Origin of the sequence: Pseudomonas sp. CFBP 8771 (genome assembly GCF_014841695.1) — a bacterium.
Classification (GTDB): Bacteria; Pseudomonadota; Gammaproteobacteria; order Pseudomonadales; family Pseudomonadaceae; genus Aquipseudomonas; species Aquipseudomonas baltica.
Genome location: NZ_JACYUJ010000003.1, coordinates 383,563 through 496,581, shown reverse-complemented (window position 1 = coordinate 496,581; position 113,019 = coordinate 383,563). Strand labels below are relative to the sequence as shown.

The window sequence follows — 113,019 nt, the reverse complement described above, 5'->3', positions numbered from 1 at the left end:
CCTGAAACCGAATTTAAGGAAATACTGATAATGGCTATCGAGATCAAAGCCCCTACCTTCCCGGAATCGGTCGCCGACGGCACCGTTGCCACCTGGCACAAGCAGCCGGGCGACGCGGTCAAGCGCGATGACCTGATCGTGGACATCGAGACCGACAAGGTCGTCCTGGAAGTGCTGGCCACCGCCGACGGCGTGCTGGGCGCGATCGTCAAGAACGAAGGCGACACCGTTCTGTCGGACGAAGTCCTGGGCTCCATCGAGGCGGGCGGCGTCGCTGCTGCACCTGCTGCCGCACCTCAGGCCGCTGCTGCGCCTCAGGCTGCCGCACCACAGGCGGCTTCGGCGCCTGCCGCTGGCGACGATGACGCCATTGGCGGCCCGGCTGCACGCAAGCTGGCCGAAGAAAACGGCATCAACCTGAACAGCGTCAAGGGCACCGGCAAAGACGGTCGCGTCACCAAGGAAGACCTGGTTGCCGCCATCGAAGCCAAGAAGTCTGCACCGGCCGCCAAGCCGGCCGTGCCAGCCGCTGCCGCTGCCATCGTGCAGAGCGTCGGCGACCGTACCGAAAAGCGTGTGCCGATGACCCGTCTGCGCGCCAAGGTTGCCGAGCGTCTGGTGGAAGCCCAGTCGAACATGGCCATGCTGACCACGTTCAACGAAGTCGACATGACCGAAGTCATGGCCTTGCGCTCCAAGTACAAGGACCTCTTCGAGAAGTCGCACAATGGCGTGCGCCTGGGCTTCATGTCGTTCTTCGTCAAGGCAGCCACCGAGGCGCTGAAGCGCTTCCCGGCCGTCAACGCCTCGATCGACGGCTCGGACATCGTCTATCACGGCTACGCCGACGTCGGTGTGGCGGTTTCCAGTGATCGCGGTCTGGTGGTTCCCGTCCTGCGCAATGCCGAGGCCATGAGCCTGGCCGAGATCGAAGGCGGCATCGCCACCTTCGGCAAGAAGGCGCGCGACGGAAAGCTGTCGATGGACGAAATGACCGGGGGTACCTTTACCATCACCAACGGTGGTACCTTCGGTTCGATGATGTCGACCCCGATCGTCAACCCGCCGCAGGCGGCTATCCTGGGCATGCACAACATTCTGCAGCGCCCGATGGCGATCAACGGCCAGGTGGTCATCCGCCCGATGATGTACCTGGCGCTGTCGTATGACCATCGCCTGATCGATGGCAAGGAAGCCGTGACGTTCCTGGTGACCATCAAGAACCTGCTGGAAGATCCAGCGCGTCTGTTGCTGGATATCTGATAAGGCAGCCACAGGTCCCGGGATCCGCCATCGAGCCCACGCAGCTTGATCCGGAACTCGGCATCTGGGCTTCAAGCATGCCGCTAATAGGAATCGTTTTATGACTCAGAAATTCGACGTGGTAGTGATTGGCGCAGGCCCCGGTGGCTACGTCGCTGCCATCAAGGCCGCACAACTGGGCCTCAAGACTGCCTGTATCGAGAAGTATCAAGACGGCGAGGGCAAGCTGGCCCTCGGCGGTACCTGCCTGAACGTGGGTTGCATTCCCTCCAAGGCACTGCTGGACAGCTCGTGGAAATTCCACGAAGCACAGGATGGCTTTGCCATCCACGGCATCAACCACGCTGGCGTGACCATTGACGTACCGGCGATGATTGGTCGCAAGTCCAACATCGTCAAGAACCTGACCGGCGGCGTCGCCGGCCTGTTCAAGTCCAACGGCGTAACCGTGCTGCAAGGCCACGGCAAATTGCTGGCCGGCAAGAAAGTCGAAGTCACCGGCCCCAACGGTGTTGAAATTGTCGAGGCCGACAACGTCATCCTGGCGTCCGGCTCGCGTCCGATCGACATCCCGCCGGCCCCTGTCGACCAGAAGATCATCGTCGACTCCACCGGCGCGCTGGAATTCCAGCAGGTGCCCAAGCGTCTTGGCGTCATCGGCGCCGGTGTGATCGGCCTCGAGCTGGGTTCGGTATGGTCGCGCCTGGGTTCGGAAGTCACCGTACTCGAAGCACTGGACACGTTCCTCATGGCTGCCGACACCGCGGTGTCCAAGGAAGCCCTGAAGACCTTCACCAAGCAAGGCCTGGACATCAAGCTCGGCGCGCGCGTGACCGGTTCCGAAGTGCAGGGTGAAGAAGTACTGGTCAAGTACACCGACGCCAACGGCGAGCAGACGATCACCTTCGACAAGCTGATCGTCGCCGTGGGGCGTCGCCCGGTCACCACCGACCTGCTGGCTTCGGACAGCGGCGTGGACATTGATGAGCGCGGCTTCATCTATGTCGATGACTACTGCACCACCAGCGTGCCTGGCGTCTATGCCATCGGCGACGTGGTGCGTGGCCTGATGCTGGCGCACAAGGCGTCCGAGGAAGGCATCATGGTCGTCGAGCGCATCAAGGGCCACAAGGCCGTGATGAACTACGACCTGATCCCGTCGGTCATCTACACCCACCCGGAAATCGCATGGGTCGGCAAGACCGAACAGACGCTGAAGGCCGAAGGCGTTGAAGTCAACGTCGGCAGCTTCCCGTTCGCGGCCAGTGGTCGTGCCATGGCGGCCAACGATACCGGCGGTTTCGTCAAGGTCATCGCCGATGCCAAGACCGACCGCGTACTGGGTGTGCATGTGATTGGCCCGAGCGCGGCAGAATTGGTTCAGCAGGGCGCCATCGCCATGGAATTCGGTACCAGTGCCGAAGACCTGGGCATGATGGTCTTCTCGCATCCGACCCTGTCGGAAGCCCTGCACGAAGCGGCCCTGGCAGTGAATGGCGGCGCCATCCACATCGCCAACCGCAAGAAGCGTTAAACAATAAGAAACCACGGTGGCCTGCCCGTCGCATGCCCTGTCCGCAGGGCCTGCCGCGGAATGTCCGCCGGACTCACCTCGCCGGTCAACCGGCGAGTAGCAGTCACAGGTGGCGCGGCACTTCAATCATGAAGCGCAGCGCCGAAAAGCGCAGTACCTAACGAAGACGGTAATAAGCATGAATCTTCACGAGTATCAGGGTAAGCAGCTGTTCGCTGAATACGGCCTGCCAGTATCCAAAGGTTACGCGGTAGACACCCCCGAAGACGCCGCAGAAGCCTGCGACAAGATCGGCGGCAGCGAGTGGGTCGTCAAGGCCCAGGTCCACGCTGGTGGTCGCGGCAAGGCTGGTGGTGTGAAACTGGTTCGCAGCAAGGAAGACGCCAAGGCTTTCGCCCAGCAGTGGCTGGGCAAGCGTCTGGTGACCTACCAGACTGACGCCAACGGTCAGCCCGTCACCAAGATCCTGGTCGAGTCCTGCACCGATATCGCCAAAGAGCTGTATCTGGGTGCCGTAGTGGACCGCTCCAGCCGTCGCATCGTGTTCATGGCTTCCACCGAAGGTGGCGTGGACATCGAGAAGATCGCTCACGACACTCCCGAGAAGATCCTCAAGTCCACCATCGATCCGCTGGTCGGCGCACAGCCGTTCCAGGGCCGCGAGCTGGCATTCCAGCTGGGTCTGGAAGGCAAGCAGGTCGCTCAGTTCGCCAAGATCTTCGTTGGCCTGGCCAAGCTGTTCCAGGACCACGATCTGGCCCTGCTGGAAGTCAACCCGTTGGTCATCAAGGCCGATGGCGATCTGCATTGCCTCGATGCCAAGATCAACATCGACGCCAACGCCATGTACCGTCAGCCCAAGCTGAAGGGTTTCCACGACCCATCGCAGGATGACCCGCGTGAGGCGCACGCCGCCAAGTTCGAACTGAACTACGTGGCCCTGGAAGGCAACATTGGCTGCATGGTCAACGGTGCTGGCCTGGCCATGGGTACCATGGACATCGTCAACCTGCATGGCGGCAAGCCAGCCAACTTCCTCGACGTAGGCGGTGGTGCCACCAAGGAACGCGTAACCGAAGCGTTCAAGATCATCCTGTCCGACACCAATGTCGCGGCCGTACTGGTCAACATCTTCGGCGGCATCGTTCGTTGCGACATGATTGCCGAAGGCATCATTGGCGCGGTGAAGGAAGTCGGCGTGAAAATCCCGGTAGTTGTGCGCCTGGAAGGCAACAACGCTGAACTGGGCGCTAAAGTACTGGCGGAAAGCGGTCTGAACATCATCGCAGCCACCAGCCTGACCGACGCTGCTCAACAAGTTGTCAAAGCTGCGGAGGGCAAGTAATGAGCGTCCTGATCAATAAAGACACCAAGGTCATCTGCCAGGGCTTCACCGGCTCGCAGGGTACTTTCCACTCCGAACAGGCCATCGCCTACGGCACCAAGATGGTCGGCGGCGTGACCCCAGGCAAGGGTGGTACCACTCACCTGAACCTGCCGGTATTCAACACCGTTCAGGAAGCTGTCGAGAAAACCGGCGCCACTGCTTCGGTCATCTACGTACCCGCTCCGTTCTGCAAGGATTCCATCCTTGAAGCAGCGTTCGGCGGCATCAAGCTGATCGTCTGCATCACCGAAGGCATTCCGACCATCGACATGCTGGAAGCCAAGGTCAAGTGCGACGAGCTGGGTGTCGTCCTGATCGGCCCTAACTGCCCAGGCGTCATCACTCCGGGCGAGTGCAAGATCGGCATCATGCCAGGCCACATCCACTTGCCAGGCAAGGTTGGCATCGTGTCGCGTTCCGGCACCTTGACCTATGAAGCCGTGAAGCAGACCACTGACGCCGGTTTCGGCCAGTCGACCTGCGTCGGCATCGGCGGTGACCCGATTCCAGGTTCGAACTTCATCGACATCCTGAAGTTGTTCCAGGAAGACCCACAGACCGAAGCGATCGTCATGATCGGCGAGATCGGTGGTTCTGCCGAAGAAGAGGCCGCAGCCTACATCAAGGCTCACGTGACCAAGCCGGTTGTTTCGTACATCGCTGGTGTGACTGCTCCTCCGGGCAAGCGCATGGGCCATGCCGGTGCAATCATCTCCGGCGGTAAGGGTACTGCAGACGAGAAGTTCGCTGCACTGCAGGACGCCGGTGTGAAAACCGTGCGTTCGCTGGCCGACATCGGCAAGGCCTTGGCCGAGCTGACGGGCTGGGCAGTCAAGTAAGCTTCGCTTACCTGTTTGCTGGGTTGTTTGCGTAGTCACAAAAGCCACCTTCGGGTGGCTTTTGTGTTTTTGCCGCAGGCCTAGGTTTGCCGTGCCAGCCACTGCTCGCGCGTTAATTCCCAGACCTCTTCCTGCATGCGGCCGCACACGAAGTCCTGGTCTCGCCGAAGAACCACCTGCATGCCCTCGCGCATGGAGATCCGCCGGGACGCCTCGTTTGCCACTGCCTTGGCGACTCTCAAGATGGGTCTGTCCAAGGTCTGGAACCAGAAACGGGTCACCACCTCGCATGCTTCGCCAACCAGCCCCTGGTTTTGCCAGGGCTTGGCAATCCAGAAACTGCGGTTGTCGTCGCATTCGTCCATCAGGCTGATCACGCCAATAATGGTTTCGGGCGCGTCATGCAGCCGGAGTGTCCAATGCCATTCTTCGGCGTCGGCCATGGCAGGCAACGCATCCTCCCGGATGTAGCGCAGCCCCTCGCCGGCGGGGTAGGGCCACGGCATGTTGGCAGTGATGTAGCGAACCATGTCCCAGTCTGCGATCAGCTGCTGGTAGCGCGGCGCGTCGGCCAGGGTGAGCGGGAGCAGCAGCAGCCTGCGGGTACTGAGCGTAGGTATGAATGGGTCCGTACAGTCGGTCATCGTATGACACTCATGAAAGCGGAGGACTTTACTGGACTCACCAAGTCCCGCATGTAAGAAGTATCATTAAACGATGTAGGGGCTTTCCTTAATTGATATGACCATTTATATCGATTGAGGCAATCGACCACATTGATCTGGTTGCGGGTAGCCACTCTCATGTAATATGTCGACCCGCCATAATGTCGCAGCCCATGAACGAAAGTTCAGGTTGTGGATTCTGGCCGGCTGCCAGCAGTGACCTTGTGCTGCAAGGCATGCCAAGGTCGATGTCACTGAAGTCGCTGAAGACAATATTCAACAAGAAAGTCAGCACGCTAAGGACATGAATGTGAGGCCGATGCAACGAATTTGGCCTTCTATGCCATTTACACGGTTTGCCGACGACTCGTTTCGCGGCCCGCTCTGGGCAGCTTGAAACGTCAGCGTGGTCGGATCGAGCCAATGGCGTTCAATCCTAGGAATTTCTGTATGTTGAAGAAAGCGAACACAGCGCTGCTGGGTCTGGCTCTGTCCATCGGGATGGTGTCGGCACAAGCGGCCGAAGCGAAGAAAGTCGACGTCCTGCTGATCGGCGGTGGTGTCATGAGCGCCACGCTGGGCGTGCTGCTCAACGAGCTCGAGCCAAGCTGGTCGATGGAAATGGTCGAGCGCCTGGACGCCGTTGCCGAAGAAAGCTCCAATGGCTGGAACAACGCCGGTACCGGTCACTCTGCCTTGGCAGAGCTGAACTACACCCCGGAAGACAAGGACGGCAAGGTCCAGATCGCCAAGGCGATCGAGATCAACGAAGCCTTCCAGATTTCCCGTCAGTTCTGGGCGCACCAGGTCACTGCCGGTGTTCTGAAGAACCCACGCACGTTCATCAACTCCACGCCGCACATGAGCTTCGTGTGGGGCGACAACAACATCGAGTTTCTTAAGAAGCGCTACGAGGCGCTGAAGGCCAGCCCGCTGTTCGCCGGCATGCAGTTCTCCCAGGATCACGAGCAGATCAAGAAGTGGGTGCCGTTGATGATGGAGGGCCGCGACCCCAATCAGAAACTGGCCGTCACCTGGAGTCCGCTGGGTACCGACATGAACTTCGGCGAGATCACTCGCCAGTACGTCGGCCACCTGAAGGGTCAGAACGGCTTCGATCTGAAGCTGTCCAGCGAAGTGCAAGACATCAAGCGCAACGCCGACGGTTCGTGGCGCGTGACCTACAAGAACCTGAAAGACGGTACCAAGACCGAAACCGACGCCAAGTTCGTGTTCATCGGTGCTGGTGGTGCCGCGCTGCATCTGCTGCAGGATTCGGGCATTCCCGAGGCCAAGGAATACGGCGGTTTCCCGGTAGGTGGCTCGTTCCTGGTGACTGAGAACCCGACCGTGGCCATGCAGCATATGGCCAAGGCCTACGGTATCGCGTCGACTGGCGCGCCGCCCATGTCCGTTCCACACCTGGACACCCGCGTGCTGGACGGCAAGCGCGTGGTCTTGTTTGGCCCATTCGCGACCTTCTCGACCAAGTTCCTGAAGAACGGTTCGTACCTGGACCTGCTGACCAGCACCAACCTGCATAACGTATGGCCGATGACCAAGGTCGGTATCGAACAGTACCCACTGATCGAATACCTGGCAGGTCAGGTCATGCTGTCCGACGACGATCGCTACCAGGCACTGAAGCAGTACTTCCCCAACGCCAAGAAAGAAGACTGGCGTCTGTGGCAGGCCGGCCAGCGCGTGCAGATCATCAAGCGCGACGAAGAGAAGGGCGGCGTGCTGAAACTGGGTACCGAAATCGTGGTGTCCAAGGACAGCAGCATTGCCGGTTTGCTGGGTGCTTCGCCGGGCGCATCGACTGCAGCACCGATCATGATCAACGTGCTGGAAAAAGCGTTCAAGGACAAAGTTGCCACGCCTGAATGGCAAGCCAAGCTGCGTCAGATCGTGCCGAGCTACGGGACTGCACTGAACAACTCGCCAGAGGCTGTGCAGAAAGAGTGGAACTACACCGCCAAGATCCTGCAGTTGGCTGTTGCACCGCCGGTGATCGACCAGGCGGCTGCTGCCGCCAACCCGATCGAAGGCCAGGCTGCGCCGAAGGCTGAAAGCAATCCAGCGGCCGACATGGCCCTGTAATCCCCAAGCCCTCGGTTTTGGGGGCGGAAGGATTAGCTGTACCGTTTCCGCTGAGTCTTGCACCGATGCGACACACAGGTGCGCTCAGCGGACACTTCGCACTGCAACAGTGCGATGAGCGCGCATTTTCGCTACTCTACGCGCCGTTTTGCCCGGCTTGCCCACAAGGCTAAGGTCCGCGCACCAGGTCTGGCCTCATCCGGCCGACCGTGTTTCCCTCATCCATGGGGAAAACCTCTCTCAATTCCAATCTATTGACGTGGTTTCCTTCCAATGAAAGTGCTTAAAGGCCAGGATATTCTGGCGCTTGGATTCATGACATTCGCCTTGTTCGTAGGCGCAGGCAACATCATCTTCCCTCCCTTCGTCGGTCTGCAGGCTGGCCCGAACGTCTGGATGGCCGCGCTGGGCTTCCTGGTGACCGCAGTGGGTCTGCCGGTGATAACCGTGGTCGCGCTGGCCAGGGTCGGCGGCTCGATGGACGCGTTGAGCAGCCCGATCGGCAAAGTGGCGGGCGGGTTGCTTGCAGCGGTGTGCTATCTGGCCGTAGGGCCGCTGTTCGCCACGCCGCGCACGGCCACGGTATCGTTCGCCGTGGGTCTGGCGCCGCTGACCGGTGAGACACCCCTGGCACTGTTCCTCTACAGCGCGGTGTACTTCCTGCTGGTGTTTTTCGTTTCGCTTTATCCGGGGCGCCTGCTCGATACCGTCGGACGGTTTCTGGCGCCGCTGAAAATCATCGCCTTGGCGGTGTTGGGCATTGCAGCGTTTGCCTTGCCGGTAGGCCCCAGCGGTGACGCGGTACCCGAGTACGTTGCAGCGCCGTTTTCCCTGGGTTTCATCAACGGCTACCTGACCATGGATACGCTGGGCGCTTTGGTGTTCGGCATCGTCATCGTCAATGCCATCCGCTCCAGAGGTGTCGAGTCACCCAAGCTGATCACGCGCTATGCGATCATTGCGGGTCTGATTGCCGGGGTAGGGCTGGCGCTGGTGTATGTCAGTCTGTTCCGCCTCGGGTCGGGCAGCCACGCCGTGGCTGCAGGCGCCACCAATGGCGCAGCGGTGTTGCATGCCTACGTGCAGCATACCTTCGGGGCCCTTGGCAGTGGTTTTCTGGCCGTGCTGATCTCGCTGGCCTGCCTGGTGACTGCAGTGGGTTTGACCTGCGCCTGCGCCGAGTACTTCAGCCGAGTGCTGCCGCTGTCCTATAAGACGCTGGTGCTGTTGCTCGCACTGTTCTCGCTGCTGGTCTCGAATCTGGGCCTGACCAAGCTGATCGCGTTTTCGATTCCAGTGCTGACAGCCATCTACCCTCCCTGCATCGTGCTGGTGGCGTTGAGCTTCTGCGCAGGGCTGTGGCATTCGCAGTCGCGCATTCTCGGGCCGGTGATGTTCGTCTCGTTGCTGTTCGGCCTGATCGATGCGATCAAGGGGGCAGGGTTCTCGCAGTGGCTGCCGACATCCCTGCTCGATCTTCCCCTAAGCGAGCAGGGCCTGGCCTGGCTGGTGCCTTCGGTGGCAACCCTGCTGGTGGCGGTGTTGGTCGATCGCGTGAAGGGCGCACGGGTTCAAGCAGCGGCTTGAGCTGAGCGGCGCCCACAAAAAAGCCAGCTCTAGAGCTGGCTTTTCTTTGCAGCGGTGTTCATGACGCTTCGGCTGCGGCCTCGACGTCATGGGCGATCAAGGACACCAGTGCGTTTTGCTGTCGGTGAGACAACTGGCGGAAACGCTGCAAAAGCTCGCGCTCATGCAGAGACAGCTCCGGACTGTCCATCTTCATACTCAACTCTTCGCCCAAGGCACCTTCCTGGATCAGGCTCTGTTCCAGGCGTGCGATGATCTCGGAGTTCATGCTTCGGTGATGGTTACGAGCCACCTCAGCGATCTGCTCACGCATCCCGTCGGGAAGACGTACTACAAATTTGTCAGCCGTGCGGCTGGAGTAAACAGCCTGTTTGAGTGGGCGCATAGTGTTGACCGATAAGTTCAGGGGGAGCGGTTCTCGAAGTAGGCCGCAGGATGTCGGTTAGGACACGCCGATCGGCAAATTGTTCCAGCCTGCCGATGCCGCGCTATGATGCCTTAGTTGCGACATAACCTTGACGCCAAATCTGTGACAAATAATGATCCGAATCGTGGCATTTGGCCAGTCCCCAGCGGCAGGTATTTTACAAGGCCGGTGGAAATTTGCGATCACGCCGTTCGAAAAAAGTCGAAGATTCGTTCGAGAGGTGCTCTGACCCGTCTTGTGCACACCGCGCACAGCACGTGCGAGCTACCCTTGGGCTAGCATAGTGACATTTGGGCCATTTGCTAGTATTGATTTACGCCGCGTATCAATTGGTTGGAAAATCAACGCAGGTATGGATCGAATTTGATCCTGCGGCCTTTGACCATTGCCAGCAAAAATGCCACAGCGCTGATGCTGCCCAGCACTTGCAGCATTGTCCCTAAAGCGACGGCGTTCTGCTCGAGGGTAAGTGCGCCGATCCAGCACACGGCAGCCACAAACATGAACGCCAAGGCGTATCTCGACATCGACAACTCCTTAAAATATGTAGCGTTCAGACCGTTGCGTCGTCGCGGTCTCGTTGACACCCTGTGCAGCCATGACAGGTCGTTCAGGGCCCGAAGCCGCGACGCGGGCAACGGGCGCAGGGATTAGTCGAGCAGCGTCGATGTGGACAAGTGCAGGGTCGTCGGCTTGAGTGTGGAACTGAAAGCCAATGAAGGTGACCAATGCCATAACATTGAGCATGACGAGGACGCTGTTCATTGGGACGCTCCATGGCTGGTGGTGGCAAATCAGTGTTCAGCCAGGAACATAGCAGGGCGCGTGCCAACTTTTTATTTAGCGAAATTTCTAGGTAATTCAGAGGCATACCAAGGAAGGCAGGCACATTGATATTGCATTCTGCATACCTGGGTCTCTGCAGGTATTGCAAAATGCATGACTGTCGCGTTCATCCTTGATCGGCATTTGCCACGGATAAAACTGTCCACGTTGCATGACAAACCGCGCGTGGCTGGGTAACATGCACGCCGTTCGTCGTGCCGCCTGGCACGACGCTGTGTGTCTCAGTAGCTCAATTGGATAGAGCATCCCCCTCCTAAGGGGAAGGTTGCAGGTTCGAACCCCGCCTGGGACACCATTCTTGCGCGTCAACTGTTTCAGCTGCGCAAGTGCCTTGAACATGCACTGCGAGGAGGCGAGTGTTCCCGTCTCAGCGACAGGGAGCCCAGACTTCACGTACTGAGCAGTCCGTTACACGATGTTCTGATGACGCCCGCCCGTCCGATGCAATCGCGTGAGCCCGCATCAGCTTATCCAATGATCCTTCTGCAGTGAGTGTTCTGGGTTTCAGCCGTGGGCATCCGCCAGGCCTTTCTCGATGAAACGCACCGAACTCTCCATGGCCTGCTGACCCTCTGGCAAGATCGCGGCGTAAAAGTGCCAGGCGTGAAACATCGCAGGCCATACTTCCAGGTTGACGCGAACACGGTTATCGGCAAGGTGAGTTGCAAGACGCATGGCGTCAGTCAACATCAACTCGTTTTCGCCTATCTGCACCAGAATCGGCGGAAGGCCTGTGACGTCCGCGAAGACCGGAGAGGCCAGAGGATGATTGGCCAGCGTGTCGCCCAGAAACGCTCTGGCGAGAATATCCAGCACGGGCTTGGAGTTCAGCGGATCCAGTCCTTCACGATTACTCATGGTCGCGCCGGTGTGTTCAAGGTTTGCCCACGGCGAAATCGAGGAGCCAACGGCAGGCAATGGCAAGCCTTTGGATTTTGCCGCCACCATTACGCTGACAACCATCGCGCCGCCCGCTGACTCGCCGGAAAAGGCAATCTTGCTGGCCGGAATGTTCTGCTCGAGCAACCACTCGTAGGCGCGCAATGTGTCGTCGATGGACGCTGGAAATGTATGCTCAGGGGCAAGGCGGTAGTCCGGCATGTATACACGAGCGCCCAGCATTTTCGCGTAATTGCCGCCGATCCCGTGGTAACCGTCTGGACGGCCAACGATGTAAGCCCCGCCGTGAATGTACATCACTACCGCGTCGGTTTTGATCTCCTGCGGAGTCACCAGGATGCCAGGCACTCCACCCATGTCGACTGCTTCGAACCTGACGCCATCGGGCGCTGGATTATGTCCGAGCATTTTTGCGTAGGCGTCGCGGATGTCGCTTAGCTTTGTGGTCGTATCGATTCCCTTGAGAACGGGTACCAGATCGCTAAGGCTGTTGGCCCAGGTTTGGACGGCTGCTTGGACTTCTATATTCATAATGACCTCAATTGATCTTTGGGTGTGGATAAGCTAATCGAGATACTATGCTTGGTATTGGGGAATAGGGTTCCCCATTGAAGGCGCCAGCCCGCCCTGGCGGTGAGGACAGAGAGGCCATATGGAACTCCACAACCTAAACGATATCGCCGCTTTTGTAGGCTCGGTCAACGCTGGAAGCTTCACTGCGGCGGCCAAGCAACTTGGCCTCACTCGTTCAGCGGTAGGCAAATCGATAGTCAGGCTCGAGGCGCGTCTACAGGTACGTCTACTCAATCGCACCACGCGCAGTTTGAGCATGACGGATGACGGCCAGGTTCTTTATGAGCGTTGTGTGGGTGTTTTGCAGGACCTGGACGAGGTAGAGGATGCCCTTGCGTTTCGCCGTTCGACACCCAGTGGACGGCTGCGGATGAGCTTGCCTGTCGCGCTAGGCAGGCTTCATATCCTTGAGCACGTCGAGCGCTGTCTCGAAGAATGGCCTGCGCTGAGCGTCGACATCAGCTTTTCCGACAGGCTGGTCGATCTGATCGATGAGGGGTTTGATTTGGCCATGCGCATCGGTCCGCCCAAGGAAGACTCTGGTTTACTGACGCGCACGGTGGCCTACCAACAAATGATCACCTGCGCCTCACCCCAGTATCTGGCTGACCATGCAGAGCCTGAAACGCCTGAGGATTTATCCCAGCACCAGTGCCTGCATTTCGTGAGTGGTGGAAGATTGCTTCCCTGGAATTTTCGAGTGAATGGGCGCTGTGTATCGTTCACTTGTAGTGGAAGGCTGCAAATGGACAGCGCTGAGTCGTTGCACCGGTCTGTTGTCGCGGGGCTGGGCATCGCTACGCTGCCGTCTTACGTGATAAATGAGGATTTGAGAAACGGCAAGCTCGTTCAATTGCTCGCCGTATATGCAGAGGCCGCAGAGCCCATTCGGGTTATTTACCCCAGCAAGCGACACCTCTCTCCAAAGATTCGACTCTTCATCGATAAGCTTGTAGAGGCTTGGTCACCCTGCCCACCTTGGGAACAACGCGCTGGCGCTGCCCGACCTTGAGTACACAGGCCTTCCGTGGTTCGGCCTGCTTTTCAGGGGTTGGAGGCTCTGCGAGAGGTACCCGGCGGTGCCTAGGTTTGCCGCTGCCCTTCAGCGATATCGGACTCGGGCAGGGTCGGGATCGATGCAGGGGCCTATCCCCCTCGGTAAGGAGCTGCGGCAGGGGTTCATGGGTAGCTTTACTTGAGCCCCCGGCGACTCTGTCGCCTCAGGTCGCGCCGCCCAATGTTTGCTTAAGATCAGGGTAGTTGGCGAAAGGAATCGAAAGAATGACCACGTCCACTTCCAAGACCGCTTGTTCCTTGGTCACTGCGTGTACGCCTATCTCATGGGTGAGCGCCTGGATGCTGTCGGAGCGTTTGGAATTGGCCAGTTTGACGGTATGACCCACCGCTGCAAGTTTGCGCGCCAAGGTCGCGCCAATATTGCCGGCGCCGATTATTCCGATGTTCAATTTGTGTCTCTCCTGATTGTGTTGAGGGGGGGTTAAAATCCTCAGTCATTTGCTCCATGGCCAAGGGTGTCGAGCATGTGATGAAGCGCGTCCATGCCGCACTCATCGAGGTGGCAGGCTGACTTGATCTGGCGAGTGAAGGCTCGGACGGCCGCTTCCAGATTTCGTCTGTCGAGTCAGATTGACGACCACACGTCGCTCGTAAACGGCAGGTGATTGCTGTCAACCGGTGCTTTGAAACCCGCGCCAACGCCGGCTCGGCAATGGGTCATTTCTGCGCCAGCAGCGTTTTCCTGGCAGCCTTTTCGTCTTTCATGGCGGCTAGCTCACGCTGACACACCTCGACATCGAACGAGTTGTCCCACTTGGCGATCGCGATGGTGCCGATGCCATTGCCGATCAGGTTGGTGACAGCCCGGGCCTCGTTGAGGAACCGGTCGATGCCCAGCAGCAGGACAAGGCCAACCAGAGGAATGGAATGGATAGTGGTGAGCGTTGCGGCCAGCGTCACGAACCCGGCGCCTGCCACGCCTGCGGAGCCTTTGGACGTCAGCAGGAATACCGCCAGCAGAATCATCTGGTCCGCGAACGTCAGTGGCGTATTGGTTGCCTGGGCAATGAAAATCGCGGCCATGGTCAGGTAGATGCAGGTACCGTCTGCATTGAAGGTATATCCGGTCGGCAGAACCATCCCCACGACCGATTTCTTGCAGCCCAGTTTTTCCAGCTTGACCATCATGCGGGGCAACACGGCCTCGGTCGAACAGGTGCCCAGGGTGATGAGGATTTCATCCTTGAAGTAGCGCAGGAACTGCATCAACGGCATGCCTGACCACCTGGCGACCGTGCCCAGTATCACGACGATGAATATCAACGTGGTGATGTAGAGCGCCACCAGCAATTGCCCGAGTGAGAGCAACGTGCCAATCCCGTACTTGCCGATGGTGAATGCCATGCCGGCACCGGCGCCGAGCGGGGCCAGGCGCATGACCATGGCGACGATCTTGAACAGGCCTTGCAGGAACAGATCGATGGTATTGATCAGAGGCTTGCTGGTTTCGCCCAGCTGAACCAGGGCAATGCCCATCAACACCGAGAGCAGTATCACCTGAAGCATCACGCCGTTGGAAAAGGCGCCGATGAACGTGTGCGGGATGATGTTGAGAAAGAACTCGACGGTGCCGCCTTGCTCGCTGGCGGCCTGGCTGTATTTATTGATGGCGCTGGCATCCAGGGCGCTGACATTGATATTCATGCCGACACCGGGCTTGACGATGTTGACCACGATCAACCCGACGACCAGCGCAATCGTCGACAGAATCTCGAAGTAGATCAGGGCTTTCACACCAATGCGCCCGACTTCCTTGATGCTGCCCATCTTGGCGATACCGACCACCACCGTGCCGAAGATGATCGGTGCCAGCAGCATTTTGATCAGTTTGATGAAGCCATCGGCAAACGGCTGCAGCTTGGCGCCGATGTTGGGTGCGAAGTAACCGATGGCGGCACCGATGACGATACCTATCAGCACTTGCACGTACAGCTGGCCATACCAGCGGGTTCTGGAGATTTCCACGAGAACACCTCATTTTATTGTTGTGATGGGCGTGTGGCGTGACGTCAGTGCCTGACGCCAGCGTTTGCGGCCTGTTTGGCACAGGCCGCAGAGGGAAGCGATCAGCCTTCGCCGAGCTCGCGCATGACGGCGTAGAGGGCCGACTTGGCTTCGAAACCGACACCTGGAATGTCCGGCAGGCCGACATAGCCGTTTTCGACCTGGAGACCGTCAGCGAAGCCACCGAACGGCTGGAACACATCCGGGTAGGATTCGTTGCCACCCAGGTGCAGGCCCGCGGCGATGTTCAACGACATTTGATGACCGCCGTGCGGGACCACGCGGCGCGACGACCAGCCCATGTCTTCCATTACTTTCAGGGTGCGCATGTATTCGACCAAGCCGTAGGACAGTGCGCAGTCGAACTGCAGAAAATCACGGTCGGGGCGCATGCCGCCGTGGCGCAGCAGGTTGCGAGCGTCCTGGTGGGAGAACAGGTTTTCGCCGGTGGCCATGGGCAATTCGTAGTGATTGGCGAGCTCGGCCTGCAGGGCGTAGTCCAGCGGATCGCCGACTTCCTCGTACCAGAAGAGGTTGTACTTCTTGATGGCTTCCGCGTAGGCGATACCGGTCTGCAGGTCGAAGCGACCATTGGCATCGACCGCCAGGCGCCGGCCATCACCGACCACTTCAAGCACTGCTTCGATACGCCGGATGTCTTCATCCAGCGGCACCGCACCGATCTTCATCTTGACCACGTCGTAGCCACGGTCCAGATAGCTCTGCATTTCGGCCTTGAGCTTGGTCTGGTCCTTGCCGGGGTAGTAGTAGCCACCGGCGGCATAGACCCAGACCTTGTCGTCCGCCACGCCGTTGCGATAGCGGTCAGCCAGCAGGCGATACAGCGGCTTGCCTTCGATCTTGGCGACCGCATCCCACACCGCCATGTCGATGGTACCGACCGCCACCGAGCGCTCGCCGTGGCCTCCAGGCTTTTCGTTGGTCATCAGGGCTTTCCAGATGGCGAACGGGTCGAGGTTGTCGTTTTCATGATCGACAAGTGTATCGGGGTCGGATTCGGTGATACGGGCGAGGAAGCGGTCGCGCATCAGCGCACCCTGGCCGTAGCGACCGTTGGAGTTGAAGCCGTAGCCGATGACCGGTTTGCCATCACGGATCACGTCGGTGATCACCGCCACGACCGAGCAGGTCATTTTGGAAAAGTCGATGTAGGCGTTGGCAATGGGGGAGGCGATGGAAACGGTCTTCTCACGAATGTCGACGATGCGCATGGAGGGTTCCTCTTATGGGTTGTGGGCCCACGTTAGGCTTTGCGAAGTCACCCGCCCAATGCTATTAATGCCCAACCCTATGCACAGAAGGCATGGCCCTTGGAACTCGTCTGGCTCGAAGACCTTTCGGCGCTTGCCGAATACGGCAGCTTCGTGCGCGCCGCCGAAGCTCGCCACATTACCCAGCCGGCCTTCAGCCGCAGGGTCCGCTCGCTTGAAAACTGGATGGGCGTGGAATTGTTCATCCGCACGCCCCATGGCGCGACCCTGACAGAGGCGGGGAGGCAGATTCTGCCCGGTGCACAGGAGGCGGCGCGCCACCTGTATCGGCTGCGCAACGAGGCGCAGGAAGTGGCCGGCGTGTCGGCACGCTCACTGAAGTTCGCCGCGACTCACTCGTTGTCGTTCACGTTTTTCCCCAGGTGGCTGCGCAGTTCGGAAGCCGGTGCGCCTATCGAAGCGGTCCAGCTTCACTCCGACAGCATGGCTGTCTGCGAGCAGATGCTGATACACGGCCAGGTCCAGTTTCTGCTGTGCCATCGTCATCCCGATGTTCCGCCGCTGCTGGCGCCCGATCAGTTTATCAGCAAGAAGGTCGCAGAGGACGTTCTGGTACCGCTCGCCAGTGCCTCCTCACACTTCGATACCTCGCCCGCTGCACTGCCTTACCTGGCCTATACCCATGAGTCGGGGCTGGGGCGGATCGTCGCCCACAGGTTGCGCGGCAAAGAGGACTATCTGCACTTGCAGCCGCTGTTCAGCAGCCACCTGGCAGCGGTGCTCATGTCCATGGCCCTTGAAAGCAAAGGCGTGGCCTGGTTGCCCAAGAGCCTGACCGAGCAGGAGCTTCACGAGGGACGCCTGGTGAGGGCACTCGATGAGAGTTGGGACATACCGCTGGAGGTGCACCTGACCCGGCCGAAAGCAAACCTGGGTCAGTCCGCGGAAGCGTTCTGGGCGAGAGCGGGTATGGATCTGCCATCTGTCACCTGACGCATCGGAGGTGCGATACGCCGAGTCGGCGTTTCGCCTACCTGGCAGCCGGTGTGCAGGGCCGCGCTGCCCCCGACGTGCCGCCTGCAGCTGCCCGGGTTGCCGCGCGTCCCGCCAGAAAGGCAAGTACCGCTGCCAAGCCGAGCAACCCTGCGCTCGTTTCAAAGGTCGCCCGGTAGCCGCTTGCGTCGAATACCAGCCCACCGACGATGGCCCCGGACGCGATTGCCAGTTGGATGATCGCCACCATCAAGCCACCGCCTGCCTCCGCATCGTTCGGAAGGGTTCTTGCCAGCCACGTCCACCATCCCACCGGTGCGGCAGTCGCAACCGCTCCCCAAAGCCCCAGCAGTACCGTAGTGATGGCCGTCGAGCAGCCGAATGACAACAGTGCCATGGCGATGGCGGCCATCAGGATCGGGATAACGATCAGCGTTCGATGCAGGCCATTTTTCAGGAAGGCTTCGATCAGGAACGTGCCGGCAAGCCCGGCCAGGCCTAGCACCAGCAGCATCAACGAAAGCATGGAAACACTGACCTGTGTGGCCGTTTCCAGAAACGGACGCAGATAGGTGAAGAGCATGAACTGACCCATGAAGAATACGCTTACCGCGACCATGCCCAGGGCGACCGGGGTGCGTTTCATCAGCGTGAGAACGTTGCCGGTGCCCGACTCGCTGCGCGCTTTCAGGGTTGGAAGGCTCATCAACAACCATGCACAGGCAATCACGGCCACGGGAAGAAGGGCCAGAAAGGCACCGCGCCAGCCGATCAGCGCGCCGAGAAAACTGCCCAGGGGCGCTGCCACGACCGTTGCCAGAGCATTGCCGCCGTTGACGATAGCCATGGCCCGGGTGACCTGGCCATCAGGCACCAGGCGCATGGCGGTCGCTGCCGACAATGACCAGAACCCGCCGATGGCGACGCCGATCAGAGCGCGTGCGCCCATGAATACCCAATAGTTGGGTGCAAAGGCAACGACGGCTGCGGAAACGATCATCAGCAGGGTAAGTGCAACGAGCAGCGGTTTGCGCTCGACCCGAGCGGCCACCGATGCGATCAGCAGGCTGGTGAAAAGCGCGAACAGCCCTGATACGGAGATGCCCTGGCCGGCCTGGCCCTCGGTGATGTGCAGGTCCGCCGCGATGGGTGTGAGCAGGCTGATGGGCATGAATTCCGAGGCCACCAGCACGAAAGCGGCGAGCGACATGGCGAACACGGCGCCCCATGATTCACCGGTGTGGGTGGCGGAGGTCGAAGATCGGTTCATTCGAGAGGTGTTCTCCAGAGATTTATCGATGGCCATTGTCTCGGTCCGATGAGTCTCTCTGTAGCGCATTGCACTGGATTACTTGCCTGATCCTATGAGTCTGCACTGGATGGCGGGACGTACGAGCAGAGGCGAGTTAGAGTTCGTGACACGGGAGCAAGGTGAATATGACGAACGAATTCGACACGACTGGTCCAGGCTCATCGACGCACGAAACGCTGACGCGGATGATCGCCTGGCACACCAAGGCGCCCGGTGATTACCGAACGGACATCGCAGGTCTTGGTTTTTTTCGACGCGACTGCCCGGCACCGCCCATGACCTGCATGGTCGAGCCCAGCATCATTCTGGTTGCTCAGGGCGAAAAGCAGCTGTGGGTGGGGGGCGAAGGTTATCGCTACAGCACCTCGAAGTTTCTGATCACGTCGCTGGATCTGCCTGCCAACTCCGAAGTGCTGGTGGCCAGCCACGAGCAGCCATGCCTGGGGCTGACGTTCAAGCTGGATATGCGCATGCTGGCCGAACTGATAGCGCAGGGTGATCTGCCGCCCATCCGTGATCGTGCCGCGGTCCAGGGCGTAGGTATCGGTTCGGTAACGCTGCCGTTGCTGGCCTCGTTCGAACGGCTGCTGGCGCTGTTCGATGAGCCGCAGTCCATTCCTGTGCTGGCGCCACTGATCCAGCGCGAAATCCACTATCGCCTGCTGCAAGGCGACCAGGCGGGTCGGCTGAGGCAGATCACCTCGGTGGACGGGCAGGGTTATCGCATAGGCAGAGCGATCGATTGGCTGAAGTTGAATTACACCTCAGCGCTGCGCGTCGACGAACTGGCAGCCAGGGTGCAGATGAGTACCCCGACCTTTCATCATCATTTCCGCCAACTTACCAGGATGAGCCCGCTGCAGTATCAAAAGTGGCTGCGGCTCAATGAAGCGAAGCGGTTGATGCTCAATGAACATCAGGACGTTTCCAGCGCAGCCTTCAAGGTTGGGTATGAAAGTCCGTCGCAGTTCAGTCGCGAGTACAGTCGTCTGTTCGGCGCGCCACCCAAGCGCGACATCGCGGCCTTGCGCGGAAACGGCTAGCCTGGCTGCGCTCGCGCATACCTCGTCGCTTCCACTGGAATAGGCAAGAACGCCACTCGATTGGGCAAGTGGCGCTCCGTGGCCGACCGCATACTGAGTCGCCGGATCGGCGAACGGAGTGACGTTTCCCGCAGCGCATGAGCGCCCCCACAGGTTTGAACCCGCTCTGCAAGACACCGGCAAAAACTGCCCTCGTTGCCATGTCGGGCATCGTGCGGGTCGTCAATGGCGTGATCCGCGACACGCTTTGAAACCATAGTGTCTTATCACCTGACGTACGACCTCAACCAATGGCGTGATCCAGGTGTCTGCACTAGACGCAGCAAGACCGTGATTCAAGACATAAAAAAATAGATGAGGACCGCAACATGACCGATCCGACCGAAAAAATTTCTCCCGATCCAGAGGGTTCCGGTGAGTTGTTCAAGGAACTGACCACGCCCTCGCGGCGCAATTTCCTGCGCACCATGGGCATCTCCGGCATGGCCGCTGCCACCGCCCCGGTGTGGGCCCAGGCCGCCCAGTTGGCGCCTATCGACGACAGTGACAAGCCGTTGGCCAAGGGCGAGCAGCGGATCACGCTCAAGGTCAATGGCCAGCCGCACACGCTCAACGTGCCCGGCAACGCCGTGCTGCTGGACGTGTTGCGCGACCGCCTGATGCTGACCGGCACCAAGAAGGGCTGCGACCACGGCCAGTGCGGGGCCTGCACGCTGCACATCAATGGTCAGCCGGTGAACAGCTGTCTGTCCCTGGCGGCCATGCACCAGGGCGATGACATCACCACCATCGAAGGCCTGGAGCGCAACGGTCAGTTGCACCCGATCCAGGAAGCGTTCTGGGCCCACGACGCGTTCCAGTGCGGCTATTGCACCTCGGGCCAGATGATGACCGCTGCGGCCATCATCAAGGACCCGGACATCGGCGCCGACGACGCCAGCGTGCGCGAGGCCATGAGCGGCAACATCTGCCGATGTGGCGCGTACAAGAACATCCTTGCCGCCGTGCAGGATGCCCGTGGCAAAGTACAGGGAGCCAGCTGATGAGAGCCTTGGAATACACCCGCGCAACCAGCCCCGAACAGGCCGTTGCGACCCATGCCCGCAATGAAGCCACGGCGTTTCTTGCCGGCGGTACGACCCTGCTGGATCTGGTCAAGATCGATATCATGCAGCCCGATCGGGTCATCGACGTGCATACCTTGGCGCTGGATCAGGTCGAAACCTTGAGCGATGGCCGGACCCGTATCGGCGCCATGGTCAGCAACACTCGGCTGGCCAATCATCCGCGCATCAAAAGTGATTACGCGGTGCTGTCCCAGGCGCTGCTGTCCGGGGCGACCACGCAACTGCGCAACAAGGCGACCACCGGCGGCAATGTCATGCAGCGGGTGCGCTGCAATTATTTCCGCGACGGCGTTTCCGCCTGCAACAAGCGCGTGCCCGGCTCGGGCTGTGCTGCCATCGGCGGGCACAACCGCAGCGTGCACGCGGTACTGGGCACCAGCGACCAGTGCATTGCCACCCATCCTTCGGACATGTGCGTGGCCATGGCGGCGATTGGTGCGACCGTGCAGGTGCAAGGCCCCAACGGCAAACGCGAGATCGACTTCCAGGACTTCCACTTGCTACCGGGCGCCACGCCGTGGAAAGAGCATGCGCTGCAGCCTGACGAATTGATCACCCATGTAACCCTGAATGCGCCATTGGCCAACGGCAAGTCCGCGTACCTGAAGCTGCGTGATCGCGCGTCCTACCAGTTTGCGCTGGCTTCCAGCGCGGTGATTCTGGTCATGGACGGGCAGGTCATTCGCGAGGCCCGCATTGCCTTGGGCGGCGTCGGCACCAAGCCGTGGCGTGCGCTGGAAGCCGAGCGCGCACTGCGCGGTGCGGCCGCTACCCCGGAAAACTTCGCCAAGGCCGCAGCCATCGCGCTGCAAGGGTCCAAGCCGTATGCACACAACGCCTACAAGATTCCCCTTGGGCAGCAGGCCATCGTGCGCAACCTTTCCACCCTGAGCACAGGAGCCATGGCATGAGCGAGTCAATCATGGGGGCATCCCCACGCCGCATCGACGGTCGCCTGAAGGTCACCGGCAGCGCGCAGTATGCGGCCGACCATCAGCCCAAGGGCATGGTCTTCGCCTACGGCGTCTACAGCACGGTGGCCAGTGGCTCGATCACATCTTTGGACATCGAGGCGGCGCGCCGCTCGCCCGGCGTGCTGGAAATTCTGCACCACGGCAACTTTCCCCAGGCGTTCCACACCTCGCCCGTGCCTTTCTCCCTGGCAGGGGTGCTGACAGGCTCGCGTACCGATGAGAAAAGGCTGCCGTTCGAGGACAATGTCGTGCGTTATGCCGGGCAGTTCGTGGCGCTGGTGGTTGCCGACACGTTCGAGCATGCGCGCGAAGCGGCCTACAAGGTCAAGGTCAGCTACAGCGAAAGCGCGGCTGCCGCCAATCTGGAGCAGGGACTGAAGCGGCGCGCAGCTGCCGACGGTGGGCAGGGCCACAAGCGTGGCGATCCAGCCAGCGCCTTCGATGGCGGTGCGCAGACGGTAGACGCCACTTATACGACGCCTGTGGAAACCCACAACCCCATGGAAATGCACGCCACCGTTGCGCTGTGGGACAACGGTCGACTGGTGGTGTATGAATCCACGCAGTCGGTCGTGGTTCACCGCAACACCCTGGCGCAGATCTTCGGCCTGCCCACCGAGCGCGTGGAAGTGCGTGCGCCGTTCATTGGTTCGGGCTTCGGCGGCAAGCTGTGGATCTGGCCGCACTCGGTAGCTGCCTGTGCGGCTGCCAAGATCGTCGGCCGACCGGTGCAACTGGTGCTGCCGCGAGCGCAGATGTTCACCACGGTAGGGCATCGCCCGGAGACCCGCCAGCGCATGCGCCTGGCGGCCGATGGCAAGGGCAAGCTGGTTTCCCTGCGTCATGAATCGCTCAACACCACCGGGATCGGCGACCAGTATGTCGAGAACTGCGGGGGCATGAGTGCCAGCCTGTACTCGTGTGCGAACGTCGAAGTGACCCATGGCACGGTGCAGGTCAACCGCGGCGCACCGACCTCGATGCGTGCCCCAGGCGCAGCCCCTGGCCTGTTTGCGCTGGAGTCGGCCATCGACGAACTGGCCGAACGCTGCAAGATGGACCCGCTCGCCTTTCGCCAGTTGAACTGGGCCGAGCAGAACGAGCAGGAGAAACTGCCGTGGTCCGGCAACCATCTGCGCGAAGCACTGGCCCAGGGCGCCGAGCGTTTCGGCTGGGCCAAGCGCACGCCGGGTATCGGCAGCATGCGTGATGGCCACGAGATCGTCGGCTACGGCATGGCGCAGTGCAACTGGGATGCCTTCCGCACGCCGTGCGAAGCGCGGGTCTCGTTGACCTCCGACGGTCGCGCCGTGGTGTACTGCGGTGCTCAGGACATTGGGACCGGCACCTACACGGTGCTTGCCCAGTGCGTCAGTGACATCACTGGTCTGCCGCTGGAGCGGATCACGGTAGAGCTGGGCAACTCGTCCTACCCGCCCGCGCCTGTTTCCGGCGGCTCGTGGATGACTGCCAGTGCCTTGCCAGCCGTGGCCGAAGCGACCCGCGCCGCGCTCACCCAGCTCAAGAGCTTCGCAGCCTCGGAAGAGGGCGGGCTGGCCAATGCCAAGCCAGAAGCGATCACGGTCAGCAACGGGCGCCTGCAGGACGGTTCGACCAGCCTGGAGTTCGCCGAAGTACTCAAGAAGCTGAAGATCGCCAGCGCCGAAGGCGAGGCCCATACCGGTATGGCCGATACCAAGAAGCATGCATTCAGCTCGTTCGGCGCGCATTTCGTCGAGGTGCGCTGGGATCCGGGTATCTCCCGCCTGCGCGTGTCGCGCGTGGTCAGCGCCATTGATGTGGGCAAGATCATCAATGCCAAGACCGCACGCAATCAGGTCGAAGGTGCCATCGTCATGGCCATCGGCATGGCGCTGTTCGAGTCGACCGACTACGACGAGCGCAATGGCATGCCGGTGAACAACAACTACGCGGAGTATGTGGTGCCGGTGCACGCCGATCAGCCGGACATCGATGTGATCCTGCTGGATTACCCCGACTACAACCTCAACGAGTACGGTGCGCGTGGTGTGGGTGAAATCGGTGTGACCGGTTTGGCGGCTGCTGTGGCCAACGCGGTCTACCATGCCACCGGCAAGCGTGTGCGTGACCTGCCGATCAGCCTGGAAAAACTGATGGATCAGGTGCCGACCGTCAGCGTTTGATCGCTCGTTGCCGCGCCGGGGGTTCTCTCGGCGCGGTATTGCCGGCTTCGTTGGCTATGCTTCGACGATGCTCGCCCTGATATTTTCCCTGAGCTTCGCTTCGATCCCGGCCTGGGCCTCAAGTCTATCGGCGAGCGCCGCAATCAGGTGGCGGCCAATGACGATGACGCCGTCCCTGTCTCCCACGATGGCATCACCCGGATTGCACACCACGTTGCCACACGCCACCGGCGTGCCGACCTGGCCTGGACCGTGCTTGGAAGGTCCGGCAGGATTCACGCCCCGTGCGTAGACAGGCAGCCCCATCACGCTCAGTTCTTCCACGTCTCGAACCGCGCCATCGATGACCACGGCGGCGACTTTACGCGCCAGGCATATTTCTCCGAGCAAGTCACCGAACACCGCGCGATTGATTTCGCCGTTGCCGTTGATCACCAGTACATCGCCTGGCTTGGCATCGTCCAACGCGCGGTGGATGGCCAGGTTGTCGCCTTCCCAGGTCTGAATCGGCAGAACCGTGCCATGAAACGATGCCTTGCCAGCGACGTGGTGGATGGCAGATGCCATCATCCCCATGCGTTGCAGCACGTCGCCGATCAGCGCGACGGGGTATTGTGATATTTCCTCGAGCTGCGCAAGACAAGCCCTGGGCCAGTCTTCGCTCACGGTGATGTTTGCAGCGGATGCATTGATGAACATGTTGACCTCGGCAGGGTTGCGTTTAGCGGGCGTCGTCAGTCGAACGCTCGGGAGACGGGCTCGTTGACCGGATGCAAGGGCGGCTCGCCACGCAACACGGCGCGAATGGCGTCCACAGCGCTCATGCCGACACGCAGCAACGACTCGTTGGTTTGCCCTGCGACATGAGGTGTCACGAGCAGATTGGGCAGGTCGGACACGGGGAACGTGTTGCAACTGAACGGATTGATCATGTCGGCGTTTTCCGCAGCCAGAACGTCGATCCCTGCGCCGCCCAGCTGGCCGCTGCGCAAGGCGTCGGCGACAGCCGCCTCATCGATGACCCCGCCGCGACTGGTATTGATGAGGATCGCGCCAGCCTTCATTTTTGCTATCTCGGGTCGACCGATCAGATTCCGGGTACTCGACTGTAGAGGCACGTGAAGGCTCACTACATCGGCCTTGGCCAGCAGGGTGTCGAGATCGACCAGCCGGGCGTCGAAGCTTGCGTCATAGGCAGGATCGGTCGCCAATACATTCATGCCGAACGCTTCGGCAACCGGCGCGACATGCTGGCCGATATCACCGAAGCCGATCAGGCCCAGGGTACGCCCCTCTAGCTCTATTCCGGTCAGGGACAGACGGTCCGCTGCCCAGACGCTGTCACGAGTCTGATCGGTGGCCAGTTGCAGCTTGCGGCTGACCCCCAGCAGCAGGGCAAACACATGCTCCACGACACTTCTGCGATTGGCCCCTGGCGTGTTGGTGACCCACACACCCCGTTCGGCAGCCGCCTTGTGATCGACATTGTCGTAACCCGCTCCGTGTCTGGCCACGATCCGCAGCTTCGGTGATGCCGCAATCATTTGCGCGGATATATGGCCACCACGCAGGAACACGGCATCGACCTGTTGCTGAATGTCGGTGTACGCGACTGCGTTCGGGCCGTAGCCGAGTCGCACCTCACCTGTAGAAGAAAGTGCCTGCAATACATCTGGATGAATCGGGCTTGTTACATAGATCAAAGGCATCATCGTCACCTCAGGAGAATTGGTGGGTGTTGGCATCATCGGTAGCCGCGGGCGGATTTCTGCGAACGGTCGAGATAACGATCAGTCCCAGAAGGCCTGATGCGCACAGGATGAATGCAGGCGTGGACTGATTGCCGGTGGCGCCGATCAGCCAGGTAGCCAGAAACGGGCCTGAGCCTCCGCCGATGACCGCACCTACGCTGTGCCCGAACGCCACCCCGGTGTGGCGGATGTGCATCGGGAAGAATTCGGGCATGACCGAGTAGGTACCGGCCTGGCAAAGCGCGTAGGGAATCATGCCCAGCGCCAAACCGGCCATGGCCAGATTCACCGAGCCTTGCTGCATCAACATGAAAGAGGGTATCGAGAGCACGGCATAGGCGACGTAGGCGTAGCGCAGGATGGACTTGCCGCCGCGATAGGAGCCCAGTTGTCCAGCCAGAGGTATCAGGAACGCGGCAAGAATCACCGCGACCAGCACGATGGTGGATGCCTGACCTTTCGAATAGCCCAGGATCGAACTGAAATAGGCTGCGATGAATACGGTGCCGATGTAGGTGCCGATGTTCTGCACCATCGCGATCATGATCACTTTGAGCAAAGGCTTGCGGTAGTCACGCAGCAACTCCGCGAAGGGCTGGCCTTGCTTGACTTCGGTATGGTTTTTCTTCGATGCGAACTCGGGGCTGTCCTCGATGCTCAGCCGCATGTAAAGGCCAATGATTCCAAGCGGAAGCGCCAGGAGGAAAGGAATGCGCCAGCCCCAGGCAAGCATTTCGGGATCCGTGAGGGTCGCCGCTGCGAGGCCTGCTATGGCTGCGGCCAGGCCTTTGCCGAATTGCGCGATGGAGGGCAGAAAGGAAATGTACAAGGCGCGGCGTTTGGGCGGCGCCCACTCGCGGATGTAGCTTGCGGCGCCGCCGATTTCGCCGCCTGCCGAGAACCCTTGGAGCATGCGCAGCACGACCAGCAGTATCGGCGCCCACACGCCGATCTGCGCGTAGCCAGGCAGCAGGCCGATCAGCGTGGCGGCAATACCCATGAGCGTGATACTGGCGATCAGGCTGAAGCGTCTTCCTACTTTGTCGCCCAGCCAGCCAAAGGCGATGGCACCCAAGGGCCTGACCAGGAATGCAGAGCCGAACACCAGGAAAGTGTTCAGCAGGCCTGTAGTCGCGTTGTCCGAGGGGAAGAAAACCAGCGCCAGGGTCGCAGCCACATAACCGTAGACGCTGAAGTCGTAGTACTCGACGAAGGTGCCGAACACCGCCGCTCTAGTGGCTTTCTTGGCTTTGCGCGTTTGCTCCGTCTGATCGACGGCAGACCGGACAGGCTCGGCCACAGCATTGTTGTTATTCATGGGCACCTCGGGTTATAGAACACTATCTATTCAAAAAATGGGACAGTGTCCTGATCTTGTTTTGGCTAGCTTCTAGAAGCTCGAGGAGCTTGTCAACAGTCACGTGTAATTGCCCTGCGGCAGCTTTACACCCCAGAATGGGGGCCCAAACCCTCGATTCGACTCATGATGTCCTCATCAAGCTGCTCTTCCGTCACTTCCTCGACTGCGGCAACTGCCTCCAGCCACACCCGATTGATTCAGGTCGTGGACGCGCTTGTCAGGCGCTCGGGCGCCGAGCCTTGGGGGGTGCGTGAACTGGCGGCAGAACTCGACGAGAGTCGCAGCACGGTCAATCGGATCCTGGCGTCTCTGGTCGAAGTAGGTTTGGCGACCGAGGCAGGAACGGGCAAGTACGCAGTAGGGCCGAGAGTCGATGTCTTGGCCAGGACGCTCAGTGATTCGAGCACGCTGCTGGGGCGCGGCTCACGATCGTTGGGTGATCTGGCAGCAGCATCGAGGTGCACGGCATTGGTGTCAGTCTGCTGCCCACGCGAAGGCGGGTACTTCGTCGCCGCCTGCAGCGAAGCCAAGGCGGCGCTCATATTCAGACCCGCGCTGGGCGCGCTTTATCCGCTCGCTTTCGGCGACATTGGACGCGCATTCCAACGATTCATTGCCGACGACCTTTCTTCCCAGGATAGGGAATCCGATGTCGCTGCCTACGCGCTGTCTCAGCATGAACAGCTTGGGCTGTTGTCGGAATCCGAGTTTCCGCGCGCGTCGTCGATCTCGGTCAGGCGCATGGCGAATGGGCTTGTGGTAGCGGTTTCCGTTCACTGCGCGAGCAGCACGGAATCGGCGCAACCCCGAGCCTGGGAGGCAGATGCGCAGCACGTCATCGCTCGAATACAGGCAGACATGGAATCAGGAAGCGTCGAACGGATTCAACGCCTGCCTGATGTCATCGAACCGGATAGCAAATCTACGGTCGGTCGTCTGGAGCGACTCCTGTTGCTGGCGTGCGCCTTCCCCCAAGGCGTGAAAAACTCCGTGGATCTGCACGACCAACTGCTGTGTAACGCGGCCACAGCCAAGCGATTGATCGAGTCAGGTAGTCAGGCGGGTGTCGTCAGGTGGGTTGCAGGCACGCTGTACCCAGGCCCGAAGCTCTATCAATGGGCGGCGCGAATCACCGCTGCAGACCGTGACCTTGCCGACATGACCCACCGGATCGTTTCTTCACTCGTTCAGGAAACCGGCGAGACCATAGCGCTGCTTTCCTATGACGAGGCTACTGGCAAGGCTGAATTTCTCGACGTCATCCAAGGCTGGCGACCCATTCAATACAAGCTGCAGGTGAACGTGGAAGTGCCACTGTACGCGGGTGCGGCGGGTAAGGCGGTATTGGCCAACTGCGACAGCCAGGTAGCAGAATCTCTTGACCTTGTGAGGATCACCGACGCGACCATAACGTCCCGCGAGTTGCTCAGGGCAGACCTGGAAGCCATAAGAGCCAGAGGCTGGGCCACGGGTGAAGGTGAGCGTGTGTTGGGGGCTTTCGGTTTGGCTGTGCCGTTTTTCGTAGACGGTCGAATACGAGGGTCGATCTCGGCAACGATCCCGCAGTACCGCAAGAGCGAGCTTGATTTGCCGCTGCTGCTGACACGTATGCGCGAAGCTACCACCCGGATAGAGCGCCTGTTGTCATTGGGTGTAAAGGCCGCCTGAGGGTTACTTCTGTAGTGAAGCCTCATCCAGCCCGGCGTACCAATCCGCGTATTGTGTATTGCGCGCCATGCGTCGGTTGACGTCGGCGCTACCGTCGTCCCACCAGACTTCCCCGCGTTCGCCCAAGGCCTGCTTGGCGACATCGACCTGTGCGCGGGCTTTTACGAGAGCCTCGGGATCTTCCGAGTGCTTGGCGGCCTTGACCGCTCGCCGTGCATCCATGAGCACCTTGACCCAATGTTCGCGCACCGCTTCGGGCAGGGCAGGGTTGCTGCATCGCCAGAGCCGGCCGCGTACGACGAAATAGCGTCCATCAGGTGTGGTGGGATACATCTCGGGATCATCGACAAGGACGGTGTGAGGGGAGGGGTGATGCGATCCGGCAAGCGGGCCGTATGTCGCTGCTTGCCGGTGGGTGTGGCTTAGCTCAACCAGCTTTCGACAGTGTCGGAGCCGTATTCGGCTTTCCATTCCTTCAAGGTCTTGTGGTTGCCGCCTTTGGTTTCGACGACTTCACCCGAGTGGGGGTTCTTGTAGGTTTTCAGCGAGCGCGGCTTGCGTGTGGCTTTTTCAGGCGCTGCGCTGGCCTTGACTGGTTTGCCGCCTTGCTGCGGGTCGAGGATGGAAACGATGTCCCTGAGGCTTTTATTGTATTCGCCCAACAGCGAACGCAACTTGGTCTCGAACTCGATTTCCTGTTCCAGGCCCTTGTCGCCTTTCATGGCCTCAAGTGCTGCAAGTTGTTCGGCCAGATGACGTTCGAGTTGACGGTATTCAGCAAGTTTGGACATGAGTATCCCCAGGCATGGATCGTGGATAAAAAGGTAAAGGTATCGAGGCGTGATTCTGGCGCAGTGTGCGCACCGATGCCACAACTAAATAACGTTTATTACAATATGTGGCCAGCTTCGTATCCGGTCGAGGACACGGAATGTCGCAGGCTCGATTAAACTTTTCGGCGACCAGGGGTGTCAGGTCTTAAGTAGGCTGTCGAATCCACGGCAGCAGCCAAGAAATCTGGAGATACGAAATGAGCTTTTTCAGCAGCATCCTCGAGAAACTGGGTATCGGCAAGCACGCTGTTCCGGACGCAGACGCTTCTACACAAACTCCCGTTGCTCCTGCGCCAGGTGCATCGCCCACCACTACCGTCACGAACCAGCCCTCCGCTGCGCCGATCACCCAGGTGGATGTGGCTCAAAAGCTCGAAGCTATGGCGGCCAGCCACGGCGAAACTTTGAACTGGCGTACGTCGATCGTCGATTTGCTCAAATTGCTTGGCCTGGACAGCAGCCTGACCGCGCGCAAGGAACTTGCCGAAGAGTTGCACTACACCGGTTCGACCGATGATTCGGCAGCCATGAACACCTGGCTGCACTCTGCTGTGATGAAGAAGCTCGCTGAAAACGGCGGCACCGTGCCTGCGGAATTGCTGAACTGATATATCGCTCAGCGTGCTGCACTGCTTATAAGAAAGCCCGACCCCGGTCGGGCTTTCTTGCATTTGAATACCCGGTTTGCGCGCAGCCGCAGGCGCCCTTATAGAACCCGTGGGCCAATTCTATAATTTTTGTTAATAAATCGAGCGGAACACCCTCGGCGTGGCGGTACTCAGAGCCCTTGAACTTATATTTTCAAAGGAGCGCCAAATGTCCACTGCAGCCGATTTCATGGTCAATACCCTCAAGCACGCAGGTGTCAAACGCATCTATGGCGTAGTGGGTGATTCCTTGAATGGCCTGACCGATTCAATGCGTCGGTTGGGCGGGCTGGATTGGATACACATGCGCAACGAAGAGGCCGGGGCCTTCGCCGCTGGCGGCGAGGCGCACCTGACGGGTGAACTGGCGGTCTGTGCCGGCAGCTGCGGACCGGGCAACCTGCATTTGATCAACGGCTTGTTCGACTGTCATCGCAGCGGCGTGCCGGTGCTGGCGATTGCAGCGCACATTCCCAGCAGCGAGATCGGCATAGACTACTTCCAGGCGACCCATCCCGAGTCGTTGTTCAAAGACTGCAGCCATTATGTAGAACTGGTCTCGCGCCCCGAGCAATTGCCGCAGATTCTGGAGCGGGCCATGCGCGTTGCCATCAGTCGCCGCGGCGTTGCCGTGGTAGTGATTCCGGGCGATGTGGCGCTGAGCTCGCTCGACGCGCCGGTCAGCCAGTGGATCGCACCACAGGCGCCAGTGGTCGTTCCGGCGCCGGGGCAACTCGACGAGCTCGCCCGGTTTCTCAACGGCGGCAAGCGCGTCACCCTGTTGTGCGGTGCCGGGTGCGCAGGTGCCCACAGCGAAGTCGTGGCACTGGCCAAGCAGCTCAAGGCGCCCATCGTGCACGCCCTGCGCGGCAAGGAGCACCTGGAATACGACAATCCCTACGACGTGGGCATGACTGGGCTGATCGGCTTCGCTTCCGGCTTCAATGCCATGAAGGAATGCGACACTCTGCTGATGCTCGGCACCAACTTTCCGTACCGGCAGTTCTTTCCTGAGCACTCGCGCATTGCCCAGATCGATTTGCAGCCTGAGGCATTGGGCAATCGCTGCCCACTGGCTATCGGTCTGATCGGCGACATCAAGCACACCGTGCAGCAACTGTTGCCACGCCTTGAAGAACGCACCGACACCATGCACTTGAACAAGGCGTTGGCGGACTACGACAGCGCGCGAAAGGGCCTCGACGACCTCGCCGAGAGCGGCCCGAACAGCACGATCATCCACCCGCAATACGTCAGCCGATTGGTCAGCGAGCTGGCCGCTGACGATGCGGTATTCACCTGCGATGTGGGCACGCCCACCGCCTGGGCCGCCCGCTACCTGAAAATGAACGGCAAGCGCCGCCTGATCGGCTCGTTCAACCATGGCTCGATGGCCAACGCCATGCTCCAGGCCATCGGCGCACAGGCGGCCTACCCCGACCGCCAGGTCGTGTCGATGTCCGGCGACGGCGGCTTCGCCATGATGATGGGTGACTTCCTGACCCTCAGCCAGGCCAACCTGCCGGTCAAGGTCATCGTGCTCAACAACGGCACGCTGGGCTTCGTCGAAATGGAAATGAAGGCCAGCGGTCTGGTGGACGTGGGCTGCGAGCTGAAGAATCCGAACTTCGCCACGTTCGCTCAGGGCATGGGTATCAAGGGCATCCGTGTGGAGAAACCGCAGGATCTGCGTGCCGCCCTGATCGAGGCGTTCGAGCATGATGGGCCGGTGTTGGTGGATGTGGTCAGCGAGCGTCAGGAATTGATCATGCCGCCGGAAATCACGGCAGCCAACGTCAAGGGCTTCGGCTTGTTCATGATGCGTGCGGTACTCGACGGGCGAGCCAAGGAACTGGTCAGTCTGGCCAAGAACAACCTCCTGCGCTGAGTCCAGACGCTGCAAACCGGTGCGCACGCGGCAGCGACGCACCGGTTTGACGCCAGCTTTCAATGGGCACACCTGGCTTGTCGGCGTAATCTCGGCTGATAACGGTTCCTGATCACTTGGACAGCTTTTTGCACGGTCTCGGATCGAACCGATCTCAGTGGAGAAGCCATGAAAGCCTTGAATATCGTCATTGCCGGTGCCGGCATGGGTGGCCTCAGTGCCGCTGCGGCCCTGCAACAGGCTGGTCACCGGGTTCACGTCTACGAACGTGCGGCCGAACTGGCGCCGGTCGGCGCGGCTATTTCCATCTGGCCCAACGGTGTGCGGGTGCTGGATGCACTGGGTCTTGGTGAGTCCATCGAGCGTGCAGGTGGCCACATGCAGAGCATGAGTTACAGCGACCACCAAGGCCGCCTGCTCACCCGTTTCGACCTGCAACCCTTGTATAGCCATGCTCGGCGGCGTGCGTTTCCGATTGCACGCGCACGCCTGCAAGGCATCCTTCTGGAAGCGGTCGGGATGCAGAACGTGACCTTAGGGGTTGCGTGCCTGGACTACGAAGAAAGCCAGACCCATGTGCAAATCATGCTGTCGACGGGTGAAACGGTGACAGCCGACCTGCTGATAGCGGCAAACGGCACCCACTCGGTGCTGCGCGACAAGATTGCCGGCCGACCGATTCCGCGGCGCTATTGCGGCTACGTCAATTGGAATGGTCGCATCCAGTCGGCTCCCGACCTGGCACCCGCCGATGAATGGGTGCAGTACGTGGGCGACCACAAGCGGGTGTCGTTGATGCCCATGGGGAACGGTGAGTTGTATTTCTTCTTCGACGTACCGTTGCCGGCAGGAACGGCCAACGTCCGTGAAGGCTATCGCGCCGAACTCGAGCAGCAATTCGCCGGCTGGCCCGACCCGGTGCAGCGTCTTCTGCAACGGCTGGATCCGGCCAGCGTCGCGCGAGTGGAAATCCATGACACCGAGCGAGTCCCCCATTTGGTCGGCACGAGGGTTGCGCTGCTGGGGGACGCGGCCCATGCAATGACCCCCAACATAGGGCAGGGCGGTTGCCAGGCCATGGAGGATGCCTGGGTGCTGGCCCGCTGCATCGAACGCGAGCTGACTCCGGCAGCCGCGTTGGCGGCCTATGAGGCTGCACGCGCGGAGCGGGTCGCCGGTCTGGTAGTGAAGGCGCGCCAGCGGGCGGCGATCATCCACGGCGAAGTGCCGGAAGAAACCCGGCAATGGTACGCAACGCTGGCAGGCAGCGATGGCAGCGACATTCTGGGTGGCTTGATCAAGACCGACGAGGGCAGCCCGCTGTAGCGCGCAACTGCACTGTCTAGGGGTGCGGCAAGGTCAAGGTAACCACGGCGCCCTCTGCGTTGCTGCGGTTGAGAACCGCACCGCAACGCTTGGCCAGCGCGCCGATCAACCCCTGGCCACTGAGCTTGGACCCCGACGTGCCTGCATTCGACAATTGCGCCGGGGAGAAGCCTGGTCCGCGATCGCTCACCGTCAACTGCAGGTCACCTGTACCGAGACGCTTGAGTGCAAAGTGGATATGGGTGGTGCGCTGGTTGCCGTGATGGATGGCGTTGGCCACCAGCTCGTTGACGATCAAGCCCAGGTCCGAAGCCAGCTTGAACGGGGCGTGGGCAGTTTCGGTATCGACGGTCAGGTGAATGCTGTCGTCGCGCTCTGCCTGGATCGATGCCCGTACCAGGTGAGGAAGGTAATGCGCCAGATCCACGGTGCCCGACGCACTGCGATACAGCTCGGCTTGTACCGTGCCCACGCCCTGGATACGAGCGATGGCCGATTCGAGCAGTTGCCGCGCTTCGTCGCCCTGGGCGCGCAGCTTGGACATCTGCAGGAAAGCGATGATCAGCTGCAGGTTGTTCTTGACCCGATGGTTAAGTTCGGAAACCAGAACGTCCTGGTGTGCCTCGAGCTCTTTCTGGGCGGTGATGTCGGTGCAGCTGCCGAAGTAGCCGGCGAACACCCCCTGGCGATAGAACGGCGCGCCGTGGTCGAGAAACCATCGGTAGCTGCCGTCGTGGCGACGCAGGCGATACGGGGTAGTGAAGGACTCGCGGGCGTCGAAGGCCTGTTCGTAATTGCGCGTGCACATCTCCAGGTCATCGGGGTGCACGTCGTCGCCCCAGCCATAGCCGCAGAGCTGGTCCTGAGTCTTGCCGGTGAAGTCGAGCCAAGGCTTGTTGAACCAGTCGCACTGTTTGTCGGTACCCGCGCGCCAGATCAATACCGGCGCGTTGTCAGCCAACTCGCGAAACTCGGTTTCACCAAGTCCTGGTCCCATGCCCGGGAGATCTGTGGGTTCACTCATGCTTCTTTCCATATAGGCCGCGCGATTCTGTGAAAAGCTTCAAGGGCACTGGCAGCGGTCGATTCAAGGGTAGTTCACCTTTGACCAGCGAATGCACGATGTGTGCGCTGCGCGACAGGTCATTGGGGCTGTAGGGCTTGGACAGCAAACCCAACGCGTAGCCGCTGTTGGCCTTGGCCACATCGATCTGGCCACTGACGAACAGCGAATGGATCTTGAATTGCTCGTAGAGCGTCTGCGCCAGGCCTACGCCTTCGTCGTGTCCATCCAGATTGATGTCGACGAATGCAACGTCGATGACATGCTCGTGCGCCAGTGACAGCGCTCCGGCGACGTCATACGCAGGACCGATGATCTCATGGCCATCTTCCTCCAGAGCTATCTCGGCCAGTAGCGCCAGGATTGGATCGTCTTCTATCAGCAGGATACGCATTGAGTTAACTCATTCTCTTCAAGGGCGCTTGCGCTCTTCTTGCAAAGCTTGTTTTAAGAGCGTCAATAAACCAGTGCGTTCAATCTCGCGTTGTCGGCTGCTAACCACATCTTGATTCCACGCTGAAAAATATCCTGAACTGTTCGGCTGCGCGCGCTTCTATCAGTAGACCGTTTTGGTCGTCTACCTCAGAGCTCAGGCTCAACCTATTTCCGGAGTGTTTGATCATGTCTGATCAATCAATGAATGACAGTGCGTCAAGCCAGGAACGTCCCGCCAGCCGTGTCAGCGAGGGCTTGCCGTACCCATTGGGCGCGACCTGGGATGGGTCGGGCGTCAATTTTGCAATCTTTTCCGCCAACGCCACCAAGGTTGAGTTGTGCCTGTTCGATGCCGACGGCGTCGAAGAGATCGAACGCATCGCGCTGCCTGAATTCACCAACGAGATCTGGCACGGATACCTGCCCGATGCGCGCCCGGGCACATTGTACGGTTACCGCGTGCACGGTCCATACGACCCTGCCAACGGCCACCGTTTCAACGCCAACAAACTGTTGATCGACCCCTACGCCAAGCAGATCTCGGGCGAATTGAAGTGGGACGACGCGCTGTTCGGCTACACCGTGGGCCATGAAGACGGCGACCTGTCGTTCGACGAGCGTGACAGTGCACCGTTCATGCCACGCTGCCGTGTGATCGATCCGGCCTTCACCTGGGGCAACACAGCCAAGCCGAACGTGCCGTGGGAAAAGACCATTTTCTACGAAACCCACGTGCGCGGCTTCACCATGCGCCACCCTTCGGTGCGTGAGTCCGAGCGCGGTACCTTCGCCGCCTTCCACGAGAACGACGTGGTCGAATACATCCGTTCGCTCGGCGTCACGTCGGTAGAGCTGATGCCGGTTCACTATTTCCTTGATGACAATCATCTGCTGGAAAAAGGCCTGCACAACTTCTGGGGCTACAACACCCTGGGCTTCTTCGCGCCGCATGCCCGCTTCATGGCCGGCTCGTCGATCGCCGAATTCAAGGTCATGGTTTCGCGCTTCCACAAGGCCGGCCTGGAAGTGATTCTCGACGTGGTCTACAACCACACTGCCGAAGGCAACGAGATGGGCCCGACCCTGTCGCTCAAGGGTATCGACAACGCCAACTACTACCGTCTGATGCCAGACGATGCGCGTTACTACATCAATGACACCGGCACCGGCAACACCCTGAACATGAGCCACCCCTGCGTATTGCAGATGGTCACCGACTCCCTGCGTTACTGGAGTTCGGAAATGGGCGTGGACGGCTTCCGCTTCGACCTCGCGACCATTCTGGGTCGTGAAGCCCATGGCTTCAGCGAAGGCGGTGGTTTCCTCGACGCCTGCCGCCAGGATCCGGTGCTGGCCAAGGTCAAGCTGGTCGCCGAGCCGTGGGACTGCGGCCCGGGCGGCTATCAGGTGGGCAACTTCCCGCCGGGCTGGATGGAATGGAACGACAAGTTCCGCGACATCTCCCGTGCGTTCTGGAAGGGCGACGACGAGATGCTCGGCGATTTCGCGAAAATCTTCCTGGGCTCGGGCGACCAGTTCAACCGTCGTGGTCGCAAGCCGGCGTCTTCGGTCAACTTCATCACCGCGCACGATGGCTTCACCTTGAACGACCTGGTGTCGTACAACGAGAAGCACAACGAAGCCAACGGTGAAGACAACCGCGACGGCCACTCCGACAACCGCTCGTGGAACTGCGGCGTCGAAGGTCCGACCGACGATCCGGAAATCGTCGCGCTGCGCTACCGGCAGATGCGCAACCTGCTGGCGACGCTGTTTCTTGCCCAGGGCACGCCGATGCTGCTGGCGGGCGATGAGTTCGCTCGTACCCAGGGCGGCAGCAACAACGCCTACTGCCAGGACAGCGAAATCGGCTGGGTTGACTGGAACATCAGCGAGCAGAGCAGCGAGCTGCAGGACTTCGTCAAGTACCTGATCGAGCTGCGCAATCGCTACCCGCTGCTGCGCCGCAATCGCTTCTTCACCGGTGCCTACGACGAAAGCCTGGGTATCAAGGATGTCAGCTGGATCCAGCCCAACGGCAGCGAGATGGGCGTCGAGCAGTGGCAGGACGGCAGCAACCGCTGCATGGGCATTCTGCTCGATGGCCGCACCCAGTCCAGTGGTATCCGCCGCGCCGGGGTCGACCATTCGTTGTTGATCGTGGTCAACGCGCACCATGACGTGGTTGGCTTCACCTTGCCGGAAGTGCCGGAAGGGAAGCGCTGGATCCTGCAACTGGACACCAACCAGACCGATTTCGAAGCCGGTGAGTCGTTCGACTTCGGCACCGAGTACGCCGTCACCGGACGTTCGGTACTGATGTTCGAACTGGCCAAGCCAGTGAGCAAGAAGCGTCGCTGATCGTCTTAGGCGAGTAACGCCGCCGTAGAAGCGTCAAAGTTGCCATGGGCGTTCGTGATGCGAGCGCCCATGAGCTGCTTTTAGAGTTCTTTCGTCCAGTTGCCGATCGCCATCGGCTTGTCGTTGTATGGTCATCAATTCGATGTGTGCTCGGTGTTTTGAGCATCCCTCGGCGTCATCGGTTTGGTCTGCGCGCTGCTGTACTGAGCAATTGCAAGGCCGATCAGCATTATGGCAATGCCTGAAATCCGACCAAAGCCTACCGGCTTGACCGCAAGACCCAACAGACCAAAGTGATCGAGCAGCAGCGCAGCGACCATTTGGCCTGCAATCACGCACAGGATGAAGCTTGCAGCACCGACCTTCGGCAGTAGGAACAACGAGGTTGCCACGTACACCGCCCCAGTGATCCCTCCTATCCAAATCCACCACGGGCCTTGAAAAGCTGCTACGAAGTCGGGTGCGGGAAGGCGAATGGTCACCGCAGTCGATGCGAGCACGATGAATCCAATCAGAAGCGCCACAGCCGCTCCCCACAGTGGGTTGCCAAGCAGCCTCGCAAGCATGCCGCCGCTCGCTGCTTGAACTGGAATCAGCACCCCGGCCATCACCGATATGGCAAGCGGAAGTGATCCGACCAGCAGTGTTCTATTCAGCATGAGGCTCTCCATAAGCACGGCTCGATTAAGGGCAGAGCCAAGGTTGATCCATCTGCTAACCTGATGGAAATTACTTGCATGCACATGGATTATTCTTCTGATGGATGCACTAAGAAAGATTGACTTGAACCTGTTGCTTGCTTTGCACGCGCTTCTCATCGAAAAGCACGTAACCAGAGCTGCTGTTCGTTTGCACAGAAGTCAGCCAGCGGTGAGCCATGCATTGGCGCAACTTCGGGAGTATTTCGATGACCCTCTTCTGGTGAGACAGGGCGGCAAGATGATTCTGACGGCGCGAGCGCAGTCCTTGGTTACCCCTTTGCAAGATGGACTTGGCAGTTTGAATGGACTGCTTGCCTCTCCTGATTTCGATCCTGCGACAGCGCAGCGACGTTTCCGGCTATCGCTGTCAGATTACGCCTCCAGAATCATCCTTCCACCGCTGGTCAAACACCTTCGGCAAACTGCGCCAGGTATTGATCTAGCAATAAGCCAGTCAAGCCGGGAAGGCATGATGGCTCAGTTGCAGGATGGAGAGCTGGACCTGGCGCTTGGTATCTTCACTGACGTTGCGCCGGATATATCGGTCCAGACATTGTTCGTCGAGGACTTCATCTGCGTCGCGGACAGGCATTCATTGCCACAGGAAGGCTGCCTATCGTTGAACGCGTGGTTGGCTCGGTCACATGTCATGGTGGCGATGCGTCCCGATGCCTATGATGAAATTGAACGCGCTCTAGGCGTGCGAGGACTGGAACGGCGTATTGCCTTGGCCCTGCCGCATTGGGGCGCTGCAGTCGATGTTCTTCCCGGTACGGACCTGGTCCTGACCGTGGCGAGTCGAGCCGCTGATTCGGTTGATCGACACAGGCAGCTTGCGAGGTTCCCACCGCCCTTCACAATTCCCCAGATGGACTATCAGCAAGCGTGGCACTCTCGAAAGGAGCACGACCCTGCCCATCGTTGGCTTCGAGAAGTGTTGTTCATGTGCAGCCAGCCATAGGCAAAGTGAGAATCGAAAGGTGACCAGTTGCCGGCGCTGCCTGGGCTACCGACCGACAACGGTTGCGTTGGGATCCGGGCACGTTATTCATTGGCTGCATGTGCGTTGTGCGTAGCATCGATTTCCAATGAATCTAGCGCCGCCAGATACTTTCATCTCAAACCGGAGCTGTTGCTTCCAACAGAGGATAGTGAGATGAAGGCGAACGATACGTTGTGCTCAGCAGCGGGGGCAGAGCCCATGAAGGTGTCTGACAATGCAATGGCCACCAAGGTTGTTTCACTGAAGTTCAGCGACAACCGAAAAGATGTCATTGGGCTGAAAAACGTCAATGAGTTACTTGAAGAGATTGGTGTACACGTTGTGACCGTCGAAGTGCCGAAATCAGCGGCCCCGATCCTGGCGGCGTCATATGATCGCGCGCTCACCGAGCTTGAGAAGCAGGACCTGATCAAAGCTTTCGAATTGACCACCCCCCAGCTTCTTGAACAGGTAAAACTTGCAGGTCGTTTGCCCTCAGTGACTGGTGGTGGTGTCCTGACCGAGGAAACCGGCATGGGGCCCTACCCAAAGGTCTACGATATGAAGGCCATGGATGCCCGTGCTCACAAGGCAGCGCTTGAAAAGTACGGCCGAATGCATGTCAACTCGGCCGATGATGGTACTGATGTCGACGAGGTAATGACGGTCGTCGCGGGTGGCCCTTTCCGCTGGGGGTTCACGCTGAAGGATGGATCAATCGCGCGTTTCCAGATCGAAAGGCTTGACCTCGGCGACAAGGCCGTTCGTGTGAGTTATCACGGACTGGGAATGCACGCAGGCATTATGGATTCCAGGCAGGGTTTGATAGTGGCCTACGGTCATGGTCCGGCAGAGTTCACCATGCGTTATGAGGCGCAAGTACCCCACGCCCATCTGCTGGGCACCAATCCATGGATCGACTTCAGTGGCGAGACGCCAGTCGTGCTGGATGAAGTAAAGTCTTAACCCTGCTCTGAACAACCTTGAGCTCACAAAGCGGTTGTGTGATGTGCTTATCGAGAAGGCTGGAGGGCGTCATCACAACTGTGTTCATGTAGGGATTATCCAAGTACTCATCAGCCCTGTCGTCAACAGGTGCCACTGTCGCTACTGTGCGCAGATTCTGCGATTCGCCGTTTTGGCAAACTACGGCAGTTTCGCGTTGGTCCTCGAGGTGCCTGCGGAAGCGGCAAAAACAGGCTTCTTGCTAGACTTTCAATGCGCTGGACGCATTGGCGCTGCTTCGACGCGACCCGCATACGCGTGATCGAGGCGTGCGTCCTTCCACGATAGCGACGAGACGCTGTAGACGCTGAGATGGCAATTTGCTAGCTTGCTCTGCAGGCGCTGGTCAACCCTTTGACTGGCGGCCATGTGTACCGTCGAACTCATTCTTTGCTGCCCTTACGCAGCCACACATGACGACCTTCGACGACCCCGAAACTTGCTGCCCGTGCACGCCCGTGCGTTGGATATTGCCACGATGTTGATCAGACGCCGCCCATCGCTCGCAGGTTTTATCGGCCTGGCGCTCGGCTTGATCGTATTTTCGGCGTTCTCGCTGTTGCGATCCGAAATCCAGCGGCAGGAGACGCGCTTTTCCGAGTATGTGCAGAGCATCGCCGGCACCGTACGCAATCAGCTCGACACCAACGATGCCGTACTGGCAGGTTTTGCGGCTTTCCTGCAGGCGGTAAAACAGAGCGATACCGATGCAGCAGCCCGCTACGGTGCGGCCGTGCTGGCGGCGTACCCGCACATCTACATGCTGGAAGTGGCGCGCAGCGTCCCGGTGGACGAGCAATTCGATTTCACGGCATTGCTGCGGCGCACCTGGCTGCCCGATTTCGAGTTGAAGAATTTCGAGGTCAAAGACGCGCACATGAAGGGCGTAGCGCCAGCCGAGCCTGGGGTCGGCGGGTCGCGAGCCATGGCGGAAGCGACCTGGCCCATCCTGTTCATGTCGCCGCAGCTGCCGCAGGCCAGCGTCATCTATGGCGTGCGCCTGGAAACCGTGCCGTACCTGGCCAACGCCCTGGCGCGTATTCGTCAGAACCCGCTGCCAGTGGTGTCGCCGGTGTTCGCCCTGCACGAAGGCGGCAACGCCTACATTCTCATGAAGTCGGTGTCGCGCCCCGATGAGGATACCCAGCACACCTTGCCGAATTTCTTCGGCAGCACCATGGTGGCCATGCTGCTGATCAAGACCGATGCACTGCTCGGTGCCATCGTGCGCCACAACAGCGACTCGCGTGTGGCAGTGAGTGCTCAGTTGCACAGCACAGACAGCCCCAGCCAGGTGGTCGCCATGGAGCCGGTGGCGGGGCGTTGGTGGGACGAACTTGCCTTGCCGCGGCTGACCGACAGTGTGTACGTGGACAGTCCTACGCAACCTGTTTCCCTCAGCTTTCAACGGCAACTACGCCTGATGGACGTGCTGGGTCCGGGAAATCTGTTGATTCTGGCAATCTTGATGGCGAGCCTGGTGGTGGTGCCGATGGTGCTGGTCAGGCATTTCTCGGCCATCGAGGCCGCCGAACTGGAGCATGAGCGCTCGGCATTCCTGGCCACCCACGACGTCCTGACCCAGTTACCCAACCGTTACCTGCTGGCAGACCGCTTCACCCAGGCACTTCAGCATTGGACCGAGCAAGGCGTCCCATTCGCGGTCATGCTGATCGACCTCGACCATTTCAAGCAGATCAACGATGAGCACGGCCACGCGGTGGGCGACCAGGTGCTGCAGGCACTCGCCAAACGCATGCGCGAGACGGTGCGCCATTACGACACGGTCGCGCGTTACGGTGGTGATGAATTCGTCGCGCTGGTCTCCGATCTGACCAATCCGGACAGCGTGATCCTCAAGGCGCAGCAGCTGCTGGATGCGATCGAGTTGCCAATCGGCACCAGCGTCGGTGCGCTGTCACTGTCGGGCAGCGTCGGGATCTCGCTGTGCCCCGTACACGGTGAAGATCTGGACACCTTGCTCAAGGCGGCCGATCAGGCAATGTATCAGGTCAAGCTGGAAGGTCGGCAAGGGGTGGCGATGGCGGGCGCCGTTTGATAGGCAGTGGCGGGAAAGGCGGCTGATATTCTGGAGATAGCGGGGAGCGCACAGCGGCCCAGGCAGGGCAGGGGCACTCGATGAGTGCCCCGACAGGGTTCAGAAGACCAGCTTGAACAGGCCGATGACCACGACCAGGCCGATCAGGAAGATGATACCGACGGTACTGCCAAGAAACTTCAACATGGGATGACTCACATCAATGGGTGTTACTGCTCTAGACAGCGGCCCTCGGCGCTCGTTTCATCCAATGTCGATCGGTGATCCCGGTCCGTTGCTTTGCAGTGGCCAAGGCCGGGCACTGCCCAGCCTTGTTGTGCGGTACCTCAAAGCGCCGGAATGACGCCTGCGGTGGACTCGACAACCGGGGCTTCGATGGTCGGCTCGCCAGGCGTGAGAATGACCTTGCGGCAGTCCTCCTGTTTCTTGTCGAAGATCTTGTAGCCTTCGGCGGCCTGCTCCAGCGACATGCGGTGGGTAATGATGGTTTCAGGCGTCAGGCGGCCCGCTTCGATGTGCTCGAGCAGCTCCGGCAGATAGCGCTGCACGTGGGTCTGGCCCATGCGGAAGGTCAGGCCCTTGTCGAACGCATCGCCGAACAGGAAGCCGTGGATGAACCCGGCGTACACACCCGGCACGCTGACTACGCCACCACGGCGCACAGCGGCAATGCACTGACGCAGTGCCTTGCCGCTGCTGCCTTCCAGCTTCAATGCCGCCAGCACGGTTTCGGTGGTGCTGCCCTTGGCTTCGAAACCCACCGCATCCACTACGCCGTCGACACCTCGTGAGCCGGGGGTCTGGCGAATGATGGTGTCGGCAGGGTCATCGTCTTCATCGAAGTTGATCGGAATCACGCCGTAGGCCTGTTGCGCATACGCCAGGCGGTAGGGATGGTGATCGACCATGAAGATACGCTCGGCGCCGAGCATCCGCGCCACGGCGGCGCACAGCAGCCCGACGGGACCGGCGCCGTAGATGGCAATGCTTGAACCCTGGCCGATCTCGGTGTTCTTCACTGCCTGGAAAGCGGTAGGCAGGATGTCGGAAAGAAACAGCACCTTCTCGTCGGCCAGAGTGCCCGGCACCTTGAACGGCCCGGTATTGGCCTTGGGCACACGGACGTACTCGGCTTGCCCGCCGGGCACGCCGCCGTAAAGGTGGCTGAAGCCGAACAACGCCGCGCCTGGCGGAATCGACTTCTTGTTCAGAATTGCCCCGCGGCCGGTATTGGTCGTCTCGCACGCGGCGAACTGGTCCAGGTTGCAGAAGAAACAGCTGCCACAGGCAATCACGAAGGGGATGACCACCCGGTCGCCGGGGCTGACTGCAGTGACGCCGGTACCGACTTCCTCGACCACACCCATGAACTCGTGGCCGAAGATGTCGCCGTGTTCGACCGTGGGTATCTTGCCGCGATACAGGTGCAGGTCCGAGCCGCAGATGGCGGTGGCCGTGACGCGCAGAATGATGTCATCGGCATCCTGCAGCTGGGGGTCGGGAACGGTGTCGACCTTGACGTCGTGAGCGCCGTGGTAGGTAAGTGCTCTCATGTTCTTCAGCCTCTTGATCAGGGATGGTTATCAGCAGAGGGATACCAAAACCGGGAAGTTCAAGCGGATATGCTCAGCGGAATCAGGAATCATTCCGATGTTCGATGAGTGAGCGAGGGTGCGGCGAGGGGGATTGCGGATTGGCTGCGGGGGGTTGCGTGGGCAACCCCCGGCATGGTCCTGCAACAGCGGATGATACCAAGGCGATGAAGCGAAGCACAGATCGGACGGCTCAATGAGCCGTTTCGATTCCCAGTTCTTCACGTGCCTGCTGGCCGGACGGCCTCCAGCGCACATCGGTAATACCATACTGCTCGGCCTTGGGCTTGCTGACTTTCTGCACCCGTTCGCGGCCGAACTTGGGGATGACACCGACCCCTGCATCACAACTTGCCCAATGCCAGGCATCGGCATTGTTCAGGGTCGGTAGACGGATGATGAACGACTTTTCCGCTCCATGGAGCCGGTAGTCAATGATGAACAGTGTTGGGTTCGGCATGGTGATCTCCTGCGTTGACTCATCATTGAGTTGTGATACGCAGGAAAGATTCAGAAAATGTGTGGCACAGCGACGAGTTGTCGCTTGCCTGGCGAGCCCTCTGCAATCAGGTGTGCGAGTCCCACTCGACGGCAGGCATCACTTCCAGTGGCGCATGGGAACCCTTGCCACGAATTTCGTTGACCGCATACAGCACCAGCAGGCGAAACGTGGTGCTGTCCTTGTATTCATGGGGCGACAGGCTGCGCATCACTTGCGCGGGGACATTGGGGTCGATCAGGGTCAGGTTGAGCAGCCCTTCTTCCATGTGGGTTTCATGTTTGAGGGGCGGGTCGAGCCCTGCTAGTACCGCTTCGATGGAAGCCATGGAGTCACCCTTGACGGTCGATGTTGAGAAGGCAGGGGAATAAACCGGCTGAAATTGCCCGGGGCTGTAAAAGCTATAGCTGATGTTGGCCGAAACCGCCTCCCTGCTGCCATTGGTTTTTCCACGGCTCGGCCGCAGCCGCCACTTCCATGCTCGAGAGCGTCCGGCTGCTTTTTCCTGTGCCCTGGTCGATGCTTTTGAGTAAGCTGGCGGCACGTGCAATGGATGCAACGGAGGCTGGCTAGCGATGACGGAAGACCAGGCTAACTACAAGCGGCTGCTGACGCTGATAGAGAGCGCCCAATGGCAGGCATTCGGCAGCGAGGACGGTTTCGCCCTGCGCGCTTTGCTGCTGGTCGGTTACGTGGTTACCACGGTCACCCCAGATAGCCGGACGCGGCTGGCCCTCACCGTGCGCGGCACCCGCTATCTCGAGGAACTGCGCAGCGAAGTCTGACCGCTGCGGGGCATTTCACCCACCAATGTGCTCATTGGGCCATCACGAGCGTCAATCCTCCCCAACGGGCCCGAGGCTGGGGCCGCGCCGCTTGCCAGACCCGGACCGTTCTCGGGTATACCGCTCTTCAAGGATCCGTTCCATGCCGCAACCCTCTGCGCCCCGTCTTCATGTCGGGGGCCGTCCCCACTGCCTGTCTTCGACCGCCATGTCACGCTCGCCCCGATGGCCTGCCTTGGGCCTGGCAGCCGTGTTCGGCGCACCTGCGTGCGCCGTCGCGGCCCCAGTCATGGAGTTGCCGGCTGTCGAGGTCAGCGAGGCCCGCGTGAGCGAGCTGGACGAGGCAGGTCTGGCATTGCACTCGGTCCCGGGCGGTACCAATCTGATCGACGCCGAAGCGAGTGAGCGCGGGCGGCTGGCGGGCAACGAAGACCTGTTCAGGAATCAGGCAGGCATCTATGCCCGCGCTGCCAACAACGAGGGTGCGAAAATCTCCATCCGTGGTTCGGGCATCAACCGCGGTCCCGGCGCGCATTCTTCGGGGCTGTACCAGATGTTCGACGGCCTGCCGCTGACCGGCCCTGGTGGCACGCCTTATGAGTTGCTCGAACCGCTGTGGCTGAGCCGTGTCGAGGTGCTGCGCGGAGCCAATGGCTTCGACCGTGGCGCGCTGGCCCTGGGCGGCGCCATCAACTATGTCACGCGTACCGGCTACGACGCCGCCAGATTGCAGCTGCGCTACGAAGTGGGCAGCCATGGCTACAGCAAGCGCCAGGTCAGTTCCGGCCAGGTTCTGGGGGATGCCGACTATTATTTCAGCGTGACCGATTCCAGCTACGACGGCTTCCAGGACCAGAGCGCCGGCGGCAGCCGTGGCGCTGCAGGCAACTTCGGCTATCGCTTCAGCCCGCAGTTGGAGACCCGGTTTTTCTTCCGCTATCGCGAGACCGACAACGACACGCCCGGCAGACTGACCCGCGGGCAGATCGCCCACGACCCTCGCGCGGCCAATGGCTTGAACCTGGCGCGCGACTCCAAGCGCATCCAGCCGGGCAGTACCTGGCTGGCCAACAAGACCACCTGGCACCTGGATGACGGTGCCCGCCTCGAAGCCGGGGTGGTCTATCACGACTACCCGATGGACCTGCGCGAAGGCACCAATCGGATGAAGGTGGCCTACACCGATGTCAGCGGCACGTTGAACTATGTGCGCCAGGACGACCTGCTCGGGCATGTCAGCAAGACCACAGTGGGGTGGCGCAGCACCAAGGCATTGCCCAATTCCGGAGTGTCGGAATTCGTCCGCGTGCCGGTCGGCAACACGGCTGGGTATACACCTGGCACGCGGACCCGCGATTACAGCTACCAAGGCTCCGACCATACGCTGTACGTCAGCAACGAACTGGAGCTGCTGCCGGACCTCTGGCTGACCAGTGGACTGGCCGCCCTATACACGCGTCGCGAGACGGAAGTCAGTTACCCGGTGACCAACGACCGCGTCAGCCTGCATGCCTGGGACTACGCGCCACGCCTGGGCCTGCGCTACGACTACAGCCCGCAGTTGCAGGTGTTCGGCAACCTCAGTCGTTCGGTGGAACCGCCGCACCCGTGGTCGATGATCTGGGGCTCCAACCGCTACTTCGCGGTGGGCAGCGGTGCGGCCACGGGTTTGCAGAGCAACGGCGTCGAACTCGACAACCAGAGCGCGACCACCCTGGAACTGGGCGGGCGAGGGGAGGCCTGGTTCGGCCAATGGGACCTGGCCTGGTATTACTCGCAGGTGCGTCACGAACTGCTCAGCGTCGAGACCCAGGCCGCCACGGCCACGCGCTCGCAAGTGATTGGCGAGGCCAATGCCAGCCCGACGGTGCATCAAGGTATCGAGCTGGCACTGGACAGCCCCTTGTGGGACGGCCACCAGGCCGGCCGCCTGGCACTGCGGCAAACCTATACCTACAGTGACTTCCACTACCGTAACGATGCGCGGTTCGGTGACAACCGTCTGCCCGGCCTGCCCGAGCATTACTATCAGGCCGAACTGCGCTACGACCACCCCAGCGGTGTGTACACCGGCCTCAACGTGCAACACGCCTCACGCATTGCCGTGGACTACGCCAATTCCTATTACGCGGCGCCGTATACCCTGTTCGGTGCCAGCCTGGGCTACGCCGCGCCGGGCGACACCTGGCAAACCTGGCTGGACGTTCGCAACCTGACCAACAAACGCTATGCCAGCACCGTCACTCCGGGCTATGACGATCAGGGCCGTGACGTGGCGCGCTCGACCCCCGGCGACGGCCTGGGTGTCTACGCGGGCATTTCCTGGACCTTGCGCTGACCAAGCGATGAGCAGGCGGCCAGGGTCGCGCCGGTTGCGTTAAGATAGTGGCCTACCCGCTTTGGCAGAGAGCAGCAGTGATCCTCAACAGCCTGGTTTTTTTCATCACCTTGGCGGCCATGGAAGGCGTTGCCTACCTGGCCCACAAGTACCTCATGCATGGTTGGGGCTGGGGCTGGCATCGTTCCCATCACGAGCCCCGCACCGGCTGGTTCGAGAAGAACGACCTGTACGCGGTGGTGTTCGCAGGGCTGGCAATCGTGCTGATTGCCCTGGGGACCCAGGGCCTGCATCCGCTGGAGTGGATCGGCGCGGGCATGACTGCCTATGGCGCACTGTATTTCGTGGTTCACGATGGGCTGGTGCACCGGCGCTGGCCGTTCCACCTGGTGCCCCGGCGTGGTTACCTCAAGCGCCTCTACCAGGCGCACTTGATGCACCACGCGGTAGAGGGCAAGGAGCGCTGCGTCTCCTTCGGCTTTCTGTTCGCGCCTTCTACGACGCGTTTGCGTGCTCAGCTTCGCGCACTGCACCAGGGGCCGCTGCGCAAGGCGGACGAGGCCGACTCCACAGCTGCGCAGGGCGCTGCGGCCACTGCCGCCAGCGAGCGCTGACGGCGCGCCATCCGCCCTGGCTCACGGCTGCCAGCTTCTCCGCCTTCGAGGTTGAAATGCGGGCATCCCAGGCATGGCTGCCCGCCGCAACCACCTTCACGCCGATCTGTCGGTACACCGCGGCGGCGGTCGCCACGGCCCAGGCCGAGCGCCAGGGCAGGGCCGCCAGGCCGGCCTGGGCGCTGGCGTAGTAGGGTTCGGCCAGGTTGACCAGGCGCTGGGCGAGCACTGCCACGGCCGGTCGGTGCTCAGGCGCGGCCAGTGCCTGCAGCGGAATGTTCAACTCGTCCAACCACTGCGCGGGCAGGTAGCAGCGGCCGATACGCGCGTCTTCGACGATGTCTCGGGCAATATTGGTCAGCTGGAACGCCAGCCCCAGGTCACAGGCCCGATCCAGGGTGCGTGGATCGTCAGTGCCCATGACCCGCGCCATCATCAGGCCGACCACGCCAGCCACGTGGTAGCAGTACTGCAGCGTGTCGTCCTGGGTGTGATAGCGGCGGTCCACCACGTCCATTTCAAACCCGGCCAGGTGTTCCATTGCGTTGTGTTCGGGAATGCCGTGCTCGCGCACGACCTCGGCGAACGCGGCAAACGCTGGTTCGCCGGCAGGCTCCCCGGCGTACACCGCACGGGTCTGGGCCTGCAGCAGGGCCAGCCGCCGCTGCGCTTCCTCAGCGCTGATCGATACCGCGTCGTGGCCGGCCTGTTGTCCGTCGATCACGTCGTCGCAATGGCGGCACCAGGCATACAGCATCACCGCACTGCGCCGCGTGCGTTCGTCGAACAGTTTGGCGGCTGCAGCGAAGCTTTTCGAACCCACGGCGATGCTCTGCTCGGCATGTTCGCGCAGCGCCGGATCCGGCGCCGGCGTGCTCATGAATGCAGGTCCGCGATCATCAGCCCGGCAGTCGCCTTGGCCGAGCCGATCACACCCGGCACCCCGGCGCCTGGATGGGTGCCGGCACCGACCAGATAGACGTTGTTCAACTGCGCATCGCGGTTGTGCGGGCGGAACCAGGCACTTTGCTGCAGCACCGGCTCGAGCGAAAACGCCGAGCCCAGGTGCGCGTTGAGTTCGGTCTGGAAATCATCCGGGGTGAAGATGCGGCAGGTGACCAGATCTTCGCGCAAGCCGGGAATGTAGTGCTCTTCCAGGTATTCGAAAATCCGGTCGCGGTACAGCGGGCCCTGCACCGACCAGTCGATGGCTGCATTGCCCAGGTGTGGAACCGGCGACAATACGTAGTGGCTCGAACAGCCCGGTGGCGCCAGGCTGGGGTCGGTGATGCAGGGCGCATGCAGGTACAGGGAGAAATCCGTCGCCAGTTCGGCGCCGTTGAAAATCTCGTGGATCAACGCCTGGTAGCGCGCACCGAAGCACACCGTGTGATGTTGCAACTGCGGTTGTGGGCGCTTCAGGCCGAAATGGATGACGAACAGCGAGTTGCTGAAGCGCTTGCCCTTGAGGCGCTTGCCCTCGCGTCGACCGCGCGGGTGCTCGCCCAGCAGGTCGGCGTAGGTATGCACCACGTCGGCGTTCGAGGCCAGGCAGTCGGCGCGCCAGCTGCGGCCGTCGCGCGCATGCACTGCCGTGGCCCGATCGTGCTCGACGTCGATCTTCGCCACTTCGGCATTCAACTCCACGGTACCGCCCAGGTCCTGAAACAGCTTGACCATGCCTTGCACCAGCGCGCCGGTGCCGCCCTTGGGAAACCACACGCCCCATTCGCGTTCCAGGGCATGGATCAGGGTGTAGATGGACGAGGTGGCGAACGGGTTGCCGCCCACCAGCAGCGAGTGGAACGAGAATGCCTGGCGCAACTGATCATGCTCGATGAAGCTTGAAACCATCGAGTAGACGCTGCGCCACGCCTGCAACCGAGCCAGTTGCGGACCCGCCTGGAGCATGTCGCGAAACGACAGGAAGGGCACCGCGCCAAGCTTGAGGTAGCCTTCCTTGAACACCGCCTGGGAGTAGGCCAGGAAGCGCTGGTAGCCGGCGACGTCCGGTGGGTTCAGGGCATGGATCTGGCGGTCCAGTTCGGCCTGGTCGTTGGCGTAGTCGAACTTCGTGCCGTCTTCCCAGCACAGCCGGTAGAACGGCTTGACCGGCAGCAGATCGACGTAGTCGGCCATGCGCTTGCCACTGAGGGTGAACAGTTCTTCGATGGCCGAAGGATCGGTGATCACGGTCGGGCCGGCGTCGAAGGTGAAGCCCTGGTCGCGGTAGACATAGGCTCGGCCTCCGGGCTGGTCACGCTTTTCCAGCAAGGTGGTGTGGATGCCTGCGGCCTGCAGACGGATCGCCAGGGCCAGGCCGCCGAAGCCTGCGCCGATGACGATGGCGGTTTTAGCTGGATTCATGGGGGTTCTCGAACTGCCGGGGAGAAGATCTGAGGGCGGCGCGCACGGCCTCGTCGACGGGCACGGGAGGCTTGCCGACGAGAATCCGGGCGCGGTCACGCCAGTGGTTTTGGCCTGCATAGAATCGGCTGATCAGCGCGGGCGACAAGCGGTAGAAGCGTTGCATCACCCGCCAGCGATCCTGAGGCTTGCCGGCCAGGAACAACATGCGGTTGAGCAGGCGATAGAAACCCTGCGCCTGCCATTGCTGGCGTGCATGTTCGCGGATACCCGTGAACAGGCGGTCGGCGTCCAGGTCGGTCTGCTCCGCCAGCCACTGGGCCAGGCGCACAGCATGGGGCAGCGAATAGCCTGTGGTGCAGTGAAACAGGCCGGCGCGCAGGCCGGAAAGGGGTTGGCCGGCGGCTTGCTGCCAGAACGCATCGAAATCGCCGGCCAGGGTGATCGGCAGCACGCCCTGTTCTTCGCGCAGGCACTCGGCGATTGTCCAGCCCTGCCAGCGCACGTAGTCGGCGATATGCTCGCGCAACTGATCGCAGCTCAAGGTGTGGCGATCCACGTAATGGGTGTCTTCGACCAGCACCGTATCGGCCGAAAAGGGCAGCACGTAGACGAAGCGATAGCCTTCGCCCTGGCTGACCCGCGCGTCCATGATGATTGGCCCCAGCAGGCCGTGGGGCTGTTGCAGGCGCAGCAGCTGGCCGACGAATGCCTGCTGGCCCAGCACCAGGTGGCGGCTGGGCTGCACGCCGCGGCCGTCGATCACCGCCTGGGCCTGCAGCGTCTCGCCACTGGCCAGGCGCACGTGTCGCGGGCCCAGTTCGGCAATGGTTTCGCCCAGGCGCAGGCTCGAGCTCAGGGCCTGGGTGATGACCTCGGCAAAGCGCTCGCTGGTGATGCTGGCGTAGCCGCTGTCGAGTCGCCGCGAGACCTCGGCGAAATGTACCTGGTAGCAAGGCCAGCGCTTGACCACCAGGGGTTCGATCCAGTGGTGCTGCTCGGCGCTCAGGTCGCCATCGTGGAACGACCAGGTATGGTTGCCGCCCAGGCTCTGCTGCGAATCGATGCACAGTACCTTCAGTTCTGGGCGCACCTGGCGCAGTCGCCAGGCTATCAGGCCATTGGCCAGGCCGGCACCGGCGAGGATCAGGTCGTAGGTCATAACGGGGCTCCGGCCACTACGGGTTGCCGCGTGCGCACTGCGGTTTCGACGACAGCCGCCGCCTTGGCCGTGCCACCCGCGCTGGCCAGTTCTGCCTTCAAGCGGGCAAAGGCCGGTGTCGGCATGTCGAGTACCTCGCGCAGCACCTGGGCAATGCGCGAAGACCGCGCGCGGCGTTGCAAATGGCGGCCGAGGCTGTGATGGCGCACCCGCGCCGCCACGCCTGGCTGGTCGAAGGCGATGGGCATCACCAGCATGGGCGTCGAGCTGGCGATGGCATCCATGACCGTATTCAACCCGCCGTGGGTGATCACCGCATCGGCCTGCTCCAGGGCCCACTGCTGCGGGGCGAAATCGGTCACCCATGTTGCGCCCAAGCGGTGCAGGCGTTGCTCCGCAGCAGGGTCGAGCAGGCCGCAGTGGGCTATCAGCAATTGCACGTCGAGGTGGCGGCAGGCCTTGGCCATCTGCTCGAACATGCCCAGGCGCTGGCCTTGCAGCGTGCCCAGGCTGGCGAAGACGAACGGGCGTTGCGGGTCGATTGGCCAGTGCCCCTGGCCCTGAATGGCAGCGTTGCGCAGCGGGCCGACGGCGTGCAGGTGGGGCGGGGCGTGCTGGCGGGGAAAGTCGAAGCCGGCCAGGGTCTGGCTGATCTGCGCCAGTGGCGAAAGACATTCGTGCAACGCACTGCGTGGCGCCAGGCCGAGGGTTTTCGCAGCGCTCTGGATGGCGCGCGCATGGGGCTTCATCAACCAATCGTAGACCTGGGTGCTGCCGCGGTACATGTGCAGGCTGCGCTCGTCCGTGGCATAGGCGAAGGGCATCACCGGCAACGGCAGGCCCGGCTCACGGTTGACCGGCAGCGCGCAGGCGATCGACACGAAAGGCAGCCCCAGGCTTTCCGCGACCAGGCCGCCGGCAGCCTCCATCTGGTCGCACAGCAGCGCGTCGACGCCGTGTTGCGCCAAGGCTGCCGGCAGCTCGTCGCAGAACATGCGGGTGGTCGCTGCCAATTGCTCGATGATCTGCCGCAGGCCCCACGGTGTGCCTGGGTTTGCCGCCAGACGCAGGCTGCGCTGCAGGCTGCCGGGCGGATGGCTGGCCTGGCCCAGCACTGCGAAGCCGATACCGGGAGCCGTGACCCAGCGCGCGGCGTCCGCCTGGTGGAAGAACGTCACACGGTGGCCTCGTCGCATCAGTTCCTCGGCCAAAGCCTGCAGGGCGTGAAAATGACTGTAGTAGGCGGGCGCCACGACGCCGAAGTGGCTCATCGAGGCAGGGCCTGCGGACCCAGCAGGCGGGCATGGCGCAGGCCCGTCAGATTGGCCGAGCCGGTACAGAAACAGGCCACGCGCAGTTGGCGGATGACCACCTCGAAGTGTTCGATGACCGCTTCGGTGGACAGCGTTGCGCCTGGCAGCACGGCAGCGGCCTGGCCAACGATGTCCGCGCCCAGGCGAATGGCCTTGGCTGCATCGACGCCATCGCGGACGCCGCCCGAGGCAATCAAGCGTACCTGGGGCAAGGCCTGGCGCACGGTCTGGATGCAGGTCGCCGTGGGAATGCCCCAGCCGGCGAATGCCATGGCCACCGCACGGTCGGCCGCGCGGGTGGCACGTTCACCTTCCACTGCGGCCCAGCTGGTACCGCCTGCGCCCGCCACATCGATGACCTGCACGCCGGCCTCGACCAAGGTCTTCGCGACGCTGGCCGAGAGTCCGGCGCCGACTTCCTTGATCACCACCGGTACTTTCAGAACAGTCACTGCACGGGCGATCTGCGCCAGCACGCCGCGCCAGTGCCGGTCGCCTTCGGGCTGCACCGCTTCCTGCAACGGGTTGAGATGAATGATCAGGCCGTTGGCTTCGAGGGTGTCGACCGCACGATGGGCGAGGTCCATGCCGTCTTTCTCGAGCAACTGCGCTGCACCGATGTTGGCCAGTAGTGGGATGTCCGGGGCGATGCGCCGCAGGTCGCGGGTGAGCCCCTGGTCGTTGCCGGTCTGCAGGCTGACCCGCTGCGAGCCGACACCCATGGCGATGCCCAGCGCCTGCGCCGCTTCGGCGAGGTGACGGTTGATCGCCACGGAGCGCAGGGCGCCACCGGTCATGGAACTGATCAGCAAGGGTGCGCGCAGGGCGATGTCGAGCAACGAGCTGCTCAGGTCGATGTCTGCCAGGTCCAGTTCGGGCAGCGCACAGTGTTCGAACTGGACCACGTCCCAGCCGGCGCCCGCCCGTGTACCGGCCCTGAGCGGGTCCAGAACGATGTCCAGGTGGTCATCCTTGCGTCGACTCAACTCGTCGTGCTTCATGTCAGCTCCATTGCTCAGGAATCATTTACGGCCGCCTGCGGTCTGTCCATGGTAGAGAGTTGTACGGCGTGCTCATATTCGCATAACGTATGTCCATCTTCACAGGCTCAGGCATCGGCGCTGCGCAGTCGTTCCTTGTTTAGGAGCCCAGCTGCCCGCGCCAGGCCATGCCGATACCTCGTCTCCGGCGGCCGCAGGACTCGAAACAAGAACAGAGGGAACGATGACAGCTGACACGTCTGCGACCAGCGATAGCGGTTTCACCGAGCACATGGCCTTGTTGCGCACGACCATCGAAGCGCGCCTGGACGCCTTGCTGCCCACGGCGAGCAATGAGCGCGACCTGGTGGCCACGGCGATGCGCGATGGTGCCCTGGCGCCGGGCAAGCGCATGCGTCCGATCCTGTTGATCCTGGCGTCGAACGGCTTGGGAGCCAGCGACCAGGCGGCCCTGGATCTGGGCTGCGCGGTGGAAATGGTCCACGCCGCATCGCTGGTGCTCGATGACATGCCCTGCATGGACGACGCCAGGCTGCGCCGGGGCCGTGTCACCACGCACCTGGCGTTTGGCGAAGACGTTGCCATTCTGGCTGCAGTGGCGCTGTTGTCGCGGGCCTTCGCCGTGGTGGCGGGCATCGACGGGCTGAAGCCTTCGATTCGAACCCAGTTGGTGGAAATACTGGCCAACGCCATCGGTGCTCAAGGTCTGGCCCGGGGTCAGCTGCAAGACCTGCGCGAAGGCCTGCACCCGCGCACCGCAGAGGAAATTGCCGCCACCAACAACCTCAAGACCGGCGTGCTGTTCAGCGCAATCATGGACATGGCCTACCTGATCAGCGATGCACCACCGCCTACACGCGCCGTGCTGCAGTGCTTTGCCCTGGAACTGGGGCAGGCCTTCCAACTGTACGACGATCTTCATGATCACAGCCCAGCCACGGCCAAGGACCAGGGCAAGGACGACGGCAAGTCGACCTTCATGGCGCTGTGCGGTGAGGATGAAGTAAAGCGGCGCCTGCAGGAACACCTGGACAAGGCTCGCGCCTGCCTGGCCGACGCCTATGCGCAGGATGATCACATCAGCCGCTTCCTGCAGCTGATATTCGTCAAAGCCGCTACCTGCGCGTGACCTTCACCTGTCAGTACTCCTTTTCCCGAATTATGCCCCTTCACGACAAAGGGCATCGAGTACGCTCGATGCCCTTTGCTGTTCGATCAGGTTGAAGGTCTGCGCTACCTGATCGTCAGGCGTGCGGGTTGCTGCCTTTCTCCGCATCGTGTTTCTTCGCGGCGTCGACGCCTGCGCTGCTCAGCTTGATCGGGTATTCGAGCGCGGGTTCGTGGTCTTCGACCGTGACCGGCTTGCCCTGGATCAGGCCTTTTTCCTGCAGCGTCTTGATCATTCCGGCCACTGCCTTCTCGCCGCGGTAATTGTCGAGAATTTCCTTGCCCAGGCCGTGGGGATGCGCGTGCAGCAAACGGGTGAGTACTTCGTGCTCAAGTTCGACGTTGCTCATGAATGCCTCTCTGACTGCTGAATGAAAATGCATCGGTTACGCCATTGTGACTCGGTCAGGCGCGAGAGATTCCTTGCGTCTGCAATCATGCCTGCACAGGCGCCGCACAAAAAAAACAAACTTTTGCGCCGACAAGGAAGTCGACTTTGCACGCGTATCCATTTCGAGGGATGTTTTCGCAACGCATTTTTTGCGCACCTTTTCTTTACCAACCTATGGAGATACCCATGGCCAACTATCCAACTCCGCCGTTCGAGCCGCAGCAGCAATCGGTACCTGGCACGCAGTCGAAGATGAATCCCGTTCCCGACTGTGGCGAAACCAGCTACAAGGGCTCAGGACGGATGGCCAACAAGGTCGCCCTGATCACCGGTGGCGACAGCGGCATTGGCCGCGCTGTGGCGATTGCCTATGCCCGCGAAGGCGCTGACGTGGTGATTTCCTACCTCGATGAGCATGAGGACGCCAAGGACACCGCCCGTTACGTCGAGGAAGCCGGACGCCAGTGCCTGCTGCTGCCAGGCGATCTGGCCGAGAAAGAGCAGTGCCTGGCCATCGTGGCGAAGACTGTCGAGCGTTTCGGCCGTATCGACGTTCTGGTCAACAACGCCGCGTTCCAGATGAGCCACGAAACCCTGGACGAGATTCCTGACGAGGAGTGGGTGCGTACCTTCGATATCAACATCACGGCGATGTTTCGTATCTGCAAGGCAGCAGTGCCGCACATGCCGTCCGGCGGTTCGATCATCAACACTAGCTCGGTCAACTCGGACATGCCCAAGCCGACCCTGCTGCCCTACGCGACCACCAAGGGCGCGATTGCCAACTTCACCGCGGGCCTGGCGCAGTTGCTGGGCAAGAAAAACATTCGCGTGAACAGCGTGGCACCGGGCCCGATCTGGACGCCATTGATTCCGGCGACCATGCCGCCGGACGCAGTGAAGACCTTCGGCGAAGAAACCCCGCTGGGTCGCCCGGGGCAGCCGGTGGAAGTGTCGCCTATCTATGTGCTGCTGGGGTCGGATGAGAGCAGCTATATCTCCGGTTCGCGCTATGCAGTGACTGGGGGCAAGCCTATTCTGTAAGGCTGCGCCCGGTTGGCGGTCCTTGTTTTGTCCGCTCGGGCCTCTTCGCGGGCAGAGGGCTCGCCGCCCGCCCCGCTCCCACATACTCCCAAGTCCACCCGGGATTCCTGTGGGAGCGGGCTCTGCCCGCGAATGGGCCCTCAAGCCATACACAAAGATCAAACCACATGCGCTGACTTCAGCTGAGTCAGCGCCTGTATTCTCAGCTCAGCCAACACCGGATCCCGCCGATCCCTCGGCTGCGCCAGATCCACATCGATCCCACCGCCTATACCACTGCCCCGATGCCCCATTACCAACACCCGATCACTCAGATATAGCGCCTCATCCACGTCATGAGTCACCAGCAACAACGCGATGTCATGGCGCTCAGCCAAGTCCAGCAACAAATCCTGCAGCTTCATTCGGGTGAATGCATCCACGGCACTGAACGGCTCGTCCAGCAGCAACACCTTGGGCCTGGAATAAAGCCCACGGGCGATCGCCACCCGCTGCGCCATGCCGCCAGACAATGCCTTGGGCAGCGCCTTGGCAAACCCGCCCAGTCCCACTTCGTCTATCAGTTGCCGCACCCAGGCCGGGTCATAATGCCCATCATCGTGAAAGCCGATGTTGCGCTCTACATTCAGCCAAGGCATCAGCCGCGGTTCCTGAAACACGAACGCCACCGAGTCGCCCGCGCTGTCGAGCTCACCGGTGTAGTCCCGATCGAGCCCTGCGGCGATGCGCAGCAGCGTACTTTTGCCGCAACCACTGGGCCCCAGCAGGCTGACCCGCTCACCGGGTTGCAACTGCAGTTCCAGGTCCTTGAGCACCACGGTGTCGCCGAATGCCTTGCGCCGGACACGGAGGCTCAACAGGGCATCGTTCATGAGCGGTTCCCCGAGGCTTCGCCGGTGAATGCATCGCGCCAGCTGACGCAGCGTCGCTCGAGGGCCGCAAGCAGGCCATCGCTGAGCTTGCCGAGCACCGCCAGGGCGAGGATCGCTGCCAGAACGATGTCCGGTCGCGAGGTTTCGCGTCCGTCGCTGAGCAGGTAACCCAGGCCTTTGGTCGCGGCAATCAATTCGGCGGCGACCAGAAACATCCAGGCCATGCTCAGGCCGCTGCGCAGGCCGGTGAACAATCCCGGCATGGCCGCCGGCAACAGGATACGCACGGTCAGTCGGCGGGCGTTGAAACCATACATCTGGCCGACCTCGACCAGCTTGCGGTCGATGTTGCGAATGGCGGCAACGCCGTTGACGTACACCGGAAAAAACGCACCGATAGCAATAAGCACGATCTTGGACGTCTCGTCGATGCCCAGCCACAGCAGCAACAGGGGCACCCAGGCCAGGCTCGGTATGGCGCGCAGACCCGCGAACGTAGGCTCCAGATAGGCCTCGGCTTCCCGGCTCAGGCCCACCCAGGCGGCAAATACCAGGGCCAGCGACGCACCGATGACGAAACCTGCCAGCACGCGGCCCACGCTGGCGAGCACGTGCTTGCCCAGCGCGCCCTGCGCCAGTTCGGCGAGCGTCAGTGCCACATCGCTGGGCGCCGGCATCTGGTAGGCGGGAATCCAGCCGGCCCGCACCACGACTTCCAGCACTGCGACGATCATGCAGGGCAGCAGCCAGCCCTTGGCGCCGCGTCGCCAGGCCGTCGATACACGCCCAGGGGACGATGCGGCGCCCCTGGGCAGGGCTTTTTCCGAAGTGCTCATGAATTCATGGCTTCCCGATGACGTCAGCGCTGAAGCGCGGCTCGATCAGGCGATCGACCACCTCGTTGACGTCCACGCCTTTGCGCACCAGGCCTTCGGCGGTCAGGATCGGTGCGGCAGCCTTGAGGGCTTCGACCTGCTTGGGGCCTGGCTGTGCATCGCTGAAGTCGGTACGCGACAGCTGCAGCTTGGCCACATCCAGCGGCAAGCCGGATTCCTTGGCCAGCAGCGCTGCCAGATCGTCGGGATGCTCCCGCGCCCAGGTACGTGCCTGCTCGTAGGCCTTGATGACCTGCTCGACGGTGTCGGCGTGTTCTGCCGCGAATGTTTCGGTGACGCTGATCACCCCGTAGCTGTTGAACTCGATGTTGCGATACAGCAACTGTGAGCCAGCCTGCAATTGGCTGGCCGCCAGCAACGGGTCGAGCCCGGCCCAGGCGTCGACATCGCCACGTTCCAGAGCAATGCGGCCGTCGGCATGCTGCAGGTGGACCAGCTCCACATCATCCTTGCTCAGCCCAGCCTGCTGCAGGCTGCGCAAGGTGAACAGAAAAGGGTCGGTGCCCTTGGTGGCGGCGATCTTCTTGCCCTTGAGATCGGCCACGCCCTTAATCGGCGAGTCCTTGCGCACGGCCAGGGCCGTCCATTCCGGGCGGCTGGCGATGTACACGGTCTTGATCGGGCTGCCATTGGCGCGGCTCAGCACCGCCGCAAGGCCGGCGGTCGAGGCGAAGTCGATACTGCCGCCGTTGAGGTATTCCAGGGAGCGATTGCTGCCTTGGCTGAGCACCCAGTCGACCTTGGTACCGGGCAGGGCTTTCTCCAGCCAGCCGAAATGTCGCAGCACCAGGCTGGTGGGCGAGTAGTAGGCGTAGTCCAGGCGAACCTCGGCGGGCGCTGCGGCCTGGGCGGTGCTGCCGAGGGCGGCCAGCAGCACGGCGGCACCCAGCAGGGGTTTGGACAGGCGTGAGAACAGGGTCATGGTGATCATTCCTTGGCAGGGGAGAGCCGGCTGGCACGCCGGACCCCAAGCCTAAATGATCTAAAAAACCAACTGTAAATACCTTTTGGATCTTAGCTTAGACTGCCGGCCAGTCGCTCGCGGGTCACTGACCCTCAGCGATTGACGGTCTTGGCCGGCAATGCCAGAACCAGCAGGCAACTGAGCAGCAGGCAGGCGGCGAAGATCCATAGGGCAATCTGCGGGCTGTGGAAGCGATCCATCACCACACCCATCAGGGAATTGCTGACCAGACCGGCAATGTTGGCCAGCGAACAGGCCAGGGCGAAACCGGTGGCCGCTGCGGTGCCCTTGAGAAAGGTCGCCGGCAGGCTGAAGAACACCGGCACTGCGCCAATGATGGCCAGCGAAGCCACCGAGAACAGCAGGACCGTGATCGCCACGTTCTGGGTGAAGAAGGTGCTGAGAAACATCGCTGCGGCGCCGACGATGAAAGGCACGATGATGTGCCAGCGCCGCTCGCGGTATCGGTCCGAACTGGCGCCGATGGCCAGCATGCCGATCAGCCCGGCAAGGCTGGGAATGGCCACCAGCAGGCCGATGTCGCCGGCATTCGCCACCCCGGCATTGCGAATGAACGTGGGCAGCCAGAACCCCATAGCGTAGGCGCTCAGCAGAATCGAGAAATCGATGCCGCCGAGCATCCACACCTTGATGTCGAAAAAGCCTGCACGAAACGAGTGGCCGCCGCGGTTTTCGCTCTCGTCCCTGGCCAGCACCGCCTGCAGTTGGTGTTTCTCGCGCTCGCTCAGCCATGTTGCATCGCCAATGCCATTGGGCAGGATGGCCAGGCAGAGCACGCCCAGTATCACAGTGGGAATGGCTTCGAGGAGGAACAGCCACTGCCAGTTATGCAGGCCGCCGACACCGTCGAAGCTGCCCATGATCCAGCCGGAAAGGGGGCCGCCGATCAGGCTCGACAACGGCAGGCCGATCATGAACAGGGCGATGATGCGGCTGCGTCGGTACGACGGGAACCATTGGCTCAGGTAGAACAGCACGCCCGGCAGAAACCCGGCTTCGGCGGCGCCCAGCAGAAACCGCAGAAGGTAGAAATGCCATTGGCTGGTGACGAACATGGTCAGCCCGGAGAGCACGCCCCAACTGATCATGATGCGCGCGATCCACAGGCGCGCGCCGACCTTCTGCAGCACCAGGTTGCTCGGCACCTCGAACAGGATGTAGCCGACGAAGAACAGGCCCGCGCCCAGTCCGTAGGCGGTTTCGCTCATGTGCAGGGTGTCGAGCATCTGCAGTTTGGCGAAGCCCACGTTGATGCGGTCGAGGTACGAGGCCAGGTAGCAGAAGCACAGGAACGGGATCAACCGCCAGACGATCTTGCGGTACGTTTCGGCGCTCGCGTGCTCGGGCAGGCCGGAGATGGATGACATGCAAGAACTCCTGAAGCATTGAGAAAATCGGGGATGTATCCCGTAGGAGCGGTCCATGGCCGCGAACGCCGCACTGCGGTCTGTCCGATACACCGCAGCGCCTGTTTCGCGGCCGATGACCGCTCCTACGGATGAACGCGGACCCCCGTAGGAGCGGTCCGTGGCCGCGAACGCCGAACTGCGGTCTGTCCGATACACCGCAGCGCCTGTTTCGCGGCCGATGACCGCTCCTACGGATGAATGCGGACCCTCGTAGGAGCGGTCCGTGGCCGCGAATGCCGCGCCGCGGTCTGTCCGATACACCGCAGCGCCTGTTTCGCGGTCGATGACCGCTCCTACGGATGAACGGGGACTCTCGTAGGAGCGGTCCATGGCCGCGAACGCCGCACTGCTCGGTGCGTGGCGATGATAATCGTTGCGCTCGATGCATGCAGCATGGGTGCCAGCCTGGGGGGCAAATAATCGCGTAGACTGCCGGCGTCGGCGAGCAGGTTCGCGCCGCGTCGCTTTCATCCACACGCTCGATCCGGCCATACGCCGGACGGCATCGGTCCGGGCAAGGCGGAGCATCTTCTTCTATGGCGCAGGGCATTTTTTTCTTTGTAGTCGGCCCAAGCGGAGCGGGGAAGGACTCGCTCATCGAAGGTGCCCGCGCCCGACTGGGCGGCAGCGGTCGGTACCTGTTCGCCCGGCGCACCATCACCCGCCCAAGCGGCGCACCCGGCGAAGACCACACGGGAGTGACTGCCGAGCAGTTCCAGGCCAGCGTCGCGGCCGGCGAGTTCCTGCTCAGCTGGCATGCCCACGGCCTGAGCTATGGCTTGTCTGCCGATCTGCTGCAGGTGTTGGAGGCGGGTGACCACGTCATCGCCAACGGCTCGCGCAGGATGATCCGCGAGGCCGCGGCGCGTGTGCCGCATCTGGTGGTGATCGAGGTCACTGCCGCGCCAGAGGTGCTTGCCGCGCGCATTCTGGGACGCGGGCGGGAGACCGCCGAGCAGGCCAGTGCGCGGGTGCTGCGTCAGGTGGACACACTGCCGGCGGACATCGAAACCCTGCGCGTCGACAACGACGGCACGCTGGCCGCAGGCATCGAAGGTTTCATCGATGCCGTGCAGAGCGTCGCCCGACGTCACGCCGGGCTGCCGACCAGCCATCCACTGCTGGCGCGCAAGGTCCAGGGTCACGCGCTGGACGAAACGCAGTACGAATCGTTGTTGCGCGACATCATCGAGGGTCGCTATACGGACAGCGAGATCGGCGCCTTCCTGGTGAGTGCCAGCCAGCACCTGTCGGATGCCGAGGTGATGGCCTTGGCCAGGGTGCGCACGCGATTTTCACCGATCATGCGCTGGGACCGGCCCATGGTGGTCGACAAGCACTCGATGGGCGGCGTCCCCGGTAGCCGGATTACCCTGATCGTGGTGCCGATCGTTGCGGCGCATGGGCTGGCCATGCCCAAGACCTCGTCGCGGGCGATCACTTCGGCGGCCGGCACGGCCGACGCCATGGAAGTCCTCGCCGAAGTGGAACTGACGCCTGCGCAAGTGCGTCAGTGCGTGGCCCACACCGGCGCCTGCATTGCCTGGAACGGTCGCCTCAACCATTCACATCTCGATGAGGTGATGAATACCATCACACGCCCGCTGCGCATCGACTCCACACGTTGGGCCGTGGCCTCCATTCTGTCCAAGAAACTGACTGCCGGTTCGACCCATGTCATCGTCGATCTGCCGTTCGGCCCGCGTACCAAGCTTGCAAGCCGCGAGCAAGCGCAGGCACTGGGCGAGCTGTTCGAGCAGGTCGGTGCGTTGCTGGGCCTGACCGTAGTGGCGCTCGTCACCGATGGATCGCGGCCGGTGGGGCGCGGTATCGGGCCGGCGCTCGAAGTGCGCGATGTACGCTGGGTGCTTGAAGGCGCTGTGCAGGCACCGGCCGACCTGCGCGAGAAAGCCTTGGTGTTTGCCGCGCAGATTCTGGCCTGGGACCCGCAGGTCGGCAGCGTCGCCGCGGGTCGGCGACGCGCCGAGCAGCTGTTGGACGAAGGCTGCGCCCTTGCTGCGTTCGAGCGCATGATCGACGCCCAGGGGCGCAGGGTGCCGGTGATGCCCAGCGCGCTGACCTGCGCCGTCCGTGCACCCTGCGAAGGCCACGTGGCCCGGTTCGACGGCTGGCGCCTGGCGGAAATCGCACGGTGCGCCGGGGCGCCCCGGCACAAGGGCGCCGGCATCGACCTGAAGGTAGACAAGGGCACACAAGTGGCGCCGGGCGATGTGCTCTACGTTATCCATGGCGCGAGCACTGACCGTCTGGAATGTGCGGCTCGGCTTGCCCATGCCTGCAGCGGAATCGAACTTGCGACCCCGCGCTGATCGCCGTTGCGGCGGCCGCGCCAGGCGGGCGGGTTACCGTTCGTCGGCGCAACCTCGACAAATGGAATTCGCAGGCTTTTCCGCTCTCCTAACCTGAGTGTGGGAGTCGCCATCGCGGCGGTTACTTTCCTCAATCAATTCAAGTACACAGAAGGATTTGGCAATGACTGATTCGCCGCGCATCGACGGCGCTTCCAAGGGAGCGAACCTGGTTCTGGTGGTGGAAGACGAAGCCGTGATTCGCGAATTCGTCTGCGAGCTGCTGACCGACGAGGGTTGGAAGACCGAGGGTGTCGAATCTGCGGATCATGCCCTCGCGTTTCTGAACCAGCATTCCAACGAAGTGGGTTTGTTGCTGACGGATATCCTGATGCCGGGCAGCATGAACGGCGCAGGCCTGGCCAACTATTCGGCGCAGACCTGGCCCGAGATTCCGATCATGATCATGTCGGGGCACGAAACACCGGAAAGCTCCGGCGTGACCATTCCCGTCAGCTTCGTGCGCAAGCCTTGGACCTTGGGCCAGTTGCTCGACGGTGTCGAGAAAGCCCTGGCCACCGTGCCGCGCGCTGTCAGCTAGGACAAGCGCCGCTGCCCTGCACCCATTGGCGAGCAGTCGTCGCGATCTGCTTCGCCAATTGATCGATCACGCGCTGGTGTGCCACCACCAGGCTGCTCAATTCCACTCCCGCCGTTTCGCGGATCTGACTCGCACAGGTCAGGGTACGGCGCGGCTGCGCACCCCCGCGCAGGCCCAGGCTCCACACCACGTCGACCAGCGCATATTGCCCCGGCAGCGAGTCGAAGCGCCGCACGTCGGTCTGCAACGACAGCACCGGGCGCTGCGCGTCCTTGGGTAGCCCGGCGAGGTCTCGCGTGCCCAGCTGGCGTTCGAGGCGATCGGTCAGGGCATCGTGAAACTCATCGGCCAACGGCGCGCTCCAACGATCGTTTTCCAGAATGGCGAGGTTGCCCTGATTCTGCCGCACCACCAGTTGGGGCTGATCGACCTGCACCGGCATCCGCACGCCCAGCATCTCGAATTGGAACGACGGCGCGGCCAGGCGGGCCGGGGTGCTTGGTGCGGTGTCCTGCAACGTGTAGTAGTGGGTGACCGGCGAGCTGCAGGCACTCAGGCCCAGGCTTGCGGCCAGCATCAGGGTGCGTTTGATCATGGTTGAGCTTCCGGTTGGATTTCACGTGAAGTATTGCTCGGGCTGCGGAAGGCGTCCGGCTCGCCCTGCTTGGTGCGGCCACGGATCAGCGCTTCCGGGTTGCGGCTGAGGAAGTCGGTCAGTACGCGCACCGAGCGCGCGGTGCGCTGAACTTCGTCCATGGCCTGGCTCAGCTGCTGGCGCTCCGGCGAGTCGTCGGCAAACGTCGAATTCGCCGCGGCGAGCGTCTTTTGAGTCTGTTGCAGGGTGCCGCGCATCTGCGGCAGCACCTCGGCATTGACCTGACGCAGGGTCTTCTGCATCTCGCTCAGGCTGCCATTGAGGTTGGTGGCGATCTCGTCGAGCGGCAGCTTGCTGATCTTGTCGACCACACCCTGCAGTTGTTCCTGAACCTTGTCCAGGCTGCCCGGCACCGTGGGAATGCGCAGCGGGCGAGCGGCCATGTCGAAGGCCACTGGCGTAGCATTGGGTATGAAGCTCAGCGAGATATACAACTGGCCGGTGATCAGGTTGGCGCTGCGAGCCTGGGCGCGCAGGCCCTGCTTGACGAAGGCCGACATCAGCTGGGCCGAACGTTCGTCGTCCTCGGTGCCCATCTGCTTGAGCAGCTTTTCGTGCGCCTTGCCCAGGCGATCCGGGTAGATCACCGCGCCGACCACGCTGGGAAAACTCTTGGTCTTGGCATCGTAGTCCAGGTTGACCGAGACCACCCGACCGATGTTGACGCCCATGAACTCCACCGGCGCGTTGACCGTGAGGCCGCGCAGCGACTGGTTGAAGTTCATGCTGATGTAGCGTGGATCACCGTCGGGCGGCGCCAGTGCGGTTTCCTGATCCCCGAACAGGTCGAAGCGCGAGCGTTCGGTGGCCGGCGTCGCGTTGGGGCTGTACTTGGGCTCGACGAAAGCGACACCGCCGGCAAGGATGGTCGACAGCGATTCGGTGTTCACCTTCAGGCCGCTGGCACCCACGGTCAGGTCGATGCCGCTGGCGTTCCAGAAGCGCGTGTCGGTGGTAACGAATTTGTCGTTGGGCGCATGCACGAAGATCTCCACGTCGACACCCTTGCCGTCCTCGGCCAGTTGGTACGACACCACCTGGCCGACTTCGATGCGGCGATAGTAGACCGGCGAGCCGATGTCCAGCGAACCCAGGTCCTCGGTGTGCAGGGTGAACCGCTTGCCTTGCTCGCCATAGGTGATCGGCGGTGGTGTTTCCTTGCCGACGAACTGCTTCTTGCGCTCCTCGGCGCTGCCCGCGTCGGCGCCGATGAAGGCACCGGAGAGCAGGGTGTCGACGCCGGAAATGCCATTGGCACCGATGCGCGGGCGCACCACCCAGAACACCGAGTCTTCGGCGGTGAAGCCTTCGGCGGACTTGTTCAGGTCAACCTTGGCCACCACATGGCTGCGATCGTCGCTGAGCGCGATGGCGGTCACCTGGCCGATCACCACGTTCTTGTATTTGACCTGGGTCTTGTTGGCTTCCAGGCCCATGGCGGTCTGGAAGCTGATCTCGATCTGCGGCCCGGCATTGAGGCCGTTGCTGATCAGCATCGAGGCGCCCACCACGGCGGCGATGATCGGCACGATCCACACCAGCGAGACATTGAAACGACGCGTCTTGACCGCCGGCGCAGCGGCAGGGGACGAGGGGGTGGAACCTGGACGATCAGACATCTTCAACCTCTACATCCCAGATGAGCCGGGGATCGAAACTCATGGCGGCAAGCATGGTGAGTACCACCACCAGACCGAAAAACACGATACCCAGCAATGGGTCGATGGAACTCAGCGAACGGAACTGCACCAGCGCGGCCACCAGCGCCACCACCAGCACGTCGAGCATCGACCAATAGCCGATCAACTCGATGAAGCGATACAGCCGGGCCCGCTCGCGCATGGCCCAGTGGCTCTTGCGCTGACAGGTTATCAGCAGCGTGCCCAGGATCATGAACTTCATGCAGGGCACCACCACGCTGGCGAAGAAGATCAGCACGGCGATGTCCCACGAGCCGCCGTGCCAGAACTCGATGACACCACTCATGATGGTGTTTTCGCTGGCATTGCCGAACATGTTGGTGCGCATCACCGGCAGCAGGTTGGCGGGGATGTACAGGATCAGGGCCGCGATCAGCAGCGCCCAGGTACGGGCAATGCTGTCGGGCTTGCGTGCGTGGACTGTGGAGTGGCAGCGTGGGCAGTGATGTTCACCTGTCTGGCAGATATGCCCACAGGTGTGGCACAGCACCAGGCCGACTTGTCGGGCGTAGACCGGCTCGCTCATCGCAGCTGTCCTTCCAGGTCATCCCAGAGCCGGCGGATGCCCTTGCCCGAAATCAGGATCAGCAGCACCGTGACCATGCCCAGCGCCCACAGGCCGACGCCAGGATGCACGTCGAGCATGCCGGCCAGCTTGATGATGGCGACCAGAATGCCCAACAGGCAGACTTCGAGCATGCTCCATGGGCGCAGGTGTTCGAGGGCTCGCATGCAGGTGCGAAAACCGGGCGCGGCGCGCCCTGCAGTGGCGAACCCGAGCAACCAGCACAGCAGGCAGATCTGCAACAGCGGGGCGAGGATGATGGTCAGCCCGGTGACGGCGGCCATGGGCGTGATGCGCCCTTGAGCCAACGCCTCGACCGAAGCGAGCAGGGTGGCCTGGTTGCTCAGGCCTTCCATGCTGATGCTGATCACCGGGAAGGCATTGGCCAGCATGAACAGCATGGCTGCAGTCAAGGCGAGGGCGAACAGCGCCTGGATGCTCAGGCGATGGCCACGCTCGAGCACCGCGCCACAGCGCGTGCATTCGGCTTTTTGGCCATGGGCCAACGTCACCGATTCGAACAGCGAATCGCAGTGTTCACAGATGATGCGGCGCGAAGACGTATTCATTCGACAATGGGCATGGGTGAAGGCCTGCGGACAAGGACGCGCATTTCCCCAGATTCGACACGACATGTCTAGTCCAGTGGCGCGGTGCCATGAGTATCTGAGTCATGATAGTGGTGTGCGTTCCGTCTGGCGATAGCCATGCGCGGCGGACCAGGGGCGAGCCGTGTTTTTCTCGCCTGCGCGTTGTCAGCACCAAATGGCATGACATCTGGAAATATCCTCGCTTGTGACGAGTATTCGCCCGCCTCGATACTTTCGGCACATCCGTCGTCGAGCATTGTCATGGCCCTGGACTACCGTCTCACCCCAGCCTTCGAAAACCCCACAGGCTCGGCCATACGCGAGCTGTTCAAGTACCTGTCGCTGCCGGGCATGATTTCCTTCGCCGGCGGCTATCCGGCCTCGACGTTCTTCGACCAGTCCGGCCTGCGTGACGCCGCAGAGCAGGCCATGCGCGAAACGCCCCTGGACTGCCTGCAATACGCCGCCACCGAAGGCCTGCCCGCTCTGCTCGAACAGCTGGCGGAGCTGATGCAGCGCCGCGGCGCCGCGGTGAAGACCGACGACATGGTGGTGACGACCGGCTCGCAGCAAGGCTTCGACTTGTTGCTCAAGGTGCTGCTGGTACCCGGCGCCACGGTGCTGGTGGAATGCCCGACCTATCCAGCAGCGCTGCAGGCGTTGCGCCTGGCCGGGGCGCAGGTGCTCAGCGCGGCGACCGATGCCGACGGCTTGGACACCGACGCGTTGGCGCAACAACTCGCCCAGCGTACGCCCGGCGATGTGGCCATGCTGTATTGCGTACCGACCTTCGCCAACCCTACCGGGGCCTGCCTGCCGTTGGCGCGACGCCTGGCGCTATTGAAGTTGGCGGTCGCGCACGATTTTCTGCTGGTCGAAGACGATCCCTACGGTGCGTTGCGTTTCGCCGGTGAGGACGTGCCGTCGCTGCTGGCACTGAGTCGCCAGGTCGAGGGCGCCGAGGGCCGGGTGATCCATCTGTCCAGTCTGTCCAAGGTGCTGGCGCCAGGGCTGCGCGTGGGCTGGATGGTGGCACCTGCGGCGATCCGCCAGCGCTGCCTGGTGGCCAAGCAGACCGTGGACCTGTGCACCTCGCCCTGGGCGCAGCGCATTGCGGCCAACTACCTTGCCGCGGGGGCATTGGAGCGGGCTTTGCCGAGCCTGGCCGAGGGCTACCGGAAGAAATGCGAGCGGATGCTGGCAGGGCTGCAGCCGATGGCCGAATACCTGGAGGTCAGCCCGCCTGCTGGGGGAATGTTCGTCTGGGGCCGATGCCGCCACGGGCTGGACGCCAAGGCGCTGCTGCCGCGCGCGATCGAGCAGAAGGTGCTGTTCGTGCCGGGCAGCGCGTTCTATGCTCACGACCCCGACCCAAGCAGCATTCGCCTGTCGTTCGCCGCGCCGGGGCTTGCCGACATCGACGAAGGCCTCGAGCGCCTGCGCCGCGCCTTCCTGTAGCAGCGGCGCAAGCCGCGTAACCGGCGCTGTGGTCTATCTGAAACAACACGTAGACGCCGGACGCGGCTCGCGCCGCTGCTACAGAGGTGCCGAGCCATGCGTGGCAAGAATTACCGTAAGGGATCCAGGGACAATGAATCGCGCTCCTCGAAGAAGAACTCGTCGCAGTTATTGCCAGGGCCTTTACGGTCCACCACCAGGAAGTCATCGCCATCGGCCAAGGCCAATATCGGGTGGTGCCAGACGCCCTGATGGTAGTTGATGCCCTGATGCCCGTCGCTACGAAAAGCTCGCACTGCTTCACTGTGCGGCACCTCACCGGCCGGGGCTACCACGATAAGAAACGCCTTGCCCTGCAACGGGATGAACGCCTGGCTGCCCAGCGGGTGGCGTTCCAGCATGCGCACGGTCAGCGGCATCGGCAGGGCCTGGGCGCGAAAGATGCTGATCACGGCCTGATCCTGCGCAGTGCCAAGCTGCACGTCGGCCAGGCGATCGAAGCGTTGCGTGGAGCCGTTGTTGATCAGGAAGTGCGCGCTGCCCTGGGTTTCGATGACGTCGCCGAAGAGGGCGAATGCGGCTTTGCTCAGGGGTTCGATGGTTAATGTACGCATGAAGGGCCTCGTCGTTGATTAACGCTGCCTGGGTGGTCGATCCACCTGGGCAGCCGAGCGGATGCCGAGCCGGCTACCTGGCCAGGGTACCCAGTACGCGCAGGCGGCTCACGCCTCCGTCGGGGAACACGTTCAGGCGGATATGGGTGATCGGCCCCAGCGCCTTGATCTGTTCGGCGAAGCTGTGTTCCTGGTGCATCTGCAGTTTCTGGCTGGGCAGCAGCTCGCGCCAGAACAGGCTCTGGGTCTCGATCTGGCTGTCGGTGCCACCTTTGACGAATGCGCCCTGGATCGAGCAGCTGTCGGGGTAGTTGCCTTTGAAGTGCAAGGTGTCGACCACCACCTGCGTCACCACCCCGGCGTGACCCAGGGCCACGATGACCCAGTCATTGCCCGGCGTGCGTCGGCGTGCGGTTTCCCAGCCATCACCCATGTTGACCCCGCGGCCGGGATTGAGCAGGTTGCTCATGCTGCCGTAGTGCTCGTCCGAACAGGCCAGCGCCCGTCCACCGTTGAGCGCGCTGGCAAGGTCCAGCGGCTCTTCGTCGCTGACGCTCGACCAACTGCGAAAGGGGATGCCGTATACGCGCAGGCGTGCGACGCCGCCGTCCGGGTAGATGTTGAAGCGCAGATGGCTGAACGCGCTGTCGTTGTCGATGCTGTGGTAGTGATGGCTGTTGCCCTGCAGTTCCACCGCGCCGAGGATCTCGACCCACTGCGTCTGGTCATCGGGCTCGCCTTCGCTGATGAAGCACGCTTCCAGCGACGCCGAGGGAGGGAAGTTGCCGGTGAAGAACGAGGTGTCGATGTCCACACCCTTGATCGAGCCCGGCGCGCCCAGGCGGATCACCGCCGTGTCATGGCCTTCGAAGCGCTTGCGCCGCGATTCCCAGCCATCCATCCACTTGCCGTTGTCGTCGAACACGCCTTCCTTCCACACCGCCGGGGTGGGCTGGAACAACCGGTTGACGTCGGCGAACCAATCATCGGTCACCGAAATGGCGCGGGTACCGAGGCGGGCATCCGCCAGGTTGACGTATTTCTGGAACGGTGCGGCGTAGGCTTTCATGAATGCGGGTCTGCCTTGAACGGTGGTGAGAGGAAAATCGCGGCGGGCGCGATGGCATGGCTGCAGCGGTTACAACGCTTGCAGACGAAACAGGGCGATCTTGTCGATTTCGCGCAATGCACAGCTGAATTCGTCTTCGGGAGAATGGCCGATACGCGTCTCGAAGGCCGCCAAGATCTGCTGCCGGTCGCTGCCCTTGACCGCCATGATGAACGGGAAGCCGAAGCGGGCACGATATGCATCGTTGAGCTCGGTGAAGCGCTGAAACTCCTCGGGGGTACATTGGCTGATGCCGGCACCGGCCTGCTCCTGGGTGCTGGCGGCGGTGAGCTGGCCCTGCACCGCAGCCTTGCCGGCCAGATCGGGGTGCGCATTGATCAATGCCATCAACCTGGCACGGTCGGCGTCGGCCACCACCTGGCTCATGCAGGCATGCACTGCCTCGATGTCGTCGCGGCGGTCCACCGGCAGGCGCTCGAAAGCCTGCTCGGCGATCCAGGGCGAGTGCTCGTAGATATCCCCGAACGCGGAGATGAAACCGGCGCGGCTTAGCCGTGAGGGTTGCAGGGTACGGAAGTGACTCATGGGCGAAGGCTGCCTGGGTAGGGGTGAACGGTCTGCCAGTGCCGGGCGATGTCCACGCGCCGTGCGCACCACACCTGCTCATGGCTTTGGACATAGTCAATGAAGCGCTTGAGCGATGCGAGGCGTCCGGGGCGGCCGATCAGGCGGCAGTGCAGGCCTACCGAGAGCATCTTCGGCGCGTCCGCGCCTTCGGCATACAGCACGTCGAAGGCGTCCTTGAGGTACTCGAAGAAGTCGTCGCCCTTGTTGAAACCCTGCACCTGGGTGAAACGCATGTCGTTGGTGTCCAGCGTGTAGGGGATCACCAGATGCCCATGGCGCGCATCGCTGCCCGGTTGCCAGTAGGGCAGGTCGTCGTCGTAGGCGTCGCTGTCGTAGAGAAAACCGCCTTCTTCCATGACCAGGCGCCGGGTATTGGGGCCGGTGCGACCGGTATACCAGCCCAGCGGTCGCTGGCCAGTGATATCGGTGAGGATGCGAATGGCTTCGCGCAGGTGCTCGCGCTCCTGCGCTTCATCGATGTTCTGGTAGTCGATCCAGCGATAGCCGTGGCTGCAGATTTCATGGCCATCGGCAACCATGGCCCGGATGGCCTCGGGGTGGCGCTGCGCCGCCATGGCCACGGCAAAGACCGTCAAGGGAATGCCGGCGTTGCGAAACAGCTTGAGCACGCGCCACACGCCGGCGCGGCTGCCGTACTCATAGAGCGATTCCATGCTCATGTTGCGCTGGCCCTGCAACGGCTGAGCCGCGACCATTTCCGACAGGAACGCCTCGGACTCGCTGTCGCCATGCAGCACGTTGCGTTCGCCGCCTTCTTCGTAGTTGAGCACGAACGACACTGCAAGGCGGGCGTGGCCCGGCCACTGCGGATGAGGGGGCGTGTCACCGTAGCCGATCAGGTCGCGGGGGTAGTCGGGGCTCACCGCAGGCTTCCTTCTGTGCGTGGCAGAACGGGCTCGACGACGCACCCGGGAAGGGCCCGCTTCGCGCTTGAATGGATTGTATACATCGGCATGGGCAATTTGTAAGCTCGCGTAACTGGCGGATAGATGGCTTCATCCTTGCAGAAGCACTTGCCCAGAGTCTTGCAAAAAACCTGCCCGGTCGGTCAGCAATAAGGATCTTCCGGCATTTTTGGTTCGGCTCCTTTGCAACGTGCCACGCGCCATGCCCCGTTTCGGCGCGAATAGTCCGTTCCCGCTCTACCACGGTGCGCGCTGAACGCACCCCTTCATCAGGTGAACATCGACCATGGGACGCTTGACCACACATGTATTGGACACCGCACATGGGTGCCCTGGTAACGCCATCCAAGTGCGCCTGTACCGGGTCGAGGGCGAGCAGCTGCAGCTGCTGGCAACGGCCGTGACCAATGCCGACGGGCGTTGCGACGTGCCGTTGCTCGAAGGCGAGCACTACCGTTCGGGCGTCTATCAGCTGCATTTTGCCGGAGGCGACTACTACCGTGCCCGTGGCACGCTCATGGCTGCGCCGGCTTTTCTCGACGAGATCGTGCTGCGCTTCGGCATCGACGCCACCCAGGCGCACTACCATGTGCCCCTGCTGCTTTCACCCTACAGCTACTCCACCTACCGCGGCAGCTGAGCGGCGTTGCTGCCGGGTGAGGGTGTGCTCAATCGAGCCCGAGCTTCTTGCGCATCGCAACGGTGATGCTCTGGCGGGTGGTGAAAAAATCCGCCCACGGATCGTCATCCATTTCTGCCAGGCGTTCGAGCACGCTGTCGATGTTCCAATGGTCGCCACCCTTGATATGTGCCACTTCGTCACGGGTGACCGGAACCGAAACCGGCAAGCCGTCACGCGCCCGTGCGGCGTAGGCGCAGGCCGTGGTCGCGCCGAGGCCATTGCGCAGGTAGTCGACGAAGATCTTTCCGACACGATTTTTCGGGCCGGACACGGCGCTGAAGCGCTCCGGCATCAGCCTGGCCATGTGCTCGACCACGGCGCGGCTGAACGCCTTGACCTCGTCCCAACCCAGCTTGCGGGTGATCGGCACCACCACGTGCATGCCTTTGCCGCCGCTGGTCTTGAGAAACGATGCGAGGCCCAGTTCGTCGAGCAGGGTCTGGGTCAATCGGGTGGCTTCGACCATGCTTTTCCAGGGCAGGGCTGGATCGGGGTCCAGGTCGAGCACGAACCGGTCCGGATGGTCGAAATCCTTGGTGGTCGCGTTCCAGGTGTGCAGCTCCAGCGTGCCCATCTGCACCGCGCCGAGCAGCGCCTGGCCGTCGTTGATGACCATGGCGGCCTGGCCTGCCTCTTTCTTGTCGAAGGTGACGATGTGCGGGATCGCCAGATGGCCTGCGTGCTTCTGGAAGAACAGTTCGCCGCCCACCCCGTCGGGCGCTCGTACCAGCGCCACCGGACGCTGCTTGAGGTGCGGCAGCAACCAGGGTGAAATGCGCCCGTAGTATTCGGCCAGTTGCATCTTGGTGGTACCGCTGGCGGCATCGATCACCCGTTCCGGGTGGGTGATGCGCACCTGACCGACCAAGTCTGCGTCGTCTGCCTGGGTAGCCGCCTTGCGAGGTGTCTTTTTCGGCTTCACGAGTCGAGGGGGGTCGCTGGCTTTCGCAGCCGGCTTGTCCGCAGTGATTTTCCTGGCGGGCTTGTCGCTGCGCAAACCATGGAAAACCGCATGGCGAACGGCACCGTCACGGGTCATTTCGGCATACGCCACTTCCGCCAGAAGCGTTGGCTGCAACCAGTGCACGCCACGCGCGTCGGCGCCTTTGGGCGGGTTGCCGAGCGCCGGCTCGTCGGTTTCCAGCGACTGCAGCTGCGCGTGCAGGCTTCGCAGCGTGGCTTCACTGAAGCCGGTGCCGACCTTGCCGGCAAAGCGCAACTCGCCGCTGTCGGCATCATGCAGGCCCAGCAGCAAGGCACCGAATGCGCTGCGGCTGCCCTTGGGCTCGGTGTAACCGACGATGACGAACTCCTGGCGCCGCTTGCACTTGAGCTTGATCCAGTCACTGCTGCGCCGCGAGACATAAGGGCTGCCGACACGCTTGCCGATCAGCCCCTCCATGTTCATCTGGCACGCGCTGGCGAGCAGGGATTCGGCCGAGTCGGCAAAGTCGTCGGAGAATTTCAGGGCATCGTCCTCGTTGGCTTCCAGTACCTTCGCCAAGGCACTGCGGCGCTGCTCGACAGGCACTTCGCGCAGGTCCATGCCGTTGAGGTAAGGCATGTCGAACAGGTAGAAGACGATGTCGCCGCTGTGTTGCTCTTCGAAGGCATTCTGCAGAGCCTGGAAATCCGGCACGCCTTGTCCGTTGGTCACGACCACTTCACCGTCCAGCCAGGCCGACTGCAAGCCCAGGGCCGCAAGTGCCTTGGCCTGGCGCGGCATCCTGGCGGTCCAGTCATGGCCGTTGCGCGTGAACAGGCTGACCTCGGCGTCTTCGATGCGCGCAACGATACGGTAACCGTCGAACTTGATCTCGTAGCGCCAGTCACCGTCCGGGGCGGTGTCCACCAAGGTCGCCAGCTCGGGCTTGAGGCTGGCCGGCAGCGCAGCGGCGCGTGCGCCTTGCAGCTGCACACCTTTGCCAGTGGCCCGGGGTTTGGCTGCCGGCTTGGCCACGGATTTGTCGGACGTCTTGGTCGATACTTTGCTTTTGCGCTTGCGCGGGACGAGGGTGCGCTCGCTGAGGACGCTGTCGGGCTGGGCCTCCAGCACATCGTATTCGGCCAAGGGACGCGCGGCCTCGTCCTTGGACTTTATCAGGAACCACTGCTCACGCTTGCCAGGCATGTGGGTCTTGACCAGGTTCCACGCGCCAGCCAGTTTCTCGCCCTGCAGCACGAACTTGAGCTTGCCCTTTTCATAGCCCTGGCGAGGGTCGCCCTCGGGGATCCAGGTGCCGCGGTCCCAGACGATCACGTCGCCGGCGCCGTAGTGCCCTTCGGGAATGTTGCCTTCGAAGCCGGCGTAATCCAGCGGGTGGTCTTCGACATGAACCGCCAGGCGTCGAGCCTTCGGGTCCAGCGACGGACCCTTGGGCACCGCCCAGCTTTTCAGAGTGCCATCGAGTTCCAGGCGAAAGTCATAATGCAAGTGGCTGGCGTCGTGCTTCTGGATGCAGAACTGCAGGGCCTGCGCGGCCTTGCCGCGCTTGCCGCTGCGTGCGCCGCCCGAAGGCTCCGGGGTGGCATCGAAGTCACGCTTGCGGTTGTACTCCTCCAATGCCTTGCTCATGGCGTTCCTCACTCATGATGCGCTGCAGCAGGATCAGCGCAGACAGAACAGCGCCACCTGCGGCGACTCACCGACCCATTGGTCGCTGACTTCCCAGCCGGCCGCGGCGGCCAGTTCGGTAAAGGATTGCACGGTGAACTTGTGCGAGTTCTCGGTGTGCAACCGTTCCCCCGCCTTGAAGGCGAACGTGCGTCCCGCCACACGAACCTGTTGCGCCCTGCGGCTGACCAGATGCATTTCGATCCGTTCGTAGTCGGGGTTCCATACCGCCAAATGGTCGAAGGCCTGTTCGTCGAAGTCGGCGTCGAGCTCGCGATTCATGCGCGTCAGCAGGTTTTTGTTGAAGCGTGCCGTAACCCCCGCAGCGTCATCGTAGGCAGCCTCCAGGGTGGCGATGTCCTTGACCATGTCGACCCCGATGACGAAACGCGCGTCGGGCCCCAGCAGCTCGCGGGCCGAACGCAGAAAACGCACGGCTTGCGGGCGGGTGAAGTTGCCCAGCGTCGAACCCGGGAAGAAGCCGACGCGCGGGTGGCCACGGGTTTCCTCCGGCAGGTGCAGGGCACGGGTGAAATCATCGACCAGCGGGGCGATGCGCAGGGCAGGGTAGCGCTGGCGCAGCTGGGCGCCGGCCCGTTCCAGCGCGTTGCTGCAGATATCGATCGGTACGTACAGGCCGATCTGCGGCACGGCATCCAGCAACAGACGTACCTTGTCGCAGGCACCGGCGCCGAATTCGACCAGCGCTGCATCTTCGGCGATCAGCGCAGCGAGCTGCGGCGCGATTTCGGTCAGCAGGGCAGTTTCCGCACGCGTTGGATAGTACTCGGGCAAGGTGCAGATGGCTTCGAACAGCTGCGAGCCTTGGGTATCGTAGAAATACTTGGGTGAAATCGACTTCTGTGGGGCTGACAGCCCGGTCACTGCATCGCGAGCGAACTCGTCGCTGCCATCGTTGCGGGCGCTGTACGGTGTCACGTCGCGCGCCAGGCGCAGGCTCGAGAACATCCAGCGGCAGGCCGGGCCGAAAAAGTTGCGATAGGTGGGGCGACTGTGGCCGACCGGGGTAATGCTGGCGCCGCCGCGCAGCACCATCTGGTTGATCATGAACTTGCCGTTGTATTCACCCACGGCGCTGACTGCCGGCTGAAAACCGGGGTAGGCGCTGTAGGCGCTCTGCGTCCATTGCCAGGCCACATCGTCGAGCTGTTGCAGCTGACCGGTGCCAGCGGCAATTTCCCATTCCGCTTCGGTGGGCAGGCGTGCGCCGGCCCATTGGGCGAAGGCTGCCGCCTCGTAGTAGCTGATGTGCACCACCGGGGCGTCGAGTTGCAGGGGTTGCAGTCCGCGCAGGCTCATCTCCTGCCAGTTGCCGGCGTTGTCCTGCTGCCAGTAGAACGGCGCATGCCAGCCTTCGCCCTGGACCGTCGCCCAGCCGTCCGCCAGCCACAGCCCCGCCTGGGTGTAGCCACCGGCTTCGACGAATTCCAGCCACTCGCCGTTGGTGACCAGGCGATCGGCGATTTCGAATGCCTGGGCAAATACCTTGTGCCGCGGGCCTTCGTTGTCGAAGGCGAAGCCATCGCCCGCGTGACCGATTTCCACCAGTCCGCCGGCATGCCCGACGAACCGGCCACGCTGGCCGGTTGCGTCGACGGGCCATGCCGGGTCGTAGGCAGGTTTGAGCGCCGACAGGCTGAACAAGTGCAGGATGTCCATCAGCAACAGCTCTTGATGCTGTTGCTCGTGGGACAGGCCCAGTTCGATCAGTGCGTAAATTTCCGGCGCAAGGTCGCCGCTCAACAGGTCTTGCATGTGCTGGTCGACATGGGCGCGGTAGGCGCGTACCCGGTCGAGCCCCGGACGGGTCATCAGGCCACGTTGTGGACGCGGCTGGCGCGGTCCGACGGCTTCGTAGTAGGAGTTGAAGAGGTAGCAGAAATCGGGATCGAAGGGCGTGTAGTGCGGCAGTTGCTCGGCCAGCAGAAACGTTTCGAAAAACCAGGTGGTATGCGCCAGGTGCCATTTGGCCGGACTCGCGTCGGGCATCGATTGTGCGCCCATGTCTTCGGCGCTGAGCGGGCTGGCCAGGTGTTCGCTGTGGCGACGCACCTGGTTGAAGCGTTGCAGCAGGTCGTGCAGGGGGATGACGGGCACGGCGTGCTGGGAAAGACTATTCATCAAGAGGCTGCTCCGACGGCTCCGTCGATGGCGACGATAAGAAACGGGCGCGGGAGCGCTTTTCTATCGCTTTCCGCACGAGCGCCGTTGAGCTTCAACGACGGGCTAAAGGGTGTGACTGTGCAACCCCCAGCAGGTTCGCCCGCTCATCGAAAACCCTTGGCCTGACGCATTGCGGCGCCTGCCGACGCGGCTCGCGCCGCTGCTACAGATGCTCGGACCGGCTCTGTGCGGCGCCTGCCGACGCGGCTCGCGCCGCTGCTACAGGTGCTCGGACCGGCTCTGTGCGGTGCCTGCCGACGCGGCTCGCACCGCTGCTACAGATGCTCGGGCCGGCTCTGTGCGACGCCTGTCGACGCGGCTCGCGCCGCTGCTACAGATGCTCGGACCGGCTCTGTGCGGTGTTCCCGGATGCAGCTTGCGATCTCTGTAGCAGCGGCGCGAGCCGCGTCCGGGGGCACTGCGGTTGTTCAGGCCGGAAGGCTGTTCCACAATGCATTGTCAACCAAGGAGTGACGATGAACGCTTTCGAAGACATGCGGCTTTTCGTTCAGGTGCTGGAATCGCGCAGCTTCACCGCTGCCGCCGAGCAACTGGGGATTTCCAAGCAGTACATCAGTCGGCGCTTGATGCAGCTGGAAAACCGTCTCGGCGCGCGCTTGCTCAATCGCTCCACCCGACGTCTCGACGTGACCGCCCTGGGCCAGAGCTACTACGACTCGGCCGTGCGCCTGCTGGCGGAAGTGGAACAGGTCGAGCAGGGCATAGCCGGGCAGGCTGCCGAACCCCGTGGCGTCTTGCGCGTGAGTGCGCCGCTGTCGTTCGCCATGGCGCAACTCAGCGCCCTGATGCCACGATTCCTCCAGCGCTACCCCCAGGTGCAGGTCGAAATAAACCTCAGCGACCGCCCGGTCGACCTGCTCGGCGAGGGCTACGACCTCGTCCTGCGCATCGGCATGCTGGAAGACTCATCGCTGATCGCGCGGCGCATTGCCTCCATCGCACGCGTCTACTGTGCCAGCCCTGGCTACCTTGCTGAACGCGGCATCCCGGCCACCCCGCAAGACCTGGCGGCCCACGACTGCTTGCCTTACGGTCACGCGCGGCAAGTACAGTGGCGCTTCCAGGTGGACGGCAAGCCGTTGGTGATCGGTGTGGGCGGGCGTCTGCGTGCCAACAACGGCGAACTGCTCTGCGAGGCTGCCGTGGCCGGCATGGGTATCGCCTACCTGCCTCGGTTCATCGTCCAGCAGGCAATCACATCGGGACAGTTGCAGACCGTACTCGATGACTTCATCACCGAGCCGCTAGCGTTGTCGGCGGTGTATCCGCAGCATCGACAGACATCGCGGCCGGTGCAGGTGTTGATCGAGTTCCTGCGCGAGCATCTGGGCAATCTCTGAGGCCCGCGTTGCACTTGTGCGCAGAATCAGACGTGGCTCAACGCGATACCGAATGAAACGACGATCATGCAGCACAGAGTCAGGTTGATATTCATCGGGACGAAATCCTTGGCGTGGTAAAGGCACCTATACTGCTGATCCCGCGCCCTGAAGAAAAATTCCGTTTTTCGATAGCCATCATCGACTTCCGTGATGCCGGTAACGGTTCAGCGCGTGCGCCGCGGCCGCGACACCACCGACTCGATGTTCTTGCGACCGATCAACCGGGTCTGCGGCGCAGATTCCTCGGCCAGCCACTTGTACATCACCAGGCAATCCACCAGCCCCTGTTGCGCATGCCGATAAGCCCGCGGCAGGCGCCCGACAGTTTCGAACCCCAGCTTGTGCCACAGGGCCACTGCCACTTCGTTACTGGCTACCACCGAGTTGAACTGCATGGCCAGGAAGCCACTGTCACGGGCCACTTGCTGCGAGTGCTCGCACATCATTCGCGCCACACCACGGCCGCGCGCCGCCTCGGTGACCATGTAGCCGCAGTTGCACACATGATTGCCGGGGCCTGCGGCATTGGCCTTGAGGTAGTAGCTGCCCAACAGCTGGCCTTGTTCATCCTCGGCAACGAAGGTATGCAGGGGCAGTTGCAGCCAGGTGTGCTCGGCGGCCTCGCGGGTCATGGCCGGATCGTAGGCGTAGGTCTGCTGACCCTGGACCACCGCGTTGAAGGTGGGCCAGAAACGTTCGAAATCGGAGGGGGTCATGGGGCGGATGGTGATCATGGGGCGCTCGCTGCGGATCGGGGTCGGCCCACCGGCGGCAGTTGCCAGGCAGAAATGCCCGACAGCGACCCCCAAGGTGCCTGGATGGCGCCTATCCTACCATCGGCCGGCGACGTTGTTCCCGCGTGACGGCGGCCGTTCCCGGGCTACAGGCGTGCCAGCGTGTCCGGCTGCCAGCCACCGCCCAGTGCCTTGTAGATCGCCACGATGCCGCGATACAGCTCGGTTTCGCCCTGGGCCTGGGCGTCTTCGGCGCTCAAGCGCTCGCGCTCGGCATCGAGCAGCACCAGGTAATCGGCCGTGCCTTCGCGGTACTGGATCGACGCCAGCGCCGCCGCGGCGCGGCTGGAATCGCTCTGGCGCATCAAGGCCTGCAGACGCTGCTGGCGCTTGCCGTAGTCACTGAAGGCGTTTTCCGATTCCTCCAGCGCCAGCAACACATCCTGCTCGTAGCTGGCCAGCGCGCCCTCTGCATCGGCGTTGGCTGCGCGAATCTGCGCGCGCACGCTGCCCAGATCGAAAGCCGCCCAGGTGATGCTCGGCCCCAGGCCCCAGGCATTGGCTGCCGACGAACCGATCTGCGAACCACGCGCTGCGGTGAACCCAAGGAAACCAGTGAGGGTGACCCGTGGGAACAGATCGGCGGTGGCCACGCCGATCTGTGCGGTGGCGGCTGCCAGTCGGCGTTCGGCACTGCGAATGTCCGGACGACGGCGCAGCAACTGGGTCGGATCACCGATCGGCAGCGCCTTGGCAATGGCCGGCAGCTGCGCCGGGCTCAGATCGACGCTGAGTTGATCGGGGCGCTGGCCGAGCAGGGTGGCGATGCGGTTGCGTGCCCGCACCTGCTCGGCCTGCAGCTGCGGCACGGTCGCTTCGACCGAGGCCAGGCGTGCATCGGCACGCACCACGTCCAGTTGATTGCCGACGCCGGCTTCCTCCAGGCTGCGGGTGATGCCGCGCGAATCCTGCTGGTTCTTCAGGTTGGCCAGGGCGATCTTCTCGCGCAACTGAGCGCCGCGCAGTTGTCCGTAGGCATCCACCAGGTCCGCGATCAACGTGACCTGCAACTGCTGCAGGTTGGCCGCGGCTTCACCCTGCTGGGCGTCACTGACTTCCAACTGACGCTGGATGCGCCCGAACAAATCGACTTCCCAGGCCATGTCCAGGCCCAGGTCGTAGCGCTCGGTATTGACCCGGTCGTTGGTCTGGCCAGGTATCTGGCTCTTGCCGATCTCGCTGCTGGCGCGGCTGGTCACCACCGGGAAGCGATCGTTGGCCACGTCGTCGCGGATCGCCCGAGATGCCTTGAGGCGGGCGAAGGCCACGCGCAGCTCGCGGTTGCCCTGCAGCGATTCGTTGACCAGCCGATTGAGCGTCGGGTCGTCGAATTGCTGCCACCACACCGCATCGAACTGCTCGGCGCGGTAGTAACGAGCATCTTGCGCAGCCGCCACGGTCGCATCCAACGCCTGCGGCGCGCGGTAGTCAGGGCCCACCGCGCACGCGGCCAGGGCCATCACCAGCAGGCTGGGCAGAAGGGGTTTCAAGCGGTTCATGGTTGTACCTCAAGCTTGAGCGCGCGGTCCGCCTTGCGGGCCTGGCGACGCTCGACATGGCGACGGATCAGCACGAAGAACACCGGGGTCAGCAGCAGGCCGAAGAAAGTCACCCCCAGCATGCCGGAGAACACTGCCACGCCCATGGCATGGCGCATCTCGGCACCTGCGCCGGACGACAGCACCAGCGGCACCACGCCCATGATGAACGCGAACGAGGTCATCAGGATCGGCCGTAGCCGCAAGCGGCATGCCTCCAGCACGGCGGCCAGCGGGTCGAGGCCTTCCTCCTGCTTGTCCTTGGCGAATTCGACGATCAGGATCGCGTTCTTGCACGCCAGTCCGACCAGCACGATCAGGCCGATCTGGGTGAAGATATTGTTGTCGCTGCCCGCGATCATCACCCCGGCAATCGCCGAGAGCAGGGTCATGGGCACGATCAGGATCACCGCCAGCGGCAGGCTCCAGCTTTCGTACTGCGCCGCCAGCACCAGGAAGGCCAGCAGCACGCACAGCGGGAACACGAACAGGGCGGTGTTGCCTGCCAGAATCTGCTGGTAGGTCAGCTCGGTCCATTCGTAGGCCATGCCGTTGGGCAGTTCGTCCTTGAGCAGCTTCTCCACCGCCGCCTGGGCCTGGCCCGAACTGTAGCCGGGTGCAGCCGCGCCGTTGATTTCCGCCGTGACGAAGCCGTTGTAGTGCATCACGCGATCAGGCCCTGCGGTGTCGCTGACCTTGATGAACGTGGCCAGCGGGATCATCTCGCCGCGATCGTTGCGCACCTTGAGCTGGCCGATCTGCTCGGCCTCCAGGCGGAACTGCTGCTCGGCCTGGACGTTGACCTGATAGGTGCGCCCGAAGCGGTTGAAGTCGTTGGCGTACAGCGAGCCCAGGTACACCTGCAGGGTGTCGAAGATATCGCTGATGGCCACGCCATGGGTCTTGGCCTTCTCCCGATCGATCGAGGCATCCACCTGCGGCACGTTCACTGTGTAGCTGGTGAACAGCCCGGCCAGTTCCGGCACGCTGCGGCTCTTGGCGATGATGTTCTGGGTCTGCTTGTACAACTCGTCATAGCCCAGGTTGCCGCGATCCTGAACCTGCAGGCGGAAACCACCGATGGTGCCCAGGCCCATCACCGGCGGCGGTGGAAAGATCGCCATGTAGGCGTCCTGGATACCGGCGAACTTGCCGTTGAGCTCGGCGGCGATGGCGTTGGCCGACAGGCTGGCGTCCTTGCGCTGATCGAAGTCCTTGAGCGCGACGAACACGATGCCGTTGTTCGGGCTGTTGGTGAAGCCGTTGATCGACAGGCCGGGGAAGGCGATGGCGTTCTCTACGCCTGGCTGCTTCAAGGCGATGTCCGACATGCGCTTGATCACATCTTCGGTGCGGTCCAGGCTGGCGGCGTCCGGCAACTGCGCGAACGCCACCAGGTACTGCTTGTCCTGGGAAGGCACGAAACCGGTTGGGGTGTTGGCGAAACCGAACCAGGTCAGCACCATGAACCCTGCATACACCAGCATGGCGATACCGCTGCTGCGGATCACCCGCGCCACGGTGCCGACATAGCCATGGCTGGCCTTTTCGAAGAAGCGGTTGAACGGCCGGAACAGCCAGCCGCCGAGCAGTTTGTCGAGCAGCCGGGAGAAGCGGTCCTTGGGTGCGTCGTGTGCCCTGAGCAGCACGGCCGCCAGCGCCGGCGACAGGGTCAACGAGTTGAACGCCGAAATGACAGTGGAAATGGCGATGGTCAGGGCGAACTGCTTGTAGAACTGCCCGGTGAGCCCGGAGATGAACGCTGCCGGCACGAACACCGCACACAGCACCAGCGCAGTGGCGATGATCGGCCCGGTCACTTCGCGCATGGCCCGCTCGGTGGCGGCCACCGGTTCCAGCCCCAGCTCGATGTTGCGCTCGACGTTCTCTACCACCACGATGGCGTCGTCCACGACGATACCGATGGCCAGCACCAGTCCGAACAGCGACAACGCGTTGAGCGAAAAGCCGAACATGTGCATGACGGCGAAGGTGCCGATCAGCGACACCGGCACGGCCACCAGCGGAATGATCGAGGCGCGCCAGGTCTGCAGGAACAGGATCACCACCAGCACGACCAGGATCAGCGCTTCGAACAAGGTGTGTACCACCGCCTCGATCGAGCCGCGCACGAAGATGGTCGGGTCGTAGACGATGCTGTAGTCCATGCCTTCAGGGAACGACTGCTTGAGTTCGGCCATTTTCGCCCGAACCTGATTGGACACGTCGATGGCGTTGGAACCGGGGCGCTGGAAAATCGGCAGGGCCACCGCCGGTTGGTTGTTCAGCAGCGAGCGCAACGCGTATTGGCTGGAACCCAGCTCCACGCGGGCAATGTCCTTGAGTCGGGTGATTTCGCCGTCGGCGGCGGCGCGCACGACGATGTTCTCGAATTCTTCCTCGGTGACCAGGCGGCCTTGGGTGTTGACCGACATCTGGAAACTGGTGGCGTTGGGCGCAGGCGGCGCGCCCAGCTGGCCAGCGGCAACCTGACGGTTCTGCTCACGAATGGCGGTGACCACGTCGGTGGCCGTCAGGTTGCGCGAAGCGGTCTTGTTCGGGTCAAGCCAGACCCGCAGCGAGTAGTCGCCCATGCCGAACAACTGCACGTCGCCAATGCCATTGAGCCTGGCCAGTTCGTCCTTGATGTTCAAGGTCGCGTAGTTGGACAGGTAGAGCATGTCGTAGCGCTGGTCGGGTGAGGTCAGGTGGACCACCATGGTCAAGTCCGGTGAGGCCTTGTCCACGGTAATGCCGATCCGCGTGACTTCTTCGGGCAGCTTGGGTTGGGTGCGCGTCACTCGGTTCTGCACCTGCACCTGGGCATTGTCCAGATCGGTGCCCAAAGCGAAGGTCAGGGTCAGGGTCAGCTTGCCGTCGGCGGTAGACTGCGAGGACATGTACAGCATGTTCTCGACACCGGTGATGGCCTGCTCGAGCGGCGCGGCCACGGTTTCACCGATGACCTTGGGGTTGGCGCCGGGGAAGCTGGCACGCACCACCACGGTCGGCGGGACCACTTCGGGGTACTCGCTGATCGGCAGCTGGAACAGCGAGATGGCGCCGGCGATCAGAATGATCAGCGACAGCACGGCGGCGAAGATCGGCCGCTTGATGAAGAATTGAGAGAAGTTCATCGCAGTGATCTCTTAACCGCGTGGAGTCGAAACGCTGGCAACCTTGACCGCAGCAGCGGGCGTGTTGCTGGCTTCAAGGGCATGGCGCTGTTCGGCCAGGGCGGCGAGGGTGGCAGGGCTGGCCATCTGGGCGACTTCGGGATCGACCTGGGAACCGGGACGAACCCGCTGCAGGCCATTGATGACGATGCGCTCATCCTTGCTCAGGCCACTGCGCACGATGCGCAGGCCCTCCAGCTTGGGGCCCAACTCGATGCTGCGGTAGGCGGCCTTGTTGTCCTGGTCCATCACCAGCACGAACTTCTTGCCCAGGTCGGTGCCCACCGCTTCGTCCTTGATCAGCACTGCCGAATAGGTGGCGCTGCCCACCAGTTTCAGCCGTGCGTACAGGCCGGGGGTGAAGCTGCCGTCCTTGTTGTCGAACACGGCGCGACCGCGGATGGTGCCGGTCTTGGGATTGACCTGGTTGTCGACGAAATTCATGTGCCCCAGGTGCGGGTTGCCCGCCTCGTTGGACAGCCCCAGATACACCGGGGTGGTCTGGCCGCGCTGGCCCTGGCGGGCGAGCTGGGTGTACTTGAGGTATACGCGCTCGTCGGCATCGAAGTAGGCATACACCTTGTCGGTAGAGACCACGCTGGTCAGCGGCGTCACGTCGGCGCTGACGATGTTGCCTGCGGTTATTTCGGCACGGCTGACGCGCCCGGAAATCGGCGCCGTGACGCGGGTGAAGCTCAGGTTCAGCCGGGCCAGGTCAAGCTGTGCCTGGATGCCGGCGAGCGCGGCGCGCGACTCTTGCGCCGCGGTGGCACGGGTCTCGGCCAGCTCGGCGGAAATGGCGTTGCTCGCCTGCAGGCGCTGTCCACGCTGCGCTTCGTTGTCGCTGCGTGCGGAGCTGGCACGGGCCTGTTGAAGTTGCGCTTCCAGGCGCCGCACTTCGGCCTGGAAAGGCCGCGGATCAATCTGGAACAGCAGGTCGCCCTTGTTCACCAGGGCGCCCTCGGTGAAGGCTACCTGGTCAATCTGGCCCGACACGCGTGGGCGAATCTCGACGGTTTCCGGTGCTTCCAGGCGCCCGGTGAACTCGTCCCATTCATTGACCGGCTGTTCCAGCACCTGGGCCACGGTAACCTTGGGTGCAGCAGGCGCCTGAGCGACATCGGGTGTTTTTCCGCAAGCGGCGATGACCATCAGCGCAAGGGCCGCCAACGGAAAACGCAACGGAGTGAGTGACTGGTGCATGTGCAGATCCGCCAAGTGAAGTAAGGGAGCATCAACGATGGGCGGATCATGCGGCGCAGACGGGACAATCGACGAATCGAATGGTTCGAAGGTAACTATCATTGCGAATGATGAACATCACTGGAAGTGCTTGATTTTCCGGAAAAATACAAAGCTAGCTAACGATTTTTACAGGCCAGCACATGACGGCAGGGCACAGCCCCAAGGCACAGCCGTACAAGCCTTGAAATACTTTCCCGCTGTAGGAATCAGTACGCCGGGCGGTAGGATCAGACTCCGAAACTACTCAAGACCTCTATGAATCCCGTCACGGAACCTCCCAGTCCCGCGCTTCATGCAACATCCTCCTTCTGCCTGATGAGTGCCCTTCCATGGAATGGCTAGCCGACCCCACGGCCTGGCTAGGCCTGGCGACCCTGATCGTCCTGGAACTGGTACTGGGCATCGACAATCTGGTATTCATCGCGATTCTCGCCGACAAGCTGCCCCCGCATCAGCGTGATCGCGCGCGGGTGATCGGCCTGTCGCTGGCGTTGATCATGCGCCTGGGCCTGCTGGCCAGCATTTCCTGGATGGTGACGCTGACCGAGCCGCTGTTCGAGGTGTTCGGCAAATCGTTCTCCGGGCGCGACCTGATCATGCTGTTCGGCGGTATCTTCCTGCTGTTCAAGGCGACCATGGAGTTGCATGAAAGGCTCGAAGGCCATGTCGCGCAGCGGGCTGGCGTCAAGACCTACGCCCTGTTCTGGCCAATCGTCGCGCAGATCGTCGTGCTGGACGCTGTGTTCTCCCTGGATGCGGTGATCACCGCCGTGGGCATGGTGGACGAATTGTCGATCATGATGATCGCGGTGATCTTCTCCATCGGCCTGATGATCATCGCCAGCAAGCCGTTGACGCGCTTCGTCAACAGCCACCCGACCGTGATCATGCTGTGCCTGGGCTTCCTGATGATGATCGGCTTCGCCCTGACCGCCGAAGGCCTGGGCTTCCACATCCCCAAGGGTTATCTGTACGCCGCGATCGGTTTCTCGATTCTCATCGAGGTGTTCAACCAGATCGCTCGGGCACGGCGCAAGCACAAGCATCAGGACCGGCCAATGCGCGAGCGTACCGCCCACGCCGTGCTGCGCCTGCTGGGTGGCCGGCGTCCGGCCAGCGAAGCCATGGACGAGGAAATCGAAGACCTGGTGGGCCAGGAGCAGAGCGAAGCGCTGTTCGATCGACGTGAGCGGGTGATGATCAGCGGGGTGTTGAACCTGGCCGAAAAACCCATCCGCAGCATCATGACCGTGCGTGCCCAGGTCGATTGCCTGGACTTGGGTGCGTCGCGCGAAGTCACCGAGCAGACCTTGATGCAGTCGTCCTACTCACGCCTGCCATTGATTGCACAAGGCCAGGTGGACGAGCCTCTGGGTTTCGTGCACAAGAAGGAGTTGCTCAAGCAACTGCTGGCGGGCGACGCACCGGACCTAGCCAGCCTGGCGCGCCAGCCGATCAACCTGCTCGAAACCTTCAGCATTCTCAACGCCCTGGAGCAGATGCGTGCGCAGTCCACGCACATTGCCTTCGTGGTCAACGAGTTCGGTGGCTTCATCGGCATTCTGACCATGACCGACATTCTCGAGTCGATTGCCGGCGAGCTGCCCGACGCCAGCGAAGTGCAGGCCCCCGATATCGTCGAGCAGGAAGAGGGCTATCGCGTGAGTGCAGCGTTGGACCTCAAGCAGCTGCAGACGCGCATCGGCTTCGATGCGGCGCCCACCAATGACTATCAGACCCTGGCGGGCATGGTCATGAGCCTGCTCGATCGTTTGCCCAAGCAAGGCGACACGCTGCAATGGGAACAGTGGAGCCTGACCGTGCTGACGGTGGAGGAGCGCCGGGTCAAGCAAGTCCTCCTGCGCAAGCAAGCCCTGCAGGTGTAGCGAAACCGCGCGCAATCACACTGCGCGACGCGAGCGCGCCAGATGCTTGGCGCCCTCGAACATCAGCACCAGCACCGCCAGCCAGATCGGCAAGTAGGTCAGCCACTGGTCTGGCGCGATGCTCTCGCCCAGCAACAAGGCCACACCCACCAACAGCACCGGCTCGACGTAGCTGAGCAGCCCGAACAGGCTGAACGGCAGCAGGCGGCTGGCCATTACGTAGCAGATCAATGCCGATGCACTGATGACGCCAAGAATCGGTATCAGTGCGTACAGCAGCGGTCGCGCCTCCATGTCTGCCGGTGACAGCTGGCCTTGCACGATGAACAGCAGTGCGGCCGGCAGCATCAGGCACATGTCCGTCCACAAACCGCCCAGGTGATCATTGCCGCACGCGCGACGCAATACGAAATACACCGGATAGCCGGCAGCCACGAGCAACGTTTCCCAGGCGAAGCTGCCGTGCTGGAACAGCTCGTGGCCTACACCGCAGCCGGCGCAGAGCACCGCCAGCTTCTGCAGGTGCGAGAGCTGTTCGCCGTACACCAGCCGTCCGGTCAGGACCATGGTCAGCGGCAGCAGGAAATAGCCCATCGACACTTCCAGGCTGCGCCCGTGCAGCGGCGCCCAAAGGAACAGCCACAGCTGCACACCCATCAGCGCCGAGGTGCCCATCGAGCCGAGCAGCAGCACCGGGCGCTGGGCAATGTTGCGCCACACCCTGGCGACCAGATGCAGATCGGCACTGAACCACATGAACAGGGTCACGCATGGCAAGGTCAGCAGCATGCGCCAGCCAAACATCTCTTCGCCGCTCAGAGGGGCCAGCAGCGAAGTATAGAAATACATCACGGCGAACAGAATGGACGCTGTGACGGACGTGATGATGCCTTTGGACACGGGAGCCTCGAAGCGCGAAAAACCTGACTGAGCCGACAATGATCTCAGCCAGGCGGACAAGCTACAACCACTGCTTTCAGAGACGGCGCAAGGCGTGCGCGAAATCCGCCAGCGGCATTGGCTTGGCAAACAGATAACCCTGCAGATATTTCACGTGGCGTGCGGCGAGGTAAGCGCGTTGTTCGTCGGTTTCCACGCCTTCGGCAACCACTTGCAGTTCGAGTTTGGCCGACAGCTCGATGATGCTGTCCAGCACATGCCGCGAAAGCGTATTGACGCCGATCATGGCCACGAAGCTCTGGTCGATCTTGAGGAAGTCGACCTGGAACTGCTGCAGGTAGCTCAGGCTGGACTGCCCGGTGCCGAAGTCGTCGATGGCGATGCTCACGCCCAACCCGCGCAGCCGTTCGAACAGCGCGTGAATCTGCGCGCAGGGCTGGATCAGCTCGCGTTCGGTCAATTCCAGGGTCAAGGCGATCCGGTCTTTCGGAAACGCGTCGAGGAACGCCTTGCAGTCATCGAACAACGCTGAATCCAGGCAATGCTGGGCGGTGATGTTGATGCCGACATGAAAGCCGTGCGGCAGCTGATCCAGGCAGGTGCCCAGTTGCTGCGCGGTGCGCTTCATCAGCACCCGGGTCATCGGTACGATCAGCCCGCAGTCCTCGGCGTAGGGAATGAACAGGTCGGGGCGGACCAGGCCTTCGCGAGGATGTTGCCAGCGCATGAGCACTTCGACACCCGCCCAGCGGCCGTCCTCGCTGAACACCACCGGCTGGAAGAAGGGCACGAACTCCTCGGCGTCCAATGCGCGCTGCAGCTCCTGATAGCGCGAGCCGGAACGACTCATCACCCACCGGCAGAGCAGGCCGACCACCGCCGAGATGAGCAACAGCAGGCCGAACATGCCGGCGTACTGCTCGCGTATCAACGTCCAGCGCGCACCTTGCGGGATGCCGCTGACCACGCTGAACGGGTAGCGAGCGGACTGCAGTCGAGTTTGCCCGCCTGCGGCAGGCAGCGGCGCGCCCTGATGAACCTCGCCGCTGGCTTCGATCCAGCTGCGCCCGACGTGCAGGGTGATCGAGTAGGTCGAGCCCATCATGCGCAAGGCGTTGGCCAGGTGGTAACCGTCGACGGTGCTGAGCGCGCTGGCCTGGCCACGGACGGCGCGGTAGATCAACAAGCCGCGGTCGGGCGTCACCGAATTGCCGGGCAGCAGCCACAGCTGCCCATCGACGTAATCGAGCGGATTCACGTTTTCGCTCACTGCGCCCGACAGGGAGCTGCAATAAAGTGTGTCGCCCTGGATCAGATTCACCGAGCGCACGAAGGGCCGCCGGGTCACCTGGTCCAGCAGCGCCGGTTGTACCTGCGCGCAGGCTTGTCCGGACAGGGGCAGAACGGCATCTGCCGCTGCCGCGACGTTATCGAGGATGAGTTCGAATTGCTCGACCGCCAACTGGCTGGTGCGCGCCGCTGCCAGATGCAGCGAACGACCGGCTTCCCAGGTCAGCATGACCGCACCACTGGCCAGTGGTATTGCGGCCGCCAGCCAGGGCAACAGCAGGCGTGAAAATTTGCGTTTGGAGGCGGCAAGTGTCAGCGGCATGCTGGCGACAGTCCTTGTGCGCAGGAGATGCGAGCGGGAAAGCCGCCATCATTTCATGAAAGCGCCTGTGGGGGCAGGCGCCGACGCTTATTTATCCTTGGACTGATCGGGCTTCTGCATCTGTACCGAGGAAGGGGTGCCGTCGTTGTTGCCTTTGGTGGTGCTCTTGTCGGCGCTGTCGAAGCAGCCTTGCAGCAGTGCCAGACACAGCACCAGACCGGCGCACGGGATGAGTTTCATGATGATCTCCGATGTTCAGAACGTGCAGATTGGACTCGACCCTGTCCAATTGGTTGCCTGCGCCGAGCCGGATCCGGATCGGCGCAGGCTCACGCAGGTGCATCAAACCTCGGCAGCGCCGCGCAGGCGCTCGGCACCTTGGCGCAGCAGTCGCTCGGTGGCGGCCCAGCCCAGGCAACCGTCGGTGACCGACACGCCGTAGCGCATGTGCCCGCTGATCGGCTGGCTGCCTTCCTGCAAATGGCTTTCCAGCATGACCGCCACCAATGACCGGTCACCGTCCAGGCGCTGCTGCAGCACGTCGTCGAACACCGCTGGCTGGCGCAATGGGTCCTTGCCACTGTTGGCATGGCTGCAGTCGACCATGATGCGCGCCTTCACACCCGCTTTGGCCAGATCGTTGTGCACCTGGGCAATGCTCTGCCGGTCATGGTTGGGCCCCCGGTGCCCCCCGCGCAACACCAGGTGAGTGTCGGGATTGCCAGTGGTGTCGATCATGGCCGGGTGCCCTTGCGGATCGATGCCGAAATGGCGATGGGCATGGGCCGCACTGCGCATGGCATCGCACGCGACGGCAACGCCGCCGTCGGTACCATTCTTGAAGCCGACCGGGATCCCCAGGCCGCTGGCCAGTTCGCGGTGGATCTGCGATTCCGTGGTGCGTGCACCGATCGCCACCCAGCTCAACAGGTCGTCGAAGTACCCTGAGGCCATGGGTTGCAATACTTCGCTCGCCAGTGGCAGGCCCAGGCGCAGCATTTCGCGCATCAGGTCGCGGCACAGGGTCAGGCCGCCCGCCATGTCGTCGGTGCCGTCCAGGTAAGGATCGTATGCCAGGCCTTTCCAGCCCACGGTAGTGCGTGGTTTCTCCACGTAGGCGCGCATCACCAGCAGCATCTCGCCCTCTAACTCCTGCGCCAACTGGCTCAGGTTGCGTGCGTACTCCAGCGCGGACTTCGGATCGTGCAGGGAGCAGGGGCCCACTACGACCAGCAGGCGTGGGTCACGGCCTTCGAGAATGGCGCGGATGGCTTGGCGATGGGCTTGGACCTGGGTGCCCAGGTGATCGGCGAGGGGCAGCTGCTGCTTGAGCGCGAAATGCGTAGGCAGACGGTGAGTTGCCGGCGTGTTGGCGGCGTCTTTTGCCGCGGATGAAGCTGCGGCTGTGCGAGTCTGGACAGCAGAGGTGTGGTGCAGAGTGGTCAGGCTGTTGTTCATGGTCTGGGTCCTGGACAGCGGCGGGGGGGTTGCCCGCATGCGCTGCCCTGTTAAGGTGTTCGACAAAGTGCCGGGGAGTCTGGACTGCGGGTCATGCCACCCATCAACGACCGGTCGGAGGCGGCAGGCTGGCCCGAACGGAGGTTGCTAAATCGCCAGAGGTTGCGGATGTCGAAGCGGTAATAGGTAAAGTTGTTCATGAAGCGTTCCTCGATTTCGTGGCGAAAGTGCCGAAAAAAACATGAAGCCCTGAAAAGCAAAACCCCCAGTCAGGAGGCCGACTGGGGGTTGAGAATTCTCTGTCGGCGACCCCTGTGAAATGGGCGCCGATATTGGGTATCAGGCGCGCCAGTGGCTAAACCAATACCCAAAATAAACGTTTGCCGGTGCACGGACAGCCGTCATCGCTGCGCAGGTCGCAGGCAAGGATGCAGGGCTGAAGGTGTTGTGCGACATTGATAGTCTCCGGTGGATGGCTGGAGCTTACTTCAGCCATGGCGAAGGATTCAAGCTCATTCTTGACGTGGGGAGGATGCAATGACTTTGTACCTGCGGCCGGCTGTCGATCAGGATCTGCGTTTCGCCCGAGACCTCACTCGGCGAGCGATGCTGCCTTACTACGGCCGTCACGATCTGCTGTGGCTGGACGAGGGTTTCGATCAGGCCTGGCATTGGCGCGACAACCGATTGATCTGTCGCGACGCCGTGCCGCTGGGCTACATCAGTCTGTCCAGGGATGCCCATGCACTGTTCATCCGCGAGGTGCATCTGCTGCCGGTGCATCGTGGCCAGGGCGTAGGCCGTTGGGTGCTCGAGCAGGTGGTGCGGCAAGCGCGCTGCGAACGCTTGCCGCGGGTGCGTCTGATGGTGTTCAAGGACAACCCCGCGCAGCGGCTCTATGGCCGCCACGGTTTCGAGGTGGTGGGGGAGCAGGACAGTTTCCTGCGCATGGAGTACGTGCTGCCCAGCCCCGCCCGTTGACCATGTGCGGTCAGCGCTGGCCGTTCTCCAGTGCTGCGCTGATGGTGCCCAGTTTCATGCCCAGCAATACGGCGACCCGGTGCGCCTCGCCACGCCGCCCCTTCTTGCGTCCTGCCAACACCTGATAGGTGGTGGCAGGGTCCACGCCGTGCTCGCGCGCAAACTCTTGTACCGATTTCCCTTGCTGATCGAGCCAGGCTCTGGCTTGTGCGGCAGTCCGTATACCATGCATAGTTCAAGTCCGTTTTAGAGGGTTCAAAGTAGTTTTATTTCGCACCGTTTCGGGTGTTTCGATAAAGGATTATACATTCAAATGACTGGAATCGGTCCCCGACTAAGGGAAGAGCGCGAGCGTTTGGAGCTCACGCAACGAGAGTTTGGCCAGGTGGGTGGTGTCGAACCCAATGCGCAGGGCAAATACGAAAACGGCGAAAGATCACCACGGGCCGATTACTTGGCTGCCGTTTCGACGATAGGCGTCGACGTTCTCTACGTCGTGCTGGGCCGCCGGACGCCATTGGCCGAGCAGGCTCTCAGCGGCCGAGAAGAAAAAGTCCTAGAGACATATCGGACGCTTCCTACTTCCGGCCAAGCCGTCTTGAGCAATCTGGCCAGCAGCCTGGCCGAGATGGCGGCGAACTATTCAACGCGCAGTACGGTCCAGAAAAAAACACGGGCGAGAAATACCCCGGACTGATCTTCCGCACCGACGCCCCACGCCATATTCATGACGCTTTGAGCTAGGTCCGAGGCGGCAATGTTTGGTAATGTGGCAGCATTCCCCGAGACCACTATTACGAGGTGTCCGTTTGATTCGGGTTCTAGTAGTCGACGATCACGACCTGGTCCGTACCGGTATCACCCGCATGCTGGCCGATATCGACGACCTGCAGGTCGTAGGGCAGGCAGAGTCGGGCGAGGGGGCGTTGCAGTATGCTCGCGATCTCAAGCCGGACGTGGTGCTGATGGACGTCAAGATGCCCGGTATCGGTGGTCTCGAGGCGACTCGCAAATTGCTGCGCAGCCATCCCGACATAAAGGTGGTGGCCGTCACTGTCTGCGAGGAAGACCCGTTTCCGACGCGCCTGCTGCAAGCCGGTGCCGCCGGTTACCTGACCAAGGGGGCAGGGCTGGCCGAAATGGTCCAGGCGATTCGCCTGGTATTCGCCGGCCAGCGTTACATCAGTCCGCAGATTGCCCAGCAATTGGCCCTCAAGTCGTTCCAGCCGCAGACCAGTAATTCGCCGTTCGATCTGCTGTCCGAACGGGAAATCCAGATTGCCCTGATGATCGTCGGCTGCCAGAAAGTCCAGATCATCTCAGACAAGCTGTGCCTGTCGCCAAAAACGGTCAACACCTACCGCTACCGGATCTTCGAGAAGCTCTCCGTGACCAGCGATGTGGAATTGACCCTGCTGGCGGTGCGGCATGGCATGGTAGACACCAACCTTTGACCATGACTGCTGCATTCGATCCCAGTGCCTTTCTTGCCACCTGCAGCGGACGTCCGGGCGTGTACCGGATGTTCGACGACGCCATGCGCCTGCTTTACGTGGGCAAGGCGAAAAACCTCAAGAAGCGCTTGGCCAGCTATTTTCGCAAAACCGGCCAGGCGCCCAAGACCGCTGCCCTGGTGGGCAAGATCCAGCAGATCGAAACCACCATCACGGCCAACGAAACCGAGGCGTTGCTGCTCGAGCAGACCCTCATCAAGGAGTGGCGGCCGCCCTATAACATCCTGCTGCGCGATGACAAATCCTATCCGTACGTGTTTCTTTCCGACGGCGAGTTTCCGCGACTGAGCATCCATCGCGGCGCCAAGAAGGCCAAGGGTCGCTACTTTGGTCCCTATCCGAGCGCAGGAGCCATTCGCGAGAGCTTGAGCCTGTTGCAGAAGACCTTCTTCGTTCGCCAGTGCGAGGACAGCTACTTCAGAAACCGCACGCGCCCGTGCCTGCAACACCAGATCAAGCGCTGCAAGGCGCCGTGCGTGAGGCTCGTGGAGGCGCCTGAATATGCCGAGGACGTGCGCCATTCGGTGATGTTCCTGGAAGGGCGCAGCAACCAGTTGACCAACGAGCTTTCTGCCAGCATGGAGAAGGCGGCGATGGACCTGCAGTTCGAAGAGGCCGCGCAACTGCGCGACCAGATCGGCCTGCTGCGGCGCGTCCAGGACCAGCAGAGCATGGAAGGCGGCAGCGGCGACGTCGACGTCATCGCTGCCTTCGTCAACCCGGGCGGCGCGTGCGTACACCTGATCACCGTGCGCAGCGGCCGGGTGCTGGGCAGCAAGAATTTCTTCCCGCAGGTGGGTATCGAAGAAGAAGTCGCCGAAGTCATGTCGGCGTTTCTCTCGCAATACTACCTGGGCAGCTCCGAGCGCGACTTGCCGAGCGAGTTGATCGTCAACGTCATTCCCGAAGACCACGAAGCGTTGCTCGATGCCCTCGATACTTTGCGTGGCCGTGAATTGAGCCTCAGCCATCGCGTGCGCGGCACCCGCGCACGCTGGCAGCAGCTGGCCGTGACCAACGCCGAGCAGGCGCTGGGCGCACGGCTCGCCAATCGCCAGCACGTGGCTGCGCGGTTCGACGCGTTGGCCGAGGTGCTGAACCTGGACGAGCCACCGCAGCGGCTGGAATGCTACGACATCAGTCACTCCAGCGGCGAAGCCACCGTGGCGTCGTGCGTGGTGTTCGGGCCCGAAGGGCCGATCAAGTCGGATTACCGCCGCTACAACATCGAAGGCGTCACCGCAGGCGATGACTATGCGGCCATGCACCAGGCCCTGATGCGCCGCTTCAGCAAGATCAAGGCAGGCGAGGGCAAGCTACCCGACGTGCTGCTGGTGGACGGCGGCAAGGGCCAGTTGAACATGGCCCGTGAAGTGCTGAACGAACTGGCCATTCCCGACCTCATCCTGCTCGGCGTGGCCAAGGGCACGACCCGCAAGGCCGGCTTCGAAACGCTGTATCTGAACGACGTCGCCCACGAATTCACCCTCAAGGGCGACTCGCCGGCGCTGCACCTGATCCAGCAGATTCGTGACGAAGCCCACCGTTTTGCGATTACCGGTCACCGCGCGCGACGTGGCAAGACACGTCGCATCTCGACCCTGGAAGGGGTTGCAGGCGTGGGCCCCAAGCGTCGCCGCGAGTTGCTCAAGCATTTCGGCGGGCTGCAGGAAATCGCCCGCGCCAGCGTCGAGGAAATCGCCAAGGCACCGGGAATCAGTAAAAAGCTGGCAGAGTCGATTTATGCAAACCTGCACAGCGAGTAGAATGCCATCTCACCTTGCAGCCAGTTGTGCCGATGAATATCCCTAACTTGCTTACCGTACTGCGCGTCCTGCTGATACCGTTCTTCATATTGCTGTTCTATCTGCCCTACCATTGGAGCTACATGGCAGCCAGCACCGTGTTCGCTATAGCGGCGGCAACCGACTGGCTGGACGGCTACCTGGCCCGCCGTTGGGAGCAGAGCACACCATTCGGTGCGTTCCTCGATCCGGTGGCCGACAAGCTCATGGTGGCGGTGGCCCTGGTGCTGCTGGTGCAGGAACATGCCAACTTCTGGCTGACCCTGCCGGCGGCGATCATCATCGGTCGCGAAATCGTCGTCTCCGCGCTGCGCGAATGGATGGCCGAGATCGGCGCACGTGCCCAGGTCGCAGTGTCCAACATGGGCAAATGGAAGACCGCCGCGCAGATGCTGGCTTTGGTCATCCTGCTGGCCAACCCCAAGGCGGCCACCTTCTGGGTCATCCTGGGCTACGCCCTTTTGCTGGTCGCTGCCGCACTGACCTTGTGGTCCATGCTGCAATACCTGCGCGCCGCCTGGCCGCACTTGCGCATCACGGCCGAGAAGAAATAAAACTATTTTTGAATCAAGGGCTTGACGGGTGTCGCCGATTAGATAGAATGGCGCCCGTCAACACGATGCGGGAATAGCTCAGTTGGTAGAGCACGACCTTGCCAAGGTCGGGGTCGCGAGTTCGAGTCTCGTTTCCCGCTCCAGTTTGTTTGCGTGCAGCAGTTTCTTGCTTCACGTTTGGGGCCGAGTAGCAAAGTGGTTATGCTGCGGATTGCAAATCCGCCTACGCCGGTTCGATTCCGACCTCGGCCTCCATCATCGAGAACCCCGCAGATTAACGTCTGCGGGGTTTTTCTTTGGGCGGTCGAAAAGGCATGTGTTCCAGAACTTCTGGGGATGTGTTCAAGGACCATTCTTCGACAGCTCCACGATTGCGTTGACTCGTCGGTAGATCTTCTTGGCGATTTCGCGCGGCTGAGACATAGCCTCAAGCATCGAATTCAAATCATTGCTGGCGCTCAAGAATCTTTATCCGATCCAGCGGTCAGTTACTCCCGACGTATCCTGTGTGTTGCCATTTACGGCAGCCCGACTGATAAAACTAATTGGGAGCTGCTGAGGCGTGAGTGAATTAAGTATCTGGCTGGAAGCCATTATTCTGGGGTTGGTCCAGGGACTGACCGAATTCTTGCCGGTATCCTCCAGCGCGCATTTGCGCATTATCGGACCATTGTTACCCTCTGGCGGCGACCCAGGCGCTGCGTTTACCGCCATCACCCAGCTGGGCACCGAAGCAGCAGTGCTGCTGTACTTTCGCAAGGACATCCTGCGCATTGCCATGGCTTGGATCAAGTCGCTGGCTGACGCCTCTTACCGCAGCCATCCGGACGCCAGAATGGGCTGGCTGATCATCATCGGTACCTTGCCGATCTCGATCCTTGGACTGCTGTTCAAGGACTATATCGAAGGAAGCCTGCGCAATCTTTACCTCACGGCAACCATGCTCATCGTGTTCGCGCTGATCTTGGCCGCAGCGGACAAGATGGGGCGCAAGGAGCGCAAGCTCGATCAACTGACCTGGACCCATGGCCTGGTTTTCGGCTTTGCCCAGGCGCTGGCCCTGATTCCGGGCGTATCACGCTCAGGCGGCACCATCACCGCCGGGCTGATAATGGGCTACACACGTGAGGCTGCAGCGCGTTATTCATTCCTGCTGGCGGTGCCGGCGGTGATCGCTTCGGGCTTCTACCAGCTGTACCGCAGCTGGGGTGAATCCAGCACTTTCTCCGGCGGCCCAACATTGCTGGCTACGATCATTGCGTTCGTCGTCGGCTACGGGGTGATCGTGGTCTTCCTCAAGCTGGTTTCGACCAAGAGCTACATGCCATTCGTGTACTACCGCATCGCGCTCGGCCTGGGCGTCATCGGGCTTCTGAGCATGGGCGCGCTCAGCGCTGTGTGACTTGTTGCGATGCGCAGGATGCGCCCTCGCTTCAAGCGGGCAAAGCTATGTGGTTCAATGGAAAGAAATCAGGAGGATCCGTTATGGGCAAGAATGCCAACAAGCCTTTCTACATCGCCGCTGTCCCTTTGCTTGCAGTCGGTTGCGTCTTTGCCGCGCTTGGCGCATCGGGTCAGGAAGCGTTCGGATGGACAGCAATCGGGCTGCTCGTGCCCGGCATCGTCATGCTGATCACCGGCGCCATGCGTAAGCGTCGAGCTGCCTGAGAGTTCATCGGACAGCCCGTGCAGTCAGAACGGCGTGGGCTGTCGTCAGAAGTCCCATCGGGTGGTAATCATCACGTTCCTGGGCTCGCCATAGACGGCCGAGTTATAGAAGCCGATGTTGGTGTAGTAGTACTTGTCGAACAGGTTGTTGAGGTTGACCGTGGTCGATAACGCCGGGGTGATCTGGTACTTGGCCATGAGGTCCACCACCCAGTATTGCTTCTGGGCGAAGGTTTCGTAGGTATCGCGTGGCGAATTCCAGATCTCTTGCCACGCCTTGCTCTGCCAGCGTCCACCGCCGCCCACTGTCCACTGGTCGAGCACACCGGGCAGATTGTAGGTAGTGAACAAGGTGAACTGGTTTTCCGGCTCGAACGTCGAGATTTTCACGCCGCTGTCGTCGCGTACCACTTTATGGGTAAAACCGGCCTGCATCTGCCAACCTTGCGCCAGCTGCCCGGAGACTTCGAGTTCAAAGCCCTTGGTTTGCGCATCGGTACCTTTGAACGCGTAGTTGGAAGGCGTTGGGGTGAGGTTGTTGTAGTCGTCATCGGGCACTGACCGATTGCTTTCCTTGACTTGAAAGTAGGCCAGGCTGGCATTCAGCCGGCCTTCGAAAAACTCGCCCTTGATGCCCACTTCGTAGTTCTCGCCTTCATCGGGCTCGAGCAACTTGCGATTTCGATCCAGGTTGTAGGAATCCTGTGCAATGAAGATGTCGGTGTAGCTGGCATACACCGACAACTGCTCGTCCAGGTCGTAGACCGTACCGGCATAGGGGATCAGCCGGCCGCTTTCACGATAGGTGTCGTTATTGCCTGTCACGGTGTAGTTGACCAGGCGCCCACCGAGGATGAAATGCAGATCGTCGGTCGCGTTCAAGCGCGTGGTCAGGTAGACGCCGGTCTGCCGAACGACATCGTCGCTGATCTGCTGTGCGGTACCCCAGGCCGGTTTGTCGACGTTGCCGTGCCAGTTGAAGAAGTCGAGCTGGTTGCCGTTGGGATAGGTCACGTCCCAGAAGCCCTTGCCTTGCCAATGCGACTTGCTGATCGAACCGCCCAGAACCACCTCGTGTTCGCGGCCCAGGAACTGGAAAGGACCGCTGACATAGGCGTCGGCTGAATCGCTGCTGGTTTCGCCACGGTAGCGCTGGCCATTGAGCCGGGCCGTGCCGTCGACGGCTGGGGTATCGCCCTGGATCGAGCCCAGTTGTGCGTCATAGCCGTTGATCTTGTGGTCCAGTTGCAACTTGGTTACCCAACCATCACCGAACTGGTGCTCCAGCGTCGCGAATACCGTGCGCGTGTATTGCTTCCAGCTGCTCCAGTCGGCTGCGTTGCTGAAGGAGCGCTTGACGTCGTTGCGCTCGCCGGCGGCGTTGAGCAAAGGAAAACTGCCAGACCAGGTCGAGCCGCGCGGATCATTGTTCTGGTAGTCGCCGCCCACGGTCAGCAACGTGTCCGGGGAAAGATCGAACTCCAGAATGCCGTAGTACACCTCGGCCTGGCTGCCGTAGCGGTCCATGAAGGAATTCTTGTCCTGATAGGCCGCCACGGCACGCCCGCGTACGTTGCCGGTCGGCGTCAGCGATCCGCTGACGTCGACTTCGCTGCGGTAGTTGTCCCATGAGCCCGCGCCCAGGCTCAGATGCCCCTGGAAATCGGTGGTGGGCTTCTTGCGGATCAAGTTGATCGTGGCACCCAGCGAGCCTGCACCGACCAGCAGGCCGGGTGACCCCTTGAGCACTTCGATGCGGTCGTAGACCGCCATGTCGCTGAGCGAGTTACCGGCCGAATAGCCGACATTGCGTACCGCAGATGGAATGCCATCGTACTGAAAGTTGTTGATCGAGAAACCGCGAGCGTAGTAGTTGGAGCGATCACTGTCATAGGCCGAGACGGTAATGCCTGGGGTGTGCCGCATCACGTCGTCGACATTGTCCAGCGCGAAGTCATCCATGTGCTGACGGGTGACGACGGTGACCGACTGCGGTGTCTGCCTGGGGCTCAGTACCAGCCGGGTGGCCGTGGCGATCAGGCCGGGTGTGTAGGAGCCGGTGCCTTCGGTGATATTGCCCAGTTGGTTGCCGGTGATCTGGGTGGGCGCCAGATCGAGCCCGACACCGGCGGTCGTCAGGGCAATCAGGACGAAACCATCGCCCTGTTTCACGGCGCCGATTCCGCTGGCGCCCAGCAGCTCATCCAAGGCCTGGTCGGTACTGAATCGACCGTGCAATCCTGGGCTGCGCTTGCTGTCCAGCAGTTGCGGATCGAACACGATGGTCACACCGGTACTGCGGCTGAGCTCGGTCAGGGCGCTGTCCAGGCTGCCCGGCTGAATATCGATCTGTTGCAGGTCGGCTGCCTGCACCGCAGAGGCGGCGATACCGGCAAGGCTCCAGCAGATCACGGCAGGGAAGACGGTTCGACCTAACAGGTGAGGGTGGAGGCGAGGCGAGGGGCGCTGGGTCACTTTGAGGATCTCGAACGGATTGAGTGAGGCATTCACTTAGCTATGCCGTCCCAGACTCGAAATCCCATCACTGCACCACGTTTTTTCACGCAGCCGAGCCGACGTGGGACCAATAGCGAGTAATCGTTCGTACGCGCAGGCCATGGGCGCGGGCGATCAACGCCACCGACTGATCGGCTTGCAAGGTACTGAAGTTACCGCTGACCGGCAGCGCGGCAATGCGTTGTTCCCAGTTCAGGTAACCGGCCCGGTAGCGTGACAGCTCGCCGAGCACCTGTGCCAATGGCAGGTTTCGAACGATCAGCATGCCGTTGCGCCAGGCACCGTGGTCGGGGGCAGGCCCGGGTGTGCGCCGCAGCGCTGAGTGACTGACGAGCCACTGCTCTCCTGCGTGCATCTCGAGCGCTGCGTGCCCGGCACTCGCCTCCAGCTTGACGGTGCCCTCGGCGATTGTCAGGCACGTGTGGTCCCCGAACAGCCTGGCTTCGAAGCGTGCATGAAGCGCATCCACCCGGCAGTGCGGCGTTGTCAGCTGCAGGGGCAGACCACTGCCGGCTGTTGTCACACCCAGCTCGCCGCGCAACAGGGTGACGCGTTGCACGCCTTCGAGGTCGGCTTTCACCGCGCTGTCGGTGTTGAGTTCGAGCAAGGTGCCACTGGGAAGTGTCCAGCGACGGAATTCCCCCGTGCGGGTGCTGTAGTCGGCGATCAGGCGTTGCCAAGGCGCGTACCGTTGGGTGCCACAGCCAATCGCGGCGGTGCCTGAACCCAGCACCAGCAGCTTGAGCAGTTGCCGCCGCTGCAGGCGTCCGGTGGGTAGTCGGTTCAGGGCGCTCATCGCGGCACTGGCGGGCAGCCGCGCAAAGGGCTCATTCAGGCCTTGCAGGCGTTGCCAGGCCAGGGCATGCCGGGCATCGGCCGCCAGCCAGTGCTGGAAGGCGTCGTGGGTCGCCGCGTCGGCTGTGTTGAAGCTGATCTTGAGCGACCAGTCGATGGCCGCATCGAGTATCTGCGGCGACACCAGGGTACATGGCGTGCTCACTGCGTTTCCTGCGCGAAGGTTGCGGTGTAGCAAGCGCGCAGTGCCTGGGCGAGGTAACGCTCAACGCTTGGCACGGATACCCCAAGCTCCCTGGCGATGGCGGGACACTTCAATCCTTCGAGCTGGGCGAGCAGGAAAGCCCGGCGCACGATGGGGCGCAGGCTGTCCAGCAGGCAGTCGATGGCCACCAGCGCCTCGATCACCAGAAGTCCCGTTTCAGGAGAGGGGGCCTGTTCGCAGGGCAGTTCCGCCAGCGTTTCCAGCCAGGCCCTTTCGATATCCCGACGCCGCCACAGGTCGATCACCAGACCCCGGGCCACCGTTCGCAGGTAGGCACGCGGCTGCTCCATGGTTTGCACGCTACGACGCTGCAGCAAGCGCACAAAGGTATCCTGCGCCAGGTCGGCGGCGTCGGCGGTATTGCGCAATCGGCCATACAACCACGCCCGGAGCCAGGAATGGTGATCCTGATAGAGTCTTTCCAAGCCTGGGCCGGTGTGCGAAAGGTGCATGCAGGATCTCATGGAGCATCAGATGATAAAGTCTCGCATTATCATCTGATGACCCGCAGTTTGAAACCTGCGATTTGAATCTTCGGCTCTTCGCCGGCACATCCAGGAAAACTGATCCCTGACCACAACAGCGGACGCAGTGAAAGATCTTACAGGCCCGACCGCTGGTGCAACCCAACGACCGTTCATTCCATTGGCGCCAAACTAATGCCCCACAATAATGGCACTAAGATATCATGGGGCAGTCTAGTAAAATTCTGAATCATATTTTCCGGTGCCCCATGCAAGCCGTTCAAGCTCAACCGGCTCATTCCCCCGAACCGCACACCATGGCACTGGTCGAGCAGGCCATCGCAAGCGGCGTGGGTGGTCTGACGTTCGACCGTGAACTGGAGCGTCGCTACGAGGCCGATACCCAACGCCAGCGCCTGCAGTTCCTGACGTCCACCGGTATCTGCGGTGCAGTGATCTACAACCTGTTCCTGATCAGCGACTGGTTGGCCCTCGAAGATGTGTTCGCCTATGTGGCTGTAGGGCGCCTGCTGCTGATCACCCCAATGATCATTGCCATCCTGCTGCTGGCCCAACGCCTGACCTCACGTCGAGCGCTGGAGACGGTGTCGGCGCTGGCCACGGTATTGTCCTCGTTGATGCCGCTGGTGGTGATGATCTACAGCGACAGTCCCTATCGCCTGCACTATCAGTTAGGCATGCTGTTGCTGATGGTGTACTGCACGATGATTCAACAGTTACCGTTTCGCTTCGCGGTGGCTGCCATGGCCAGCATGCTCGGCATCCAGTTGCTGACCACTCACATCGCGGGATTCATGGACCCGGTGACGTGGCGCGCCAATGCCTTCTTGTACGGATCAACAGTGGTGCTGTTGCTGATGGCTTCGTATTTCCTCGAGCGTGCGAGCCGACTCAGCTATCTGTTTGCCTTGCGCGGGCGCCTGCTGGAAGTGCAACTGACCGAAATGGCCCGCACCGACCCACTGACTCAACTGTTCAACCGTCGGCACCAGGGCGATGTCACCGCCCAGCTGTGGCAGGCAGCAGGGACCGAAGCGACCTGCGTGACGGCGATCCTCATCGACATCGATCACTTCAAGCTCTACAACGACAGCTATGGCCACCTGCAAGGGGACAGCTGTCTCAAGCAGGTCAGTGCAACCATCAAGGAGTTGTCCCGGCAATCCAATGCCATGCCGTTCCGTTTCGGTGGCGAGGAGATGCTGGTGTTGCTGGTGGGGGCCGATAGCCAGCAGGCCAGGCAGTTGGGGCAGGACCTGTGCACGGCGGTCGCGGACCTGGGGCTTGCCCATCCCGCCCTGGGCGCCGGGGCACGCGTGACCATCAGCGTGGGGATAGCGATGGGCATCGCGCCCTACGTCACGGCGCACAACCTGATAGGTGCTGCCGACAAGGCCCTGTACGCCGCCAAGAACGCCGGGCGCAACTGCCTGCGGCAGGCTCCTTTCGAAGGCAGCGCGGCGGCTTGAACGGCAACCTGAACGGTCACTTCTGCAACGCCTGCAGGCGTGCCTCCTTGGCGTCGTCGAAAATCATGTAAAGCGCCTCGATATCGGCCGGCTTGAGTTTGCGCGACTGTTCGAGTCCCAGGATCAGGGCAATTTCAAGCGCGCCTTCGCGCTCTACATCCGCTTTGGTGCTGGCGGCATTCAACGCGCGGACCAGGCCATTGACCGAGCCTCGTACGTCCTTGGGCAGTTTCAGTAGATCCAGTCGTTCCTGCGGCATGTGACGCTCTCCAGCAAAATAGGGGTGGTCGGTGGTCATTCCACCTGTGCTCAGCGCGTCAATTCGTGGCCGTACGGTACGCGGAAGCCCGACGCATTGCGATGACCGCCACCGCCGAACTGTTTGGCGACTTCCGACACGTCCATGCCTTCATCGGTGCTACGCAACGAAAACGAGCGACCCTTGGGGCCATCCGAGTAGCACGCGGCAAACGGCTCGCCCTGGGTCATGATGTTGCCGGCATCGCTGGCGAATAATGAGGGTATGTTGGCCACCGGCACGTCGTGACCGCCGATCGACATTCGCCGCGCGGTGGCGCGCAGCAGATCGGCCACGGTTTTCTGTCGCTGCCGTTCGATCGCAATGCCGTCCGCCAACAGCGTCTCGACGGGCGCAGCCAGCAGCGCATCCCACACGGCAAACTCCTGCGGATAACTGAACAGATTGGACAGCACTTCGCGCGTACCCGGCAGGTTGAACCGCCACAGGTCGCGGTCCTCGATATGGTCGATCAGGGCAGGGCGCGGCTGGCCGGCGAAGAAGTAGTCCCAGGCCAGGCCGGCACCCGAGCGGCTCATGTCGAACAGGGCGTGCACATTGCCGCCTTCTGCCTGTTCACCAAAGGCTGCGGCCGGCGGCACCTGGAGCAGGTCGGCCTGGGCGGTCTTGTGGTGATCGAGCACGAGGATCGAAAGGGCTTGGGCCGCCATCGCCATGAGCGTCTGGTAATCGTAGGCGAAGTCGACGATGAACACATGCCTGCCGGTGACATCGGGTGGCGGCTGGCCGTGTCCGGCGGCATGGAATTCGACATCGGGCCCGAGCGCCTTGCGCACTACCCAGGCTGCGCCGAAGCCGTCGGCACAGTTTCCGTGGTAGATGCAAAGCGTGGTTGTAGGGGCTGCGATCATGTAAGGCTCCGGAAATCGACGGGTATTGCAGGCGGGCATTCTAAGCGATTGCGGGGCCCTGCGCGTGACTGCCAGCGCCGAACCGTTCAATGTCCGGCGACCGTCCATCGCCACAGCGAAGTATTTCGCCGGCCCCGGCAGTCATTGTCATTTCAAGCAGTGCATTTCACACAGGCACTTTATCGTGGAAAAAAATATGTCGATTTCAACGTCCAGCCCGGATCAGCGTCACCATGCGATGCAGGCGTTGCTCGAGGAATTTTCGTTGCGCGGGGTCGACATGCAAGCGGTTGCCGAAGCGGCGAAGCTCAGGCTCCTGGGCAGCCCGCAGTTGTGCCTGCTGCCTGCCGACTATCGCGTCCAGTGCGCCAAGGCGGTTGACGAGCTGATGGACCAGGCTACCCCCTCGCAATCCTGAACCTGCGCTTTTGCTCGGCCGTGTGGCCTCCCGCTAACTCGAGGTAATTGCAGCCATGGTCGAACTCGCCGATGACCTTTACCAGCAGATGGCGCAGGCCCCTTATCTGGTACTGACCGGGGCAGGCATCAGTACCGCGTCCGGCATTCCCGATTATCGCGATAGCGACGGGGTCAGGCGGGGCAGCGCACCGATCATGCATCAGGACTTCATCGCCAGCCCCGCCACGCGCAAGCGCTACTGGGCGCGGGCGATGGTGGGCTGGCGGGGTGTGCACCAGGCCACGCCCAACCCGGCTCACCAGGCGCTGGCAGCACTGCAGGGGCAGGGCCTGATCAGCGGGGTGATCACCCAGAATGTCGACGGGCTGCACGATGTGGCTGGCAGCCGCAACGTCGTCGAACTCCATGGCAACCTGCACCGAGTGGTCTGTCTGGATTGCGGCATGCGACTGCGGCGCGACGATGTGCAGTTGCTGCTCGAAGAGCAGAATCCTTACCTGCAGGACGTGCATGCGGTACTCGCGCCTGATGGTGATGCACAACTGGCAGCGCGCTTTCTCGAGGCATTCCGCATGCCCCATTGTCCTTGCTGTGGCAGTGATCTGCTCAAGCCTGACGTGGTGTTCTTTGGCGGAGGCGTCGAACCGGAGCAGGCTCGGGCCGCGTGGAAGGCAGTGGAAGCGGCGCCTGGCATGCTGATCGTCGGCACATCACTGATGGCCTATTCGAGCTTTCGCCTGTGTCAGGAGATGTCTCGCCAAGGCAAACGCCTGCTGGCGATCAACATGGGCCGCACTCGCGCCGATGGACTGCTCAGCATTAAGGTCACGCAGCCGTGCGAGCAGGTTCTGCCCCAGATAGCGCGAAGGCTGGTCCAGGGCAGCCAGTCGTCAACCTAACGCGGTATCCATGAACATCATTACCGCGAACCCCAGCATCAGGCCCAGCGTTGCCGGGGTCTGGTGACCATTGCGGTGGGTTTCAGGAATCACTTCGTGAGACACCACGAAAATCATGGCACCAGCGGCCAGTCCCATGCTGATCGGGTAAGACAGCGCGAACCCGCTCGACAGCCCAAGGCCCACCATCGCGCCCAGCGGTTCCATCAGACCGGAGCCCATCGCCACCAAGGCAGCCTTGCCCGCGCTGAGTCCCGTCGCCCGCAATGACATGGCCACGGCCAGGCCTTCGGGAATGTCCTGCAACAGAATCGCGCTGGTCAGCGGAATGCCGACTGCAAGGTTGCCGTCGGACAGGCTGACACCGATGGCCATGCCTTCAGGCAGGTTGTGCAGAGTGATGGCCAACACGAACAGCCACACTCTGTGGATTCGTTCGGAATTGGGGCCGTGTCTGCCGGCGTTTTCATGTTCGTGGGGAATGACCTTGTCCAGCGCCAGCATCAAGCCCACGCCAAGCCCCAGGCCGAGGATCACCACCAAGGCGGCGACCGCAGAGCTGTCGGTGTGGGTATTGGCGGCTGCCAGGCCTGGCAGCAACAGCGAGAAGGTGCTCGCTGCCAGCATCATGCCGCCAGCGAAGCCGAGCATCACATCCTGTACTTTGGAGGATATCTCCCTGAGTGCCAGGGCGATCAATGCGCCCAGGGCAGTCGCTGCAAAGCCACCGGTGCCGCCCAGCAGTGCATACCAGGCATGTTGACGGTCGGCGTGCAGCAGGGCATTGACGATGCTCCATACCACCACCACCGCACTGACGGCCAGAAGCAGGCCGGTGAGGGTCCATAACCAGGGTTTGTCGCGAAAACGCTGTGGCCAGCTGTCGTTGGTGGCGGTGTTGGAAGGCATAGGTCTCTCTGGAAATTGCTGCGGGCTTAAGCATGGACCCGAATAAGCGACAGGGGTTGCGCTGCATATGAATGGGCGTTGTAGGAAAAATCTTTTTTTAACTGCATCCAAATGCCCCGCTGATGAGTAGTACCTACAGCAGCTACACAAGGCGCTGCCGGTTCGATCACTCTTATGGAGCTTACGACATGAACAGCACACACCGTTTCTGCCTGGCCAACGTCCTCTTTGCCGCCACCTTCGCCCTGGCCACCACTGCCCACGCGCAGATGGATCTGCCTGCTCCGGTTCAGGTTCCGGCTGGCAACAAGGTCGCGATGGAAACCGTCGGCATGGGCGAAATCACTTATGAATGCCGTGACAAGGCCAATGCCGCTGGCCAGACAGAGTGGACGTTCGTTGGTCCCAAGGCCGTTCTCAATGATCGCTCCGGCAAGCAAGTAGGCACCTATTTCGGCCCGCCCGCCACCTGGCAGTCGGCAGACGGCTCCAAGGTGACCGGCACTCAGGTTGCTGTCGCACCGGCCGGCGACGGCAATCTGCCTTACCAGTTGGTCAAAGCCAATCCGGTCGAAGGCAAGGGCGCCATGCAGGGCGTGACCTATATCCAGCGCACCGCACTCAAGGGCGGCGTTGCCCCGACCAGCGCGTGTACCACCGCGCAGAAGGGTCAGAAAGAAATCGTCAAATACCAGGCCGACTACATTTTCTGGTCCGCCAAGTAAAAGTCGTACAGACACGGCGCGCGGAACGGCAAGTCCGCGCGCCTGGTCTACACTGCCGAGCGAGCTTCATTCTCCCACTTGCCATGGCGGTCTTTCTTGTCCTTGCCGGAAAATCCATTCGATCACGAAGTTGCCCTGCAAAACTGTGCCCGTGGCGATCGCCAGGCACTGCACGGCTTGTATCAGCGCGAAGGCGGGCGCCTGTTGGCCGTGGCTCTGCGCATTGTCGGCGATCGAGCGTTGGCCGAAGATATCGTCCACGATGCGTTCCTGCGGATCTGGACGCAAGCCGCCAGTTTCGACGCGCAGCGAGGTTCGGCGCGGGGGTGGATGTTCACCATCACCCGGCACCTTGCGCTCAACCACATTCGCAGCAACGCGCGGTTGCGCGGGCTGAACGAGGACGATCTGCAGTCGTTGTTCACCGACGAAGCCGCAGATGCGGCACTGGGCAGTGCGCGAATCGACGGGTGCCTGGAGCAACTGGAGCCGCAGCGACGCCAGTGCCTGTACCACGCTTATCTGGATGGCTACACCCATGCCGAGATCGCCCAGCGGCTGGAAACGCCGCTGGGCACGGTCAAGGCGTGGATCAAGCGTAGCCTGGCATCACTGCGTGAGTGCATGGGATGAGCGAACGAAGCGAGACGGTAGAGCCCATGAATACTGAAGAACTGGCCAGCGAGTATGTGCTGGGAACGCTCGATGCAGAGCGGCGGGCAGAAGTCGAACGGCGATTGCCCACTGACCTGGAACTGCGCGCGGCGGTCGATGCATGGGAAGCGCGCCTGTTGCCCCTGGCTGAGCGCGTCACGCCTGTGCAGACGCCGGCGACGCTGTGGCCACGGATCCAGCGCAGCCTCGACAGCGCAGGCGCGCAGCCCATCCCGATCTGGTGGAATCGCCTGGGTGTCTGGCGCGGGTTGGCGGGCGCCGGGCTGGCGGCAACGCTGGTGCTGGGCGCGTTGTTGTTCAACGTTCGCGCGCCGGTGCCGGGTCCAGCTTATGTCGTCGTGCTCATCGCGCCTCAGGACAAGGCGCCAGGTTGGGTGGTGCAGGCCAGTGACTCGAGGGAGGTCCAGCTGATTCCGTTGAACGATACGGCGGTGCCGGCTGACCGCGCCCTGCAGTTCTGGACCAAGGCCGACAGCTGGCAAGGTCCTGTCTCGCTGGGTCTGGTGGAACCGGGGCAGAGCGTACACGTAGCCCTGGACAAGCTTCCGCCGCTGGAGAACAACCAGTTGTTCGAGCTGACCCTGGAGCCCAAGTCAGGCTCGACGACAGGCAGGCCAACCGGCCCAATCCAGTTCATCGGTCGTGCGGTCAAGGTGATATGACCCGTAACCGGGCTGCTTAAGGGCGCATGCGCTCTTCTTGGCAGTCCGGCCCGCCCATGTCGAACTCGCGACAGATCAACGGGCGATTCAGGTAGATACTGCAGCTCATGGAGCGTCGGTCCAATGCGGCACACCACCCATCGTCCAGGCGCGACATGGTTTCCGAACCCCATTCGTCCACTTCAATGAAGCGCTCCGGTACGCCGGTGTCGGTGATCAGCATGACTTCCAGGCGACAGCACTTGGCGGCGCAGCGGTCACAGCTGATGGAGGGGTCGATGTCGCTGGTTACAGCGATGTCATGCAGCGCAATCAAGGGTAGTGCCTGGCAGGAAATGATCGGGGCAGCGTACCGGTAGTTGCGCCATTTCACAAAGCAAGGCGTGCACATCTAGGCGTCGGGCGACGGATTGCAGGTCAGGCTGCCTTTGAAGACTTGCGCTTGCGCTTGTTTTTCCACGGCGTCGCGCCTTTTGGCGCAGGACCGCTGATGACCATGCGCAACCCGGCGCAACGCTCCACCAGCTTGCTCATCCAGGCCGATTGTTTGGCGACGAAGGTTTCCAGCGACATCTCACCGCTCTGCACCATGTCCAGCGCTTGCTCCCAGATGGCAGTGGTGCCCGGGTCGGCGATGGCTCGAGGTACCGCGTCGATCAGACTGAAGGCGGCGGGTGCCGCCGCCAGTGCCTTGCCCTGCTTGGTCAGGTAGCCGCGATCCAGCAGGCCCTGGATGATGCCGGCGCGGGTGGCCTCGGTGCCGATCCCGGTGGTGTCCTTGAGTTTCTGCTTCAGGCGCGGGTCTTCGACCAGCTTGGCGACGTTTTTCATCGCCTTGATCAAATCACCTTCCGTGAAGGGTTTCGGGGGTTGGGTCCACAGGTCCTTGAGCTTCACGTCGCGTACCACGCAGCGCTGGCCCTCGATCAGCCGCGGCAATGGCTGCGGAGCCGGCGCTTCGCGACCCTTGGCAGCGCCGAGCGCCTGCGGTATGGCGCGCTTCCAGCCGGGTTCGACCACCTGCTTGCCGACCGCGCGCAACGCCTGACCGCTGCAGTCGAAGTCGGCCTGGGTGCGGTCGTATTCGTGATTGGGCAGAAACTGCGCCAGGTAGCGGGCGCGGATCAGGGTATAAACCGCGCGGTACTTGCCCTGCAGTTTGTCGAACGTAGCGGCGACGGTAGTTGGAATGATGCCGTGGTGTGCGCCGACCTTGGCGTCGTTCCAGGCGCGTGAGCGCCGCTGCGCATCGAGGTGGGGGAGCAACGCTGCCAGCCCGGGGTCGGCGCGGCCCAGGGCTGCAATGATCGCCCTGGCATCACCGTGCTGGCTGACCGGCAGGTAGCCGCAGTCGCTGCGTGGATAGGTGATGACCTTGTGGGTTTCATACAGTGCCTGCGCCACGTCCAGGGTTTCCTGTGCCCCCAGCCCGAGCTTTTTCGAGCAGACCTCCTGCAAGGTGCCCAGGTCGAAGGGCAGGGGGGCGGCCTCCTTGACGCGCTCGGTACGCAGTTTGCGCAGCGTTGCGTGGCTTGCCTGGCTGAGCGCTGCAGCGGCCTGCTGCGCCAGCGCCTGGTTGAGGCAGCGTCCTTGATCGTCGCAACTGTCCGCTGGCGGTATCCACTGCGCCGTGAACTCGGTCTGTTCGCCGAGCAGTTGCACATCGATGGCCCAATAGGCGGCGGGGACGAAATCGGCGATGCTTCGGTCGCGGTCCACCACCAGGCGCAGGGTCGGGGTTTGTACCCGCCCCACGGGCAACACGCCCTGGTACCCCGCCTGACGGCCGAGCAGGGTGAACAGCCGGCTCATGTTCATGCCGATCAACCAGTCGGCCCGCGAGCGCCCCAGGGCGCTGTGATACAGGGAGAACGTCTCGGCGCCCGGCTTGAGAGCCGCTAGCGCCTTGCGAATCGAGGCGTCGTCCAGGGCCGACAGCCACAGCCGCTGCACCGGACCGCGGTAGCGACAGTGATCGACGAGCTCGCGGGCGATCATTTCGCCTTCGCGGTCGGCGTCCGTTGCGATCACCAGCGCCTGAGCTTCACTCAACAAGCGCTTGACCGCCTTGAACTGGCTGGCCGTCTTGCGTTTCACCTGCATTTTCCATTGCTGCGGGATGATCGGCAGATCGGCCAGCACCCAGCGCTTGTAGCGCGCGTCGTAGGCGTCGGGCGGCGCGGTTTCCAGCAGGTGCCCGATGCACCAGGTCACCGTGACGGCATTGCCGATCCAGCAGCCATCACCGCGGCGCGTGGCGCCCAGCACCTTGGCGATGTCTTTTGCCTGGGAAGGTTTTTCGCAGAGAAACAGCCGCATAGGTACCTTGATGAAGAAGCCGTGCAGAGCCGTAGCATGCCAGACGTATCAAGACAGGCAAGCTTTATGTGTATGGATGTACAGTTTATGATGTTGCCTCATATGAGCTCGGCCTGCAGCCGCCGCGCCTACTTTCCTCGTAAAAGGCCCGCCGCCGTGACCCCACAACAGGGTTTCATCCTGACGCGACATTGGCGCGACACCGCCGAAGGCACCCAGGTCGAACTGTGGCTGGCGACCGATGCCGGGCCGCGGCTGGTACGCCTGCCGCTCCAGCCTTCGGTCGCCTTCCTGCCCACACTGCAGCAGGAACACGCGCGGCGTCTGCTCGAAGGCGAGGCCGGTGTGGAGCTCAAACCGCTGGCGCTGCGCGATTTCGACCAGCAACCGGTGTCAGGCCTGTATTGCCGGCAGTACGGCCAGTTGCAACGTCTGGAAACCATGCTCAGGCAAGCCGGCATAGCAGTGTACGAGGCTGACATTCGTCCACCGGAGCGCTACCTGATGGAGCGCTTCATTACGGCAGCCGTGGTCTTCGATGGCCACTTGCAGGCCGACGGCCAATACCACGAGGCCAGGCTCAAGCCGGCGTCGGCCTACCGTCCACAGCTACGACTGGCGTCGCTGGACATAGAAACCACCGCCCAGGGTGAGTTGTACTGCATCGGCATCGAAGGCTGTGGCCAACGTGATGTGTTCATGTTGGGACCGCCCAACGGCGATGCGCGCACGCTGGATTTTGCCCTGTATTACCGGCAAAGCCGGGTGGAACTGCTGCAAAGCCTGAATGCCTGGTTCGCCGAACACGACCCGGACGTGATCATCGGCTGGAACGTCGTGCAGTTCGACTTGCGCGTCCTGCACGAACACGCCAGACGCCTCAACGTACCCTTGTTGCTGGGCCGCGGGGGCGCGGAGATGACCTGGCGCGAACACGGCAGCGGCAGCGACCACTATTTCGCCGGCGCGCCGGGCCGGCTGATCATCGACGGGGTCGAAGCGCTGCGTTCGGCGACCTGGAGCTTTCCCTCGTTCAGTCTCGAAAACGTGTCGCGGACGCTGTTGGGCGAGGGCAAGGACATTTCCACGCCGTACCAGCGCATGGACGAAATAAACCGCATGTTCGCCGAGGACAAACCGGCCCTGGCGCGCTACAACATCAAGGATTGCGTGCTGGTCACGCGGATCTTCGCCAAGACGCAACTGCTCACCTTCCTGCTCGAACGCGCCAGCGTCACCGGCTTGCCAGCGGACCGCAGCGGTGGCTCGATCGCCGCCTTCACCCATCTGTATCTGCCGGCGATGCATCGCCAGGGGTTCGTAGCGCCCAATATCGGCCAACGCCCACCCGAGGCCAGCCCAGGCGGTTTCGTCATGGAGTCACGGCCCGGCCTGTACGAGTCGGTGCTGGTGCTGGACTACAAGAGCCTGTATCCATCGATCATTCGCACGTTCCTGATCGACCCGGTAGGTCTGGCGGAAGGTCTGGCCAACCCAGACGATCAACACTCGGTTCCAGGCTTTCGCGGCGCGCGCTTTTCACGTACCCGGCATTGCCTGCCCGCCATTGTCGCCAGCGTCTGGAAGGGGCGCGAGACGGCCAAGGCGCAGGGCAACGCGCCGCTGTCGCAGGCGCTGAAGATCATCATGAACGCGTTCTACGGTGTTCTGGGGTCCAGTGGCTGTCGCTTTTTCGACACACGCCTGGCGTCGTCGATCACTCTGCGCGGCCACGAGATCATGCGCCGTACCCGCGAGCTGATCGAGGCACGCGGTTACCAGGTGATCTACGGCGACACCGACTCCACGTTCGTCTGGCTCAACAGCGCCCACGACGAAGCCGAGGCGAGCCGCGTCGGCAAGGAGCTGGTGGCCGAGGTGAACCTTTGGTGGGGGCAGCATCTTCAGCGTGAATATGGACTGAACAGCGCTTTGGAACTGCAGTTCGAAACCCATTTTCGGCGGTTCCTGATGCCGACCATCCGGGGTGCGGAAGAAGGCAGCAAGAAGCGCTAT

General features: G+C 62.1%; 103 protein-coding genes, 3 tRNA genes and 1 pseudogene (1 of these 107 only partly in view). 48 read left to right on the top strand and 59 right to left on the bottom strand.

The features are described 5' to 3' along the window. The first annotated feature begins 30 nt into the window (after positions 1–30). The 4 genes from odhB (at position 31) to sucD (ending at position 5,023) form a co-directional block, all read left to right on the top strand. Positions 31–1,263, top strand: a complete 1,233-nt coding sequence (gene odhB, locus IFT80_RS09800; RefSeq protein WP_122477302.1) for a 2-oxoglutarate dehydrogenase complex dihydrolipoyllysine-residue succinyltransferase — start codon at positions 31–33, stop codon at positions 1,261–1,263. 100 nt (positions 1,264–1,363) lie between these two features. Next, entirely contained in the window at positions 1,364–2,797 is a 1,434-nt protein-coding gene (gene lpdA, locus IFT80_RS09795; RefSeq protein ID WP_192137454.1) for a dihydrolipoyl dehydrogenase, read from the top strand. Between the two features lie 178 nt (positions 2,798–2,975). Beyond that, positions 2,976–4,142: an ADP-forming succinate--CoA ligase subunit beta gene (gene sucC / locus IFT80_RS09790; protein WP_122477306.1), complete on the top strand. Its 1,167-nt coding sequence runs from the start codon at positions 2,976–2,978 to the stop codon at positions 4,140–4,142. Next, positions 4,142–5,023, top strand: coding sequence for a succinate--CoA ligase subunit alpha (gene sucD / locus IFT80_RS09785; RefSeq protein ID WP_122477308.1), 882 nt, complete (start codon positions 4,142–4,144; stop codon positions 5,021–5,023). The genes sucC and sucD overlap by 1 nt, the downstream gene beginning before the upstream one ends. Before the next feature lie 80 nt (positions 5,024–5,103). Here sucD and IFT80_RS09780 read toward each other — a convergent pair whose 3' ends face one another. Further along, on the bottom strand, positions 5,104–5,667 hold the full coding sequence (locus IFT80_RS09780) for a GNAT family N-acetyltransferase (protein WP_192103250.1): 564 nt from the start codon (positions 5,665–5,667) through the stop codon (positions 5,104–5,106). A gap of 471 nt (positions 5,668–6,138) precedes the next feature. Between IFT80_RS09780 and mqo the strand changes: the two genes are divergently transcribed. Next, entirely contained in the window at positions 6,139–7,791 is a 1,653-nt protein-coding gene (gene mqo, locus IFT80_RS09775) for a malate dehydrogenase (quinone) (RefSeq protein ID WP_122477311.1), read from the top strand. Between the two features lie 273 nt (positions 7,792–8,064). Further along, positions 8,065–9,378, top strand: coding sequence for a branched-chain amino acid transport system II carrier protein (gene brnQ / locus IFT80_RS09770; RefSeq protein ID WP_192103252.1), 1,314 nt, complete (start codon positions 8,065–8,067; stop codon positions 9,376–9,378). A gap of 58 nt (positions 9,379–9,436) precedes the next feature. Here the strand turns inward: brnQ and IFT80_RS09765 are convergent, their stop codons facing one another. The 3 genes from IFT80_RS09765 to IFT80_RS09755 all read right to left on the bottom strand — a co-directional run bounded on the left by IFT80_RS09765 (position 9,437) and on the right by IFT80_RS09755 (position 10,570). Continuing rightward, positions 9,437–9,763, bottom strand: coding sequence for an Arc family DNA-binding protein (locus IFT80_RS09765; protein ID WP_043190613.1), 327 nt, complete (start codon positions 9,761–9,763; stop codon positions 9,437–9,439). A gap of 383 nt (positions 9,764–10,146) precedes the next feature. After that, the gene (locus IFT80_RS09760; RefSeq protein ID WP_122477314.1) at positions 10,147–10,332 is read right to left on the bottom strand and encodes a PA3371 family protein; all 186 of its coding nucleotides are present in this window, start codon (positions 10,330–10,332) and stop codon (positions 10,147–10,149) included. Between the two features lie 10 nt (positions 10,333–10,342). Then, positions 10,343–10,570 (bottom strand): hypothetical protein, encoded by a 228-nt coding sequence (locus IFT80_RS09755; RefSeq protein ID WP_185793020.1) that lies wholly within the window; start codon positions 10,568–10,570, stop codon positions 10,343–10,345. Between the two features lie 299 nt (positions 10,571–10,869). Here IFT80_RS09755 and IFT80_RS09750 point away from each other — a divergent pair. Then, a tRNA-Arg gene (locus IFT80_RS09750) sits at positions 10,870–10,946 on the top strand. A 209-nt stretch (positions 10,947–11,155) separates the two neighbouring features. Here the strand turns inward: IFT80_RS09750 and IFT80_RS09745 are convergent. Further along, positions 11,156–12,082 (bottom strand): alpha/beta hydrolase, encoded by a 927-nt coding sequence (locus IFT80_RS09745; protein ID WP_192137452.1) that lies wholly within the window; start codon positions 12,080–12,082, stop codon positions 11,156–11,158. Positions 12,083–12,203: 121 nt separating this feature from the next. Between IFT80_RS09745 and IFT80_RS09740 the strand changes: the two genes are divergently transcribed. Continuing rightward, a complete protein-coding gene (locus tag IFT80_RS09740) occupies positions 12,204–13,136 on the top strand; it encodes a LysR family transcriptional regulator (RefSeq protein WP_192059882.1) in 933 nt (310 codons plus the stop codon). Between the two features lie 232 nt (positions 13,137–13,368). On the opposite strand, the pseudogene IFT80_RS09735 reads toward IFT80_RS09740, so the two are convergent. From IFT80_RS09735 to IFT80_RS09725, 3 genes and pseudogenes are all read right to left on the bottom strand, one after another. After that, positions 13,369–13,629: pseudogene (locus IFT80_RS09735) on the bottom strand (NAD(P)-binding domain-containing protein); the annotation flags it as partial. Positions 13,630–13,858: 229 nt separating this feature from the next. Continuing rightward, positions 13,859–15,166: a C4-dicarboxylate transporter DctA gene (gene dctA, locus IFT80_RS09730; protein ID WP_122477318.1), complete on the bottom strand. Its 1,308-nt coding sequence runs from the start codon at positions 15,164–15,166 to the stop codon at positions 13,859–13,861. 101 nt (positions 15,167–15,267) lie between these two features. Then, positions 15,268–16,437: a mandelate racemase/muconate lactonizing enzyme family protein gene (locus IFT80_RS09725; RefSeq protein WP_192137450.1), complete on the bottom strand. Its 1,170-nt coding sequence runs from the start codon at positions 16,435–16,437 to the stop codon at positions 15,268–15,270. Positions 16,438–16,536: 99 nt separating this feature from the next. Here IFT80_RS09725 and IFT80_RS09720 point away from each other — a divergent pair, with 99 nt between their 5' ends. Further along, positions 16,537–17,430, top strand: a complete 894-nt coding sequence (locus tag IFT80_RS09720) for a LysR family transcriptional regulator (protein ID WP_122477321.1) — start codon at positions 16,537–16,539, stop codon at positions 17,428–17,430. A 37-nt stretch (positions 17,431–17,467) separates the two neighbouring features. Here IFT80_RS09720 and IFT80_RS09715 read toward each other — a convergent pair whose 3' ends face one another. Next, the gene (locus IFT80_RS09715; protein WP_244652381.1) at positions 17,468–18,700 is read right to left on the bottom strand and encodes an MFS transporter; all 1,233 of its coding nucleotides are present in this window, start codon (positions 18,698–18,700) and stop codon (positions 17,468–17,470) included. 227 nt (positions 18,701–18,927) lie between these two features. Here IFT80_RS09715 and IFT80_RS09710 point away from each other — a divergent pair, with 227 nt between their 5' ends. The 4 genes from IFT80_RS09710 (at position 18,928) to IFT80_RS09695 (ending at position 24,051) form a co-directional block, all read left to right on the top strand. Further along, positions 18,928–19,785 carry an AraC family transcriptional regulator gene (locus tag IFT80_RS09710; protein ID WP_244652395.1) on the top strand — a complete coding sequence of 286 codons (858 nt, stop codon included), beginning with the start codon at positions 18,928–18,930 and terminating at the stop codon, positions 19,783–19,785. Positions 19,786–20,252: 467 nt separating this feature from the next. Next, entirely contained in the window at positions 20,253–20,828 is a 576-nt protein-coding gene (locus IFT80_RS09705; protein ID WP_244647987.1) for a (2Fe-2S)-binding protein, read from the top strand. Next, the gene (locus IFT80_RS09700) at positions 20,828–21,823 is read left to right on the top strand and encodes an FAD binding domain-containing protein (RefSeq protein ID WP_122477326.1); all 996 of its coding nucleotides are present in this window, start codon (positions 20,828–20,830) and stop codon (positions 21,821–21,823) included. The genes IFT80_RS09705 and IFT80_RS09700 overlap by 1 nt, the downstream gene beginning before the upstream one ends. Then, positions 21,820–24,051 carry a xanthine dehydrogenase family protein molybdopterin-binding subunit gene (locus IFT80_RS09695; RefSeq protein WP_192059873.1) on the top strand — a complete coding sequence of 744 codons (2,232 nt, stop codon included), beginning with the start codon at positions 21,820–21,822 and terminating at the stop codon, positions 24,049–24,051. The genes IFT80_RS09700 and IFT80_RS09695 overlap by 4 nt, the downstream gene beginning before the upstream one ends. A 54-nt stretch (positions 24,052–24,105) precedes the next feature. On the opposite strand, the gene IFT80_RS09690 is transcribed toward IFT80_RS09695, so the two are convergent. Genes IFT80_RS09690 through IFT80_RS09680 form a run of 3 tightly spaced genes read right to left on the bottom strand, consistent with a single transcriptional unit; the run spans position 24,106 to position 27,120 of the window. Then, positions 24,106–24,750: an RraA family protein gene (locus IFT80_RS09690; RefSeq protein ID WP_122477329.1), complete on the bottom strand. Its 645-nt coding sequence runs from the start codon at positions 24,748–24,750 to the stop codon at positions 24,106–24,108. A 35-nt stretch (positions 24,751–24,785) separates the two neighbouring features. Beyond that, on the bottom strand, positions 24,786–25,760 hold the full coding sequence (locus tag IFT80_RS09685) for a hydroxyacid dehydrogenase (protein ID WP_192059911.1): 975 nt from the start codon (positions 25,758–25,760) through the stop codon (positions 24,786–24,788). A gap of 10 nt (positions 25,761–25,770) precedes the next feature. Further along, positions 25,771–27,120 (bottom strand): MFS transporter, encoded by a 1,350-nt coding sequence (locus IFT80_RS09680; protein WP_122477331.1) that lies wholly within the window; start codon positions 27,118–27,120, stop codon positions 25,771–25,773. A 165-nt stretch (positions 27,121–27,285) separates the two neighbouring features. On the opposite strand from IFT80_RS09680, the gene IFT80_RS09675 reads away from it, so the two are divergent. Then, complete coding sequence (locus IFT80_RS09675) at positions 27,286–28,830, top strand: IclR family transcriptional regulator domain-containing protein (protein WP_192137446.1); 1,545 nt, start codon at positions 27,286–27,288, stop codon at positions 28,828–28,830. 3 nt (positions 28,831–28,833) lie between these two features. On the opposite strand, the gene IFT80_RS09670 is transcribed toward IFT80_RS09675, so the two are convergent. Further along, positions 28,834–29,163 carry a hypothetical protein gene (locus IFT80_RS09670; RefSeq protein WP_122477334.1) on the bottom strand — a complete coding sequence of 110 codons (330 nt, stop codon included), beginning with the start codon at positions 29,161–29,163 and terminating at the stop codon, positions 28,834–28,836. 89 nt (positions 29,164–29,252) lie between these two features. Next, positions 29,253–29,621 (bottom strand): histone-like nucleoid-structuring protein, MvaT/MvaU family, encoded by a 369-nt coding sequence (locus IFT80_RS09665; protein WP_122477336.1) that lies wholly within the window; start codon positions 29,619–29,621, stop codon positions 29,253–29,255. A 239-nt stretch (positions 29,622–29,860) separates the two neighbouring features. On the opposite strand from IFT80_RS09665, the gene IFT80_RS09660 reads away from it, so the two are divergent. The 3 genes from IFT80_RS09660 (at position 29,861) to hpxO (ending at position 33,524) form a co-directional block, all read left to right on the top strand. Further along, the gene (locus tag IFT80_RS09660) at positions 29,861–30,271 is read left to right on the top strand and encodes a DUF3597 domain-containing protein (protein WP_122477338.1); all 411 of its coding nucleotides are present in this window, start codon (positions 29,861–29,863) and stop codon (positions 30,269–30,271) included. A gap of 208 nt (positions 30,272–30,479) precedes the next feature. After that, complete coding sequence (gene poxB / locus IFT80_RS09655) at positions 30,480–32,198, top strand: ubiquinone-dependent pyruvate dehydrogenase (RefSeq protein ID WP_185793029.1); 1,719 nt, start codon at positions 30,480–30,482, stop codon at positions 32,196–32,198. A gap of 168 nt (positions 32,199–32,366) precedes the next feature. Further along, on the top strand, positions 32,367–33,524 hold the full coding sequence (hpxO, locus tag IFT80_RS09650; RefSeq protein ID WP_192059867.1) for an FAD-dependent urate hydroxylase HpxO: 1,158 nt from the start codon (positions 32,367–32,369) through the stop codon (positions 33,522–33,524). A gap of 16 nt (positions 33,525–33,540) precedes the next feature. Here the strand turns inward: hpxO and IFT80_RS09645 are convergent, their stop codons facing one another. Beyond that, positions 33,541–34,548 (bottom strand): sensor histidine kinase, encoded by a 1,008-nt coding sequence (locus IFT80_RS09645; RefSeq protein ID WP_192059865.1) that lies wholly within the window; start codon positions 34,546–34,548, stop codon positions 33,541–33,543. After that, entirely contained in the window at positions 34,541–34,981 is a 441-nt protein-coding gene (locus IFT80_RS09640) for a response regulator (RefSeq protein ID WP_122477343.1), read from the bottom strand. Before IFT80_RS09640 ends, IFT80_RS09645 begins: the two co-directional genes overlap by 8 nt. Positions 34,982–35,208: 227 nt before the next feature. On the opposite strand from IFT80_RS09640, the gene glgX reads away from it, so the two are divergent. Then, entirely contained in the window at positions 35,209–37,383 is a 2,175-nt protein-coding gene (gene glgX, locus IFT80_RS09635) for a glycogen debranching protein GlgX (RefSeq protein ID WP_240998755.1), read from the top strand. Positions 37,384–37,517: 134 nt separating this feature from the next. Here the strand turns inward: glgX and IFT80_RS09630 are convergent, their stop codons facing one another. Further along, the gene (locus tag IFT80_RS09630) at positions 37,518–38,042 is read right to left on the bottom strand and encodes a DMT family transporter (RefSeq protein ID WP_197975802.1); all 525 of its coding nucleotides are present in this window, start codon (positions 38,040–38,042) and stop codon (positions 37,518–37,520) included. Positions 38,043–38,142: 100 nt separating this feature from the next. Here IFT80_RS09630 and IFT80_RS09625 point away from each other — a divergent pair, with 100 nt between their 5' ends. The 3 genes from IFT80_RS09625 (at position 38,143) to IFT80_RS09615 (ending at position 42,130) form a co-directional block, all read left to right on the top strand. Next, entirely contained in the window at positions 38,143–39,045 is a 903-nt protein-coding gene (locus IFT80_RS09625; protein ID WP_192137443.1) for a LysR family transcriptional regulator, read from the top strand. A gap of 195 nt (positions 39,046–39,240) precedes the next feature. Continuing rightward, positions 39,241–40,032: a hypothetical protein gene (locus IFT80_RS09620; RefSeq protein ID WP_197975801.1), complete on the top strand. Its 792-nt coding sequence runs from the start codon at positions 39,241–39,243 to the stop codon at positions 40,030–40,032. 517 nt (positions 40,033–40,549) lie between these two features. Continuing rightward, a complete protein-coding gene (locus tag IFT80_RS09615) occupies positions 40,550–42,130 on the top strand; it encodes a GGDEF domain-containing protein (protein ID WP_192059863.1) in 1,581 nt (526 codons plus the stop codon). 99 nt (positions 42,131–42,229) lie between these two features. Here IFT80_RS09615 and IFT80_RS21860 read toward each other — a convergent pair whose 3' ends face one another. The 4 genes from IFT80_RS21860 to IFT80_RS09600 all read right to left on the bottom strand — a co-directional run bounded on the left by IFT80_RS21860 (position 42,230) and on the right by IFT80_RS09600 (position 44,549). After that, positions 42,230–42,328: a hypothetical protein gene (locus IFT80_RS21860; RefSeq protein WP_446730936.1), complete on the bottom strand. Its 99-nt coding sequence runs from the start codon at positions 42,326–42,328 to the stop codon at positions 42,230–42,232. Positions 42,329–42,456: 128 nt separating this feature from the next. Further along, complete coding sequence (locus IFT80_RS09610; protein WP_192137441.1) at positions 42,457–43,683, bottom strand: zinc-dependent alcohol dehydrogenase; 1,227 nt, start codon at positions 43,681–43,683, stop codon at positions 42,457–42,459. Between the two features lie 232 nt (positions 43,684–43,915). Then, positions 43,916–44,182 (bottom strand): DUF6555 family protein, encoded by a 267-nt coding sequence (locus IFT80_RS09605; RefSeq protein WP_122477350.1) that lies wholly within the window; start codon positions 44,180–44,182, stop codon positions 43,916–43,918. A 106-nt stretch (positions 44,183–44,288) separates the two neighbouring features. After that, a complete protein-coding gene (locus IFT80_RS09600) occupies positions 44,289–44,549 on the bottom strand; it encodes a hypothetical protein (protein ID WP_163007545.1) in 261 nt (86 codons plus the stop codon). 247 nt (positions 44,550–44,796) lie between these two features. On the opposite strand from IFT80_RS09600, the gene IFT80_RS09595 reads away from it, so the two are divergent. The 3 genes from IFT80_RS09595 to IFT80_RS09585 all read left to right on the top strand — a co-directional run bounded on the left by IFT80_RS09595 (position 44,797) and on the right by IFT80_RS09585 (position 47,958). After that, positions 44,797–45,006: a hypothetical protein gene (locus IFT80_RS09595; protein WP_122477353.1), complete on the top strand. Its 210-nt coding sequence runs from the start codon at positions 44,797–44,799 to the stop codon at positions 45,004–45,006. A gap of 208 nt (positions 45,007–45,214) precedes the next feature. Then, positions 45,215–47,344 (top strand): TonB-dependent receptor family protein, encoded by a 2,130-nt coding sequence (locus IFT80_RS09590; protein ID WP_192137472.1) that lies wholly within the window; start codon positions 45,215–45,217, stop codon positions 47,342–47,344. Positions 47,345–47,421: 77 nt separating this feature from the next. Then, positions 47,422–47,958 (top strand): sterol desaturase family protein, encoded by a 537-nt coding sequence (locus tag IFT80_RS09585; RefSeq protein WP_122477356.1) that lies wholly within the window; start codon positions 47,422–47,424, stop codon positions 47,956–47,958. On the opposite strand, the gene IFT80_RS09580 is transcribed toward IFT80_RS09585, so the two are convergent. The 5 genes from IFT80_RS09580 to fni are packed head-to-tail and all read right to left on the bottom strand — an operon-like array spanning position 47,840 to position 53,801. After that, positions 47,840–48,838: a phytoene/squalene synthase family protein gene (locus tag IFT80_RS09580; protein WP_185793034.1), complete on the bottom strand. Its 999-nt coding sequence runs from the start codon at positions 48,836–48,838 to the stop codon at positions 47,840–47,842. The genes IFT80_RS09585 and IFT80_RS09580 overlap by 119 nt on opposite strands. Further along, positions 48,835–50,325 carry a phytoene desaturase gene (locus tag IFT80_RS09575; protein ID WP_192103267.1) on the bottom strand — a complete coding sequence of 497 codons (1,491 nt, stop codon included), beginning with the start codon at positions 50,323–50,325 and terminating at the stop codon, positions 48,835–48,837. The genes IFT80_RS09580 and IFT80_RS09575 overlap by 4 nt, the downstream gene beginning before the upstream one ends. Next, positions 50,312–51,487: a lycopene beta-cyclase CrtY gene (crtY, locus tag IFT80_RS09570; protein ID WP_192137439.1), complete on the bottom strand. Its 1,176-nt coding sequence runs from the start codon at positions 51,485–51,487 to the stop codon at positions 50,312–50,314. The genes IFT80_RS09575 and crtY overlap by 14 nt, the downstream gene beginning before the upstream one ends. Beyond that, entirely contained in the window at positions 51,484–52,758 is a 1,275-nt protein-coding gene (locus IFT80_RS09565; protein ID WP_192137437.1) for a glycosyltransferase, read from the bottom strand. Before IFT80_RS09565 ends, crtY begins: the two co-directional genes overlap by 4 nt. Next, complete coding sequence (gene fni, locus IFT80_RS09560; protein WP_192137435.1) at positions 52,755–53,801, bottom strand: type 2 isopentenyl-diphosphate Delta-isomerase; 1,047 nt, start codon at positions 53,799–53,801, stop codon at positions 52,755–52,757. The genes IFT80_RS09565 and fni overlap by 4 nt, the downstream gene beginning before the upstream one ends. Positions 53,802–54,024: 223 nt before the next feature. Here fni and IFT80_RS09555 point away from each other — a divergent pair, with 223 nt between their 5' ends. Next, a complete protein-coding gene (locus IFT80_RS09555) occupies positions 54,025–54,930 on the top strand; it encodes a polyprenyl synthetase family protein (RefSeq protein WP_185793039.1) in 906 nt (301 codons plus the stop codon). Positions 54,931–55,045: 115 nt separating this feature from the next. Here IFT80_RS09555 and IFT80_RS09550 read toward each other — a convergent pair whose 3' ends face one another. After that, complete coding sequence (locus tag IFT80_RS09550) at positions 55,046–55,318, bottom strand: hypothetical protein (RefSeq protein WP_122477368.1); 273 nt, start codon at positions 55,316–55,318, stop codon at positions 55,046–55,048. 227 nt (positions 55,319–55,545) lie between these two features. On the opposite strand from IFT80_RS09550, the gene IFT80_RS09545 reads away from it, so the two are divergent. Further along, complete coding sequence (locus IFT80_RS09545; RefSeq protein WP_122477369.1) at positions 55,546–56,403, top strand: SDR family oxidoreductase; 858 nt, start codon at positions 55,546–55,548, stop codon at positions 56,401–56,403. Between the two features lie 158 nt (positions 56,404–56,561). Here the strand turns inward: IFT80_RS09545 and IFT80_RS09540 are convergent, their stop codons facing one another. The 4 genes from IFT80_RS09540 to IFT80_RS09525 all read right to left on the bottom strand — a co-directional run bounded on the left by IFT80_RS09540 (position 56,562) and on the right by IFT80_RS09525 (position 60,523). Continuing rightward, positions 56,562–57,275, bottom strand: a complete 714-nt coding sequence (locus tag IFT80_RS09540; protein ID WP_192137433.1) for an ABC transporter ATP-binding protein — start codon at positions 57,273–57,275, stop codon at positions 56,562–56,564. Then, positions 57,272–58,111, bottom strand: a complete 840-nt coding sequence (locus IFT80_RS09535) for an ABC transporter permease (protein WP_192059849.1) — start codon at positions 58,109–58,111, stop codon at positions 57,272–57,274. Before IFT80_RS09535 ends, IFT80_RS09540 begins: the two co-directional genes overlap by 4 nt. Positions 58,112–58,115: 4 nt before the next feature. Beyond that, positions 58,116–59,093, bottom strand: a complete 978-nt coding sequence (locus IFT80_RS09530; protein ID WP_192137431.1) for an aliphatic sulfonate ABC transporter substrate-binding protein — start codon at positions 59,091–59,093, stop codon at positions 58,116–58,118. 134 nt (positions 59,094–59,227) lie between these two features. Continuing rightward, positions 59,228–60,523, bottom strand: a complete 1,296-nt coding sequence (locus IFT80_RS09525) for an MFS transporter (RefSeq protein WP_122477376.1) — start codon at positions 60,521–60,523, stop codon at positions 59,228–59,230. Between the two features lie 578 nt (positions 60,524–61,101). Here IFT80_RS09525 and phnN point away from each other — a divergent pair. Further along, positions 61,102–62,895: a phosphonate metabolism protein/1,5-bisphosphokinase (PRPP-forming) PhnN gene (phnN, locus tag IFT80_RS09520; protein WP_192137429.1), complete on the top strand. Its 1,794-nt coding sequence runs from the start codon at positions 61,102–61,104 to the stop codon at positions 62,893–62,895. Positions 62,896–63,058: 163 nt separating this feature from the next. Further along, complete coding sequence (locus IFT80_RS09515) at positions 63,059–63,475, top strand: response regulator (RefSeq protein WP_122477379.1); 417 nt, start codon at positions 63,059–63,061, stop codon at positions 63,473–63,475. Here IFT80_RS09515 and IFT80_RS09510 read toward each other — a convergent pair. The 4 genes from IFT80_RS09510 to IFT80_RS09495 are packed head-to-tail and all read right to left on the bottom strand — an operon-like array spanning position 63,468 to position 66,964. Next, the gene (locus tag IFT80_RS09510) at positions 63,468–64,070 is read right to left on the bottom strand and encodes a PqiC family protein (protein WP_192055564.1); all 603 of its coding nucleotides are present in this window, start codon (positions 64,068–64,070) and stop codon (positions 63,468–63,470) included. The two genes, IFT80_RS09515 and IFT80_RS09510, sit on opposite strands and share 8 nt — an antisense overlap. Beyond that, positions 64,067–65,749, bottom strand: coding sequence for a PqiB family protein (locus tag IFT80_RS09505; protein ID WP_192103284.1), 1,683 nt, complete (start codon positions 65,747–65,749; stop codon positions 64,067–64,069). The genes IFT80_RS09510 and IFT80_RS09505 overlap by 4 nt, the downstream gene beginning before the upstream one ends. After that, on the bottom strand, positions 65,742–66,356 hold the full coding sequence (locus IFT80_RS09500) for a paraquat-inducible protein A (protein ID WP_192059842.1): 615 nt from the start codon (positions 66,354–66,356) through the stop codon (positions 65,742–65,744). Before IFT80_RS09500 ends, IFT80_RS09505 begins: the two co-directional genes overlap by 8 nt. Then, on the bottom strand, positions 66,353–66,964 hold the full coding sequence (locus IFT80_RS09495) for a paraquat-inducible protein A (RefSeq protein WP_185794136.1): 612 nt from the start codon (positions 66,962–66,964) through the stop codon (positions 66,353–66,355). Before IFT80_RS09495 ends, IFT80_RS09500 begins: the two co-directional genes overlap by 4 nt. A gap of 282 nt (positions 66,965–67,246) precedes the next feature. Between IFT80_RS09495 and IFT80_RS09490 the strand changes: the two genes are divergently transcribed. After that, positions 67,247–68,443, top strand: a complete 1,197-nt coding sequence (locus IFT80_RS09490; RefSeq protein WP_192137427.1) for an aminotransferase-like domain-containing protein — start codon at positions 67,247–67,249, stop codon at positions 68,441–68,443. A 110-nt stretch (positions 68,444–68,553) separates the two neighbouring features. On the opposite strand, the gene IFT80_RS09485 is transcribed toward IFT80_RS09490, so the two are convergent. The 4 genes from IFT80_RS09485 to puuE form a co-directional block, all read right to left on the bottom strand. Continuing rightward, positions 68,554–69,057, bottom strand: a complete 504-nt coding sequence (locus IFT80_RS09485; RefSeq protein ID WP_192103286.1) for an ureidoglycolate lyase — start codon at positions 69,055–69,057, stop codon at positions 68,554–68,556. Between the two features lie 73 nt (positions 69,058–69,130). Next, positions 69,131–70,126, bottom strand: a complete 996-nt coding sequence (alc, locus tag IFT80_RS09480) for an allantoicase (RefSeq protein WP_122477391.1) — start codon at positions 70,124–70,126, stop codon at positions 69,131–69,133. A gap of 69 nt (positions 70,127–70,195) precedes the next feature. Then, positions 70,196–70,711, bottom strand: coding sequence for a 2-oxo-4-hydroxy-4-carboxy-5-ureidoimidazoline decarboxylase (uraD, locus tag IFT80_RS09475; RefSeq protein WP_192103290.1), 516 nt, complete (start codon positions 70,709–70,711; stop codon positions 70,196–70,198). Then, on the bottom strand, positions 70,708–71,637 hold the full coding sequence (gene puuE, locus IFT80_RS09470; protein WP_192055561.1) for an allantoinase PuuE: 930 nt from the start codon (positions 71,635–71,637) through the stop codon (positions 70,708–70,710). Before puuE ends, uraD begins: the two co-directional genes overlap by 4 nt. A gap of 328 nt (positions 71,638–71,965) precedes the next feature. Between puuE and uraH the strand changes: the two genes are divergently transcribed. Then, entirely contained in the window at positions 71,966–72,319 is a 354-nt protein-coding gene (gene uraH, locus IFT80_RS09465; protein WP_122477396.1) for a hydroxyisourate hydrolase, read from the top strand. Between the two features lie 28 nt (positions 72,320–72,347). On the opposite strand, the gene ligD is transcribed toward uraH, so the two are convergent. Both ligD and egtB read right to left on the bottom strand, forming a co-directional pair. Further along, entirely contained in the window at positions 72,348–74,936 is a 2,589-nt protein-coding gene (gene ligD / locus IFT80_RS09460) for a DNA ligase D (RefSeq protein ID WP_192137426.1), read from the bottom strand. A 33-nt stretch (positions 74,937–74,969) separates the two neighbouring features. Beyond that, on the bottom strand, positions 74,970–77,117 hold the full coding sequence (gene egtB / locus IFT80_RS09455; RefSeq protein WP_192137424.1) for an ergothioneine biosynthesis protein EgtB: 2,148 nt from the start codon (positions 77,115–77,117) through the stop codon (positions 74,970–74,972). A 518-nt stretch (positions 77,118–77,635) separates the two neighbouring features. On the opposite strand from egtB, the gene IFT80_RS09450 reads away from it, so the two are divergent. Further along, complete coding sequence (locus tag IFT80_RS09450) at positions 77,636–78,520, top strand: LysR family transcriptional regulator (protein ID WP_192137422.1); 885 nt, start codon at positions 77,636–77,638, stop codon at positions 78,518–78,520. Positions 78,521–78,726: 206 nt separating this feature from the next. Here the strand turns inward: IFT80_RS09450 and IFT80_RS09445 are convergent, their stop codons facing one another. From IFT80_RS09445 to mexE, 4 genes are all read right to left on the bottom strand, one after another. Further along, positions 78,727–79,296, bottom strand: a complete 570-nt coding sequence (locus IFT80_RS09445; RefSeq protein WP_192059829.1) for a GNAT family N-acetyltransferase — start codon at positions 79,294–79,296, stop codon at positions 78,727–78,729. Positions 79,297–79,442: 146 nt separating this feature from the next. Next, positions 79,443–80,855 (bottom strand): efflux transporter outer membrane subunit, encoded by a 1,413-nt coding sequence (locus IFT80_RS09440; RefSeq protein WP_192137420.1) that lies wholly within the window; start codon positions 80,853–80,855, stop codon positions 79,443–79,445. Continuing rightward, the gene (locus IFT80_RS09435) at positions 80,852–84,031 is read right to left on the bottom strand and encodes an efflux RND transporter permease subunit (protein WP_192137418.1); all 3,180 of its coding nucleotides are present in this window, start codon (positions 84,029–84,031) and stop codon (positions 80,852–80,854) included. Before IFT80_RS09435 ends, IFT80_RS09440 begins: the two co-directional genes overlap by 4 nt. Positions 84,032–84,043: 12 nt before the next feature. Next, a complete protein-coding gene (gene mexE, locus IFT80_RS09430; protein ID WP_192059827.1) occupies positions 84,044–85,273 on the bottom strand; it encodes a multidrug efflux RND transporter periplasmic adaptor subunit MexE in 1,230 nt (409 codons plus the stop codon). A gap of 371 nt (positions 85,274–85,644) precedes the next feature. On the opposite strand from mexE, the gene IFT80_RS09425 reads away from it, so the two are divergent. After that, entirely contained in the window at positions 85,645–87,201 is a 1,557-nt protein-coding gene (locus IFT80_RS09425; protein ID WP_185793058.1) for a TerC family protein, read from the top strand. Positions 87,202–87,216: 15 nt separating this feature from the next. Here the strand turns inward: IFT80_RS09425 and rarD are convergent, their stop codons facing one another. The 5 genes from rarD to IFT80_RS09400 form a co-directional block, all read right to left on the bottom strand. Further along, positions 87,217–88,101, bottom strand: coding sequence for an EamA family transporter RarD (gene rarD, locus IFT80_RS09420; RefSeq protein WP_192137416.1), 885 nt, complete (start codon positions 88,099–88,101; stop codon positions 87,217–87,219). 76 nt (positions 88,102–88,177) lie between these two features. Further along, a complete protein-coding gene (locus tag IFT80_RS09415; protein ID WP_192137414.1) occupies positions 88,178–89,713 on the bottom strand; it encodes an EAL domain-containing protein in 1,536 nt (511 codons plus the stop codon). An 87-nt stretch (positions 89,714–89,800) separates the two neighbouring features. Beyond that, positions 89,801–89,953, bottom strand: coding sequence for a hypothetical protein (locus IFT80_RS09410; protein ID WP_163007546.1), 153 nt, complete (start codon positions 89,951–89,953; stop codon positions 89,801–89,803). Positions 89,954–90,055: 102 nt separating this feature from the next. Further along, positions 90,056–91,171 (bottom strand): 3-deoxy-7-phosphoheptulonate synthase, encoded by a 1,116-nt coding sequence (locus IFT80_RS09405; RefSeq protein WP_192137412.1) that lies wholly within the window; start codon positions 91,169–91,171, stop codon positions 90,056–90,058. A gap of 50 nt (positions 91,172–91,221) precedes the next feature. Next, positions 91,222–91,371 carry a hypothetical protein gene (locus tag IFT80_RS09400; protein ID WP_185793061.1) on the bottom strand — a complete coding sequence of 50 codons (150 nt, stop codon included), beginning with the start codon at positions 91,369–91,371 and terminating at the stop codon, positions 91,222–91,224. A gap of 337 nt (positions 91,372–91,708) precedes the next feature. Here IFT80_RS09400 and IFT80_RS09395 point away from each other — a divergent pair, with 337 nt between their 5' ends. Then, a complete protein-coding gene (locus tag IFT80_RS09395; protein ID WP_122477414.1) occupies positions 91,709–92,152 on the top strand; it encodes a GNAT family N-acetyltransferase in 444 nt (147 codons plus the stop codon). Positions 92,153–92,162: 10 nt separating this feature from the next. Here IFT80_RS09395 and IFT80_RS09390 read toward each other — a convergent pair whose 3' ends face one another. Then, positions 92,163–92,384: a DNA-binding protein gene (locus tag IFT80_RS09390; RefSeq protein WP_122477415.1), complete on the bottom strand. Its 222-nt coding sequence runs from the start codon at positions 92,382–92,384 to the stop codon at positions 92,163–92,165. Positions 92,385–92,465: 81 nt separating this feature from the next. Between IFT80_RS09390 and IFT80_RS09385 the strand changes: the two genes are divergently transcribed. The 8 genes from IFT80_RS09385 (at position 92,466) to IFT80_RS09350 (ending at position 97,693) form a co-directional block, all read left to right on the top strand. Next, on the top strand, positions 92,466–92,849 hold the full coding sequence (locus IFT80_RS09385) for a helix-turn-helix domain-containing protein (protein ID WP_192055541.1): 384 nt from the start codon (positions 92,466–92,468) through the stop codon (positions 92,847–92,849). Positions 92,850–92,961: 112 nt separating this feature from the next. Beyond that, a complete protein-coding gene (gacA, locus tag IFT80_RS09380) occupies positions 92,962–93,606 on the top strand; it encodes a response regulator transcription factor GacA (RefSeq protein ID WP_122477418.1) in 645 nt (214 codons plus the stop codon). A gap of 2 nt (positions 93,607–93,608) precedes the next feature. Next, a complete protein-coding gene (gene uvrC, locus IFT80_RS09375) occupies positions 93,609–95,432 on the top strand; it encodes an excinuclease ABC subunit UvrC (protein WP_192137410.1) in 1,824 nt (607 codons plus the stop codon). 32 nt (positions 95,433–95,464) lie between these two features. Continuing rightward, the gene (gene pgsA / locus IFT80_RS09370) at positions 95,465–96,025 is read left to right on the top strand and encodes a CDP-diacylglycerol--glycerol-3-phosphate 3-phosphatidyltransferase (RefSeq protein WP_122477422.1); all 561 of its coding nucleotides are present in this window, start codon (positions 95,465–95,467) and stop codon (positions 96,023–96,025) included. Positions 96,026–96,092: 67 nt separating this feature from the next. Continuing rightward, positions 96,093–96,168, top strand: a tRNA-Gly gene (locus IFT80_RS09365). A gap of 38 nt (positions 96,169–96,206) precedes the next feature. Beyond that, positions 96,207–96,280 (top strand) — tRNA-Cys (locus IFT80_RS09360). Positions 96,281–96,587: 307 nt separating this feature from the next. Continuing rightward, positions 96,588–97,427: an undecaprenyl-diphosphate phosphatase gene (locus tag IFT80_RS09355; RefSeq protein WP_264381358.1), complete on the top strand. Its 840-nt coding sequence runs from the start codon at positions 96,588–96,590 to the stop codon at positions 97,425–97,427. 83 nt (positions 97,428–97,510) lie between these two features. Further along, positions 97,511–97,693 carry a hypothetical protein gene (locus tag IFT80_RS09350; RefSeq protein ID WP_192055539.1) on the top strand — a complete coding sequence of 61 codons (183 nt, stop codon included), beginning with the start codon at positions 97,511–97,513 and terminating at the stop codon, positions 97,691–97,693. Positions 97,694–97,738: 45 nt separating this feature from the next. On the opposite strand, the gene IFT80_RS09345 is transcribed toward IFT80_RS09350, so the two are convergent. The 3 genes from IFT80_RS09345 to IFT80_RS09335 are packed head-to-tail and all read right to left on the bottom strand — an operon-like array spanning position 97,739 to position 101,722. Further along, positions 97,739–100,204, bottom strand: a complete 2,466-nt coding sequence (locus IFT80_RS09345) for a TonB-dependent siderophore receptor (RefSeq protein ID WP_446730983.1) — start codon at positions 100,202–100,204, stop codon at positions 97,739–97,741. A 49-nt stretch (positions 100,205–100,253) separates the two neighbouring features. Beyond that, positions 100,254–101,210 (bottom strand): FecR domain-containing protein, encoded by a 957-nt coding sequence (locus IFT80_RS09340; protein WP_192137408.1) that lies wholly within the window; start codon positions 101,208–101,210, stop codon positions 100,254–100,256. Next, positions 101,207–101,722, bottom strand: coding sequence for a sigma-70 family RNA polymerase sigma factor (locus tag IFT80_RS09335; protein WP_185793121.1), 516 nt, complete (start codon positions 101,720–101,722; stop codon positions 101,207–101,209). Before IFT80_RS09335 ends, IFT80_RS09340 begins: the two co-directional genes overlap by 4 nt. Positions 101,723–102,003: 281 nt before the next feature. On the opposite strand from IFT80_RS09335, the gene IFT80_RS09330 reads away from it, so the two are divergent. Next, entirely contained in the window at positions 102,004–103,224 is a 1,221-nt protein-coding gene (locus tag IFT80_RS09330; RefSeq protein WP_122477432.1) for a GGDEF domain-containing protein, read from the top strand. A gap of 16 nt (positions 103,225–103,240) precedes the next feature. On the opposite strand, the gene IFT80_RS09325 is transcribed toward IFT80_RS09330, so the two are convergent. Further along, the gene (locus IFT80_RS09325) at positions 103,241–103,483 is read right to left on the bottom strand and encodes a hypothetical protein (RefSeq protein WP_122477434.1); all 243 of its coding nucleotides are present in this window, start codon (positions 103,481–103,483) and stop codon (positions 103,241–103,243) included. Between the two features lie 50 nt (positions 103,484–103,533). Then, positions 103,534–104,394: a DHH family phosphoesterase gene (locus IFT80_RS09320; protein WP_122477435.1), complete on the bottom strand. Its 861-nt coding sequence runs from the start codon at positions 104,392–104,394 to the stop codon at positions 103,534–103,536. Between the two features lie 196 nt (positions 104,395–104,590). On the opposite strand from IFT80_RS09320, the gene IFT80_RS09315 reads away from it, so the two are divergent. Then, entirely contained in the window at positions 104,591–104,812 is a 222-nt protein-coding gene (locus IFT80_RS09315; protein ID WP_122477437.1) for a hypothetical protein, read from the top strand. Positions 104,813–104,867: 55 nt separating this feature from the next. Next, complete coding sequence (locus IFT80_RS09310) at positions 104,868–105,713, top strand: NAD-dependent protein deacetylase (RefSeq protein ID WP_192137406.1); 846 nt, start codon at positions 104,868–104,870, stop codon at positions 105,711–105,713. Here IFT80_RS09310 and IFT80_RS09305 read toward each other — a convergent pair. After that, a complete protein-coding gene (locus IFT80_RS09305) occupies positions 105,705–106,622 on the bottom strand; it encodes a ZIP family metal transporter (protein ID WP_185793125.1) in 918 nt (305 codons plus the stop codon). The two genes, IFT80_RS09310 and IFT80_RS09305, sit on opposite strands and share 9 nt — an antisense overlap. Before the next feature lie 188 nt (positions 106,623–106,810). Here IFT80_RS09305 and IFT80_RS09300 point away from each other — a divergent pair, with 188 nt between their 5' ends. The 3 genes from IFT80_RS09300 (at position 106,811) to IFT80_RS09290 (ending at position 108,684) form a co-directional block, all read left to right on the top strand. Further along, the gene (locus IFT80_RS09300; RefSeq protein WP_185793126.1) at positions 106,811–107,347 is read left to right on the top strand and encodes a DUF3455 domain-containing protein; all 537 of its coding nucleotides are present in this window, start codon (positions 106,811–106,813) and stop codon (positions 107,345–107,347) included. A gap of 96 nt (positions 107,348–107,443) precedes the next feature. After that, complete coding sequence (locus IFT80_RS09295) at positions 107,444–107,980, top strand: sigma-70 family RNA polymerase sigma factor (protein WP_192137404.1); 537 nt, start codon at positions 107,444–107,446, stop codon at positions 107,978–107,980. Positions 107,981–108,006: 26 nt separating this feature from the next. Then, on the top strand, positions 108,007–108,684 hold the full coding sequence (locus IFT80_RS09290) for an anti-sigma factor (RefSeq protein WP_192059809.1): 678 nt from the start codon (positions 108,007–108,009) through the stop codon (positions 108,682–108,684). A gap of 16 nt (positions 108,685–108,700) precedes the next feature. Here IFT80_RS09290 and IFT80_RS09285 read toward each other — a convergent pair whose 3' ends face one another. After that, a complete protein-coding gene (locus IFT80_RS09285) occupies positions 108,701–108,991 on the bottom strand; it encodes a YkgJ family cysteine cluster protein (protein WP_192103543.1) in 291 nt (96 codons plus the stop codon). Between the two features lie 110 nt (positions 108,992–109,101). Then, the gene (locus IFT80_RS09280) at positions 109,102–111,003 is read right to left on the bottom strand and encodes a DNA topoisomerase III (RefSeq protein WP_192059807.1); all 1,902 of its coding nucleotides are present in this window, start codon (positions 111,001–111,003) and stop codon (positions 109,102–109,104) included. Between the two features lie 156 nt (positions 111,004–111,159). Between IFT80_RS09280 and IFT80_RS09275 the strand changes: the two genes are divergently transcribed. Further along, positions 111,160–113,019, top strand: partial view of a DNA polymerase II gene (locus IFT80_RS09275; RefSeq protein ID WP_192137400.1) — the 5' portion only. It continues 507 nt past the right edge of the window; 1,860 of the gene's 2,367 nt are visible here — the first part of the coding sequence; the start codon lies at positions 111,160–111,162; the stop codon falls past the right edge of the window.

Coding starts and splice junctions, on each gene's coding strand:
- odhB (WP_122477302.1), top strand. CDS start 31: ATGGCTATCGAGATCAAAGCCCCTACCTTCCCGGAATCGGTCGCCGAC.
- lpdA (WP_192137454.1), top strand. CDS start 1,364: ATGACTCAGAAATTCGACGTGGTAGTGATTGGCGCAGGCCCCGGTGGC.
- sucC (WP_122477306.1), top strand. CDS start 2,976: ATGAATCTTCACGAGTATCAGGGTAAGCAGCTGTTCGCTGAATACGGC.
- sucD (WP_122477308.1), top strand. CDS start 4,142: ATGAGCGTCCTGATCAATAAAGACACCAAGGTCATCTGCCAGGGCTTC.
- IFT80_RS09780 (WP_192103250.1), bottom strand. CDS start 5,667: ATGACCGACTGTACGGACCCATTCATACCTACGCTCAGTACCCGCAGG.
- mqo (WP_122477311.1), top strand. CDS start 6,139: ATGTTGAAGAAAGCGAACACAGCGCTGCTGGGTCTGGCTCTGTCCATC.
- brnQ (WP_192103252.1), top strand. CDS start 8,065: ATGAAAGTGCTTAAAGGCCAGGATATTCTGGCGCTTGGATTCATGACA.
- IFT80_RS09765 (WP_043190613.1), bottom strand. CDS start 9,763: ATGCGCCCACTCAAACAGGCTGTTTACTCCAGCCGCACGGCTGACAAA.
- IFT80_RS09760 (WP_122477314.1), bottom strand. CDS start 10,332: ATGTCGAGATACGCCTTGGCGTTCATGTTTGTGGCTGCCGTGTGCTGG.
- IFT80_RS09755 (WP_185793020.1), bottom strand. CDS start 10,570: ATGAACAGCGTCCTCGTCATGCTCAATGTTATGGCATTGGTCACCTTC.
- IFT80_RS09745 (WP_192137452.1), bottom strand. CDS start 12,082: ATGAATATAGAAGTCCAAGCAGCCGTCCAAACCTGGGCCAACAGCCTT.
- IFT80_RS09740 (WP_192059882.1), top strand. CDS start 12,204: ATGGAACTCCACAACCTAAACGATATCGCCGCTTTTGTAGGCTCGGTC.
- IFT80_RS09725 (WP_192137450.1), bottom strand. CDS start 16,437: ATGCGCATCGTCGACATTCGTGAGAAGACCGTTTCCATCGCCTCCCCC.
- IFT80_RS09715 (WP_244652381.1), bottom strand. CDS start 18,700: ATGAACCGATCTTCGACCTCCGCCACCCACACCGGTGAATCATGGGGC.
- IFT80_RS09710 (WP_244652395.1), top strand. CDS start 18,928: ATGATCGCCTGGCACACCAAGGCGCCCGGTGATTACCGAACGGACATC.
- IFT80_RS09705 (WP_244647987.1), top strand. CDS start 20,253: ATGGGCATCTCCGGCATGGCCGCTGCCACCGCCCCGGTGTGGGCCCAG.
- IFT80_RS09700 (WP_122477326.1), top strand. CDS start 20,828: ATGAGAGCCTTGGAATACACCCGCGCAACCAGCCCCGAACAGGCCGTT.
- IFT80_RS09695 (WP_192059873.1), top strand. CDS start 21,820: ATGAGCGAGTCAATCATGGGGGCATCCCCACGCCGCATCGACGGTCGC.
- IFT80_RS09690 (WP_122477329.1), bottom strand. CDS start 24,750: ATGTTCATCAATGCATCCGCTGCAAACATCACCGTGAGCGAAGACTGG.
- IFT80_RS09685 (WP_192059911.1), bottom strand. CDS start 25,760: ATGCCTTTGATCTATGTAACAAGCCCGATTCATCCAGATGTATTGCAG.
- IFT80_RS09680 (WP_122477331.1), bottom strand. CDS start 27,120: ATGAATAACAACAATGCTGTGGCCGAGCCTGTCCGGTCTGCCGTCGAT.
- IFT80_RS09675 (WP_192137446.1), top strand. CDS start 27,286: ATGATGTCCTCATCAAGCTGCTCTTCCGTCACTTCCTCGACTGCGGCA.
- IFT80_RS09670 (WP_122477334.1), bottom strand. CDS start 29,163: ATGTATCCCACCACACCTGATGGACGCTATTTCGTCGTACGCGGCCGG.
- IFT80_RS09665 (WP_122477336.1), bottom strand. CDS start 29,621: ATGTCCAAACTTGCTGAATACCGTCAACTCGAACGTCATCTGGCCGAA.
- IFT80_RS09660 (WP_122477338.1), top strand. CDS start 29,861: ATGAGCTTTTTCAGCAGCATCCTCGAGAAACTGGGTATCGGCAAGCAC.
- poxB (WP_185793029.1), top strand. CDS start 30,480: ATGTCCACTGCAGCCGATTTCATGGTCAATACCCTCAAGCACGCAGGT.
- hpxO (WP_192059867.1), top strand. CDS start 32,367: ATGAAAGCCTTGAATATCGTCATTGCCGGTGCCGGCATGGGTGGCCTC.
- IFT80_RS09645 (WP_192059865.1), bottom strand. CDS start 34,548: ATGAGTGAACCCACAGATCTCCCGGGCATGGGACCAGGACTTGGTGAA.
- IFT80_RS09640 (WP_122477343.1), bottom strand. CDS start 34,981: ATGCGTATCCTGCTGATAGAAGACGATCCAATCCTGGCGCTACTGGCC.
- glgX (WP_240998755.1), top strand. CDS start 35,209: ATGTCTGATCAATCAATGAATGACAGTGCGTCAAGCCAGGAACGTCCC.
- IFT80_RS09630 (WP_197975802.1), bottom strand. CDS start 38,042: ATGCTGAATAGAACACTGCTGGTCGGATCACTTCCGCTTGCCATATCG.
- IFT80_RS09625 (WP_192137443.1), top strand. CDS start 38,143: ATGGATGCACTAAGAAAGATTGACTTGAACCTGTTGCTTGCTTTGCAC.
- IFT80_RS09620 (WP_197975801.1), top strand. CDS start 39,241: ATGAAGGCGAACGATACGTTGTGCTCAGCAGCGGGGGCAGAGCCCATG.
- IFT80_RS09615 (WP_192059863.1), top strand. CDS start 40,550: ATGTTGATCAGACGCCGCCCATCGCTCGCAGGTTTTATCGGCCTGGCG.
- IFT80_RS09610 (WP_192137441.1), bottom strand. CDS start 43,683: ATGAGAGCACTTACCTACCACGGCGCTCACGACGTCAAGGTCGACACC.
- IFT80_RS09605 (WP_122477350.1), bottom strand. CDS start 44,182: ATGCCGAACCCAACACTGTTCATCATTGACTACCGGCTCCATGGAGCG.
- IFT80_RS09600 (WP_163007545.1), bottom strand. CDS start 44,549: ATGGCTTCCATCGAAGCGGTACTAGCAGGGCTCGACCCGCCCCTCAAA.
- IFT80_RS09595 (WP_122477353.1), top strand. CDS start 44,797: ATGACGGAAGACCAGGCTAACTACAAGCGGCTGCTGACGCTGATAGAG.
- IFT80_RS09590 (WP_192137472.1), top strand. CDS start 45,215: ATGTCACGCTCGCCCCGATGGCCTGCCTTGGGCCTGGCAGCCGTGTTC.
- IFT80_RS09580 (WP_185793034.1), bottom strand. CDS start 48,838: ATGAGCACGCCGGCGCCGGATCCGGCGCTGCGCGAACATGCCGAGCAG.
- IFT80_RS09575 (WP_192103267.1), bottom strand. CDS start 50,325: ATGAATCCAGCTAAAACCGCCATCGTCATCGGCGCAGGCTTCGGCGGC.
- crtY (WP_192137439.1), bottom strand. CDS start 51,487: ATGACCTACGACCTGATCCTCGCCGGTGCCGGCCTGGCCAATGGCCTG.
- IFT80_RS09565 (WP_192137437.1), bottom strand. CDS start 52,758: ATGAGCCACTTCGGCGTCGTGGCGCCCGCCTACTACAGTCATTTTCAC.
- fni (WP_192137435.1), bottom strand. CDS start 53,801: ATGAAGCACGACGAGTTGAGTCGACGCAAGGATGACCACCTGGACATC.
- IFT80_RS09555 (WP_185793039.1), top strand. CDS start 54,025: ATGACAGCTGACACGTCTGCGACCAGCGATAGCGGTTTCACCGAGCAC.
- IFT80_RS09550 (WP_122477368.1), bottom strand. CDS start 55,318: ATGAGCAACGTCGAACTTGAGCACGAAGTACTCACCCGTTTGCTGCAC.
- IFT80_RS09545 (WP_122477369.1), top strand. CDS start 55,546: ATGGCCAACTATCCAACTCCGCCGTTCGAGCCGCAGCAGCAATCGGTA.
- IFT80_RS09540 (WP_192137433.1), bottom strand. CDS start 57,275: ATGAACGATGCCCTGTTGAGCCTCCGTGTCCGGCGCAAGGCATTCGGC.
- IFT80_RS09535 (WP_192059849.1), bottom strand. CDS start 58,111: ATGAGCACTTCGGAAAAAGCCCTGCCCAGGGGCGCCGCATCGTCCCCT.
- IFT80_RS09530 (WP_192137431.1), bottom strand. CDS start 59,093: ATGACCCTGTTCTCACGCCTGTCCAAACCCCTGCTGGGTGCCGCCGTG.
- IFT80_RS09525 (WP_122477376.1), bottom strand. CDS start 60,523: ATGTCATCCATCTCCGGCCTGCCCGAGCACGCGAGCGCCGAAACGTAC.
- phnN (WP_192137429.1), top strand. CDS start 61,102: ATGGCGCAGGGCATTTTTTTCTTTGTAGTCGGCCCAAGCGGAGCGGGG.
- IFT80_RS09515 (WP_122477379.1), top strand. CDS start 63,059: ATGACTGATTCGCCGCGCATCGACGGCGCTTCCAAGGGAGCGAACCTG.
- IFT80_RS09510 (WP_192055564.1), bottom strand. CDS start 64,070: ATGATCAAACGCACCCTGATGCTGGCCGCAAGCCTGGGCCTGAGTGCC.
- IFT80_RS09505 (WP_192103284.1), bottom strand. CDS start 65,749: ATGTCTGATCGTCCAGGTTCCACCCCCTCGTCCCCTGCCGCTGCGCCG.
- IFT80_RS09500 (WP_192059842.1), bottom strand. CDS start 66,356: ATGAGCGAGCCGGTCTACGCCCGACAAGTCGGCCTGGTGCTGTGCCAC.
- IFT80_RS09495 (WP_185794136.1), bottom strand. CDS start 66,964: ATGAATACGTCTTCGCGCCGCATCATCTGTGAACACTGCGATTCGCTG.
- IFT80_RS09490 (WP_192137427.1), top strand. CDS start 67,247: ATGGCCCTGGACTACCGTCTCACCCCAGCCTTCGAAAACCCCACAGGC.
- IFT80_RS09485 (WP_192103286.1), bottom strand. CDS start 69,057: ATGCGTACATTAACCATCGAACCCCTGAGCAAAGCCGCATTCGCCCTC.
- alc (WP_122477391.1), bottom strand. CDS start 70,126: ATGAAAGCCTACGCCGCACCGTTCCAGAAATACGTCAACCTGGCGGAT.
- uraD (WP_192103290.1), bottom strand. CDS start 70,711: ATGAGTCACTTCCGTACCCTGCAACCCTCACGGCTAAGCCGCGCCGGT.
- uraH (WP_122477396.1), top strand. CDS start 71,966: ATGGGACGCTTGACCACACATGTATTGGACACCGCACATGGGTGCCCT.
- ligD (WP_192137426.1), bottom strand. CDS start 74,936: ATGAGCAAGGCATTGGAGGAGTACAACCGCAAGCGTGACTTCGATGCC.
- egtB (WP_192137424.1), bottom strand. CDS start 77,117: ATGAATAGTCTTTCCCAGCACGCCGTGCCCGTCATCCCCCTGCACGAC.
- IFT80_RS09450 (WP_192137422.1), top strand. CDS start 77,636: ATGAACGCTTTCGAAGACATGCGGCTTTTCGTTCAGGTGCTGGAATCG.
- IFT80_RS09445 (WP_192059829.1), bottom strand. CDS start 79,296: ATGATCACCATCCGCCCCATGACCCCCTCCGATTTCGAACGTTTCTGG.
- IFT80_RS09440 (WP_192137420.1), bottom strand. CDS start 80,855: ATGAACCGCTTGAAACCCCTTCTGCCCAGCCTGCTGGTGATGGCCCTG.
- IFT80_RS09435 (WP_192137418.1), bottom strand. CDS start 84,031: ATGAACTTCTCTCAATTCTTCATCAAGCGGCCGATCTTCGCCGCCGTG.
- mexE (WP_192059827.1), bottom strand. CDS start 85,273: ATGCACCAGTCACTCACTCCGTTGCGTTTTCCGTTGGCGGCCCTTGCG.
- IFT80_RS09425 (WP_185793058.1), top strand. CDS start 85,645: ATGGAATGGCTAGCCGACCCCACGGCCTGGCTAGGCCTGGCGACCCTG.
- IFT80_RS09415 (WP_192137414.1), bottom strand. CDS start 89,713: ATGCCGCTGACACTTGCCGCCTCCAAACGCAAATTTTCACGCCTGCTG.
- IFT80_RS09410 (WP_163007546.1), bottom strand. CDS start 89,953: ATGAAACTCATCCCGTGCGCCGGTCTGGTGCTGTGTCTGGCACTGCTG.
- IFT80_RS09405 (WP_192137412.1), bottom strand. CDS start 91,171: ATGAACAACAGCCTGACCACTCTGCACCACACCTCTGCTGTCCAGACT.
- IFT80_RS09400 (WP_185793061.1), bottom strand. CDS start 91,371: ATGAACAACTTTACCTATTACCGCTTCGACATCCGCAACCTCTGGCGA.
- IFT80_RS09395 (WP_122477414.1), top strand. CDS start 91,709: ATGACTTTGTACCTGCGGCCGGCTGTCGATCAGGATCTGCGTTTCGCC.
- IFT80_RS09390 (WP_122477415.1), bottom strand. CDS start 92,384: ATGCATGGTATACGGACTGCCGCACAAGCCAGAGCCTGGCTCGATCAG.
- IFT80_RS09385 (WP_192055541.1), top strand. CDS start 92,466: ATGACTGGAATCGGTCCCCGACTAAGGGAAGAGCGCGAGCGTTTGGAG.
- uvrC (WP_192137410.1), top strand. CDS start 93,609: ATGACTGCTGCATTCGATCCCAGTGCCTTTCTTGCCACCTGCAGCGGA.
- pgsA (WP_122477422.1), top strand. CDS start 95,465: ATGAATATCCCTAACTTGCTTACCGTACTGCGCGTCCTGCTGATACCG.
- IFT80_RS09350 (WP_192055539.1), top strand. CDS start 97,511: ATGGGCAAGAATGCCAACAAGCCTTTCTACATCGCCGCTGTCCCTTTG.
- IFT80_RS09335 (WP_185793121.1), bottom strand. CDS start 101,722: ATGCACCTTTCGCACACCGGCCCAGGCTTGGAAAGACTCTATCAGGAT.
- IFT80_RS09330 (WP_122477432.1), top strand. CDS start 102,004: ATGCAAGCCGTTCAAGCTCAACCGGCTCATTCCCCCGAACCGCACACC.
- IFT80_RS09325 (WP_122477434.1), bottom strand. CDS start 103,483: ATGCCGCAGGAACGACTGGATCTACTGAAACTGCCCAAGGACGTACGA.
- IFT80_RS09320 (WP_122477435.1), bottom strand. CDS start 104,394: ATGATCGCAGCCCCTACAACCACGCTTTGCATCTACCACGGAAACTGT.
- IFT80_RS09315 (WP_122477437.1), top strand. CDS start 104,591: ATGTCGATTTCAACGTCCAGCCCGGATCAGCGTCACCATGCGATGCAG.
- IFT80_RS09310 (WP_192137406.1), top strand. CDS start 104,868: ATGGTCGAACTCGCCGATGACCTTTACCAGCAGATGGCGCAGGCCCCT.
- IFT80_RS09305 (WP_185793125.1), bottom strand. CDS start 106,622: ATGCCTTCCAACACCGCCACCAACGACAGCTGGCCACAGCGTTTTCGC.
- IFT80_RS09300 (WP_185793126.1), top strand. CDS start 106,811: ATGAACAGCACACACCGTTTCTGCCTGGCCAACGTCCTCTTTGCCGCC.
- IFT80_RS09290 (WP_192059809.1), top strand. CDS start 108,007: ATGAATACTGAAGAACTGGCCAGCGAGTATGTGCTGGGAACGCTCGAT.
- IFT80_RS09280 (WP_192059807.1), bottom strand. CDS start 111,003: ATGCGGCTGTTTCTCTGCGAAAAACCTTCCCAGGCAAAAGACATCGCC.